At 71.4% G+C, this 113,333-nt stretch carries 103 protein-coding genes, 2 pseudogenes and 1 riboswitch (1 of these 106 running past the window's edge); of the genes and pseudogenes, 58 read left to right on the forward strand and 47 right to left on the reverse strand.

The features are described 5' to 3' along the window. Window positions 1–225: 225 nt before the first annotated feature. A complete protein-coding gene (locus tag ACZ4FV_RS04060) occupies window positions 226–984 on the reverse strand; it encodes a YqjF family protein (RefSeq protein WP_402231346.1) in 759 nt (252 codons plus the stop codon). A 127-nt stretch (window positions 985–1,111) separates the two neighbouring features. Here ACZ4FV_RS04060 and ACZ4FV_RS04065 point away from each other — a divergent pair, with 127 nt between their 5' ends. Further along, window positions 1,112–1,438: a hypothetical protein gene (locus ACZ4FV_RS04065; protein WP_395858959.1), complete on the forward strand. Its 327-nt coding sequence runs from the start codon at window positions 1,112–1,114 to the stop codon at window positions 1,436–1,438. On the opposite strand, the gene ACZ4FV_RS04070 is transcribed toward ACZ4FV_RS04065, so the two are convergent. After that, window positions 1,402–2,454 (reverse strand): ArsR/SmtB family transcription factor, encoded by a 1,053-nt coding sequence (locus ACZ4FV_RS04070; protein WP_395858960.1) that lies wholly within the window; start codon window positions 2,452–2,454, stop codon window positions 1,402–1,404. The genes ACZ4FV_RS04065 and ACZ4FV_RS04070 overlap by 37 nt on opposite strands. Before the next feature lie 59 nt (window positions 2,455–2,513). Here ACZ4FV_RS04070 and ACZ4FV_RS04075 point away from each other — a divergent pair, with 59 nt between their 5' ends. The 5 genes from ACZ4FV_RS04075 to ACZ4FV_RS04095 all read left to right on the forward strand — a co-directional run bounded on the left by ACZ4FV_RS04075 (window position 2,514) and on the right by ACZ4FV_RS04095 (window position 9,057). Continuing rightward, a complete protein-coding gene (locus ACZ4FV_RS04075) occupies window positions 2,514–3,695 on the forward strand; it encodes an MFS transporter (RefSeq protein ID WP_395858961.1) in 1,182 nt (393 codons plus the stop codon). A gap of 108 nt (window positions 3,696–3,803) precedes the next feature. Continuing rightward, window positions 3,804–5,906, forward strand: a complete 2,103-nt coding sequence (ligA, locus tag ACZ4FV_RS04080) for an NAD-dependent DNA ligase LigA (protein ID WP_465321786.1) — start codon at window positions 3,804–3,806, stop codon at window positions 5,904–5,906. Between the two features lie 210 nt (window positions 5,907–6,116). Then, window positions 6,117–7,217, forward strand: a complete 1,101-nt coding sequence (locus ACZ4FV_RS04085; RefSeq protein WP_465321787.1) for a terpene synthase family protein — start codon at window positions 6,117–6,119, stop codon at window positions 7,215–7,217. A gap of 435 nt (window positions 7,218–7,652) precedes the next feature. Then, window positions 7,653–7,961, forward strand: coding sequence for an MFS transporter (locus ACZ4FV_RS04090; RefSeq protein ID WP_402231351.1), 309 nt, complete (start codon window positions 7,653–7,655; stop codon window positions 7,959–7,961). A gap of 295 nt (window positions 7,962–8,256) precedes the next feature. Continuing rightward, window positions 8,257–9,057 carry a putative protein N(5)-glutamine methyltransferase gene (locus tag ACZ4FV_RS04095; RefSeq protein ID WP_465321789.1) on the forward strand — a complete coding sequence of 267 codons (801 nt, stop codon included), beginning with the start codon at window positions 8,257–8,259 and terminating at the stop codon, window positions 9,055–9,057. A 27-nt stretch (window positions 9,058–9,084) separates the two neighbouring features. Here the strand turns inward: ACZ4FV_RS04095 and ACZ4FV_RS04100 are convergent, their stop codons facing one another. Further along, complete coding sequence (locus ACZ4FV_RS04100) at window positions 9,085–9,693, reverse strand: MarR family winged helix-turn-helix transcriptional regulator (protein WP_402231354.1); 609 nt, start codon at window positions 9,691–9,693, stop codon at window positions 9,085–9,087. 127 nt (window positions 9,694–9,820) lie between these two features. Between ACZ4FV_RS04100 and ACZ4FV_RS04105 the strand changes: the two genes are divergently transcribed. Next, a complete protein-coding gene (locus ACZ4FV_RS04105) occupies window positions 9,821–10,366 on the forward strand; it encodes a YceI family protein (protein WP_395858967.1) in 546 nt (181 codons plus the stop codon). 274 nt (window positions 10,367–10,640) lie between these two features. Here ACZ4FV_RS04105 and ACZ4FV_RS04110 read toward each other — a convergent pair whose 3' ends face one another. Next, window positions 10,641–11,864 (reverse strand): MFS transporter, encoded by a 1,224-nt coding sequence (locus ACZ4FV_RS04110; RefSeq protein ID WP_402231356.1) that lies wholly within the window; start codon window positions 11,862–11,864, stop codon window positions 10,641–10,643. Between the two features lie 74 nt (window positions 11,865–11,938). Continuing rightward, window positions 11,939–12,571: an HAD family hydrolase gene (locus ACZ4FV_RS04115; RefSeq protein ID WP_402231358.1), complete on the reverse strand. Its 633-nt coding sequence runs from the start codon at window positions 12,569–12,571 to the stop codon at window positions 11,939–11,941. A 61-nt stretch (window positions 12,572–12,632) separates the two neighbouring features. On the opposite strand from ACZ4FV_RS04115, the gene ACZ4FV_RS04120 reads away from it, so the two are divergent. The 5 genes from ACZ4FV_RS04120 (at window position 12,633) to ACZ4FV_RS04140 (ending at window position 15,748) form a co-directional block, all read left to right on the forward strand. Next, complete coding sequence (locus tag ACZ4FV_RS04120; protein WP_395858970.1) at window positions 12,633–13,391, forward strand: DeoR/GlpR family DNA-binding transcription regulator; 759 nt, start codon at window positions 12,633–12,635, stop codon at window positions 13,389–13,391. Window positions 13,392–13,513: 122 nt separating this feature from the next. Continuing rightward, window positions 13,514–13,933, forward strand: coding sequence for a YybH family protein (locus ACZ4FV_RS04125; protein ID WP_395858971.1), 420 nt, complete (start codon window positions 13,514–13,516; stop codon window positions 13,931–13,933). A 178-nt stretch (window positions 13,934–14,111) separates the two neighbouring features. Then, complete coding sequence (locus ACZ4FV_RS04130; RefSeq protein ID WP_395858972.1) at window positions 14,112–14,894, forward strand: aminoglycoside adenylyltransferase family protein; 783 nt, start codon at window positions 14,112–14,114, stop codon at window positions 14,892–14,894. A 58-nt stretch (window positions 14,895–14,952) separates the two neighbouring features. Next, on the forward strand, window positions 14,953–15,354 hold the full coding sequence (locus ACZ4FV_RS04135) for a VOC family protein (protein WP_331771055.1): 402 nt from the start codon (window positions 14,953–14,955) through the stop codon (window positions 15,352–15,354). Window positions 15,355–15,505: 151 nt separating this feature from the next. Next, entirely contained in the window at window positions 15,506–15,748 is a 243-nt protein-coding gene (locus tag ACZ4FV_RS04140) for a hypothetical protein (RefSeq protein WP_402231362.1), read from the forward strand. A 75-nt stretch (window positions 15,749–15,823) separates the two neighbouring features. On the opposite strand, the gene ACZ4FV_RS04145 is transcribed toward ACZ4FV_RS04140, so the two are convergent. The 14 genes from ACZ4FV_RS04145 to ACZ4FV_RS04210 all read right to left on the reverse strand — a co-directional run bounded on the left by ACZ4FV_RS04145 (window position 15,824) and on the right by ACZ4FV_RS04210 (window position 34,300). Further along, window positions 15,824–16,462 carry a hypothetical protein gene (locus ACZ4FV_RS04145; protein ID WP_395858974.1) on the reverse strand — a complete coding sequence of 213 codons (639 nt, stop codon included), beginning with the start codon at window positions 16,460–16,462 and terminating at the stop codon, window positions 15,824–15,826. 240 nt (window positions 16,463–16,702) lie between these two features. Then, window positions 16,703–17,689 (reverse strand): ECF transporter S component, encoded by a 987-nt coding sequence (locus tag ACZ4FV_RS04150; RefSeq protein WP_395858975.1) that lies wholly within the window; start codon window positions 17,687–17,689, stop codon window positions 16,703–16,705. Beyond that, window positions 17,686–19,407: an ABC transporter ATP-binding protein gene (locus tag ACZ4FV_RS04155; protein WP_465321793.1), complete on the reverse strand. Its 1,722-nt coding sequence runs from the start codon at window positions 19,405–19,407 to the stop codon at window positions 17,686–17,688. Before ACZ4FV_RS04155 ends, ACZ4FV_RS04150 begins: the two co-directional genes overlap by 4 nt. Further along, complete coding sequence (locus ACZ4FV_RS04160) at window positions 19,404–20,639, reverse strand: CbiQ family ECF transporter T component (protein ID WP_465321794.1); 1,236 nt, start codon at window positions 20,637–20,639, stop codon at window positions 19,404–19,406. The genes ACZ4FV_RS04155 and ACZ4FV_RS04160 overlap by 4 nt, the downstream gene beginning before the upstream one ends. Then, window positions 20,636–21,664, reverse strand: a complete 1,029-nt coding sequence (locus ACZ4FV_RS04165; protein ID WP_402231366.1) for a hypothetical protein — start codon at window positions 21,662–21,664, stop codon at window positions 20,636–20,638. The genes ACZ4FV_RS04160 and ACZ4FV_RS04165 overlap by 4 nt, the downstream gene beginning before the upstream one ends. Further along, a complete protein-coding gene (locus ACZ4FV_RS04170) occupies window positions 21,661–23,157 on the reverse strand; it encodes a prenyltransferase/squalene oxidase repeat-containing protein (RefSeq protein WP_395858980.1) in 1,497 nt (498 codons plus the stop codon). Before ACZ4FV_RS04170 ends, ACZ4FV_RS04165 begins: the two co-directional genes overlap by 4 nt. 420 nt (window positions 23,158–23,577) lie before the next feature. Then, complete coding sequence (metE, locus tag ACZ4FV_RS04175; protein WP_465321796.1) at window positions 23,578–25,902, reverse strand: 5-methyltetrahydropteroyltriglutamate--homocysteine S-methyltransferase; 2,325 nt, start codon at window positions 25,900–25,902, stop codon at window positions 23,578–23,580. 157 nt (window positions 25,903–26,059) lie between these two features. Continuing rightward, window positions 26,060–26,281, reverse strand: a riboswitch (cobalamin riboswitch). Between the two features lie 219 nt (window positions 26,282–26,500). Further along, window positions 26,501–27,034 (reverse strand): flagellar hook-length control protein FliK, encoded by a 534-nt coding sequence (locus ACZ4FV_RS04180; protein WP_395858983.1) that lies wholly within the window; start codon window positions 27,032–27,034, stop codon window positions 26,501–26,503. 500 nt (window positions 27,035–27,534) lie between these two features. Continuing rightward, on the reverse strand, window positions 27,535–27,906 hold the full coding sequence (locus ACZ4FV_RS04185) for a cupin domain-containing protein (RefSeq protein ID WP_402231372.1): 372 nt from the start codon (window positions 27,904–27,906) through the stop codon (window positions 27,535–27,537). Between the two features lie 42 nt (window positions 27,907–27,948). After that, window positions 27,949–29,262, reverse strand: coding sequence for a low temperature requirement protein A (locus tag ACZ4FV_RS04190; protein ID WP_395858985.1), 1,314 nt, complete (start codon window positions 29,260–29,262; stop codon window positions 27,949–27,951). A 446-nt stretch (window positions 29,263–29,708) separates the two neighbouring features. After that, on the reverse strand, window positions 29,709–31,706 hold the full coding sequence (locus ACZ4FV_RS04195) for an IPT/TIG domain-containing protein (protein ID WP_402231374.1): 1,998 nt from the start codon (window positions 31,704–31,706) through the stop codon (window positions 29,709–29,711). A gap of 242 nt (window positions 31,707–31,948) precedes the next feature. Then, window positions 31,949–32,890 (reverse strand): GNAT family N-acetyltransferase, encoded by a 942-nt coding sequence (locus tag ACZ4FV_RS04200; protein WP_402231376.1) that lies wholly within the window; start codon window positions 32,888–32,890, stop codon window positions 31,949–31,951. 116 nt (window positions 32,891–33,006) lie between these two features. Further along, window positions 33,007–33,489: an NUDIX hydrolase gene (locus tag ACZ4FV_RS04205; RefSeq protein WP_331771068.1), complete on the reverse strand. Its 483-nt coding sequence runs from the start codon at window positions 33,487–33,489 to the stop codon at window positions 33,007–33,009. Between the two features lie 91 nt (window positions 33,490–33,580). Then, window positions 33,581–34,300 (reverse strand): maleylpyruvate isomerase family mycothiol-dependent enzyme, encoded by a 720-nt coding sequence (locus ACZ4FV_RS04210; protein ID WP_395858989.1) that lies wholly within the window; start codon window positions 34,298–34,300, stop codon window positions 33,581–33,583. A 71-nt stretch (window positions 34,301–34,371) separates the two neighbouring features. Here ACZ4FV_RS04210 and ACZ4FV_RS04215 point away from each other — a divergent pair, with 71 nt between their 5' ends. Together ACZ4FV_RS04215 and ACZ4FV_RS04220 are read left to right on the forward strand one after the other, a co-directional pair. Then, window positions 34,372–35,292: a LysR family transcriptional regulator gene (locus tag ACZ4FV_RS04215; protein WP_465321798.1), complete on the forward strand. Its 921-nt coding sequence runs from the start codon at window positions 34,372–34,374 to the stop codon at window positions 35,290–35,292. A gap of 181 nt (window positions 35,293–35,473) precedes the next feature. Beyond that, the gene (locus tag ACZ4FV_RS04220; RefSeq protein ID WP_395858991.1) at window positions 35,474–36,334 is read left to right on the forward strand and encodes a hypothetical protein; all 861 of its coding nucleotides are present in this window, start codon (window positions 35,474–35,476) and stop codon (window positions 36,332–36,334) included. A 166-nt stretch (window positions 36,335–36,500) separates the two neighbouring features. Here ACZ4FV_RS04220 and ACZ4FV_RS04225 read toward each other — a convergent pair whose 3' ends face one another. Further along, window positions 36,501–37,271, reverse strand: a complete 771-nt coding sequence (locus ACZ4FV_RS04225) for an SDR family NAD(P)-dependent oxidoreductase (RefSeq protein ID WP_395858992.1) — start codon at window positions 37,269–37,271, stop codon at window positions 36,501–36,503. 258 nt (window positions 37,272–37,529) lie between these two features. Continuing rightward, window positions 37,530–38,438 (reverse strand): LPXTG cell wall anchor domain-containing protein, encoded by a 909-nt coding sequence (locus tag ACZ4FV_RS04230; protein ID WP_395858993.1) that lies wholly within the window; start codon window positions 38,436–38,438, stop codon window positions 37,530–37,532. 512 nt (window positions 38,439–38,950) lie between these two features. On the opposite strand from ACZ4FV_RS04230, the gene ACZ4FV_RS04235 reads away from it, so the two are divergent. Beyond that, window positions 38,951–39,340: a hypothetical protein gene (locus ACZ4FV_RS04235; protein WP_395858994.1), complete on the forward strand. Its 390-nt coding sequence runs from the start codon at window positions 38,951–38,953 to the stop codon at window positions 39,338–39,340. A gap of 143 nt (window positions 39,341–39,483) precedes the next feature. On the opposite strand, the gene ACZ4FV_RS04240 is transcribed toward ACZ4FV_RS04235, so the two are convergent. The 3 genes from ACZ4FV_RS04240 to ACZ4FV_RS04250 form a co-directional block, all read right to left on the reverse strand. Next, window positions 39,484–39,726 carry a hypothetical protein gene (locus ACZ4FV_RS04240; protein WP_402231385.1) on the reverse strand — a complete coding sequence of 81 codons (243 nt, stop codon included), beginning with the start codon at window positions 39,724–39,726 and terminating at the stop codon, window positions 39,484–39,486. Between the two features lie 381 nt (window positions 39,727–40,107). Beyond that, window positions 40,108–40,302, reverse strand: coding sequence for a hypothetical protein (locus tag ACZ4FV_RS04245; protein WP_402231387.1), 195 nt, complete (start codon window positions 40,300–40,302; stop codon window positions 40,108–40,110). Between the two features lie 140 nt (window positions 40,303–40,442). Beyond that, on the reverse strand, window positions 40,443–41,669 hold the full coding sequence (locus ACZ4FV_RS04250) for a helix-turn-helix domain-containing protein (RefSeq protein WP_402231389.1): 1,227 nt from the start codon (window positions 41,667–41,669) through the stop codon (window positions 40,443–40,445). A 191-nt stretch (window positions 41,670–41,860) separates the two neighbouring features. Here ACZ4FV_RS04250 and ACZ4FV_RS04255 point away from each other — a divergent pair, with 191 nt between their 5' ends. The 4 genes from ACZ4FV_RS04255 to ACZ4FV_RS04270 all read left to right on the forward strand — a co-directional run bounded on the left by ACZ4FV_RS04255 (window position 41,861) and on the right by ACZ4FV_RS04270 (window position 44,372). Next, window positions 41,861–42,793 (forward strand): alpha/beta hydrolase, encoded by a 933-nt coding sequence (locus ACZ4FV_RS04255; RefSeq protein ID WP_402231391.1) that lies wholly within the window; start codon window positions 41,861–41,863, stop codon window positions 42,791–42,793. A gap of 16 nt (window positions 42,794–42,809) precedes the next feature. Further along, a complete protein-coding gene (locus tag ACZ4FV_RS04260; RefSeq protein WP_402231393.1) occupies window positions 42,810–43,529 on the forward strand; it encodes a helix-turn-helix transcriptional regulator in 720 nt (239 codons plus the stop codon). Window positions 43,530–43,583: 54 nt separating this feature from the next. After that, window positions 43,584–43,877: a 4a-hydroxytetrahydrobiopterin dehydratase gene (locus ACZ4FV_RS04265; RefSeq protein WP_402231395.1), complete on the forward strand. Its 294-nt coding sequence runs from the start codon at window positions 43,584–43,586 to the stop codon at window positions 43,875–43,877. Between the two features lie 297 nt (window positions 43,878–44,174). Next, a complete protein-coding gene (locus ACZ4FV_RS04270) occupies window positions 44,175–44,372 on the forward strand; it encodes a hypothetical protein (protein ID WP_465321801.1) in 198 nt (65 codons plus the stop codon). Window positions 44,373–44,762: 390 nt separating this feature from the next. Here ACZ4FV_RS04270 and ACZ4FV_RS04275 read toward each other — a convergent pair whose 3' ends face one another. The 5 genes from ACZ4FV_RS04275 to ACZ4FV_RS04295 all read right to left on the reverse strand — a co-directional run bounded on the left by ACZ4FV_RS04275 (window position 44,763) and on the right by ACZ4FV_RS04295 (window position 48,675). Beyond that, the gene (locus tag ACZ4FV_RS04275; protein WP_395859003.1) at window positions 44,763–45,209 is read right to left on the reverse strand and encodes a DUF4267 domain-containing protein; all 447 of its coding nucleotides are present in this window, start codon (window positions 45,207–45,209) and stop codon (window positions 44,763–44,765) included. Window positions 45,210–45,541: 332 nt separating this feature from the next. Beyond that, window positions 45,542–46,147, reverse strand: coding sequence for a response regulator (locus tag ACZ4FV_RS04280; protein ID WP_465321866.1), 606 nt, complete (start codon window positions 46,145–46,147; stop codon window positions 45,542–45,544). Then, window positions 46,147–47,241, reverse strand: coding sequence for a sensor histidine kinase (locus ACZ4FV_RS04285; RefSeq protein ID WP_465321802.1), 1,095 nt, complete (start codon window positions 47,239–47,241; stop codon window positions 46,147–46,149). The genes ACZ4FV_RS04280 and ACZ4FV_RS04285 overlap by 1 nt, the downstream gene beginning before the upstream one ends. A 4-nt stretch (window positions 47,242–47,245) precedes the next feature. Then, complete coding sequence (locus tag ACZ4FV_RS04290) at window positions 47,246–47,965, reverse strand: ABC transporter permease (RefSeq protein ID WP_402231403.1); 720 nt, start codon at window positions 47,963–47,965, stop codon at window positions 47,246–47,248. Next, entirely contained in the window at window positions 47,962–48,675 is a 714-nt protein-coding gene (locus ACZ4FV_RS04295) for an ABC transporter ATP-binding protein (RefSeq protein ID WP_395859006.1), read from the reverse strand. Before ACZ4FV_RS04295 ends, ACZ4FV_RS04290 begins: the two co-directional genes overlap by 4 nt. 107 nt (window positions 48,676–48,782) lie before the next feature. Between ACZ4FV_RS04295 and ACZ4FV_RS04300 the strand changes: the two genes are divergently transcribed. The 7 genes from ACZ4FV_RS04300 to ACZ4FV_RS04330 all read left to right on the forward strand — a co-directional run bounded on the left by ACZ4FV_RS04300 (window position 48,783) and on the right by ACZ4FV_RS04330 (window position 53,652). Continuing rightward, window positions 48,783–49,394: a DsbA family oxidoreductase gene (locus ACZ4FV_RS04300; protein WP_395859007.1), complete on the forward strand. Its 612-nt coding sequence runs from the start codon at window positions 48,783–48,785 to the stop codon at window positions 49,392–49,394. Between the two features lie 22 nt (window positions 49,395–49,416). Next, complete coding sequence (locus tag ACZ4FV_RS04305; RefSeq protein WP_465321803.1) at window positions 49,417–49,827, forward strand: SgcJ/EcaC family oxidoreductase; 411 nt, start codon at window positions 49,417–49,419, stop codon at window positions 49,825–49,827. A gap of 348 nt (window positions 49,828–50,175) precedes the next feature. After that, a complete protein-coding gene (locus ACZ4FV_RS04310) occupies window positions 50,176–50,928 on the forward strand; it encodes a class I SAM-dependent methyltransferase (RefSeq protein WP_402231407.1) in 753 nt (250 codons plus the stop codon). Between the two features lie 279 nt (window positions 50,929–51,207). After that, on the forward strand, window positions 51,208–51,654 hold the full coding sequence (locus ACZ4FV_RS04315; protein WP_402231409.1) for a site-specific integrase: 447 nt from the start codon (window positions 51,208–51,210) through the stop codon (window positions 51,652–51,654). After that, window positions 51,651–51,833 (forward strand): hypothetical protein, encoded by a 183-nt coding sequence (locus tag ACZ4FV_RS04320; RefSeq protein WP_395859318.1) that lies wholly within the window; start codon window positions 51,651–51,653, stop codon window positions 51,831–51,833. The genes ACZ4FV_RS04315 and ACZ4FV_RS04320 overlap by 4 nt, the downstream gene beginning before the upstream one ends. Before the next feature lie 177 nt (window positions 51,834–52,010). Then, the gene (locus tag ACZ4FV_RS04325) at window positions 52,011–52,496 is read left to right on the forward strand and encodes a pyridoxamine 5'-phosphate oxidase family protein (protein ID WP_402231411.1); all 486 of its coding nucleotides are present in this window, start codon (window positions 52,011–52,013) and stop codon (window positions 52,494–52,496) included. A 379-nt stretch (window positions 52,497–52,875) separates the two neighbouring features. After that, window positions 52,876–53,652: a class I SAM-dependent methyltransferase gene (locus ACZ4FV_RS04330; protein WP_465321806.1), complete on the forward strand. Its 777-nt coding sequence runs from the start codon at window positions 52,876–52,878 to the stop codon at window positions 53,650–53,652. A gap of 108 nt (window positions 53,653–53,760) precedes the next feature. Here ACZ4FV_RS04330 and ACZ4FV_RS04335 read toward each other — a convergent pair whose 3' ends face one another. From ACZ4FV_RS04335 to ACZ4FV_RS04355, 5 genes and pseudogenes are all read right to left on the reverse strand, one after another. Then, window positions 53,761–54,339, reverse strand: a complete 579-nt coding sequence (locus tag ACZ4FV_RS04335) for a dihydrofolate reductase family protein (protein WP_395859011.1) — start codon at window positions 54,337–54,339, stop codon at window positions 53,761–53,763. Between the two features lie 189 nt (window positions 54,340–54,528). Continuing rightward, window positions 54,529–54,717 (reverse strand): annotated as a pseudogene (locus ACZ4FV_RS04340) (SbtR family transcriptional regulator); the annotation flags it as partial. Between the two features lie 690 nt (window positions 54,718–55,407). Beyond that, the gene (locus ACZ4FV_RS04345) at window positions 55,408–58,803 is read right to left on the reverse strand and encodes a hypothetical protein (RefSeq protein WP_465321808.1); all 3,396 of its coding nucleotides are present in this window, start codon (window positions 58,801–58,803) and stop codon (window positions 55,408–55,410) included. Window positions 58,804–59,593: 790 nt separating this feature from the next. Further along, window positions 59,594–60,439 (reverse strand): hypothetical protein, encoded by an 846-nt coding sequence (locus tag ACZ4FV_RS04350; protein WP_465321809.1) that lies wholly within the window; start codon window positions 60,437–60,439, stop codon window positions 59,594–59,596. Next, window positions 60,439–61,152 (reverse strand): ParA family protein, encoded by a 714-nt coding sequence (locus ACZ4FV_RS04355; RefSeq protein WP_395859014.1) that lies wholly within the window; start codon window positions 61,150–61,152, stop codon window positions 60,439–60,441. The genes ACZ4FV_RS04350 and ACZ4FV_RS04355 overlap by 1 nt, the downstream gene beginning before the upstream one ends. A gap of 400 nt (window positions 61,153–61,552) precedes the next feature. On the opposite strand from ACZ4FV_RS04355, the pseudogene ACZ4FV_RS04360 reads away from it, so the two are divergent. The 8 genes and pseudogenes from ACZ4FV_RS04360 (at window position 61,553) to ACZ4FV_RS04395 (ending at window position 71,718) form a co-directional block, all read left to right on the forward strand. Beyond that, window positions 61,553–62,136, forward strand: a pseudogene (locus ACZ4FV_RS04360) (chloramphenicol phosphotransferase CPT family protein). Between the two features lie 520 nt (window positions 62,137–62,656). After that, entirely contained in the window at window positions 62,657–63,772 is a 1,116-nt protein-coding gene (gene ispG, locus ACZ4FV_RS04365; protein ID WP_395859320.1) for a flavodoxin-dependent (E)-4-hydroxy-3-methylbut-2-enyl-diphosphate synthase, read from the forward strand. A 275-nt stretch (window positions 63,773–64,047) separates the two neighbouring features. Beyond that, window positions 64,048–65,088: a LacI family DNA-binding transcriptional regulator gene (locus ACZ4FV_RS04370; protein WP_395859016.1), complete on the forward strand. Its 1,041-nt coding sequence runs from the start codon at window positions 64,048–64,050 to the stop codon at window positions 65,086–65,088. Window positions 65,089–65,387: 299 nt separating this feature from the next. Continuing rightward, window positions 65,388–66,824: an ABC transporter substrate-binding protein gene (locus tag ACZ4FV_RS04375; protein ID WP_395859017.1), complete on the forward strand. Its 1,437-nt coding sequence runs from the start codon at window positions 65,388–65,390 to the stop codon at window positions 66,822–66,824. A 233-nt stretch (window positions 66,825–67,057) separates the two neighbouring features. Beyond that, window positions 67,058–68,050: a carbohydrate ABC transporter permease gene (locus ACZ4FV_RS04380; RefSeq protein ID WP_465321812.1), complete on the forward strand. Its 993-nt coding sequence runs from the start codon at window positions 67,058–67,060 to the stop codon at window positions 68,048–68,050. Between the two features lie 145 nt (window positions 68,051–68,195). Beyond that, the gene (locus ACZ4FV_RS04385; RefSeq protein WP_465321867.1) at window positions 68,196–69,044 is read left to right on the forward strand and encodes a carbohydrate ABC transporter permease; all 849 of its coding nucleotides are present in this window, start codon (window positions 68,196–68,198) and stop codon (window positions 69,042–69,044) included. A 71-nt stretch (window positions 69,045–69,115) separates the two neighbouring features. Continuing rightward, complete coding sequence (locus ACZ4FV_RS04390) at window positions 69,116–70,762, forward strand: glycoside hydrolase family 13 protein (RefSeq protein ID WP_395859019.1); 1,647 nt, start codon at window positions 69,116–69,118, stop codon at window positions 70,760–70,762. 152 nt (window positions 70,763–70,914) lie between these two features. Beyond that, window positions 70,915–71,718 (forward strand): class I SAM-dependent methyltransferase, encoded by an 804-nt coding sequence (locus ACZ4FV_RS04395; protein WP_402231422.1) that lies wholly within the window; start codon window positions 70,915–70,917, stop codon window positions 71,716–71,718. 79 nt (window positions 71,719–71,797) lie between these two features. On the opposite strand, the gene ACZ4FV_RS04400 is transcribed toward ACZ4FV_RS04395, so the two are convergent. Next, window positions 71,798–72,472, reverse strand: a complete 675-nt coding sequence (locus tag ACZ4FV_RS04400; protein ID WP_402231424.1) for a TetR/AcrR family transcriptional regulator — start codon at window positions 72,470–72,472, stop codon at window positions 71,798–71,800. A 150-nt stretch (window positions 72,473–72,622) separates the two neighbouring features. On the opposite strand from ACZ4FV_RS04400, the gene ACZ4FV_RS04405 reads away from it, so the two are divergent. The 7 genes from ACZ4FV_RS04405 (at window position 72,623) to ACZ4FV_RS04435 (ending at window position 78,680) form a co-directional block, all read left to right on the forward strand. Beyond that, entirely contained in the window at window positions 72,623–73,192 is a 570-nt protein-coding gene (locus tag ACZ4FV_RS04405) for a 2-oxoacid:acceptor oxidoreductase family protein (RefSeq protein ID WP_395859022.1), read from the forward strand. Further along, on the forward strand, window positions 73,189–73,479 hold the full coding sequence (locus ACZ4FV_RS04410) for a 4Fe-4S dicluster domain-containing protein (protein WP_395859023.1): 291 nt from the start codon (window positions 73,189–73,191) through the stop codon (window positions 73,477–73,479). The genes ACZ4FV_RS04405 and ACZ4FV_RS04410 overlap by 4 nt, the downstream gene beginning before the upstream one ends. Beyond that, window positions 73,476–74,687: a hypothetical protein gene (locus ACZ4FV_RS04415; protein ID WP_465321814.1), complete on the forward strand. Its 1,212-nt coding sequence runs from the start codon at window positions 73,476–73,478 to the stop codon at window positions 74,685–74,687. Before ACZ4FV_RS04410 ends, ACZ4FV_RS04415 begins: the two co-directional genes overlap by 4 nt. Further along, on the forward strand, window positions 74,684–75,592 hold the full coding sequence (locus ACZ4FV_RS04420; RefSeq protein ID WP_402231429.1) for a thiamine pyrophosphate-dependent enzyme: 909 nt from the start codon (window positions 74,684–74,686) through the stop codon (window positions 75,590–75,592). Before ACZ4FV_RS04415 ends, ACZ4FV_RS04420 begins: the two co-directional genes overlap by 4 nt. Beyond that, window positions 75,589–76,704 (forward strand): D-2-hydroxyacid dehydrogenase, encoded by a 1,116-nt coding sequence (locus ACZ4FV_RS04425; protein WP_395859026.1) that lies wholly within the window; start codon window positions 75,589–75,591, stop codon window positions 76,702–76,704. The genes ACZ4FV_RS04420 and ACZ4FV_RS04425 overlap by 4 nt, the downstream gene beginning before the upstream one ends. Before the next feature lie 64 nt (window positions 76,705–76,768). Further along, window positions 76,769–77,125: a cupin domain-containing protein gene (locus ACZ4FV_RS04430; protein WP_395859027.1), complete on the forward strand. Its 357-nt coding sequence runs from the start codon at window positions 76,769–76,771 to the stop codon at window positions 77,123–77,125. A gap of 46 nt (window positions 77,126–77,171) precedes the next feature. Then, window positions 77,172–78,680, forward strand: coding sequence for a class I adenylate-forming enzyme family protein (locus tag ACZ4FV_RS04435; protein WP_395859028.1), 1,509 nt, complete (start codon window positions 77,172–77,174; stop codon window positions 78,678–78,680). Between the two features lie 33 nt (window positions 78,681–78,713). Here the strand turns inward: ACZ4FV_RS04435 and ACZ4FV_RS04440 are convergent, their stop codons facing one another. Next, window positions 78,714–79,304 carry a TetR/AcrR family transcriptional regulator gene (locus tag ACZ4FV_RS04440; RefSeq protein WP_402231431.1) on the reverse strand — a complete coding sequence of 197 codons (591 nt, stop codon included), beginning with the start codon at window positions 79,302–79,304 and terminating at the stop codon, window positions 78,714–78,716. A 92-nt stretch (window positions 79,305–79,396) separates the two neighbouring features. On the opposite strand from ACZ4FV_RS04440, the gene ACZ4FV_RS04445 reads away from it, so the two are divergent. Then, the gene (locus ACZ4FV_RS04445; protein WP_402231433.1) at window positions 79,397–80,263 is read left to right on the forward strand and encodes an SDR family oxidoreductase; all 867 of its coding nucleotides are present in this window, start codon (window positions 79,397–79,399) and stop codon (window positions 80,261–80,263) included. Between the two features lie 105 nt (window positions 80,264–80,368). Continuing rightward, a complete protein-coding gene (locus ACZ4FV_RS04450) occupies window positions 80,369–80,959 on the forward strand; it encodes a class IV adenylate cyclase (protein WP_402231435.1) in 591 nt (196 codons plus the stop codon). A 12-nt stretch (window positions 80,960–80,971) separates the two neighbouring features. Here the strand turns inward: ACZ4FV_RS04450 and ACZ4FV_RS04455 are convergent, their stop codons facing one another. Next, on the reverse strand, window positions 80,972–81,268 hold the full coding sequence (locus tag ACZ4FV_RS04455) for an Atu4866 domain-containing protein (RefSeq protein ID WP_402231437.1): 297 nt from the start codon (window positions 81,266–81,268) through the stop codon (window positions 80,972–80,974). 359 nt (window positions 81,269–81,627) lie between these two features. Here ACZ4FV_RS04455 and ACZ4FV_RS04460 point away from each other — a divergent pair, with 359 nt between their 5' ends. Both ACZ4FV_RS04460 and ACZ4FV_RS04465 read left to right on the forward strand, forming a co-directional pair. Next, on the forward strand, window positions 81,628–83,130 hold the full coding sequence (locus ACZ4FV_RS04460; protein ID WP_465321818.1) for a hypothetical protein: 1,503 nt from the start codon (window positions 81,628–81,630) through the stop codon (window positions 83,128–83,130). Window positions 83,131–83,919: 789 nt separating this feature from the next. Then, window positions 83,920–86,040 (forward strand): phosphocholine-specific phospholipase C, encoded by a 2,121-nt coding sequence (locus tag ACZ4FV_RS04465; RefSeq protein ID WP_465321819.1) that lies wholly within the window; start codon window positions 83,920–83,922, stop codon window positions 86,038–86,040. Between the two features lie 138 nt (window positions 86,041–86,178). Here ACZ4FV_RS04465 and ACZ4FV_RS04470 read toward each other — a convergent pair whose 3' ends face one another. The 3 genes from ACZ4FV_RS04470 to ACZ4FV_RS04480 all read right to left on the reverse strand — a co-directional run bounded on the left by ACZ4FV_RS04470 (window position 86,179) and on the right by ACZ4FV_RS04480 (window position 88,475). Continuing rightward, window positions 86,179–86,754 (reverse strand): hypothetical protein, encoded by a 576-nt coding sequence (locus ACZ4FV_RS04470; protein ID WP_465321820.1) that lies wholly within the window; start codon window positions 86,752–86,754, stop codon window positions 86,179–86,181. Next, the gene (locus ACZ4FV_RS04475) at window positions 86,738–87,370 is read right to left on the reverse strand and encodes an RNA polymerase sigma factor (RefSeq protein ID WP_395859036.1); all 633 of its coding nucleotides are present in this window, start codon (window positions 87,368–87,370) and stop codon (window positions 86,738–86,740) included. Before ACZ4FV_RS04475 ends, ACZ4FV_RS04470 begins: the two co-directional genes overlap by 17 nt. 274 nt (window positions 87,371–87,644) lie before the next feature. Continuing rightward, window positions 87,645–88,475: an SDR family NAD(P)-dependent oxidoreductase gene (locus ACZ4FV_RS04480; protein WP_395859037.1), complete on the reverse strand. Its 831-nt coding sequence runs from the start codon at window positions 88,473–88,475 to the stop codon at window positions 87,645–87,647. 432 nt (window positions 88,476–88,907) lie between these two features. Between ACZ4FV_RS04480 and ACZ4FV_RS04485 the strand changes: the two genes are divergently transcribed. Then, entirely contained in the window at window positions 88,908–89,834 is a 927-nt protein-coding gene (locus tag ACZ4FV_RS04485; protein WP_402231444.1) for a LysR family transcriptional regulator, read from the forward strand. Between the two features lie 332 nt (window positions 89,835–90,166). On the opposite strand, the gene ACZ4FV_RS04490 is transcribed toward ACZ4FV_RS04485, so the two are convergent. Further along, window positions 90,167–91,747 (reverse strand): hypothetical protein, encoded by a 1,581-nt coding sequence (locus ACZ4FV_RS04490; protein WP_465321822.1) that lies wholly within the window; start codon window positions 91,745–91,747, stop codon window positions 90,167–90,169. Between the two features lie 297 nt (window positions 91,748–92,044). Here ACZ4FV_RS04490 and ACZ4FV_RS04495 point away from each other — a divergent pair, with 297 nt between their 5' ends. From ACZ4FV_RS04495 to ACZ4FV_RS04510, 4 genes are all read left to right on the forward strand, one after another. Continuing rightward, window positions 92,045–93,283 carry a metal-dependent hydrolase family protein gene (locus ACZ4FV_RS04495; RefSeq protein WP_465321823.1) on the forward strand — a complete coding sequence of 413 codons (1,239 nt, stop codon included), beginning with the start codon at window positions 92,045–92,047 and terminating at the stop codon, window positions 93,281–93,283. 269 nt (window positions 93,284–93,552) lie between these two features. Then, window positions 93,553–94,086: a VOC family protein gene (locus ACZ4FV_RS04500; protein WP_395859041.1), complete on the forward strand. Its 534-nt coding sequence runs from the start codon at window positions 93,553–93,555 to the stop codon at window positions 94,084–94,086. Between the two features lie 145 nt (window positions 94,087–94,231). Continuing rightward, window positions 94,232–95,134 carry a helix-turn-helix transcriptional regulator gene (locus tag ACZ4FV_RS04505; protein WP_402231449.1) on the forward strand — a complete coding sequence of 301 codons (903 nt, stop codon included), beginning with the start codon at window positions 94,232–94,234 and terminating at the stop codon, window positions 95,132–95,134. A gap of 87 nt (window positions 95,135–95,221) precedes the next feature. Then, window positions 95,222–95,695, forward strand: coding sequence for a DUF3291 domain-containing protein (locus ACZ4FV_RS04510; protein WP_402231451.1), 474 nt, complete (start codon window positions 95,222–95,224; stop codon window positions 95,693–95,695). A gap of 199 nt (window positions 95,696–95,894) precedes the next feature. Here the strand turns inward: ACZ4FV_RS04510 and ACZ4FV_RS04515 are convergent, their stop codons facing one another. Then, on the reverse strand, window positions 95,895–96,080 hold the full coding sequence (locus ACZ4FV_RS04515; RefSeq protein ID WP_402231453.1) for a nuclear transport factor 2 family protein: 186 nt from the start codon (window positions 96,078–96,080) through the stop codon (window positions 95,895–95,897). Further along, entirely contained in the window at window positions 96,077–96,949 is an 873-nt protein-coding gene (locus ACZ4FV_RS04520) for a M23 family metallopeptidase (RefSeq protein ID WP_402231454.1), read from the reverse strand. The genes ACZ4FV_RS04515 and ACZ4FV_RS04520 overlap by 4 nt, the downstream gene beginning before the upstream one ends. A 392-nt stretch (window positions 96,950–97,341) precedes the next feature. On the opposite strand from ACZ4FV_RS04520, the gene ACZ4FV_RS04525 reads away from it, so the two are divergent. The 5 genes from ACZ4FV_RS04525 to ACZ4FV_RS04545 all read left to right on the forward strand — a co-directional run bounded on the left by ACZ4FV_RS04525 (window position 97,342) and on the right by ACZ4FV_RS04545 (window position 101,225). Further along, a complete protein-coding gene (locus tag ACZ4FV_RS04525; protein WP_402231455.1) occupies window positions 97,342–97,869 on the forward strand; it encodes a DUF3995 domain-containing protein in 528 nt (175 codons plus the stop codon). 281 nt (window positions 97,870–98,150) lie between these two features. Further along, window positions 98,151–98,591 carry an RNA polymerase sigma factor gene (locus ACZ4FV_RS04530; protein WP_331771136.1) on the forward strand — a complete coding sequence of 147 codons (441 nt, stop codon included), beginning with the start codon at window positions 98,151–98,153 and terminating at the stop codon, window positions 98,589–98,591. After that, on the forward strand, window positions 98,588–99,094 hold the full coding sequence (locus ACZ4FV_RS04535) for a hypothetical protein (RefSeq protein WP_465321824.1): 507 nt from the start codon (window positions 98,588–98,590) through the stop codon (window positions 99,092–99,094). The genes ACZ4FV_RS04530 and ACZ4FV_RS04535 overlap by 4 nt, the downstream gene beginning before the upstream one ends. 492 nt (window positions 99,095–99,586) lie before the next feature. Continuing rightward, a complete protein-coding gene (locus ACZ4FV_RS04540) occupies window positions 99,587–100,714 on the forward strand; it encodes an MFS transporter (RefSeq protein WP_465321825.1) in 1,128 nt (375 codons plus the stop codon). Between the two features lie 106 nt (window positions 100,715–100,820). After that, window positions 100,821–101,225: a RidA family protein gene (locus ACZ4FV_RS04545; RefSeq protein WP_465321827.1), complete on the forward strand. Its 405-nt coding sequence runs from the start codon at window positions 100,821–100,823 to the stop codon at window positions 101,223–101,225. A 347-nt stretch (window positions 101,226–101,572) separates the two neighbouring features. On the opposite strand, the gene ACZ4FV_RS04550 is transcribed toward ACZ4FV_RS04545, so the two are convergent. Continuing rightward, window positions 101,573–102,151 carry a GNAT family N-acetyltransferase gene (locus tag ACZ4FV_RS04550; RefSeq protein ID WP_465321829.1) on the reverse strand — a complete coding sequence of 193 codons (579 nt, stop codon included), beginning with the start codon at window positions 102,149–102,151 and terminating at the stop codon, window positions 101,573–101,575. Between the two features lie 192 nt (window positions 102,152–102,343). Beyond that, window positions 102,344–103,318: a helix-turn-helix transcriptional regulator gene (locus tag ACZ4FV_RS04555; RefSeq protein WP_465321830.1), complete on the reverse strand. Its 975-nt coding sequence runs from the start codon at window positions 103,316–103,318 to the stop codon at window positions 102,344–102,346. A 140-nt stretch (window positions 103,319–103,458) separates the two neighbouring features. Between ACZ4FV_RS04555 and ACZ4FV_RS04560 the strand changes: the two genes are divergently transcribed. Beyond that, complete coding sequence (locus ACZ4FV_RS04560; protein ID WP_395859322.1) at window positions 103,459–103,854, forward strand: RidA family protein; 396 nt, start codon at window positions 103,459–103,461, stop codon at window positions 103,852–103,854. A 91-nt stretch (window positions 103,855–103,945) separates the two neighbouring features. Here the strand turns inward: ACZ4FV_RS04560 and ACZ4FV_RS04565 are convergent, their stop codons facing one another. After that, window positions 103,946–104,773: an SDR family oxidoreductase gene (locus ACZ4FV_RS04565; RefSeq protein WP_395859052.1), complete on the reverse strand. Its 828-nt coding sequence runs from the start codon at window positions 104,771–104,773 to the stop codon at window positions 103,946–103,948. Between the two features lie 4,282 nt (window positions 104,774–109,055). On the opposite strand from ACZ4FV_RS04565, the gene ACZ4FV_RS04570 reads away from it, so the two are divergent. Continuing rightward, a complete protein-coding gene (locus ACZ4FV_RS04570) occupies window positions 109,056–109,883 on the forward strand; it encodes a ParA family protein (protein ID WP_078980120.1) in 828 nt (275 codons plus the stop codon). Then, window positions 109,883–111,172 carry a hypothetical protein gene (locus ACZ4FV_RS04575; RefSeq protein WP_465321831.1) on the forward strand — a complete coding sequence of 430 codons (1,290 nt, stop codon included), beginning with the start codon at window positions 109,883–109,885 and terminating at the stop codon, window positions 111,170–111,172. The genes ACZ4FV_RS04570 and ACZ4FV_RS04575 overlap by 1 nt, the downstream gene beginning before the upstream one ends. Window positions 111,173–111,610: 438 nt before the next feature. Here ACZ4FV_RS04575 and ACZ4FV_RS04580 read toward each other — a convergent pair whose 3' ends face one another. Continuing rightward, on the reverse strand, window positions 111,611–113,333 hold the 3' portion of the coding sequence (locus ACZ4FV_RS04580) for a hypothetical protein (protein WP_465321832.1). Its footprint extends 239 nt past the window's final position; the window shows 1,723 of its 1,962 coding nt (coding positions 240–1,962); the start codon falls outside the window, past its right edge; it ends in the stop codon at window positions 111,611–111,613.

The following is a 113,333-nucleotide window of genomic DNA, read 5'->3' on the forward strand; positions in this document are numbered from 1 at the left end:
GGATCGATCGTATGAGCGATCCGTTCGCGTTGTTCGTCCGCACTCCGGCGTGTCCCGGCCAGAGTGGAGTGTCGAGGTGGGGTGTGACCGTGTGGCCGGTGGTGCCGACCGTGTGCGGGGGTCGATGCCGGGCCCGGGGTCACCGGCGTCCGAGGTGACCGGCAGCCGACCAGCGGTGATCGCGATCGTGCGCGCCGCCGGTCGTCGGCCGGTCCCGGGAGCGTCTCAGCCGGGCTGCCCACGGGGTTCGTCGTCGACCGGGAGGGGTGGGCCGAAGCGGACCGGGACGCCGGGTGAGTAGAGCACGCTGTCCGGCTTGCCGCCGACCTGCGGCAGGCCGGCGGCCGCGACCAGGTCGTCGTCGAGATGCAGCAACTCGGCGCGGTGGAGCGGCCATCGCGGGTGTGCGTTGGGCAGGTAGAGGGTGCGTCCGGCGACTCGGGTGTGCAGGCCCCAGCGGGCGGTGACGAAGTGTTCGAGCGGGCTGGGGTCGCTCACCGGTGCGCCGACCCGGACCTCGACCGTGCCGCCTCTCGGCGCGCCCTCCGGGCGATGTCGCCGGGTCGTGTAGCGCACCCGGTCCCCGGTGTGGTCGATCCGCATCCGGGCCCATCGGTAGGGCAGGCGCAGGGTGGCCCTGGCGGTCAGGACCGGCACCAGGCGGGCGGCCTCCAGCGAGCGGAACACGACGCCGCGCCGGCCGGCCCTGTCCACCGAGTACAGCCGCACGTTGGTCTCCGGGAAGGTGCCCAGCCACGGCACGCCCGGCAGCCGCAGGAAGCCGACGCCCACCATGCGAAACGGTACGAGGCCGACATAGGTCACGCCGTCCAGGACATCCGGCCGGGTTCCCTCCGGAAGCAGCGGGGCGACCGCCTCGGGCGGCACGGCCCAGTGCACGAAGGTGAGTTCGCTCCAGCGCTGGGTGAGCAGCACGTGCGGGATGCCGCGCGGCGACAACGGCGTGACGGGTTCGGTCCTCATCCGGTCATGGTGGCCCATCCGGTACGGCCCCGCGCGCCATCGCGCGGGCGGCGGTCCGCGGTTCGGGCCTCGCCTCGGCGGGAAGGTCGTCGTAGGCTTCGGTTCAGTCGAGCCGGGGGACGACGCGATGCGGCAGCAGTGGCCCGAGGGACCCGAGGCCGACCCGGTGGCGGCGCGGGAGCGGTACGACCGGGACATGCGGGCGTCGCGCGGTGCGTTGCGCGAGGTCTTCCGCGCCGACACGCGCGACGCGCACTTCGGCCTGGGCCTGGTACTCGTGGCCGGTGTGGTCGCGGCCTTCCTCGGTGGCCTCGTCGTCGGGGCCCTGGTGGTCGCCGCCTTCGCCACGCTGTTCGTGCTGACGCTGACGGTGATGCTCGTCCGAGGCATCCGGGGAGCGGAGGCGGGGCGCCGGGCCTATCGCTTCACCTTCGGCTGGTCACAGTGGTTCTGAAGCGCGCTCTCGGTCGGTGTCTGGGCGGTGATCAGGGACTCGCCCGCCGGTGAGCGGTAGTACAGGACGGAGCGGCCGGAGCGGCGGCGGAGGATGAGGTGGGCGTCCAGGAGGACTTTGAGGTGGCGGCCCACGGAGCCCAGGCCCTGGCCGGTGAGCGCGACCAGTTGGGTGGTGCTCTTGGGGGTGTCCAGGCGGATCAGCACGCCGGCGCGGGCCGGGCCAAGCAGGCGGGCCAGCGAGTCGGGGACGGCGCTGTGGTGGGGATCGGCCAGCGTGCCCGAGCAGGGGTAGATCACCGCGTAGTGGCGGGCCTCCGCCCAGGCCACCCAGCCGCGCCCGGCGGTGACCGGCACGAACGACAGGCGGGCGCCGCCGAGTTCGCGGGGCGGGTAGTCGTACGCGTTGATGCGCAACCGGCTCGCGCCCAGCCAGCGCATGCCCGGGCGCAGCTCGTCCAGGGCCGCCGCCCAGCCGCCTCGGCTCAGTTGGCCGGTACGCGCGACGATGTCGGCCTCGATGATCCGTCGCCGGCGTGGCCAGTCCGGCCGGACCACCCGGGCCCAGACCCAGTCCAGGATGTCCGCGGCGCGTTCGGCGAGGTCGGATCGGTGCAGGGCGGCGGGTAGCGGGCCGCCCATCGACACCTCCAGGTCCGCCCGGGCCGCGGCGCCGGACGTGCCGCGGATCCCGGCCAGTTCCGCGGCGAAGGCCGATCCCGCGGCGAGGGCGGGTTGCGCGACGAAGGCCCGCTCCCCCGCACACGGGGGCGGCGGCGTGAGGAAGTCCGCGTTCCAGGTGCCGCCGAAGCCGATCCGCAACAACGATGCCGTGATCGGGTCCCCGGCCAGCCGGGCGCGATAGGCGGGCAGGTGCGCGTTCAGCCAGACCCGCTCGCCCGGATGCGCGGCCGACCCCCGTTCCAGGGTCTTCAGCGTCGCGGTGACCTCGGCCAGTGGCGACACCGTGAAGCGGCTGCCCGCGAGGGTGTCCGCGTCGACCTGCCACCACCCCATGGTTTCGCCTCCCGGCGAAACACTAACGTCCGCCGCCCGTCGGGCCGGAGGCTCTCGCCATGCGCACCTATCGAGAGTTGTTCGAAGCGCCGGAGTACACCCCGCTGTTCGCCGTCTCCTCCGCGCACGTCGCGGCCACGACGGTGAGCGCACTGGCCCTGGGCACGCTCGTCTACGACCGGACCGGCTCGCCGTTGCTGGCCGCGCTGGGGATGTTCGGCGGCTCGCTCGCGCAGGTGATCGGGGCGACGACGCTGATGTCGGCGGCGGACCGGTTGCCGCCGCGGGCCGCGATGACGGTGATCGGACTGATCTTCGCGTCGGGCACCGCCGCACTGGCGATCCCCGAGCTGCCGCTGTGGGCGGTGTTCGTCATCGTGTTGGCCGAGGGCGCGGTGGCCGCGGTGGGCGGCGGCGTGCGCTACGGCCTGCTCAACGAGATCCTGCCCAGGGACGGGTTTCTGCTTGGGCGATCGGTGCTCAACATGAGCAACGGGACGCTTCAGATCGTCGGCTTCTCGCTCGGCGCGGTCCTGGTCGGCGCGCTGACCGCGCGCGGCACGCTCGTGGTGGCCGCCGGGTTGTACCTGCTCGCCGCCGTGGTGGCCCGGTTCGGCCTGGCCCGGCGACCGCCGCGCGCGGCCGGACGGCCGTCGCCGGCCGAGACCTGGCGCAACAACACGCTGCTGTGGTCGGTCAAGCCGCGCCGGTACGTGTATCTCGCCCTGTGGGTGCCCAACGGCCTGATCGTCGGCTGCGAGTCGTTGTTCATCCCGCTCGCGCCCGACCACGCGGGCCTGCTGTTCGCGTTCGCGGCGCTGGGGATGCTCGCCGGGGACGTGCTGGGCGGTCGCTTCGTCCCGGGACCGTGGCGGCGCCGGCTCGGGCCGCCGATGTTGCTGCTGCTGGCCACGCCGTACCTGCTGTTCGCGGCGCACCCGCCGCTTCCGCTCGCGGCGGCCGTGGTCGCGCTCGCGTCGATCGGGTATTCGGCGAGCCTGCTGTTCCAGGAACGCCTGATGGCGATGACGCCGGACGAGTTGAGCGGCCAGGCGTTGGGACTGCACTCGTCGGGAATGGTCGCGATGCAGGGGATCGGCGCCTCGATCGCGGGCGGGATCGCCCAGGTGACGTCGCCGACCACGGCGATCACCGTGCTGGCCGGCGCGTCGATCACGGTCACCCTGACGTTGGCGGCGGGGCTGCGGGCGCACCCCTGGCCGGTGGTCCAGGGGGCGTGAGGGGCGCGGGTGAGGCGGTCGGCGGTCCGGCGCGGGCGCCGGCCGGACGGCCGGGTTTCGCAACCGCGCCATCCGGCCGATGTCGGTCCGGTTCGAGAGTATGTGCGCATGACCGACACCCCGGCGCCGGCCGCCGTTCTCGCCGACTTCGACGCGTATGCCCAGGCCGTCGAGGCCGTGACCGCCGCCGCGCGGGCCTACTACGGCGGCGCCGAGTCCACCGTCGACGACGACACGTACGACAGCCTGCTGCGCGGGATCGGCGTGTACGAGCGCGAGCACCCCGACCGGGTGCTCGCCGAGTCGCCGGTGGGCAAGGTCGCGGCGGGCGCGCTGTCCGGCGGCGACGTGCCGCACACGGTGCCGATGCTCAGCCTGGACAACGTGTTCGATCCCGAGGGCCTGACCGCGTGGGCCGCCTCGCTGGAGCGACGGATCAAGCGGCCGGTCGCGGCGCTGACGGTGGAGCCGAAGATGGACGGCCTCGCGGTCGCGGTGCGCTACCGCGAGGGTCGGCTGGAGCGGCTGGTCACACGCGGCGACGGCGTCGCCGGGGAGGACGTCTCGCACGCGATCGGCACCGTCGTCGGCCTGCCGGATCGGCTGACCGAGCCGGTCTCGATCGAGGTGCGCGGCGAGGTCCTGCTCACCGCGGAGCAGTTCGAGGCGGCCAACGAGATCCGCCGGGAACACGGCGCGACGGTGTTCGCCAACCCGCGCGGCGGCGCGGCCGGCACGCTGCGCGCCAAGGACCGGCCATACGTGATTCCGATGACCTTCTTCGGCTACGTCGCACTGCCGCTCGCCGACGACGAGAGCGCGTTCGCCGAGGAGTTGCGCACCGCCGACCACTCCGCGGTGATGGCCCGGGTCGAGGCGCTCGGCGTGCTCACCACCGGGCGGACCTCAGCGCGGCTGCGGGTGTGCGCGAGCGTCGAGGAGGTGCAGGCCGCCGTCGACGAGATCGCCGGGTCGCGCGCCGACCTGCCGTTCGGCATCGACGGCGTGGTGATCAAGGCCGACAGCGCGCAGGACCAGGCCGACGCGGGCAACGGGTCGCGCGCGCCGCGCTGGGCGATCGCGTACAAACTCGCCGCCGTGCACAAGATCACCCGGCTCGTCGGCGTGGACTGGGCGGTCGGTCGGACCGGGGTGATCGCGCCGCGCGCGATCCTGGACCCGATCGAGATCGACGGCAGCATCGTCGGCTTCGCCACGCTGCACAACCCGGCCGACATCGAACGACGCGGGCTGATGATCGGCGACCAGGTCAGTGTCTACAAGGCGGGCGACATCATCCCCCGGGTGGAGGCCCCGCTGGTGCACGTGCGCACCGGGGACGAGACGCCGATCGAGTTCCCCACCGCCTGCCCGCAGTGCGGCGGCGAGTTGGACACCTCGCAGCAGCGCTGGCGGTGCGCGCAGGGCCGCGCGTGCGGTCTCCAGGCCGGGATCCTGTACGCGGTGGGCCGCGACCAGCTCGACATCGAGGGCATCGGCGGCCGGATCGTCGGGCAACTCGTCGCCTCCGGCGCGGTCGTCGACATGGCCGACCTGTTCACCCTGACCCGCGAACAGTTCCTGGCGCTGGACCGGGTGGACAAGATCGCCGACAAGCTGCTGGCCGGCATCGAGGAGGCTCGGGTCAAGCCGCTCAGCCGGGTGTTGTGCGCGCTGGGCGTGCGGCAGACCGGGCGGTCGATGTCGCGGCGGATCGCTCGGCACTTCGGCACGATGGACGCGATCCGGGCGGCGGACGTGGAGACGATGGCACAGGTCGAGGGGATCGGTCCCGGCAAGGCGGCGGTGATCGTCGCCGAGCTGGCCGAACTGGCCGACGTGATCGACAAGTTGGTCGCCGCCGGGGTGAACATGACCGAGCCCGGTGGGCGACCGGTCGCGGCCGAGAGCTCGACCGAGGCCGAGCAGGGCGGCGCGGTGGGCCCGATCGAGGCGGGCCCGCTCACCGGGAAATCGGTCGTGGTGACCGGTTCGATGACCGGCGCGCTGGCGACGCTGTCCCGGAACGAGATGAACGAACTGATCGAGCGCGCCGGCGGCACCGCGTCCTCCGGCGTGTCCGCCAAGACCTCCCTGGTCGTCGCGGGGGACAAGGCGGGCTCCAAGCGGGCCAAGGCGGAAAAGCTCGGCGTCGAGATCATCACCCCGGAGCAATTCGCCGAACTGGTAGGGGCGTTGCTGCCGACGTGAGCGCCGCGCCCGTGCCCCCGTCGGGGCACGGGCATGGGGACGATCCATAGCAGATCCACATTCGTCCTGCGGTGGAAACGGGCGATATCGCTGTGCCGCGCCCCTGACGCCGGCATCGTCGCGTTCGGGAGCCGGTGGTGGCCGGGAAGGTCCGCGGTACGCGGAAACCCCTTGGCCGCACCACCCTTCGACGACGAATGGAGTCCCCCCATGGTCGAGGCACATCCCCCGCGAATACCGCTGCCGTTCGCCCTCGACCGCAATCCGCACGCGCCCGACGCGGAATGCGGGCTGTTCGACTGGGCCCGACGGCACCACCTGCTCGACGGCCCGGGCATCGAGAAGCGACTGGTCGAAGCACGACTCACCGATCTCGCCGCCTATACCCACCCCGACGCCGCTCCGGAACTGCTGTGCCTGTACGCGCAGTTCATCGCATGGCAGTTCCTCGCCCACGACCGCTACGCCGAACCCGAGGAGCACACCGCGCCCACGGAGGAGCACCTGATCGATCAGATCGAATCGGTGTACCGCACCGGGCGGGCCGAACCCGGCGCCGGCGCGATGGCGCACGCCCTGGCGGACATCCTGGAGCGGGTGTATCCGGCCATGAGCACGAAGTGGCGCGAGCAATTCGTCGTCGAGGGCGTGGAAACGCTGCACCGGGTGGCGCGCCGGTCGGCGAACACGTCCCATCCGGCGACCCGGGAACTCTCCTGCGGCGTGGACGCCTACATCCGGTATCGACGGGTCGCCAGCGGGCAGTTCCCATGCCTGCTGCTCGACGAGTACCTCGCGGGCGGCGAACTCCCGGCGGCGATTCGGGACGGCGCCGCCTACGACGACGTCCGCAACGCCCAAGCGGACGTGGTCTCTTGGACCGGCGACTACTACGCATCCCGGGACGGCGTCGGCACCGACCCGCCCGCCGACCTGGTCGGCGTGCTGGCCTACGTCGAGCACGTCGGCCGCGAGCACGCGGAGGCGGCGGTGGCCGCGCGGATCCAGGATCGGGTGGCCGACTTCATGGCCGCGCGGCGCGCCCTGCAGGGCGGGCGCGGCGCGGCGGCGGCCGACCCGAGGACCGAACTGGTGCTGGGGCGTTGCGTGTCCGCGATGCACCATCGCATGGCCGGCACGGAGGCCTGGGCCTGGGAGAACATCCGGTGCGTCGGCCGCCGCCAGGGCTCCGGGCGCGGCCGGGCGACCGGCGGCGGGCTGCACGTCCCGGAGTACGTCGCAAACCTCCTCGATTCACGCGGTCGCCCCCGGGGCTGGGACGGCGGCGCGGCAGGACACCGGTGGCCCTAGGGCGGTGCCACCGGAACGGCGCGGCGAGGGGCGCGGGCTGTACGGCGCGGTGGTCGGCGTTCCGGCGGTCCTGGGCCTTTTGCCGGCTCGGTGGATGAGCGAACACCTGGGGATCACCGCGGTGTTCGCGCTCTCGACGGCGTGCGCGCTCGGCGCGTTCGGCACCGCGATCGTGCTGCCGAACGAACCGACCGGCGGCCTCGACGAACCGGGGCGGCGTGTTGGCCGGCCTGGGTACCGGTGTGCTCGCCCGGCCGGCGGTGGTCTTCGCTGCCTGCACGTTCGTGGCGGGCGTGATCCGCACGTTCCTGCCGCCGGCGGTGTCCTCGGATCGGCTTTCCTTGGTTCACGCTCGCGCTGTCGACGCAATCCGGGACCACACCGGCGGCCCGTTGGTGAGCCGGGTGGTTCGGTGATCGGCACCGGCACGCCCGGTTGTTCGCGCCGTCGATCGCGGCGACCGCGCTGGGTAGCGGGCTGTTGGCCCGCCCGGACGAGCCGGTCACCGTGCTGATCGGCGCGGCGTTTTTCGGGACCGGTTTCGGCACCGCCCGGAACGTGACCCAGTCGCTGATGTTCGAGCGGGTCGCACCACACGAGTTCGGCCGGGTCAGCGCGCTGTGGAATCTCGCGTTCGACGCGGGCATGGGCATCGGCGCGGTCGGGTTCGGTGCGCTGATCGGCGGTGCGGGCTACCCGGCGGGCTTTCCGGGCACCGCCGCGCTCGTCCTGGCCGGCCTCTGATCCTGGTCGCCGTGGACCGGCGCGCTGCGGGTGCGGACACGCGACCCTCGCGTACGGCGCGCCCTCCGGCGTGAACCGCGGGAACGGGCGCGGGTGACGCGACCCCGGCGTGCGGCGGGGTTCGCGTCCGGTAGTGTGGCCGCCGCGCCCAACCGTGGGCAAACCGGATCCGAGTTTCGAGGAGGTGGCACCGATTACCGCTGTATCAGGTCGGGTGCTCTCCTTCCACGACCGTGCGGTCCACCTGGCATAGGTGAGTCCTCGAGAGCACCCTTCGGCATCCCGAAAGGCTCTCATGTCGGTTTCCGCGTCACCGTGGCCCACATCCGTGATCGTCACCAGACTTCGTACCGCCGGTTGCGTATTCGCCGAGGACGAGGCCGAACTGTTGGTCGCCGCGGCGGCCTCGCCGGCCGAACTGGCGGTCATGGTGGATCGCCGCGTCGCCGGCCTTCCGCTCGAACACGTACTCGGCTGGGCCCAGTTCCGGGGTCTGCGGATCGTCGTCGACCCCGGGGTCTTCGTCCCGCGCAGGCGTACCGAGTTCCTGGTGGACCAGGCCGTCACGCTGGCCCGTCCCGGCGCCGTGGTGGTCGACCTGTGCTGTGGCTCGGGCGCGCTGGGCGCGGCCCTGGTGGCGGCGGTGGACAAAGTCGAGGTGTACGCCGCCGACATCGACCCGGCGGCGGTGCGGTGTGCTCGGCGCAACATCGCCGCCGACCGGGTCTTCGAGGGCGACCTCTTCGCACCGCTGCCGGCGACGCTGCGCGGGCGGATCGACGTCCTGGTCGCGAACACGCCCTACGTACCGACCGATGAGTTGCAACTGCTGCCCTCGGAGGCCCGGATCCACGAGCCCCGGGTGGCGCTGGACGGCGGCACGGACGGCCTGGACGTGCAGCGCCGGGTCACCGCGGCGGCCCCGGACTGGCTCGCCCCGGGCGGCCGGTTGCTGGTCGAGACGAGCGAACGGCAGGCCCCGCAGGCCGTCGAGGTCTTCCGTCGCGCGGGCCTGATCCCGCGGGTCGTGGAGTCCGAGGAGTGGTACGCCACGGTCGTGATCGGCACCCGGCCCACCGGCCGGAACGAGGTCTAGGCGAGGACGGGCGGAGCGGCGGGCCGCCTAACGGCCGGCTCCGCCTTCTCCCGCACACGCGGTCCCGTCGAGTCCATCGAGTGGACAGTCCATCCCGGTATCGATCTCCTCCGTCTTCGTCCCGTCCGCGTCCTCGTCGTCGGCGCCCGCGCCCGCGGCCGCGGCCCGCACGCTCGCGCAGACCACGCCCAGGCCGTCCTGGATGGCCCGGCCGATCTCGGCCAGCGCGGCCACCTGGGTCGGCGTCAGCACGTCGAACAGGTGTTGTCGCACCGTCGCGGCATGGGTCGGCTCGGCGGCGCCGAGGGCGGTCAGGCCCGCGTCGGTCAGGCGCGCGACCCAGCCGCGCCGATCCCCCTCGACCGGGCGGCGGGAGACCCATCCCGACTTCTCCAGGGCGGTCACCGCGTGCGAGACCCGGCTGGTCGACGACAACGACGCCGCGGCCAACTCGCTCATCCGCAGGCTCCGATTCGGCGACTCCGCGAGCAGGCCCAGGATCTCGAAATACGTCATCGGCATGCCTGCCTCGCGGCGCATCCGCCGGTCCAGATGGGCCGCGAGTTCCCTGGTCCCGGTGAAGTACGAGCGCCAGATCTCGTGCTCCGAGGCGGTCAGCCGATCGTCGTCGTTCATGGAAACAGCATAGATCTTGTTGAAGACTCAACTTGTGGGTGTTATGTTTCTGAGCGTTCAACTAAACCGCCGCGGCCTGTGGCGGCCGATCGACGCATCCCGTCGCAGTGCACCATAAGGAGCTCCCATGACCACCTCCGTCGAGACCGTTCCCGGCTACATCGCGGGCACCTGGGCCATCGACCCGGTCCACTCGGACGTCTCGTTCTCCGTACGCCACCTGGGCGTGGCCAAGGTGCGCGGGCGCTTCGACACCTTCGAGGGCTCGATCGTCACCGCCGAGAACCCGCTCGAGTCGTCGGTCACCGCCACCATCGAGACCGCCTCGGTCAACAGCAACAACAAGATGCGGGACGACCACATCCGCAACGAGGACTTCCTCAACACCGACGAGTTCCCGAGCCTGACCTTCGTGTCCACCGGTATCCGCGCCGAGTCCTCCGTGGTCTACCAGGTCGACGGCGACCTCACGCTGCGCGGCGTGACCAAGCAGGTCACCCTCGAACTCGAGGTCAACGGCTTCGGTACCGGCTTCGACGGCAGCCCGGTCGCGGGCTTCACCGCCACCACCGAGATCAGCCGCGGCGACTTCGGCGTCACCGGCGGCCCCGCGGGCGCGGCCGTGGGCGACAAGATCACCATCGTCCTGGAGATCGAGGCCAAGCAGGCGTGACACCCGCGCGCCGACCGGCCGCCACCCCGGACGTGTCCCGCGCCGCGGCGAGATCCGGTTCCGGTCCGCCGACCTCCGACCCGGTCGGACGTCGGCGGACCGTTGCACCCGACGGTACGTACGACGTCGGCACCACGCGACGCCTCGGTGACTCGGCGGATGTGCCGGACCCGGCGGGCCCGCGTACGCCGGGCAACCCCGCCCGGTAACCCCTCCCTCGGCGGCCCCCCTCGGTGGCTTCGCGCCGCGCCCGCTCGGCGACCCCGCTCGGCGCTCAGCCGCGACCGGCGCCGACCGGCCGCCCGATCCGGGCGCAGCCCACCGCGGCCACCAGGCACAGCACCGACAGGGCTCCCAGCAACAGCGGAATGGAGCCCGCCGAGGACGTGACCTCGAAGACCCCGCCGAGCAGCGGCGGGAAGGCGATGCCGCCGATCATCGAGGCCGCGATCATCCATGCGGCGGCGCTCGCCGAGCCCGGAACCCGGGCGGCGAGCCAGGCCAGGCCGGTCGGGAAGATCGGGGCGATGGCGAGTCCGACACCCAGATAGGCGTACGGCGCCAACACCGGGACGGCCGCGAGGAAGAGGAAGCCGGTCATCGCGGCGCACCCGGCCAACACGACGGCCTGCGGACTCAACCGCAGACTGATCGGCGCGACCAGGAACCGGCCGACGGTCATCGCGAGCCAGAACCCGGCGGTCGCACCGGCCGCGGTCGAGGTGGAATGGCCCAGCGCCTCCAGATGGGTGGGCTCCCAACCGCCGACGCCGGTCTCGATCCCGACGTGCAGGATGTACACACCGACGAAGGCCGCGACGAGCAGCGCCGTCGTACCCGGCGCGAGTCCGGAGCGCGGGACGCTGCTCCCGGTGCCGACCGGGGTGTCGCGCACCGCGAGCAGCGGTGGCACGAGCAGCACGCACACCACGCCGCAGCCGACGAACACCGCCGGATAGCGGCCGGCGCCGAGTGCGCCGAGCAGGACCGGTCCGGCGATCGCGCCGAGGCCGAAGTGCGCGTTGAGGATGTTGAGCATGGCCGGTCCGCGGCGACCGAATCCGGCCGCGACCATGACGTTGAGCCCGTAGTCGATGCCACCGAACCCGAGCCCCAGCACGAACACCGCGGCCAGGGCGAGCGGCCAACTCCCGGCGAGGCCGAAGCCGACCGCGCCCGCCGCCATCGACAGGCAGGACACGGCGAGGAGTTGGCGATCCGGACGGCGGCGGCGCAACGCCGCGCCGCCGAGTACGCCCAGCAGCGCGCCGGCGAAGTGCGCGCTGAGCGCGAGGCCGGCTCCGGCGGGGCCGAGGTCGAACTCGTCGCGCAGCGCCGGGATGGCCGGTCCGTACAGCGCCTGGAGCGCGCCGATCAGCACGAAGGCCACACAGGCCGCGATCGCCGCGCCGGGTGGGAACGCCGGGGCGTCGTCGGGTGGACCGACGGCCGGCGCGGGTGCCGCCGGGCCCGGCGCCGGGGCGTCCTCGGCGCGCACGGGCCCGATCGTGGCCGCGCCCGGGGGCTCCTGTCGTCCGGGTCTGTCGCCGGGCCCGCCGTCGCGCCCGGCGTTCACCGGATCGATCCCGCGAATCGGGTTCCGGCGAGCGCGGCACGGAGCGTGGGAGTGTCGGTGAACAGCACCGATTCGATTCCCAACTTCCGGGCCGCTTCCAGGTTTTCCGCGCGGTCGTCGACGAAGAGAAGTTGGCCGGGGTGCGCGTCCAGCCGCTCGCACAGGTGCCGGTAGATGCGCGGGTCGGGCTTGGCCAGGCCCAGGTCTGCGCTGAACACCCGGTGCCGGAACAGCGCCGCCCAGGGCTGCTCTTCGATCCGCCGGGCCATCTCGGCCGGGGCGTTGGAGAGCAGCGCCAGGGCGATGCCCCGGTTGGTAGGTTCGCCCAACTCGGCCAGCAGGTCCAGGGTTTCCTGATTCAGGTGCATCCACGCGTCGAGGTCCGCGGCCACCAGGAGGTCCACCAGTTCCGGATCCGGAGCGGGCCGCTCCAGGCCCGCGCACACCCCGCGCCAGAACCCGGCGGCGTCGATGACGCCGGCGTCGTAGGCCGCCCGGTCCGGCCAGTAGGCGGGCCACAACCGCCCCTGGGTGACCCCGAGCGCTCCGGCCATCGCCTCCCCCGCGTGGTCCGGCGGCGGCGTACAGATGACCCCGCCGAAGTCGAAGACGATCCACTCCGTGCGCATGAGAGCTCCTCGATCGAGTCGTCGATTGACTTTCGAACATACAACACGTTTGATTGAACACATGGAAGGTGCGGAGCGGCAACTTTCGCTCATCGAGAGAATGCGTACGACGGAACGTGTCACCGTGGCCGAGCTGGCCGAGGAGACCGGTTGCTCGGAGATGACCATCCGGCGCGACCTCGACCAGCTCGCCGAACAGGGGGTCCTGCGGCGGGTCCGGGGCGGCGCGGTCAGCCTCGTGCTGCGCGGCGAGGTGCTGCCCTTCGGTGTGCGCGAGCACGAGGCGCCGGAGAGCAAACGTCGGATCGCCGCCGAGTTCGATTCCCTGGTCACCGACGGCGAATCGCTGATCCTGGACGGCGGCACCACGAGCCTGGCCATCGCGCGCGTGCTGGCCCGACGCCGGGTCACCGTGGTCCCGCTCGACCTGCACTCTGCCCACCTGCTCGGGAACGCGCCCGACGTGCGCCTGCTGGTCCCGGGCGGCCAGACCACGCCGGGCGCCCTGACGCTCGGCGGCCACCTCACCGAGACCTCGCTGCGCACACTGCGGGTGGACACCGCCGTGCTGGGCGTCTGCGGGCTGTCCGTCACTCACGGGCTGACCGCCAACGACCTCACCGAGGTGCCGGTCAAGCAGGCCGCCATCGCCTCGGCGCAGCGCGTCGTCGCGGTCTGCGCCGGAAGCAAGTTCGGTCGCACCGGCCTGGGTCACGTGTGCCCGGCCACCGACCTCGACATCGTGATCACCGACGCGAGCGCGCCGGCCGACGCGGTGTCGGGGCTGCGCGAGCTGGGCGTGGACGTACGGGTGGTGTGACGGTCCCAGGGGCCGTTCCGGGGCTCCGACCAGGGTGGTTGACTTCAAGTTTGCTTGAAGTTCCATACTCCTTCCCGAAGGGCACGCCGCCCTTGCGACACCAGCCACTTGGGAGAGTTCACATGAGCACCGAATCGTCCGACCTCGTCGCCATCCGTCGTCTCGTCGCGGACGCAGTGCAGCTTCAGAACGACATCGAGGGGCTCATGGCGCTGCACACCGCCGAGGTGAACATCGTCAATTTCGGCGGGCGCCGCGTGTCCGGCCGGGACGCGCTGACCGCGGCGATGCGGCAGGCGTTGGCCTCGCCCCTGGCGGATGTGACCACCACCGCCGAGATCCAGGACGTGCACTTCGTCCGCGCGGACGTGGCGATCGTGGCCTGCCTCAAGCAGGTCTTCGACGGACGGCCGAACGTCGGCGCGGAGGATTCGGCCACGCCCGCCCTGCCCGCGACCTCCGGCCAACTCACCTACGTGCTGGTCAAGGAGGACGACGACTGGCGGATCGCCTCGGCCCAGACCACCCCGATCCTGGGCTGATCCCGACGGCGCGGGCCCTGCCGACTCGTGCGCGACTCGGCGGGGCCCACCCGCGCCTCGGCCACGTCGGCCGAAACCGGTTGGTGCCCGGGAGGCCGACTTCCTACCATGCGATGCAGGCGAAGGGGCCCGGCCGCCTGCCGGCGGCCCGCTTCCGAAGGGGACGGAGAGCACACGGGTGGCACCGACCGATGACGTCGTTCGCGTCGTTCGCGACACACTCGACACGAACGACGTCATCGGCATGTACCTGCACGGTTCCGCCGTGCTCGGCGGCCTGCGCCCGCACAGTGATGTGGACGTGCTGGTCGTCGTGCGACACGGCACCACGACGACACAGCGTCGGGCACTGGTCGAGGCGACCTTGGAGATCTCCGGCGAGCGCGCCCGATCCGGGCCCGCGCGGCCGGTGGAGTTGACCGTCGTCGTGCAATCCGAGGTCAGGCCGTGGCGCTACCCGCCGCGCTGCGAATTCCAGTACGGCGAGTGGCTGCGCGAGGAGTACGAGCGTGGCGAGACACCGGCGCCGACACCGAGCCCGGATCTCGCGCCGCTGATCACGATGGCGCTGCTGGGCCGGGCGCCGCTGCTCGGGCCGCCACCGGACGAGGTGCTCGACCCGGTCCCGCGCGCCGACCTGAATCGGGCGATCGTGGCGGGTGTACCGGAGTTGCTTCGGGAGTGGGCGACCGACACCCGCAACGTACTGCTGACCCTGGCCCGGATCCGAGCGACGCTCGCGACCGGGGTGATCACCTCGAAGGACGTCGCCGCCGACTGGGTGCTCGCACGCCTCCCGGCCGAGTACCGACCCGTGCTCGCCCGGGCACGGGCCGGCTATCTCGGCGCCGAGCGCGAGGATTGGCAGGACCTGCTGCCTCGGGTGCGGGCGCTGACCGAGTACATGGCTGCCGCGATCGAGCGCTCGGCGGGCGAACCGGGGTACACCGGCGCGCAGTAGGCTCGGGCCATCCCGCTCGAACGGGTGGGGGGCACGGCGGCCACGAAGGGCGGAACACGTGTCGAAGGCGAGCTTCTCCGGCGTCCACCATGTCGCACTGAACGTACGCGACCTGGACGCGTCGGTCCGGTGGTATTCCGAGGTCCTGGACTTCGCACCGCTGATCCCGTGGGACACCGACGACTTCGAGCGGCGGATCATGCGTCACCCGAGCGGCGTCGTCGTCGCCTTGACCCGGCACCGGCACCCGGAGGCGGGCGCCGAGTTCGAGGAGCACGTGACCGGACTCGACCACCTGGCCCTGACGGTGGACTCCCGGGCGGAACTGGACGCGTGGGAGGCCCGGTTGACCGAAGCCGGTGTCATCCACTCCGGGGTCCGGGTCACCCCGAGGACCGGGTTCACCCTGATCGCGTTCCGGGACCCCGACAGCATCCAACTGGAGCTGTACCTCGCATAGTGCCGGACGGTCGCCGCACGCGATCGCCCCCGGCCCCGTGCCGGCCGGCAACTCCCCCCACATACCCGGAAGTTGTTCCGAAAGGATCTTGACGGCACTTCGGTCGACCTGAAGCATGAGCGTTCGTACATGATCGACGAACGGGGGAAGCATGTCGAAGTTGACACGTCGCGTGGCGGGTCTGGCGCTCGCCGCGACGGCGTCGGTGGGAATGGTTACGGCGGCGGCCGGTTCGGCGCAGGCCGCGGGCGGCAGTTACATCGCCACGTACCGGTATCTGTCCGAGTGCCAGAACACGGGCGCGATGTACGTGCACTATGCCGGCGCAAGCACCTACCACTGCACCGGCAACGGCGCGGTCGGGTTCTCGCTGTATGTGGAGTACTGGGCCTGACCCGGCCAGGTACCGCCTCTCGACGAGGGGCGGTATCTCGGCGGTTGGGCCCCCGGCGGGGACGGGGTGCGGCCGTCAGCCGGCCGTGGCGGCCAGGCGGCCGGGGGCGGCGGATCGGCGGCGGCACAGGTACGCGATGGTCACCGCGGCGAGTAGCGGGCCCCACAGCACGAGTGGCGCGTAGGACATGTAGTAGTAGGCGGATTCCCAACCGCCGGCCCGCGACGGGAAGTCGTCCGGAAGCGGATCGCCGTTCAGCTTGGTCCGCGTCACCTCCGTGACGACTCCGATCGCCGTCCACATCAGGGTGAGGACGGTCGCCCCGATCGCTGCGGGCACCGCGGCCGCGGCCGTCGGCACCCGGCGTCCGCGCAGGACCGGAACCCAGCGTGGGAACACCTCGCCCCAGCGGGCGATCAGGCCGATCGCCGTGAACGCGAGGAGTTCGGACAGGACGGACAGCAGCACGACGTAGCCGTCCATGGCCCAGTCCGGCAACATCCCCCCGCGCTTGTCGTCACCGAAGATCACCCCGAGGCGCCAGATGCTCGACGGCAGGACGACCAGGGGCACGGCGTACGCGGCCCGACGCGCCCACGTCGGCACCCCCGGGACGGGCTCGTGGGCGGCCCGCCAGGCGCGCCGCAGCCGACCGGCGGACGTTCGTGCGGCCTTCGAATCCGAGTGCGCGACCTGCGATTGCGCCTGGTGCATCGGTGTTCCTCCCGTTGACGGACCGATCGGTCCCTGCGCTACGAACCTCCCAGAGGTCGGCGTGGGCGCGGATCGCTCGACGGTCGGAACCGGGCTACGCGCCAGGGCTGATCGGTCCCCCCTCGCGGGTACGCCGCCGGTCGCCCGGGCAGGGCGTCCCGGGTCCGATGACAAGGCGTCGGGTACGCCCGAGGTCGCGGGGGTGCGGTCGGGCCTGCCGGCGCGATGAACGAGGACGGATCAACGGTTTCGGTCACGAGTGCGACTGTGGGCGGTGCCGTCTCCCTTCGGCGGTGCCTTTCCCTCCGCGGCGGCCGTGCCGGCCGTAGTGCCCGCCGTGCCCGCCGTGCCCGCAACTTCCGCGGTGCCCGCCCTCGGGCGGTCGCTGTCCGCCCGGGCGGGTTCGAAGACGATCGGCGCCTCGAACGCCGCTTTGCGGGACGCGCGGCGCAGCGCGGCCAGCACTGCCGGACCCACCAGCACGATCGCCACGCAGTTGGTGATCGCGCGCCCGGTGTCCCAGCCGAAGGTGGACGTGAGCATGGTGAACACGAAGAATCTGTGCAGGTTGTCCAGGATGCCGTCGCCGGGTACGAACGCGGGGCCCACCATGCTCTCCGAATCGGCCAGGAACGGCCAGAACCACATGTTCATCAGGAAGCCGAAGGCATACGCGGAGAACACCCCGTAGCCGGCCAACATCACGATCTCGCGCCTGCCGCGGACGCGTTGCGGCAGCAGCCCCGCGCCGAGGCCCACCCATGCCGAGGCGAGCATCTGAAAGGGCAACCAGGGCCCGACCCCGGCGGTCAACAGGGCCGAGGCGAACAAGGACGTACACCCGAGCACGAAGCCGAAACCCGGCCCGAACACCCGCCCGGCCAGCACGAGCATGAAGAACACCGTCTCGATGCCCGCGGTGCCGGCCCCCAGCGGACGCAGGGCCGCGTTGATCGCGGACAGCACGCCGAGCATGGCCAGCGCCTTGGAGTCGAGACCGCCGCTGGTCATCTCGGCCAGCACCACCGCGACCACGAACGGCAGGGTGACCGCGAAGATCAGCGGCGCGTCGCCCGAGTGCGCGGCCGATTCCGGCGAGGGCGAGGCGAACAACGGCCACAGGAACATCGCCAGGCCCGCGATCGAGGCGATGGTGAGCACGATCGCGGTGCGCGGGGTGATCCGGATGGCGTTGCCGCGCTTGGTCGGGGTCGGTGCGATCGTCATCCGGTCGTCTCCCGGTCTTGGGCACGGCCGCGAACGTCGCGTGGCGCGGGCACGGACTCCGGCGGGACGAGCCGCGAACGGTCGGCCGCGTCGGCTTCGGCTTCGGCTTCGGCTTCGGCAAGGGCGTCGCCGACCGTGGCGACGGTCAGCCACTCCGCGGGCGCGAGGATCTTGGCCACCTGTGGCGCGAACGCCGGCGAGGACACCACGACCTCGGCGGTCGGGCCGTCCGCGACGATGTCGCCCTCGGCCATCACCACCACACGGTCGGCGACCTGGGCGACGAATTCGACGTCGTGTGTGGCGAGTACGATCGCCCGTCCGGCGTCCGCGAGTTCGCGCACGACGCGGACGAACCGCCGCTTCGCGTGGTAGTCGAGCCCTCGGGTGGGCTCGTCCAGCAGCACGACCCTTGGTGCGGCGACGAGTTGGATGGCCAGGACGAGCGCGAGGCGCTGCCCCTCGGAGACGTCGCGCGGGTGCAGGGCCCCGTCGATGTCGGGCGCGATGCGGTCCAACAACGCCCGGCACGCGCCGGCCTCGGCATCGGATTCCCGGTCGGCCTCGGCGCATTCCGCGTCGACGGTCTCCAGGTAGAGCAGATCGCCGGGGGTTTGCGGGACCAGGCCGACCAGTGCGCGGGCGCGCTGCGGGGCGGCTTTGCCCGGATCCTCACCCGCGACGTCCACCGTGCCACCCTGGCGGGGTCCGGAGCCCTGAAGGGCCCACAGCAGCGAGGACTTGCCGGAGCCGTTGCGGCCCATCAACGCGGTCACCTGCCCGGGAGGCAGATCCAGGTCCAGGCCGCGAACCGCGATCACGTCGCCGTAGCGCACGATGATCCGACGCGCCGTCAGCAACGACGCCGACGGGCCGGCGGGCGAACCCGGCTGCGGCGGCGTCCGGCCGACCAGGCGTGCGCGCAGCGGCGCGGCCAGGCGGCGGGCGTCGCGCACCGACAACGGCAGGGGTGACCAACCGGCGAGCCGACCGAGTTCGACCACCGGTGGGGCGATGTCGCAGGTCTGAAGGATCTCGGCGGGCGGGCCGTCGCGGACGGTGCGGTCGCCGGGCAGGTGCACGAGTCGGTCGGCGTACTGCACCACACGTTCCATGCGGTGCTCGGCGACGATCGCGGTGATGCCCAGGTCGTGGACCAGCCGGGTGATCGCGGCAAGTACGTCCTCGGCGGCGGTCGGGTCCAGCGCGGAGGTGGGCTCGTCCAGGACCAGTACGCGCGGGTGCGCGGTGAGCACCGAGCCGATCGCGACGCGTTGCTGTTGGCCACCGGAGAGGGTGCGCAGCGGGCGATGGCGCAGTTCGGCGATGCCCAGCAGGTCCAGGGTCTCCTCGACGCGCTTGCGCATGACCGGCGAGGGGATGGCCAACTGCTCCATTCCGTAAGCGAGTTCCTCCTCGACCGTGTCGGTGACGAAGCCCGCGAGGGGGTCCTGACCGACCACGCCGACCAGGTGCGCGAACTCGCGCGGTGGCCGGGAGCGGGTGTCGATTCCGTCGACGAGCACGCTGCCGCGCAGGGTGCCGCCGGTGAAGTGTGGGACCAGACCGTTGATCGCGCCCAGGAGGGTGGACTTGCCGGCGCCGGTGCGACCGACGACCAGGCACAACTCCCCTTCGGGAATGCTCAGTTCGACGTCGCGCAGCGCAGGTTCCGGCGCGTCGGCGTAGGTGATGGTGACGTCGCGGAATTCGATCACCGGACGGACTTCTCCCTGATGGTGGTGCCGGCATCGGCCGGGCCCGGGGTCGGTGTGCCGGCCGTCGTATCCGGCCGGGGCACGGTGTCGCCGAGCCGGGGCACGGTGAGCGGGGGCGGCGGTGCCAGCCACGCGGGCAGCGCGCCCACGACCAGCGCGAGCGCCGGCAGCGGCGCCAATTCGGGCCACGCGAGCGGGCTCAGCGACGGATAGAGGTTCCCGGCGTCGATCCGGCTGGTCAGGTAGAGCAGCGCACCGGTGCCCAACCCGCACGCGGCGACCGCGAATTCGGCGAACCGCCAGCGATCCGGCAGGTAGACGCTGCGGTTGATCCGCCGGCCGGTGAGCACGAAGCCCATGCCGGCGACCACGATCCCGCCGGGCAGCATGGTCGCACCCAGATAGCGCGGGGCGCTGCCGTCGAGCAGCGCGTACACCCCCACGCAGACGCCGAGCAGGCCCACCAGGGTCAGTACGCCGGTGAGCAGTCGGATGGCCCGAGGCAGGTGCCGGTTGCGGCCGTACCCGCGCGAGTCCATCGCGGCGGCCAGCGCAAGCGATCGGTCCAGCGCGTCCTGGAGCACCGGAATCGCGATCGAGCGCAGCGCCCGCATGCCCTTCTGCGCGCCGCCGCGCAGCCGGCGGGCCCGGCGTACCCGATGCACGCTCTCGATGAGTTGCGGTGCCACCGACAGCGCGACCACCACGGCCGCGCCCACCTCGTACAGCGCCGCGGGCACCGCCTTGAGAGTGCGTTTCGGGCTCGCGAGTGCGTTCGCCGCGCCCAGGCACACGATCATCGTGGCCAGCCGCAGCCCGTCGTAGAGCCCGCCCAGCACGTGCTCCAAGCCCACCGGGCCGAACAGGTGGATGCCCGCCGCCCACGCGGGCAACGGGATCTCCGGGAGGTCGACGAGCACATGGCCGCTCGCCGCCCCCGCACCGAAGATGATCCGGAACAACACGCGCATCACGATGATGAACAGGCCCAGGAACAGGTACATGCGAAAGGCCAGGGCCCACGGCGCGTCGCCGCGTCGGTTGGCGACGACGAATCCGGCCACGGCCAGGATCAGCGCCAGCAGCAGCGGATTGGTGGTGCGACTGGCGGCAGTGGCCAGGCCCAGGGCCCACAACCACCACGCGCCGGGATGCACGGTGCGCGGCAAACGCCCGCCGCCGCGCCGGAACGCGGCGGCGATCGGCGTTTGTTTCGGGTGGGGCACGGTCATCCCGATCCGTCCGCGCGTGTTCGCCGGCGCCAGGCGGTGAACCCGGCCGCCGCGCAGATGGCCACGAACAGGGCGATGCCGACGATGGTCATGGTCGGGATTCCGTCCTGCTTCTTCGTCGCCAACTCCTCGCCACCGGTCCACGTCTGACCTTGTGGCGTGACGCCCGAGGGCTGCGCGGACGGTGCGGCGGAACCGGGCTCACTCGCCGCCGCGGTCGGCTCCTCGCTCGTGGGCGCGGCGGGCGGCGGCTCGGATTCCATCGGGTTGCCGGACACGCCGGGCCCCGGGGCGAGCGGATCGCTCCCCGAGGTGCCGGCGCCGGTACCGGTCGTGGTCGAACCGTTGGACGTGGTCCCGGCGGACGTCGAACCGGTCCCGCCGGCACTGGAGTTGCCGCCCGGGGCGGTCGACGTCGTGCGGTTGGCGCCGTTGCCCTGCGGCGGTTGCGGGTTGTCGGTCCGGGGTGGCGGGTCCTGCGTCGCGGGTGCCGCCGGGCGCTTCGGTGCCACCCGGGGTGGCGGGTTGGTGGTCTCGGTCTTGTTCTTGGAGAACGACCAGCCCTCGAAGCTGCCGAGCGGTGGCTTGCGGTTCATCACACCCCACTGGCTGTACGTCCACGAACCGCCGTTGGACGAGTGCCAGTACGACCAGTACGCGGAGGCCGGCGGCGTGTCGATGCACGCCTCGGAGTTCGCGCCGGGCCTGCCCTCGACCCGGCAGATGAACGCCTCGCCCCAGCGGGCCACACCGGCGATCTCGATACCCGCGTTCTTCAGCGCGGCGTGACCGGTGGCCTGGTCACCTCGTGCGCAGCGCACGATGGTCGTGCCGCCCAGTTCCTGGAAGTCGATCACCACCGTCACACCGTTGGCGTCCGGGCAGTAGCCGGGGGTGCCCTTGGAGGTGTCGACCGCGTGCGCGGTCGGCGCGGCCACGGTGACCTGGGCGGTGGCGGGCAGCGCGAGCAGGGCCAGCGCGGTGACCACGCGGGCTGTTCGGCCGCCACTCCCACGGCGCCTCATGTGCGCTTTCCGTTCGTGCGCCGCGCGCCGGCACGCACGGCGAGGCCGGTGCCGACCAGTCCGAGGGAGAGCATGAGCAGTCCGCCGACCTGGGCGCCGGTTTTGGCGAGGCTTCCGCCGCCGCCCTTCGTGGTGCCCCCACCGCCCGAGCTGCTCGTGCCGCCCGACACCGAGCCGCCGGTGCCGGCGGTGGTGGTCGTCGCGGACGCGGTGATCGACGCGCTCGCGGTCTGGGTGAGCGAGGTGGTGGGTGTGCCGGACGTCGACGCGGACGGCGTTTGGGACCCGGTGTGAGTGGCCGAGCCGGTGGGCTTGGGGGTGCCGGAGTCGGTCGGCTTCGGCGAGGTCGAGGCGGTGCCGGTCGGCTCGGTGGGGGCCTTGCCGAGGTCACCCAGCGGGACATCGGCCAGCACGAGCAGGGCCTGCGGGGTCGCGCGGCGCCATTGGTCGCGCTGGAAGTCCGGAATACCCTCGGCCTGGGCCGAGGTGAGGGCCTCCGCGTTGTAGGCGATCGTGCCGATCTCCTTGTCGGCGGCGCCCGCGTTGTCCTTGGTGATCTGGTGCTTGACCACCCACGCGGCGGCCTTGTCCGCCTCGGCCCGGTAGCCGGCCGCGTGCAGGGCCTGGCCGGCCAGGCCGGTGCTGTTGGTGTTCGATGCCGCGGTGGGTCCGGAGCCGCCGAACGAACCGTCCTCGCGCTGCTCGGACTTCAGCCAGTCCACGCCCTTCTTCGCTGCGGCCGCGGCGCCGACCGACTTGCTCTCGGTCGCCGCCGAGAGCAGCGCCTGCACGGCCATGCCGGTCGAGTCCGGGTCCAGCACGGTGGTCGGGGTGTCCTGGCAGGTCGAGCCGGTGCTGCCCAACTGACCCGGATACAGCCGGAATCCGCCGCTGGGGCACTGCTGCTTGATCAGGAAGTCCACCGCGCTCTGCGGCACCCCGCCGCTGCGGGCCAGACCCAGCACGGCCAGCGACTGCCCGAACGCGTTGCTCGAGTCGGGACTGCCGGTGAGCTTGTCCCGGATCCGACCCGCGTCGTCGCCGGCGTCCGCCCCGGCGATCAGGTCCAGCGTCTCGGCGCGCATGTCCAGGCCGCCGAACCTGGTCGGATCGCGGTCGGCGATCACGGCGGCGAAGAGCACCTTCGCGGTGGCACCCGCAATCCGCGAGCCGGGCATGCCCCACTCCTCGGCGCTGTTGTACTTGCGGATGTTGGCGGCCACCGCGTCCGCGGCGGCCTTGACCGCGGCGGGCTGTGAGCGGGTGGCCGACAACGCCATCATCGTGTCGATGGTCAGGCCCCAGTCGGAGCCGGCGAACCCCGGTATGCCGCCGTCGACCAGTTCCCCGGCCTGCCATTTCGCCGCCGCGACGGCGTTGTCGGCGTGCGGGTTCGCGGCGTCTGCCGACGCGGAGAAGACGGGAGAGGCCGCGACCAGGACCGCGCCGCAGACCGCGACGGCGCCGGTGTTCCTCACGGTGAGCCAGGACATCGATGGGACCCTTCCGAGACCAACGCGTCCCGGGAGCCGACCAATGCGGGCATCGGTCGGGCGTCCGGGCCTCAGCGTGTAGTCCACGACAGCTGGAGCCTTCAATTCGTACGCACCCAGGCATTCCGACTCGCGGCGGCCTTTCGGCCGCCGCCTACGGTTGCGGGTCAGTGCCGGACTTCGACCGGCTTCCCCTGGGTTTCGAACTATGAAGTTGAGGGTGCCGACACACGTCGGCGTGTGGAGCATACGGAGCATTCCGGCTGTCGGACAACAGCACGAGCATGCGATCAACGGTGCCGTGCGTCACCAACCGTGAGCCCGCGGTGGACAATCGCACGCCGTTCGGGCACGCATGGCCGCCGCGACGACCCGGACCGCCGGGGCGGGGCGTGCCTTCCCCGCCCCGGTGGTCTCGACTCAGGACGCGGCGTCGGGGAGCGTCGCCCGTACCCCGCGCGCCGCCGCCACCAGGTTCTCCAACGAGGCGCGAACCTCGGGCCAGCCGCGGGTCTTGAGGCCGCAGTCGGGGTTGACCCACAGCCGCCCGGCGGGGATCGCGGTCAACCCCTCGTGCAGCAGAGCGGTCACCTCCTCCGCACTCGGGACGCGCGGGGAGTGGATGTCGTACACACCGGGACCGGCCTCGCGCGGATAGCCGTGGGCGGCGAGCTCCCGGGCGACCTGCATGTGCGAACGGGCGGCCTCCAGGCTGATCACGTCGGCGTCGAGGTCGTCGATCGCCTGCACGATGTCGCCGAACTCGGCGTAGCACATGTGCGTGTGGATCTGGGTGGCCGCGCGCACGCCGGAGGTGGTCAGGCGGAACGACTCGGTGGCCCAGGCCAGGTATTCGGCGCGGTCCGCGGCGCGCAGCGGCAGTGTCTCGCGCAGCGCTGGTTCGTCCACCTGGATGACCGAGCCCCCCGCGGCCTCCAGGTCGCGGACCTCGTCGCGCAGCGCCAGGGCGACCTGCCGGGCGGTGGTTCCGAGCGGCTGGTCGTCGCGCACGAAGGACCACGCGAGCATGGTGACGGGGCCGGTGAGCATGCCCTTGACGGGGCGGTCGGACAACGACTGGGCGAACGAGCTCCAGCGCACGGTCATCGGCTCGGGACGGGAGATGTCGCCGGCCAGGATCGGCGGGCGCACGTACCGGGTGCCGTACGACTGGACCCAGCCGTGCCGGGTGGCCACGTATCCGGTGAGTTGTTCGGCGAAGTACTGCACCATGTCGTTGCGTTCGGCCTCGCCGTGCACCAGGACGTCGATTCCGGCCTTCTCCTGGAAGGAGATCACGTCGCGGATCTCGGACTCGATGCGTTCCTCGTAGCCTGCCTCGTCGATGCGTCCGGCGCGCAGGTCGGCGCGGGCGGTGCGCAGCTCGCCGGTCTGCGGGAAGGAGCCGATCGTGGTCGTCGGCAGCAACGGGAGTCCCAGGTGGGCGCGTTGGGCCGCGGCGCGCTCGGCGTAGGGCAGGCTGCGCCGGCCGTCCGCGTCGGTGACCGCGGCGGCGCGGGCACGTACGGCGGGGTCGCGGGTCAGGGCGGAGGTCTTGCGCGCGGCCAGGTCGGCCCGATTGGCGGCGAGATGGGTCGCGATGGTGTCCGTGCCCTGGCCCAGGCCGCGGGCCAACGTGACGATCTCCTCGGTCTTTTGCCGGGCGAAGGCGAGCCATCGGGAGATCTGCGGGTCGATGTCGCGCTCGTCGCCGGCGTCCAGGGGCACGTGCAACAGGGAGCAGGACGCGGACACGTCGACGCGCTCGGCCAGGCCCAGCAGGGTACCCAGGGTGGCCAGCGACCTGCCGAGGTCGTTGATCCACACGTTGCGCCCGTCGACGACGCCGGCGACCAGGCGCTTGCCGGGCAGTCCGCCGACGGCGGCCAGGGCGTCCAGGTTGGCGAACGCGGCTCCGGTGAAGTCGAGGGCGAGCCCCTCGATCGGCGCCTTGGCCAGGATCGGCAACGCCTCGCCGAGGCGGTCGAAGTACGAGGCGACCAGCAGCCTGGGCCGGTCAGTGAGCGCGCCGAGGTCGCGGTAGGCGCGTGCGATGGCGTTGAGTTCGGCGAAGCTGCGGTCCTGGACCAGCGCGGGTTCGTCCAGTTGCACCCACTCGGCGCCGGCCGCGCGCAGGTCGGCGAGCACCTCGGCGTACACCGGCAGCAGTCGATCCAACAGGGTCAGCGGCTGGAAGTCGGCCGCGACGCCGGGCGCGGGCTTGGCGAGCAGGAGGTAGGTGATCGGGCCGACCAGTACGGGGCGGGCGGTCAGGCCCTGTGCGATGGCCTCCTCGAACTCGGCGACCTGCTTGGCGGAGTTCGCGGAGAACACGGTGTCGGGGCCGAGTTCGGGGACCAGGTAGTGGTAGTTCGTGTCGAACCACTTGGTCATCTCCAGCGGCGCCACCTCCTGGGTGCCGCGCGCCATCGCGAAGTAGCCGTCCAGGGCGTCGGCTTCGACGGCCGCACGGTGGCGGGGCGGGATCGCGCCGACCATCACGGTGGTGTCCAGGACGTGGTCGTAGAGCGAGAAGTCGCCGGTGGGCACCTCGTGTACACCGGCATCGGCGAGCCGATCGCGGTTGGCGCGGCGCAGTTCGGCCGCGGTCTCGCGAAGCCCGTCGGCGGTGACCCGACCGGCCCAGTAGCCCTCGATGGCCTTCTTCAACTCCCGGCGCGGGCCCTGTCGGGGGTAGCCGTACACGGTGGCGCGGGTTGCCGCGGCTGCGGACTTGGTGGTCACGGAACTCTCCTTCGCGAGTTGTCTCCGGAATCCCGGGACGGATCGAGGGCGCGAAGGGATGGCAAGCCGCCGGGGCGTTTCGGCGCTGTCGCGCACGTGTGCCACCGGGGTTGTCCGCCGACCCGCCCACGAGGTCACCGAGATCACCGTGTGCCTCGTCGGCACACGGGCAGTGGCAGGTCTTCGGACTCGTGGGCGCGTCCACCGAAAGGGCGGACTCCTACTGGCCGTCGCTTCCCGGGCCCGTCCTGGGGCCCAGTGCTGTTGACGGCGGTCGTTCCCACTCACCGCTGCGGGGCAGTCCCGGATTCACACCGGGTTCCCTCTTACGACGCGCCTGCCTGGCGGGCAGGGCGAACCGACTGCGTCCGTCAGCTTAGCCGGCGATGGGCGCGTCCGGCAGGCGAGTCCACCCGGTGGACGGTGAAACGACGTACGCGCGAGGCGGATGCCGCCGCCGGCGCCGATCGGGCAGGCGTGCGCGGTCCGTTCCCGGCGTTCGTTCCGACCGAATCACGCGCGTCGGCGATGACCGGCGGAACGAACGCGGTCGCGGAGCCGAGGACGACCTCGCTTCGGATCCGACGCCGGGTCGGCCCTACGGGCGCGTGGGGGCCACGCGCGGGGGCGGATTGGTGGTGGACGTCTTGTCCTTGGAGAAGGACCAGCCCTCGAAGCTGCCCAGCGGGGGCTTTCGGTTGGTCGCGCCCCACGAGCTGTAGGTCCAGGTGCCGTTGTTCGGCGCGTGCCAGTACGACCAATACGCCGACGCCGGAGGGGTGTTGACGCAGGGCTCGGTGTCCGTGCCGGGCTTGCCCTCGATCCGGCAGATGAACGCCTCGCCCCACCGGTTCGTGCCCTGGATCTGGAAGCCGGCGTTCTTGAGCGCGGCCAGACCGGTGGCTTGGTCGCCGGGCGCGCAGCGGGTGAGCGTGGCGCCGCCGAGTTCCTGGAAGTCGACGATCACGGTCACCCCGTTGGCGTCCGGGCAGACGCCGGCGGAGCCCTTGGTGGGGTCGATGGCGTAGGCGGCGGGTGCGCTCACGGTGATCTGGGCGGTGGCGGGCAGCAGGAGAAGGGCGAGTGCCCCGACCAGCCGGCCTATTCGAGCCTTGTTCCCACGAGATTTCACGTGCGGATTCCCTTCGTGCGACGGGCGTCGGCACGAGCGGCGGAACCGATGCCGCCCGGGCCGAGCGATGTTCCTCACAGGACCGCCGACCCCGGCATCGCGCCGACGAGACACCGCCGGACGTGAAATCCGGGCTTCAGCGTGCAGTCCACGACAGCTGGAGCCTTAAACTCGTACGAATCCAGGCATTCCGACTCGCGGCGGCCTGTCGGCCACCGCCTACGGTTGCGGGTCAGCGCCGGATTTCGACCGGCTTCCCCTGGATTGCGAACTATGCGGTTGTGTCGCCGACCCGGACAGGGTCGGCTTGCGGAGCGTATGAGATGAGCTGCTCGTCGTACAACAGGTCGCGCGAGCAATGCACGGTGCCGTTCGTCACCGCGTGGGAGGCGCCGCCCGGAAGGCGCCGGCCGAAAAGCGTCGGCCGGAGAGGCACCGCCCTGAAGGTCGGCCGACACGGTGGCCGGCCCTGTGGTGGGCCGCGGCGCCGGCGCCGCGGCTCAGGTGGGTTCGCCCACCCGATACCCCGGCACGGACGGCCACCGCACCGTGAGCACCACCGACTCCTCCTCGGCCGCCCAGGAGTGGTCGACACCGCGACCCCACACCACGTAGTCGCCCTGCTTCGCCAACAAAACGCTGCGGCCCGGCAGTTCGACCCGGAACCGGCCGCTGATCAGGATCAGCAGCGCGGTCCGCGCCTCACCGCTCACCCACTCGGCGCGCGCGTCGCCGGGTGGGTGGACACCCCACTTGATCTCCACCGCCTCGCTGTGCCGAGGGTCGCCGACGTCCTTGAAATGGCCGAGCAGCCAACCCCGGTCCAGCGCCGCGTCCGGGCCCGCGTTGCCCACGTACACGCTGTCGTTCATGGCCGGGGACGCTAGCAGAGCAGGCTCCCCGGCCCCAAAGGGTCAGCCGGCCGAGGTCACCTGCCGCGCGTCCGGCTCCTCCGCCGCGCGGACCTGGCGGAGGTGGTCGGACACGGTCATGATCGCGAGGAGCGCCGTGGCGACCGCGAGTACCGCCCAGCCCGTGCCCGCGACGGACGCGACGAGGGGTACCGCCACCACCGCGGTGACGATGTGTCCCTGGACCGGGCCGGTGGCCAACACGAAGCGGTGCCACGCGTGACCCGCCAGGAAGGTGGCCAGGCCGGCCCCCAGCCACCAACGGTTCGTGTCGCCGCCCAGGTGATGGATGGCGTCCGAGATGCCCGCCGCGATCAGCACGATACCCGCGATCATCACCGCGTGGGCCAGGCCGAACGCCACGTAGCCGAGCATCTGGCGACGCTCGACCGACGCCTCCGACATGGCGCGCACGGTGCGTTCGTCGTCGCCGCCGAAGTAGGTCCACCAGATGCCGGTGGCGACCGCGATGCCGAGCAGGATGCCCCCCGCAAGCTTCCAGTCGACCGGTCGACCGCCCGCTCCGATGCCGACGGCCACGACCGATTCGCCGAGCACGATCAGGATGATCAGGCCGTGCCGCTCGACGAAGTGGTGCGGCTCGACCACGAAGCCGCGGATCCGACCGATCACCATCGACAGGTACATCACCACCACGGCCGCCACCCAGCAGGCCCAGGTGCCTGCGTCCGGCAGGTGCGGCGCGACCAGGATCAGCAGGCCGCCCGCCGCGTTGAACGGCGCGAGGCGCAGGATCCCGGAGCGGGCCGAGGGTTCGGACGCGGTCAGGAACAGCGCTACGTGCATCCCGACGGCGACCAGGAACGCGAGGCCGAATGCCCAGCCGTCCGGGTCGAACGCGTACGGAAGGTCCAGGCCCATCACGAAGAACGAAGTCATCGTGAGCGCCAGCAGCAGCCGGACCACCGTCGCGTCGGGACGGACCGCGTTCGTCAACCAACTGAACGCGCCGAACATCCACCACATCGCCGCCAGCGGCAACATGCCCTGGAGCAGCCCGGTCCAGCCCGGGTGCGACTCCACCTGGTGGGTGGCCTGAGTGAGCACGAAGACAAAGACGAGGTCGAAGAACAGCTCGATCGGGGTCACACCGGTGGGCCGCTCGTTCTCGGCCGGCGTCTCGATCGGGTCGTGCGGGAGTTCGAGGGGAATCTCGTAGCCGAGGTCGAATTCGGGTCCGGGCGTGGCTGCGGGTTCGGGTACGGATCCGGCCGGCGGCGTCTTCGCGGATGCGGACTGCGCCGGTATCGAGGCGTCGATCCGATCGGGTTCACGGGGTGTCGAGGAGGGGCTCATGCGTTCGCTTTCGTGTGTCCCGGGGTGCGCCCATCGGGGGGCCGAGGCGCGGCACCGAAGTGCGATCCGACCGAGATGCGACCCGGTCCGGAGTGGAGTCGCGCGCGTGCGCGGGCCCATCATCATCGCGACTTCCGCTTCGGCACAGGGGGATTCCGTCGCGTTCGCGATCGGCGTAGCCCGGGCACACGCTGCGGCGGGCCGGTAGTCCGCCCCGCCGCAGGTGTCCTGTCTACCCGTCGGAAGCGGTTCGGGGCAGTGGCTCGCGTGTTCCGGCTACCCGGCACCGACGGCGGCCCGCGTATATCGGCTGTCCGCGGCCGACGCCCGCTCGCGCGTCCGGCCGTCGCGCCCCCGCACGGGGCCGACACGGCCCGGCCGCCCGGAACCGCGCGGACCGGTCGCCCCGAACCCGCGCGGACCGACCATCCGCAAGCGAGGCCGGCTCAGGAGCAGAAGATGAGCAGCGACGTGACCGCGGTGCACGAAGCCGAGGAACTGTTGTTGGCCGGATTGGGGTCGTTGGGCGTGCTCGCCACACGGCTCGCGGTGACCTCGTACTCGGCGCCCAGGCTGAGCAGGGCGACCGGTGCGGTGAAGTGCCGGGTGGTCGCCGCGTTTCCGGCCAGCGGGCCGACCGTGCAGGTCACCGTGCGATTGGCCACCGAGCAGTCCGGCGACGTGACGATCATCGGGACCGGCAGCGGCGCCGTGACGGTGGCCGAACCGAGCGCGTCCGGGCCCCTGTTGGTGATGGTTACCGTGTAGTCGATGCGCGCGTTGAACAACGACGGCACGCCGGTGGCCCGGAGTGTCACCGCCACGTCGGCCGCGCTCGCGATATAGGTGTATCGGTCGCCGGGACCGGTCGCGCTGGTTCCGCCGGCGGTGCTCACCTGTACGTCCACCGAACCGGCCGGACCGGGCGGCGCGGTCGCCGTGCACGTCGTCGCGGTGCAGGACACCGAGCCGGCGGGCCGGCCGGGGCCGAAGGTGATGCCGGTCGCGCCGGCGAGGTTGGTGCCGGTGATGGTGACCACGGTGCCGCCGGCCGCGGGGCCGGAGCCGGGGCTGATCGAGGTGACCGTCGGGGCGGCCAGGTAGGTGAAGCGGTCCGCGGGTGTGGTCGCACTGGTGCCGCCCGGGCCGGTCACGGTGACGTCCACGGTGCCGGGTGTGCCGGGCGGCGCGGTCGCGGTGATGGTGGTGTCGTCGACGACGGTGTAGGAGGGAGCGGGGGTCGCGCCGAACGCGACGGCGGTGGTGCCGGTGAATCCGGTCCCGGTGACGGTCACCGCGGTGCCGCCGGCCGCGGGGCCTGAGCCGGGGGTCACCGAGGTGACGGTGCGCGGTTGCGGGACGCCGACGACGACGATGCCGTACGGGGTGTTCCCGACCGGGATGGTGGCCACCACGGTGTCGGACGCGGTGTCGATCACCGACACGTCCCCGGACACGGCGTTGGTGGTGTACACGAATCCGCCCGCGACGTGCAGCGTGAGGTTGGCCGGATAGCTGCCCACCGCCACGCTGTCGATCACCGTGTTCGTGGTCAGGTCGACCACCTTGACGGCGGCCGGGAACGCGGAGACGTAGGCCCTGGTCCCGGCCGCGTTCACCGCGACGTTGCTGCCCTCGGCGATCGGGACGGTGGCGGCGAGCGCACCGCCGGCGGTCAGGTCGAGGACCCACAGGCCGGATTGGTCGTCCACGGCGTACAGGCGCCTGCCGTCGGGACTGAGCGCGGCACCGTCGGGCGAGCCGCCGAGTGCGATGGTCGCGCCGACGCCGGCGGTCGCGGTGTCGATCACCGAGACGTTGTGGCCGGCGTTGTTGACGGCGTACACGTGCGCACCGTCCGGGGCGACCAGTACCGCGATCGGGTTGGTGCCGACCGCGATGGTGGCGGTGGGGGTATTGGTCGCGAGGTCCACGACCAGAACGGAATTGTTCTGGGCGACGTACAGGCGGGTGTCGGTCGGGTCGACGGCCATCGCGAACGGCGCGCCGGCTGTGGCGATGGTGCCGGTGACGGTGTCGGTCGCGGTGTCGATCACGGAGACGCCGGCAGAGCCGAAATTGGCCACGTACACCCGGGTACCCGCGTGGTTGGCGGCCAGCCCGTAGGGACCGCTGCCCACCGGGATGGTCGCCGTGGTGGTGTTGTTCGCGGTGTCGATCACGGACACCGTGTTCGAACCCGAGTTGGCGACGTAGGCGGACACGCCGGGACGCGCGGCGGAGGCGGGTGCGGCCTGGGCGACCAGGCAGGCGAGGAACAGGGTCACGGCGGCGATCAGGGCGATCGGCCTGCGGGGGTTGCGGAGTCGGTGGGGGCCGTACGGGTGGCGCGTTCGGTGCACGTGGCGCGTGTCGGGTGCGTCGGCTGAGCGGCGGCGCCGGCGGTTGGGTTCGTGGCCGTGGAACACGGAACGGAGCGACATCGGGATCCCCTCCCTGAAGATGGACCACACCCGGCCGTCTCCATCGGGGCACGTCGATCCCCGCCCCGTACGACCCTCGGGCCCCCACCCGAATCGAGACGGCCGCGAATCACGGATCGCGATTCGTCGGTGCATCGCCGGAAACGTACCGGGCGAGCGGGTGGCCGTGTGACCGAAATGGCCAAATGACGGCGATGGGGCGGGAGTTGGTGTAGGTGCGGGCGGGGGCGCTCGACCGGCGGCTACTCGGGGGCGGAGAAGACCATGCGGACCTCGGTGGTGCGATAGCCGGCCCGGCGGAAGGCGGCGGCCATCGGAGCGTTCGTCGTGTCGGTGGTGGCGGTGATCACTTCGGCGCCTCGGGCGGCGTGCAGGCGGGTGATCTCGGCGAGCAGGTCGGCGACGTAGCCGCGGCCGCGCAACTCGGGGACGACGCCCAGGTACCCGACGTTGGGGTGGTAGGGCGTCGCGGACGGGATGGCCAGGCCGACCAGGGTGCCGTCGGCGGTGTGCGCCAAGCGCCACCACTCGCGCCGGCCCGGGCAGCCGAGATAGAAGTCCATCTCCTGCCGAGCGACGACCTCCGGGCCGTGCGCGGCCAGGCCCTTGCGCGTCTCCGCGTCCAGACTGCCCTCGGCGATCCGCCGGAACACGGCGAGGAACGCGTCGTCGTCGGCCTCGGTGAAGGTGAGTCGTCCGGAGCCGGCCGGTACGCCCACGTCCGGCGACCACTCGAAACGCAACCGCTCGACCTCGTGGCTCAGACCGGCCGCGAACGCGGCTTCGCGCCGCCAGGCGAGTGCGGCCGAGGCGGCGGGGTCCTCGCGCCACCCCCCGGTCAACGTCACGTTGTACAACGGCAGCCGGTCCGCACCGGCCGCGCGGAACGCCCGCAGGCTCGCCGCGATCAACTCCGCGCCGATCGCGGCCCGGTCCTCGACCCGCGAGTCGACGTACAGGCAGTCCAACGCGACCGGATGCGCGCTGTCGGCCGGGCCCCACCACAGCGCGCGGGCCAGGATCCGGCCGTCTTGCTCGGCGATCCAGGTCCACTCCGGCCGATACATCCCGTCCGCCGCCTCGGCGAGGTACCGATCGGCGGAGATCGAGCCGATCGGCTCGTCGACCTCGCAGGCGAGGACGTGCGGGAGATCGGATTCGGTGATGGAACGGAACGACGACAACCTTGCCTCCGGGCGCCTGTGGGTGATGTTCGCGAATGCGAAGCAGGCGTCGAATCTACGCGCGGGGCGCGGTTGCTGTCCGTTCGGGTCGGGGCCTCGGCGGGTACGCGTTCGAGTCAGTGCCTCGGCAGGTACACGGCGCGGCCGAGGCCGCGGGCCTCCATCGCTGCCGGCACGCGCGGGGCGACGGTGCTCGGCAGGAGCTGCGCGGCTCGGTCGAGGGTGACGAAGGCGTAGTCGTCGAGTTCGTCCTCCTGGATCCGGATCGCGGCGATCCGCTCGGGCGTCAGGGTGCCGCCGTCGAAGGTCCAGCCGGTCAGCGGTCGCGGCCTGGGATCCTGCTCGGGCACCCAGTCGATCACCAGCAACTCGCCGACGTCCAGGTCGAGTCCCAGTTCCTCACGAAGTTCACGCGCGCACGCGTCGTGCGGCGACTCGTTGCGATCCACGAAGCCGCCGGGCAGATTCCAATAGTCGCGGTAGTTGGGTTTGACCAGGAGCACCCGGTCCTCGACATCGGTGATCAGCGCGGAGGCGGCTGCGTACAGGGTGGGCAGTTGCTCGTACCACTGCTCGGGCGGCAGGAACTCTTTGGTCACCCGATCGACCCTAACCGCATCGGAACCGGCCCGGAGCGGGCGGGTTCCCGGCACCACACGACTCACCGAGACTCACCACGACTACTCCGAATCACCCGGTGACGAAGCGGTCCCGATGCTCGCCGCGCAGCCGACCGGGCGGGAGCCGACGGCCGAACGCGACCAGGAGCAGGTCCTGGCCCGAGCCGGTCAGTGGCGTACCGGTGCCGTAGGACCAGTCCAGGTCGTCGGCACGCAGGTGCACACCGGTCAGGTCGACGCCGAAGAACTTGACGCCCCGGGGGCTGATCGCGTCCAGCAGGATGCGCAACCGGTCCTCGGGGACGGTGCGATCCAGGCCGAGCGCGACCGTGATGTCCAGGCCGTGCACCACGTCGTGACCCAGGCCCGCCGTACGCCCACCCGGCGGCTTCCAGGGGTGCTCCGCGTTGTCGGCGAGCGCGGCGGCGATCTCGTGCGTCGACAGCGCGGCCGCGTCCGCGCGGGCCAGGCGGTCGGTCGTGCGATGCAGATTGCCTCCGGACTTGAGCAGTTCCAGGCCGACGCGGGGCAGCGAGTAGCGAAAGCCCATCGACATGTGGGCGGCCACCTCGCGCACCCGCCACCCGGCGCAGAGCGACGGCGCGTCCCACTGGTCGGCTCGGAGATCGGCCAACAGGGCGGCCAGGTCCCGGCGTTCGGAAGCGATTGCGGCCTTGAGTCGCGCGGCGGCGGGCGGTGGGGTGTTGGGGCTCGGGGTGCTCGCGGTGCTCGGGTCCTTCTGGGGATTCGGGTCGTTCGGTGGTGGCGGTGGGTTCGCGGGGCCGGTCATGTGATCAAGCGTGGCGAGCCGTGATCGATAAGTCCAAGACGCATCTTTTCTCGGAGCTAGAATCGATGGTTATGGAACTCCGGCAGTTGCAGTACTTCGTCGCCGTGGTGGAGGAGGCCAACTTCACTCGTGCCGCCGCCCGCCTGCACCTCGCGCAGCCGGGTATCAGCGCCCAGATCCGGCAGTTGGAACGCGAACTCGGCCAACCGTTGCTCGACCGCTCCGGACGGACGGTGACACCGACGCCGGTGGGCGAGGCGGTCCTGCCGTACGCGCGGGCGGCACTTGCGGCCGTCGAGGGAGTCCGGCACACCGTCGAGGAGTTCACCGGCCTGCTGCGCGGCCGGGTCACCCTCGGCCTGGTCTCCGGCGCCGCGACCCACGAGTTCGACGTGGCCTCGGTGCTCGCCGACTTCCACGACGAGCACCCCCGGGTCGAGATCGCGCTCACCGAGGACACGTCGGAGCACATGCTCGCCGCCCTGCGCCGCGGCGAACTCGACCTCGCGATGGTCGGGATCGTGGACCCGGAGCCCCCGCCGGGCCTCACCTTCCGGGTGCTCGTCGACGAACCGCTGGTCGTCGCGACGGCCCCGGACGATCCGCTGTTGACACCCGGCCGCACCAGCGTCCCGCTGGCCGAACTGCGCGATCGTCCGCTGATCAGCCTGCTGCGTGGCACCGGTTTGCGCGGGACCCTCGACCGCGCGTGCGCCGAGGCGGGATTCCGCCCACGCATCGCGTTCGAGGCCGCCGCGCCCGAACTGCTGGTACAACTGGCCGCCCGGGGCCTCGGCGTGGCCGTACTCCCGGCCCTGCCTCCCGCCATGGCGACCGTGGCCGGTCTGCGCACCCTGTACCTCACCGACCCGAGCCCCCGCGGCCGCATCGCCCTCGCCTGGCCGACCGACGGCCCGACCGGTCCGGCGGCCGGGCGACTGCTGACCCGCCTGCTCGAGAGCCTGCCCGAGTCCGGAAACCACACGGTCTGATCGGCATATCCATTTCGCGCGGAGATCGTGCTCTCGCCCCACATGGTTGATCTTGCCGTGTCACCGGATGGTAGGTTTCCCACGATTATCAGCCGGTACGACGAAATCCGGCCGCTGCACCGGATCCCACGGCGGCCGGGCACAGCGGTGGGTGTCGGCCGCGATTCGAAACGGGTCCCCGATGTCCGAGCATGATTCTGTTCGCGATTCCGTTCGCGCCGGGCGGCGCAAGCGAGTTCGCGGGCTCGCCGTGACGGCGTGCGCGTTGGCCCTGTTGGCCGGCTCCACCGCGTGCGGCGGAGACGACAGGAAGAAGGCTGCCGCGCCGCCCCCGGCGAGCGGATCGCAGACCCCCGGGTCGGCGTCTGCGGCCGCGCCCGGCACGCCGCCCGCCACCGGGGCCGCGGGGGCCGCCTCGCCGACCACGTCCTCGACGGGCAAGCCGTTGCGGCCCTGCGCCACCGTCACCGCGACCGACAAGCCCACGCGCGGGACACTCACCCGTGAGGATCTGCGCTCGGCGGGGACCGACCCCAAGCCGGTGACTGTCGACGAGGTCTTCGGCCTGGCCCAGCTTCCCTACAAGTACCAGGGCGGCACCCTGACCCGGACCTGCGTGAAGGTCCTGGAGGACTGTACCCCGATGGCCTCCGGCGAAGCCGCCGAGCTGATCAAACAACTGGGCTGCGTGCGGGCGGTCTCCGCGCTATACGTGGACAAGGCCAACAACGTACAGACGACGGTCGGCGTGCTCACGATGCCCACCGCCATCGCCGCCGCGACGCTCGCCCAGTCCAACGCCGGCTACTACAACCAGGTCACTCCCCCGACCAACCGGGAGACCGAGGTGTTCGCGCCCGAAGCCGCCTACACCTGGATACACGAGTCGCTGTACCGCTACTTCATCTACGAGATGACCGGCCGCATGGACGGCAAGGACCGCGATCCCGGCGAGGTCGCCAAGCACACCGCGGCCACGAACGCGATCTACCACCTCGTCGGCGACTCCCTGGACCGCCGCGCCGCCGGAGCGCCGTCGTAGCAACGACGGTTGCCGTCGCGGGCTCCGGGGTTCGCCCGGCACGGCGCCGGCCGAATCGACCCGGTCCACCACGGTCGCGTGACCGTGGTGGACCGGGTCGTGTGCTTTTCGGGCGTCGCGCGCGTTGCGCTTTTCGCGCGCCTCCCGCGCTCGACCGCGCGTGGCGTCAGCCTGCGGTCAGGCCGCTGTCGTTGTGCAGGACGGCGCCGTGCACGTTGCGGGCCTCCTCGGAGGCCACGAAGGAGAACATCGCGGCGATGTCCTCCGGCTGGGCCATCGGGCGCGGCGTCATCGCCCGGCCGACCAGATCCCAGTCGACGTCCGCCGGCATCTGGTAGTTGGCGACCAGGTTGGTGTCGATCCCGCCCGGCGCGATCGCGTTCACGCGCAGCGGCTGCTTGGCGAACTCCCAGGCCAGCGACCGGGTCAACTGCACCACGGCGCCCTTGCTCATGGTGTAGACCACGCTGTACGCCAGGCCCATCACAGCGGCGTTGGACGCGATGTTGACGATGTTGCCGGAACGCTCGAGCAGGTGTGGGATGGCCGCCTGGCACATGAAGAAGTAGCCGTCGATGTTGACGCCCATCATCCGCCGGTAGTCCGCCTCGGTGACCTCCAGGACGTGCTCGGCCCGCGCGATGCCGGCCACGTTGCCCAGTACGTCCAGCCCGCCGAACTCGGCCACTGCCGCCGCCACCGCCGTGAAGCACTCGTCCCGGTCCGCCACGTCGGTGACCCGGGTGACGACCTTCCCCGCGAGCCCGGCCGCCAGTTCCGCGGTCTCGGCCAGCGCCGCCGCCGCGATGTCCAGCGCGAACACGTTCGCGCCCTCCGCCGCCAGGCGCAGCGTGGTCGCGCGGCCGACCCCCGAACCCGCTCCGGTGACCACCGCGGTCTTGCCGTCGAACCGGCCGGACACGTGGGCTATCGACATACGTTCACTCCATCGGACGAGAGCGGTATGGGACGCGAAAGGGCGCCCACGACCAGAGGTGACGGATCGTGCCACAGGCGGGTTGGGGAAACCAGGGTCATCGACGAGGCGGCGGGATGTCGCCGACGAACCCGCCGCACGCACGCGTACGGCCCGGCCGGGATGTCCCGGCCGGGCCGTACGTGGTGTCACCGGCGGGTCCTGTCGAGGCTCCGGGGTGGGAGTCTCGGGCGGCCTGCCCGGTGGTGATTACGTGGCTTACGCGGTGGTGCCGGTGCCGGTGCCGGTGCTGTTGCGGCGGCGGCTCCAGGCGAAGGCGCCGAGGCCACCGACCAGGAGTACGCCGGCCGAGGCGCCGAGCACGATCGCGCTCGAGTTGTCCGAACCGGTCTCCGCGAGCGACGCGGGGGCGGTGTCGTCGACCGGGGTCACCTCGGGCTTGCCGACGGGCGGCGTGCTGCTGGTCTCCTCGACGGCGGGGGCCGAGGAGGAGGTCGCGGGCTTGCTGGTCTCCACCGGCGGCTTGGTGGATGCCGTCGGCGGCTTCGTGGTCTCGACGGGCGGCTTCGTGGTCTCGACCGGCGGCTTGGTGGTCTCCACCGGGGGCTTCGTCGTCGGCGGCTTTGTCGTCGGCGGCGTCGTGGTCGGCGGGGCGCACTTGTCGCCGCCGTTCCACGCCGTGATCAGGTTCGCGATCGTGCTGCGGGGGTACGCCGGCAGCGGGTTGGCCACGCCGTCGTACTTCTTGCCGTTCCCGTACAGGTCGACCTGCCCGAAGCAGGTCGGTCGGTACGCGCTCACGTCGAGCGTGACCTTCGGGTTCTTCTTGCTGAGCTTCTTGGAGTCCCAGCCGAGGAACTTCTGGGTGCCCGAGGTCGGCCAGGTCGGACCCTCGGTGTTGTACGAGGCGAGCGAAACCGCGTACTCGCACTTGTTCTTCGGCTTGTCCTTGAGCCGGACCTCGATCCGGGTCACCAGGGTGCCGTCCATCCGGCCGCTGGTGGTCCAGTGCTTGCCGCCGTCGAGCGAGTACTCCACGCCGACCCGGGCGCAGGTGTCGTGGTCCTGCTTGGCCTCTGCGGTGCCGGCCATGACGACCGGCAGCGCGAGTGCGAGTACACCGACGCCGACGGCGCCCGATATGTGCCTGCTGATGTGCAGCTGCACTGAAGTGCTCCTGAAACTGGAAGGGGGTGCCTGCTTCGGGACGAACCCGCGCCCGTCGTCCGGCGAGCGTCCGACGAACGTCCGGAGAGCGCGGAGAGCTTGGGAGCTCGGAGAACGTGGAGAACGTGGAGAACGTGCAGGGAGCGTGAAAGACGGTCGGACGAACGAGCGATCCCGGGATTGCCCCGAAGGCTTGGATTATGTCGGCTCGGCTCGCGAACGCAAGGCGGGCCCCCGGGCGGACGGGGCCTCGGCCTTCATCCGGGTAAAAGCGCGTCTACTGTGCGTGCCCAACTCCCCTGTCGGCACGCCGAGTTACCCGGCCGGGCCCGCCGAGCGCCGCACCGACGACGGCGGTGGGCGTCGTGTTCGGGACCGGACGTCCTACCCACCGGTAGGACCGGCACCGTCCGGCGAACCCGACCGCGCGTGGCCGCACGCAATATTTCGGGAGGCCGATCCCGCCTGACCGGTATGACAAATCGTCGTCGACCTCATGGGGGCACACCAGGATGAGACCCGAGAAGGAGCGTCTGTTCGACGAGTTCGTCACGACCCGCTACCACGCGCTGCGGCGCACCGCGTATCTGCCGTGCGGGGACTGGCGCCAGCAGGAGACCGGAGGAGCACTCCCCGCCTGGACCGACTGCGTACGCGGAACCCTCCCCGACGGCTCGCGGACCGTCACCGGTTCACGAACCCTCGACGACGGCGACACGACCGTGGAAGTCCTCATCCTGATGCCGGACGGCACCGCACGCGCACTCATGTCGGGCACCCGCAACAGTCGGACCGGCGCACTGCTGGGCGGCCCCCCACTCACAGGACCCGAACTGTTCACCCTCGCCGCACAGCCGGACATCTTCTCGACCATCGCGCGAGGCCCTTCGGGCCCGCGCTGAACCGGCGGACCACCCGACCGGCGGCGCGGCGCTCCTCGCGGAAACGGATCCGAAACCGGGTGCGGCCGGGACTTGCGATCACCGCAGCGTGTTGCCGTGGCGGAGGAACTCGGGCAGCCACGACGGCGCTCGCGTGCGATCGGTCATCGCCCTGTACTGGCTGACATCGCCTCGTCGTTCCGCTCGACCTCCGCGCGCAGGATGTCCGTGCGCTCGTTCTGGTCGGCGTGCGCCAGAAGAGCCCCGACCAGCGCGGGCAACGTGCCGCTGGGCACGGCGAACGTCTGCCACCGATACTCGCCGGTCGGCAGCTCGTACTGCGCCTTCAGCAGGTCGGGGTCGTACTCGAATCGAAGCAGCTTCCAGTCACGCTCGGGCCGAGTCATGGCCTCTCCTCCAGGTGTGGGGTGGGGTGGGGTGGTAGTGGCAGTCACGGCAGTCGGTGGCGGTCGGGCGATCCCGGCCGGGAGAGAGTGACGAACCCGGTCCCGCAACCGCGCCGGTGGCTGCGGGACCGGGCGCCACCGCCCGCAGGTGACGACAGCGTGCGGCATCGGGCGGGGTTCACCCACCCGAGTTCGAGATCCGACCGAGCGGCGGAGTCGGAAACGTCCGCATCAGATACATCCGAGACTCGTGCACCAGCGCCGTGAGCTCGGCCCGCGTCACGTCCAACGGCGCACGGCCGGGGACTTCGATCCGGATGGGATGGTGCTCGTCGCCTGAAGGACCGACACGGATGACGGCCGCAGTGGACCGATCCACGGTCACCTCGTCACCGACGGGCACACCACGTCGACCAGGTCGGACACCTCGGGCCCGGACAGGACGAGATCCAGGTGCTCGATGGGCTCGTCCACGGCGTAGAGCGTTATCCGCAGCCGCAGTTCGCCGGTCTCGGAGTCGAGCGTCGGGCAAACGTCCGGGGTGAGCGCGGCGTGCGTGCACTGATGGTGGGGCATGGCATCCCTCGCGGTGGCGGCGGACAGTGCCGAGAACGTAACCGAATGCACACGCAGCAACAGGGACGGATTGTCCCCCTATGCGGAGGGGACGATCCGTCCCTGTCGTCGCCGTAGTCGCCGTATCGACGTCGAACGAATCAGCCCTCGACGACGCCTACGTTCTCAGCGAGTTCCACCACCTCACGCCGAAGCGGACCTCGTGTCGTGCGCCACAACTCGGCGACCACCCCACGTGCGGCCGGGGTGTACCTGACCGCCTCCGGGCCCGCACCCACCGCCCGTTGCATCAGGTGCAGCGCCGCCGTGTGCTCGCCCCGCTGAACGTGGCTGCGGGCGCTCTCCGTCCACAATCTCGACTGGCGTTCCATGGACGGCATGCTCTCCGGGTCGATGCGATCCGCGTACTCCAGCGCGGTGCCCGCGCGCAGCAGATCGGCCGCCACCGAAACGGCGTGGATGTCGACGTTCGGCCGTCCGAATACGGTCCACGGGTGCAGGTAGCCCGCCGGCAGGCTCTTCGCGGTGGCGTCGCCGCGCTGCCAGTGTGCCCAGGCGTCGCCGTCGTGGCCGTACTTCGCGTGGGTGATCGCCGCGTGCAGGTGCAGCGCGCCGTACAACCCACGGGCGTCGTCGCCGAGATCGTCCAAATGCGGGCGCATCGCCTCGGCGGCATCGGTCACCACGGCCAGCGCCTCGTCCCCGTCGGCCGTCTCGCGCAACGCGTTTCCGTAGCACCAGGCCGCACCGGCCAGAGCCTCCGGGGTGTCCGCATACTGCGCCGACGACATCCCCCGGTCGGCCACCACCCACACGAGTTCCGCTGGAGCGATGTACGCGATGTGTTGCTGCGCGAGGTGGTAGATCGTCGCGAGCACCGCGTACGCGTCCCGGCGCTGCGGCCCGTCCAGGGCGCGGACCGCGACCTCGCCGGCACCGATCAGGTCGGGCAACAATTCGCCGACCTCGGTGCGGTTGTACCGGGACGAGTGCCACAGCCGCCAAGCCGCATCGACGCGGCCACGGAGCGCTGGAACGTCCGGTGGAGCATCCGGGCGCACCGCAGAGTAGTTGCGCTTCTTGACCGCTGCCCAAATGGCTGGGATCGACTCGTGGTGCAGGGCTGGGGACACGGGCTGCATCACCTCTCCGGTGCCGGTCAGGACCCCGAGGTCCGTCACTCCGAGTGCAGACGCCAGCCTCAGGATCAGCCTGTGGTCGCGCAGTTCACGCTCGCCGCTCTCGATCTTCTTCAGCCAGTCGGGGCCACGACCGCACAGACCGGCCAGCACGGGTCGACTCATGCCTCGCCGCGTCCGCAACCACTCGATCCGCTCGCCCATCGACAGGTCGGCCGGCACGTCCATGGATGCCCCCAGAAGGTGATGTGTGAACCTTTGGCCACGGTACGCCGCAAACGACCGGCATGAAGTTCCGATCGACACACGCGCCGCAACCTCGGCGCAGGGGTCGCGGAACGGGATCATGACCCGGATCACAAAGCGCGCGAAGAAAGGGTGACAGGGTGTTGTCGCGGGGGGCTGCGACCGTCGACGGCATGACGATCACGGATGAGGACTGCCTCCCCGAAACCCTGGCCTTCAACGCGCAGTTCGAGGCTGCCGCCGCGAGCCGACCGACTCGGGCGCAGGCGCCGAGTCCGGCCACGCTGGCGCTCCTGCGGCGCAACCGGCTCGGCGGGGACACGCCGCCCGTGCGGCTGCCGCACGGCCGGGACCGCGTCGTCGACGGCGGCGTGAAGGTACGGGTCTTCGAACCGGACCACACCGACGGCGTGTACCTGCACATTCACGGAGGCGGCTGGGTGTTCGGGTCCGCGGGCGGTCAGGACGAGCGGCTTTGGCAGCTCGCCGAGCAGGCGCGGCTGGCCGTGGTGAGCGTCGAGTACCGCCTCGCACCGGAACATCCGTTCCCCGCCGGGCCCGACGACTGCGAGGCCGCCGCCCGGTGGCTGGTGAAACACGCCGCCGCCGAGTTCGGTACCGAACGGCTGCTGATCGGCGGCGAATCGGCCGGCGCCCACCTGAGTGTCCTGACCCTGCTGCGCCTTCGCGACCGGTACGGCATCACCGGCGCGTTCCGGGCGGCCCACCTGCTCTTCGGCCCGTACGACCTGTCGATGACGCCGAGCCAGCGCAGGTTCGGCTCCCGACAGTTGCTGAGCAACACCGACACGCTTCGAAGCGGCTATGAGCTGTTCACGCCGGGGATAGGAGAAGAGCAGCGCCGCGCACCGGAGGTCTCGCCCCTGTTCGCGGATCCGACCGGGCTGCCGCCCGCCCGGATCGTCGTCGGAACCGAGGATCCGCTGCTGGACGACTCGCTGTTCCTGGCCGCGCGATGGCAGGCGGCGGGTGCGCGCGTGCACCTCGATGTCGTCGCCGGCGCGATGCACGGCTTCACGCTGTTTCCGCTGACCATCACCGAGCGGGAGCTGCGGCGACAGCGGGACTTCCTGGCCTCGGCGTGAAGGTAGCGTCGGCGGCATGAAACGCGCTGCGCGGCTGTACGCGCTGGTCGAAGAGTTGCGCGCGGCGGCGCCGCGGCCTCTGACGGTCGCGAGGCTCGCCGCGCGGTTCGAGGTCGGCACCCGCACGGTACAGCGCGACCTGCAAACCCTGATGCAGGCCGGTGTCCCGGTGCGCTCCATACCCGGGCGCGGCGGCGGCTGGTCGATCGACCCGAAGACGACCCTGCCCCCGATCCACCTCACCCTCGACGAGGCCTCGGCGCTGACCGCCGCACTGGCCGCGGCCGACGCCTCCACCCCCTACGCCGGCGCGGCCCGCACCGCGGCGCAGAAGATCGTGGCCTCGATGACCGGCCCCGCCTCGGTGGCGGCCCGAGAACTCGCCGCACGAATCGTCACCCTGCCCACCCCCGGCGACTCGGCGATCCGTACCGCGGTGGAGCGCTCCCTCGCCGACAACCTGGTGCTGCGGCTGTCGTACACCGACGCGACAGGACACGAAAGCGACCGCGTCGTGGAACCGGCCGGGCTGCTCACCGCCGACGGCCGCTGGTACCTCATCGCCTGGTGCCGAACCCGCCGAGCCGGCCGAGGCTTCCGACTGGACCGAATCGCAGCGGCGACGCCAACCGGTGAACACGCCAACCCTCACGACCTGACCACCCTCCTCCTCGGCTCGGCCGCCGCCGACGCGACACCACCCACCGCTCTGGCCTCCCTCGGCCCTCCCCCATGAGAATCCGAAGACACCACCCCGGCGGACCCGCCGGTCGTATCCGAGGAGCGCACCGTGGGAGAACGCACACCCCTGGCCGCCGAGGACGTAGCCGCGCGGCTCGCCGAGCGCGACGGCTGGTCGGGAGACACCACCGGCATCACGAAGAGCTTCGCCATCGACTTCCGGACCGGTGCCCGTCTCATCGGGAGCGTCGCCCTGATCGCCAAGGAACTGGAACATCACCCGGATGTCGAACTCCATTGGGCGGAAACCCGGTTCAGCATGACGACCTACACGGCAGGCGGCGTCGTCACGGAACTCGACTTCAAACTCGCCGACGCCATCGACGCAATCGCGGGCAGGTAGCCCTGCGGGTCTCCCCGGTGACTGCCGGACCACGGCAACATCGGGCAGACCTCGTCGAGTTGCTGCGGCAACGGCACCGGTTCCGCTTCGTGGACGGTCGTCCGCTCGTCTTGACGCGGCGGCCGCACAACGACGCCGGTGCGAGCCGGACCTCCCAGGTGTCGTTATGGCCTTGCCGTGTCCGCGGAAGCCGGCGATGCTGAGCCGGTGCCAGGACAAGGGAAGAGAAGGCGTCGGCGGCAGGACGACGCACGGCGAACCGCCGCTCGCTTCGCGCCCGACGCGGGCCGTTGGGAGGTGCTCTTCGAGACCCAGGACGAGGTGGCGTGGCGCGCGCACATCCGCGATCTTCGAGCGACGGACCGGCAGATCGACTGGACGGCGGTGCGGATGGACACGTTCTGTGGGCGCCTGATCCAGCCGACCACCTACCGGTTGAGCGTCTTCGTACCGACCCCCAAGCCCCCGGATCCGGGCCGGGGCTCCGCGGCGTGATCCCCTGAGCGGTCCGGGCCGTGGGCGGCGGCCCGTGGGCCGTGGCAGACGATCCCCGGGCCGCGGTCGAGGCTGCGCGCCCACGGTCACCTGTCTCCCCCCATCACCCCCGTCACCGCGGCCGGGCGGGCGGAAGCCCGACTCCTGGCCCTGCGACTGGTCCGCACGCTGATGCCCGGCGGGCAGGCCGGCCGTCACGTCGATACCTATGCGCAGCACGCACCGGCCGACACCCGGGCATCCCTGGAACTCGCGCGCGCCTCCACCGAGACGGCCGACACCCTCGCCGAGATCGTGCCGCTGGTCCCGGAGGCGGCCTACCTCACCGCCTCCGGGCTCGTCACACTCAACGGCTACAACCGGGCACCGGTACCGGCATGGCCCGGGGGGTCAACGTGCGGTCGGGACGTTCACGCGGGGGGTGGTCGGGGTGGGCGTGGGGGTGGTTGCCTGGGCCGGGTGTTCGCGCAGCAGCAGGCCGGCGGTGAGTGCCACCAGGCAGGCGGTGAGGCCGTGGACGCCGAGGGCCGTGGCGGCGGAGCCGTCGTTGCTCAGCACGATCGTCATGTCGCCGGCCGGGATGAAGGTCATCGCGAGCATCGTCCAGCCCAGTGCCCGACGGTGTCCGGTCAGCAGGAGGGCGAGCATGACCAGCCCGGTGCCGATGTCGCGGACGCCCTTGACGGCGAGGAACCCGGTGCCCTGGTGTTCGGGCCAGGTGGGCAGGCCGAAGCCGGACGCGGTCGACTGCGGGGCGAACAGGTAGGCCAGGCCGACGTAGATGATGAACGCGCCACCGAGCGCGGCCAGGATGGTGGTCAGGTTCCTGAGCTTCATGGGTGTTCTCCCGAGTGTCGGGCCGGTGGGACCGGCGGTCGTCGCCTTGTGGGGAAAACACTCGCCGGATGGCCCTGGAAGGCACATGGAAGCGACTTGGAGGCAACCCGGAGGGCGAGCGAAGAGCCGCCGGGGCCGGTCGGTGGGGGTGTGCGATTGAGGTGATGAAGGGGTTCGCGGGGTGGTTCGGCGAGGGGAGTGGGGACGTCGCGATACGGGACCAACTGCCGGGCATCGGCGGCGCGGTGGGCACCGCGGCGGTGTCCGGGCGGTCTGCGACAAGGCACTGGATCGGCTCCTCGTGCTCCACGAGGCGCAACCGCGGACCCGGTTCAGATGAGGCGCCGTTGAAGGGCGACTGCGACGGCGGCGGCCCGGTTGTCCACGCCCAGCTTGGCGAAGACGTGCTTGAGGTGCGTCTTCACCGTGGTCTCGCTGATCAGCAGGACACGGGCGACCTCCTTGTTGGCGGCGCCGCGGGCGATGAGCGCCAGCACCTCCACTTCCCTGGGACTGGGCACCGTGGTGGGGACGGGGGCGAGGCGTCCCATCAGGTGGGCGGTGACGGCCGGGGCGAGCACCCGGCCGCCCGCGCCCGCCGTACGTACGGCCGCGTGCAACTCCTCGCGCGGCGCGTCCTTCAGGAGATAGCCGGCCACACCCTCGGCCAGCGCCCGCGAGATGTCCCCGTCTCCGTCGTAGGTGGTCAACACGATCACGCGGACGTCCGGCTGTTCGACGCGCAACCGGCGGATCGCGCCGAGCCCGTCCAGGACCGGCATGCGCAGGTCCATCAGCACTACGTCGGGCCGTTCGGTGCGGGCGGCGGCCAACGCCTCCCGGCCGTCTCGCGCCTCGGCGACCACCGTGATGTCGGTCAGCCCGTCGAACATCCCCCGCAGTCCGTCCCGGACCACCGGATGGTCGTCGACGATCATCAACCGCAAGGGATGCTCAGGCACACTGCGGTCCCTTCGCCCGGAGCCGACTCCACGGTGACCGTTCCCCCCGCGTGAGCGGCGCGTTCGCGCATCGCGGCCAGACCGTACCCGGCCCGCGCGGCACTGGGCACGAATCCCGCGCCGTCGTCGAGCACGTCGAGCGTCACCTCGCCGTCCATGTAGCTCAACGTCAGCGCCACCCGCTTCGCCCCTGCGTGCCTGGCGACATTCGCCAGGCTCTCCTGCGCGGCCCGCAGCACGGTGGCCTCCACATCGGCACCCAGCCGTCGCGGCACCCCGTCGATGGTCACCTCGGCGGGCACCCCGGTCTCGGCGCTCCAGCGCGCGGCGACCGAGACCAGCGCGCCGTGCAACGACGCGCCCTCCAACGGCTCGGGACGCAGCGCCTCCACCGAGCGCCGCGCCTCCACCAGGCTGTCACGGGCCAGCCCCTTGGCCAACGCCACCCTTCGGCGCAGCACGACCGGATCATCGATGTTCTGCTCCGCCGCCTCCAGTTGGGCGACGATGCCGCTGAATCCCTGGGCCAGGGTGTCGTGGATCTCCCGGGCGAGCCGGGCCCGTTCCTCCAACACCCCGATGCTCCGGCTCCGCTCACCCTGCCGGACGAGGTGGTTGGCGAACAGGCCCATGACGATCACCAGCCCCACCGAGCCGACCGCCGGACCGAAGGACACGGGATCGCGCAGAACCTCCGACAACGGCGCAACCGCGGCCGTGGCGGTGACCACCAGCAGCGCCGCACCAAGGTAGCCCCACCGGGTGGGCAGCAGCAGATACGGCAGCGAGAACATGCCGTACACCAGCATCTCGTACGCCGGATCGCGGCGGATCAGCACGATCAGCAACGCGATCAACACCAGCAGGTGCCAGCCCATGGGGTTGAGTCGTTCCAGCAGATGCGGACGCCTGGCGACGCAAACCGCGTACCACCCGCCCATGAACACGGCCAGGCCGAGCGTCGTCCAATCCGACCCGCCATGGGCGAAGGCCGCGGCCGAGGAGATCCCCAGGCACGCGAAGAAGAGCAGGTGGAAAGCCCTGATCCAGCGCGCCCCCGCATCGATCACCGGTTCACTCCCAGCGGAACAACACGGCTGCCGTAGCCGTGCACACCACGATAACGGCGGCCATGATCAGCAGCGAAGTCGCCGACGGCGTCCCCGACCAGCTGTCGTGCAGCGCGTCCACGCCGTGCGCGAGCGGAAGGTGCCTGCCTATCCGCAGGACGTTCGCGTGCAGGTCCTCGCGCGGGATGACGGCGCCGCACAGGAAAATCATCGGGAACAGGACCATCAGCCCCAGCAGACTCGCGGCGTGTCCTCCCGGTGCCACGGCCGCGATCAGGAAACCGACGGAATACACCATCAGCGCGCACAGCAGGAACGCCGCCACCGGCCAGGCCGGGTTGGCGGGCAGGTCCAGGCCGAAACCGAGCGCGCCGACGCCGACGATGACCGCCGCTCCGGCCAGGGCCATCGCAAGCTGCGCCGCCACCTGGCCGATCAGGACGGCGAGCGGGCTGATCGGCGTGGCCTTCAGGCGGCGCAGCACCTTGCGCTCGCGGTAGACGGCCAGCACCTCCGGCAGCGCGGCGATACCGCCGATCGCCAGGATCATCACGATGTAGCCGGGCACAAGCGCCTCGGCCCGACCGTCCTCGCCGCTCTTGCCGCCGTCGCCGCCGTTGATCACCAGCAGCATCAGTGGAAACGCCACCATGAAGAACAAGGCGGCCGGATCTCGGGTCAGCAGCCGCAGTTCGCTCAACGAGAGCTGCGCGACCCCTCTCATCGTCCCTCCCGCATCAGCGCGAGATACGCCGCTTCGAGCGAGTCGAACCCGGCGTCCGCCGTCAGTTGGTGCGGGCTGCCCATCGCGCCCACCCTGCCCCGGGTGAGCACCACGACCCGGTCGCACAACGCGGCCACCTCGTCCATGAAGTGGCTGACCAGCACCACCGTCGTCCCCGACGCCCGCAGGTCGCCGATCAAAGTCCAGGTGTCCCGGCGCGCGATCGGGTCCAAGCCGGTGGTCAGCTCGTCGAGCACCACCAACTCGGGCGCGCCGATCAGCGCCAACGCGAGCTGAACACGCTGCTTCTGACCGCCGGACAGCTTTCCGAACGCCTGGTCGGCGATCGGGGTCAGCCCCCAACGTTCCAGCACCGCACGCCAGTTGTCGGGTCGACGGTAGAACGCCGCGAACAGCCGCAGCGCCTCCGCGACCCGCAGGCCGGCGGGCACCTCGCTCTCCTGGAGCTGCGCGCCGACCCGCTCGGCGAGTTCCCGCCGCCGGCGTTCCGGGTCGAGGCCCAGCACCCGCACCTGTCCGGCGTCGGGCCTGCGCAGCCCGATCAGGCATTCCACGGTGGTCGTCTTGCCGGCGCCGTTGGGCCCGACCACGCCCAGGATCTCCCCCTGGGCAACGGTGAACGACACCCCGTCCACAGCCGTGGTCGCACCGTAAGACTTGCGCAGACCGCGCACTTCTATCGCTGTCATGTCTCCAGGCTGCTCCGGCGTCTCACCCCGCACCATCCCCCGGGAAGGCGTGCGGCATCCTCCATCGGAAGGAGGTGCGGGCCCTCGCCGACGGCTAAGTTGGCGACATGAACGACAGCGGCACCGCCACCTCGGTGCACTTCACTTTCGACATCCCCTGCGTGTGGTCCTACTTCGCGTTCACCCGGCTCCAACGAGCCCTGACCCGCTTCCGCGTCGAAGGCGGACGCGCCGAAGTGGTCTTCCATCCCTTCCAATTGGCTCCCGAGGCGACCACTGAGGGCGAACCCAAGGTGGAGGTGCTTCGCAAGGCGTTCGGCATCGACCCCGCGCAGGCCATAGCCGAGATCACCGAACTCGCGGCGGCCGAGGGCCTCGTTCTGCGGCATGAGAAAGCGATCTTCTCCAACACCTTCGATGCGCACCGTCTTGTCGCCCTCGCAAGCGGCCAGGGCCTCGGGGAGCCGATGGTCGAGCGCCTCTTCCGCGCCCACCACACCGACGAGCTCAACGTGGCCCATCCCGATGTCCTGCGGAACCTCGCGTCCGAGGTCGGTGTCCGCTGGAGCGATGAAGGAGCCGCCGAGACCCGAGCCGAGCTCGACCGGGTCCGCCGCTCGGGCGTTCGCGGGGTCCCCGTCCTCCAGTTCGACGGCCGTCCCGCGAGCAGCGGCGCCCTCTCCGAACAGGACCTCCTGTCCGTCCTCACCAACGCCTGACCCCTGAGAAAGGTGCATCACCGTGACCGCTCGACCCTCCGTGTACGGCCCCGCGGTCTCCGAGCAGGACCGGCGCGATCTGGAGCAGCTCGTCGCGCAGATCGAGACCGGCTTCAACCCGAAGGACCCGGCCGTGATCGACGGACCCTTCAGCGACGACGCCGTCGTGATCGTCCCCGACGGCACGGTCCTGCGCGGCTGGAGCAACCTGTTCGAGTACCACACGGCCCGGCTGAACGGTCCCGTCACCGGCTGGACGACCCGCATCACGACGACGGACATCTCGTCCCCTGCCCCCGACCTCGCGATCCTCCACCTTCGCCAGGACACCACTACTCCGCAGGGAGCGTTCGCCAACCACGGCACGGCGGTAGCGGTCAGGAAGGACGGCGCGTGGTGGATAAGCGCCATGCAGAACACCAATGTCGCCTGAGCATCCGAGCACTGTGTGCCGCGGTCAGAGTTCGAAGAAAGGATGAACGAAGACGGCAGCGAGGACGGCGCCTCACCGGAGCTGTGTGACCTGCAGGGAAGGTGGTCACGGACGGCAGCGAGCTGTATGCGCGCGTCCGCGATCCACGCCCATGACGACCGGTATGGCGGCGAGCGCCTGGTTGTGGCCCGCTCGCAGGAACACATGGCGGCGCCGGTCGAGCAGTTCAGGGCGAGGCCGTTCGTGGACGCCGAACTGTGGGCGGACAAAATCGCTGAAGACGGCGTTCGCGGTGCCGGGCGCAATTCCCGATGCGACCGGCACCGGGACTGCGACAGAGTGAGCGCCATGACCGACACCTGGACCGGCTCGACATACGACGCGCGAAGCGACGCCCAGCACGCCTGGGGCACCGATGTACTCGCCCGCCTGGACATACCACCGAATTCGACCGTGCTGGACGCCGGTTGCGGCAGTGGACGCGTGACGGAGGAACTGCTGCGCCGCTTCCCGTCGGTCTCCGTGGTCGCCGTCGACGTATCGGAGAGCATGCTGAGCCAGGCGCGGACCCGCCTGGAGCCGCAGGAAGACCGCGTCGTCCTGCGCCGAGTCGACCTGGAAAGCCGGCTCCCGTTCGAGGACTCCGCCTTCGACGTCGTTCTCTCGACGGGTGCCCTGCACTGGGTGCGCGACCATGCCGCGTTCTTCGCCGACACCGCCCGCGTCCTGCGCCCGGGCGGGCACCTGGTCGCGCAGTGCGGCGGCCACGGCAGCCTGGCCCGAGTACGCGCCATCCTCGCCGACCTCGGTGTCGACACCTCCGGCCACAACCACTACGCCACCGCCGAGCAGACCACCGAACGACTGGCCGCCGCCGGATTCACCGGCGCCCGGGCATGGCTCATGGACGCACCCGTGCCCTTCGACTCCGCCGGCGCCCTGGAGGACTTCCTCCTCCACGCCGCGCTGGGCCCCTACCTGACCGACCGGACCGAGGGCGAACGCCGCGACCTGGTCCGCACCGTCTCCGCGCGCCTGGAACGACCGGTACTCGACTTCGTGCGTCTGAACATGACGGCAACCGCCTCGGGCATCGCCTGACGATCTGGACTGCCCGGAGCCGCGCCGGCTCATCGAGGCGGACGGTGTCGTGCTCCCGGACCTACGAGGAGCCAAGTAGCCGCTCGAAGCCCTCGATCGCGACGTCGGGTCGACGCACCTCAGAACATGGGTGGTCGCTATGACAGCGCCGGGTCGAGTCGGTACGCCGTGCTCGTACCCGGCTCCACAGGGATCTCACCCCGGCGCAGGCCGGCGTAAGCATCAGCGAACTTCAGCAGGACACCCGACCGGACCACACCGCGCGGCATCCGCGACGCCATGGTGCTGCTCGTCGACTTCTTCATGGCCGGCCGCTCGTCCGAACCGGCCGGGCTCAACCTGCACGACGTCGAGGAGATCCGCGGCGGTCTGCTCGACGAGCAGACCGGGGAACTCGTCGAAACGGAAGCTCTGTTGGTACACACCCGGGTGTCCAAGACGGACGTGCGCGCCACGGGCGTCGTGACCCGGATCCTCGCGCAGCCCGACACGCACCTGTGCCCGGTCCGCGCGATGCGGGCCTGGCGCGCCGTGCTCGATGAGCACGGACAGGATGTTCCCGGCCCGCTGGTGCGCCGCATCGACAAGCACGGTCGCATCGGCACGGACGCCGGCGGACGCCGCCCGAAGGACGCGCGCCGGGCGGGCGGCGTCACCGCCGAGACCATCCGCACCACCATGCCGCCCAGCTACCCGTTCCGGCAGAGCCGTGCCGCGTCGAACTGACCGGTCCCGACGGCCGAACCCGGGCATGGGGCCCGGAGAACGCGACGCAACGGATACAGGGCAGCGCCCTCGACTTCTGCCTCCGCGTCACCCAGCGCAGGTCCCGAGCCGATACCGACCTCACCGCGCACGGTGAGGACGCGCAGACGTGGCTCGACAACGCGCGCGTTTTCCTCTGAGCAGGAACTCCTCGGCTGTTCGTTCGCTGCGCCGTCCGGCCGAGCCGGTCCGCGCGGCACGATTACCGTGGGCGAGTGGACGGCGATTCGGCTGCGGGTGTCGAGAACGGGGCGGCGTCTCCGTCCCAGGGACACAGTGGCCACGAGCGGCCGCGCGACAGTGGAGGACGACAAGTCATGGACCCCAAGCAGATCGCACAGGAGCTGGCCGACGCTCACGAGCTGTTGAGCCGGGCGTCGATGGCGCGACTGGCATACAACGGACTCGACGGGCTGCCACGTGTCATCCCGATCGGGATCTTCTGGACCGGCGACGAGATCGTCATGTCCACCGCGGCCACGGCGCCCAAGGTGGAAGCGCTGTCCGCCCGCCCCGAGGTTGCCCTGACCATCGACGCCGGCGACAGCCCGGGCTCGGCCAGGACACTGTCGGTGCGCGGCGTCGTGCACCTCACCATCGTCGACGGCGTGGTTCCGGAGTACCTCGCGGCCGCGCGGAAGAACTTCGACCCTGAGTACGCGGCCGAGTTCGAGCGGAACTGCCGGGCCATGTACGACCGGATGGCGCGTATCGCGGTCGAGCCGAAATGGGCACGGTTCTACGACTTCGGTACCGGCCGAGTGCCGCGGTTCCTCGCCGAACTCGCCGAGAAGTCGAGCTGACCGCGTCGCCACGGAGACTTCGACCGCTCACTCCCGGCGTGTCCTCCGGTAGTCCGGTCAACGACTCGATGCCGTCGACCGACACACACGACCGCCGATTCCGGAGACCTCGGACGCGGACGATTCCGCCGCCCGCTCGGACCGGGCGCCGGCGGACAGGGCCCATACGTCCGGGGCCAACCGCGTCCACAGCTCCGAGTCGGTACCGCTGCCGAGGCCGGTGATCCCGGCGGCGCGGGCCGACCCGGTGGGCCGGCCCCGTCGGCTTCGGCGAGAGCCCGGGATGGGCAGACGAGCGAGGTGTGCCCGCCCGTGTTCTCGATCGGGCGGTCGGGTCGCACAAAAAGCGCCGAGCCACGACGGCGCAGCTCGTGTCACGATGCTCGGCATGTCTGGTCGCGCACTGAGCTTCGGGATGAGAGCGGAAGCATACGAACGCTTCCGGCCGGGGTATCCCGTGGAGCTCTTCGACAGGGTGATGGAGTACGCGGGTCGGCCGATTCGGACTGCCCTCGAGGTCGGCGCCGAGACAGGCAAGGCGACCCGCCTGTTCGCTCGACGGGGAATCGCGGTCACCGCCACTGAGCCCGACGGAGACATGCTCGCCGAGTTGCGCAAGCACGTTCCGGCGAGGGTCAGGACGGTGCGAGCCGCGTTCGAGGACTTGCGACCGGGCGAAAGCTACGGGCTGGTGTATGCGGCGGCGGCGCTGCATTGGACGAACCCGGAGGGTCGGTGGTCACGCACGGCCGCGCTGCTGGAGCCGGGTGGCGTGTTCGCCTCGTTCGGTGGACCGGTGCAACCGGCCGACCCCGCCGTGGAGGAAGCCGTTCGAGCGGCCCGAGCACCGTTCTTGGAAAGCGACGAGGTTCCGTCCCCGGACGGGACACCTCCGGAGCATGACATGCAGTGGCCGGGTACGGAGCTGCAACGCTCCGAGTGGTTCACCGATGTTCGGCAGTCCATGATCAGACGGCGCTTGACGATGAGTGCTCGCGACTACATCGGCCAACTCTCGACCATATCGGCCTATCTGATATTGCCGGCCTCGGAGCAGGAGCAGGTTTTTCGGCAGATCATGCGGGTTCTGCCCGAGACGGTGGAGATAGCCGCCGACATCACCCTTCATCTCGCCCGTCGGCGCTACGAGCAGTAGCGCGGACAGAACCGGACGTCCGCCTTGGTGACCGGTCATCCTTCCGGACCGTCCGCGGAAGCGATCGCGGCATCCGCCGGGGGCGGGCACGGATTCGGACATGTGGATTCAGACATGCAGGGTGGGGCGGTAGACGAGTTCTTGGATGTGCCCGTCGAGCGTCCGGTGCTCGATCAGTTCGAGGTCGAAGTCGGCCGCGCCCCGGAAGATCGGGTCCAGCCCGGTCCGACCGGTGATCACGGGGAAGAGCGTCACCTGGACGCGGTCGACCAGACCGGCGGCCATCAGCGCCCGGTTCATCGACAGGCTGCCGTGCGAGCGCAACGGTACGTCCGACTCCGCCTTGAGCCGGGCGACGACATCGACGGCGTCGCCGCTCACCACGGTCGCGTCCGGCCAGTCGAGGGATCCTTCCAAGGTGGTCGACACCACCGTCGCGGGCAGGCTCCTCATCCGCGTGACCCACGGGTCACGCACCTCGGACTCCTCGGTACTCGATGCCCACATGCGCGCGAACGCCCGGTACGTATTGGCCCCGAACACCATCCGCTGGTCCTCGCCGTAGAGGGCGAACCGGTGGTCGAGAAGCTCGGGACCCTGCTTGCCCCAGTAGCCGGTCCAGTCGCCGCCGGCCGCGCCGAAGCCGTCGAGGCTGGAAAAGACGTCGAAGGTGTAGGTGGCGGTCATGACGCTCTCCTCGAGTGCGGTTGATCGCGTGTCGGAAATGGAGACCGGCGGCAACGGCGAAACTCATCGCCCCACCGCACGCACCACCGGCCGTGCCGAGGTAGACACCGGAACCGCACCGGTTCCCCGTCGCTCCCACCCTCACTCCCGGCATCGCCGGAGATCAGGGCCGGTCGCACCGCAGGCGGGTCAGTGGGGCACACCGAGGCCGTCGAGGACGATCCGCAGGACCCGGTCGACGGCTTCGCCCTCGTCGGGCGTCGCCACGTGGGCGAGGGCTCGGACCAGGGTGGACACGTCGTCGACGGTGGCGTCCGGGCGGGCGGCGCCGGCGGCCTGGGCGCGTTCGAGGACCGGTCGGATCGCGTCGAGGAAGCTGTGTGCCGCTGCGTCGACCGCCGGCCCGGACCGGTGATGACGATTGTGGTCGAGGGCGTCGAGGGCGTCGAGGGCGTCGAGGGCGTCGAGGGCGGAGTGCGAAAGCCCGTGTCTTGAGTCACCGCCACGATCGCGACGGCAAGGACGCGCCGCGCCACGGGTGCCGGGTCGGGCCGGGCCGCGTTCCGCGCCTCACGACGGCGGCGGCCGACCCAAAGTCGACCGGTACGCGGCGCGGCGCCGACCGTCCCGAGCCTCGTATTGCCATGCGCCTGTTGTCGTGTCGGTGTGACCGGTCATGATGTCGGGGGCCGTCGTTGCTGCGACCGGCCATGTTCGCCGCAGGGTGGTGGACACGTCGGCCCGGCCTCCGTCACCGGGGGTCGGGCCGACGTTCAAGGAGCAGGACTCGGGAATCGGGCAACCGGTCCAGGTGCGTGCGGTTGCGGAATCCCCGCGCGCAACGTGCCGTGCGGCGGGCCGCAGGCCGCGGACCGCGAGACGGTGCGCTGGGTGATGGGGGCACGGATCATCGGTCACCGATCACCGGCGAAAGAGTTCGGGCGAACCCTCGACGTCACGACCGCCGGCGACTCGCGCGGGATTTCGGTTGTACGAAGTCACTTCTCGGATACGAGTCACCTCGGTGGTGGCCGGCTCGGTGGCGGGCTTGGTAGTGCCGACCTCGGGTCACAGGCCCGCGTCGGCCAGGTCGGGGTTGTCGGCGTGGTTGCGGCGGGCGTCGAGTTCGTCCTGGGCCAGGCGGAGGAGGCGTTGGCCGGTGCGTTCGCTGACGCCGAGGCTGCGGCCCACGGCGGCGCCGGTCAGGTCGGCTTCGGCGGCGAGGAGGGCGGCGAGGCTGAGGACTCGGGGGTCGCGGCGGGCGGCGGTGGTGAGTGCCGCGCCGTCGGCGACGCGACCCTGGAGTGCGATGTCGTAGTCGATGGAGGCGGCGGAAGACGATTCGATCGGGTCGCGGGCGGGCGGCTCCGACGGCGTGTCGGGTGTCGCCGGTGCCGGCGCGGAATTGGCGTCTCCGGCCGCCGACTCGGCCGGAGACGACCGGCGTGACGGTGTGACGTCGGGTTCCGCGCGGCGGTCGGCGGGCGTGGCGGGCATGTCCGGCAGTGTCGGTTCCGATGGCGGCCGGTGTGCGCCGCTGCCGGAATCGGCGATGGGCGCCATGTCGCCTGTCCGGCCACGTGGCGCCGCCACGGCGGATGTCGGGTCGCCGGGCGCCGCCGTGTCGGGGTCGCTGTCGTGTCGGGTGGCCCGCCCGTGGCGGGTGGCACGAGCCGGCACGGGTGTCGCCCCCGTACCGGACCCGCTCGCCGCCATGTCGGGTCGCACCGCTCCCGACGCGCTCACGGCGCCGGCGGCATCGCGCGGCCGGCGGCCAGGGACGTCGGGCGAACCGGCACCCGCGTCCGGGGACGAACCCGCCATTGCGGGCGACCCGGCGGCGCCGACCTCGTACCTGTTCGGAGCGGCCGGCGACATGCCCGACGGGGCAGGTTGCGGAGTCCCCTCCCAGCGCACCTCGGCCGTCGCGCGATGGTGCAGGTCACCGACCTCCCACGACCGGCCATCCACCTCCGCACGCACGCCGGCATCGGGCAGTCGCCCCTCAGAGGCCACCGCGTCGAACCCACGCCCTCCCCCGACACCCGGACCCGGGCCCAACACCGAACCCGACCCCGAACTCGCCCCCGAACCCGACGACTCGCCACCGGCATCCCGCCTCGAGGCGACAGGACGCGTGCCGGCGACACCCGACACGCGGTCCGGCTCCAGGTCCTCGGACCAAGCACCCGCCATGTGGTGACGCCTACCTCCGCCACCGAACGACTCGGGCCCCGCCATCGTGTCGGCCCCCGCCTCGGCCCCCGCCTCGGCCCCCGCCACGGCACCCGACACGTCCGCGTCCGGGTCCGCATCCGCGACATGCCGACGCGCACCCGCCACCGTGCCCCGAGGTGTGGCCGTGTCGCCGGACATCTCGGCTTCCGCGACGTGGCGGCGCGTACTCGCGGACTCCGGCCACGTCCCGAGTTCGTCGCCGTACACGCCTTCGCCACCGGACGACCCGACCTGTGCCTCGTGGGGCGCGTACGCGTCGCCGTACGCATTCGTCCCCGCCAAGTGCCGACCGTCATCCGCAGGTTCCGGCCCGCTCCCCGGCTCGTACGCACCGACAACGGCCGACAGGTGCGGCTCACCTCCGCGCGGCCCGGCCATGGCGCCCGACTCGCGGTGGCCCGCGCCGGGCGCGGGCGGCCCGATCCGCGCACCGGGAGGCAAGCCCTCGCCGTCCGGCGGCGTCGCCATCTCGGGGGCCCAGCTCACGGCGGCCGGTGCGGACTCCGCCGCACCTTCGCGACCTGCGCCGAAGTCGGGCTGTGCGGCCGCCGGACCCGGGGGACGCTCGTACCGAGGTCCGTGCCCGCTCGGCGAGTCTCCGCTCACGCCTCGGGTCCGATCTCGGTCATCCGAATCCCCGTCGCCCGCCTCCGCCCGACGCGGCTCGGCGGCTCGCGGCGCCCCGCCCCCGGTGCCCGGCGACCGGGTCGAGCCCCCGGCGCCCGCCGAAGCCATCGCCGCTTCCCGGGAGCGGCCTTCCGGGCCGCGCGGCCCGTTCGGCGTGCCTCGGGTCGCCGCACCGCCGGCACCGAGAGTCGCCGGACCCGAGGCCCTCGGCAACCGGGCCCCTGCCCCTCGGCCCGACTCGCCGCCGCCCGGCCAGGTGGCCACCACACCGTCACGCGGGTCCCCGGCATGGGCCGACCCGACCGTCCCGCCGACGAGCAGGTCGCCGGTCCCCGACCACCCGATCCTCGTCCCCTGCTGCTCCATCTCCGCGTCTCCCCCGACCGCGGACGAGGACGAAGCCGCAGCCGCGCCACGGCCCGAGCCGTTCGCCCCCGGCGACGCGGCAGTCGTGGCGCGCTGCAAAGGCTCGTCCCCCGACGATCCGCCGTCCATGGACGAAAACCCGGCCTCCGGCTGAGCGCCCGCGCCGGCGCCGGCGGAGACCGCGACGCCGGCAACCCGGCGCGTGGCGGTCGGATACGGGTGCGCTTCGCCGGCCTGCGGGTGCGTGGGACCCGTGCCGAGGTGCGGCCGGCCGCCGCGCTGCCGAGGGATGGCGGTGGCGTCCGGGGCGGGCCAGGTCATGTTCGCGAGCCGACCCACGTCGACCAGGATGCGCAGTTGCGGCAGGACGGCGGCCTCCACCTCGGCATCGGCCAACCGGACGCGCGCCGCCGTACGCTGCGCGAACGCCTCGGCCCGACGGTATCTGCGCTCGGTCCCGCGCTTGGGGCGGGAGACGCCCCCGTCCACCAGTGCCACACGGGCCTCGGTGGCCTGGCGCAGGCGGTACAACGCGCGTGCCGCGCGGCGCTCACGGACACGTTCGGTCGCGTCGGCCGCGCCGAGGTGTTCGTCACCCGCCAGCTCGGCCAGGACCAGGACACGTTCGATCGGGTGCAGCCAGCGGATCAACCCGATCCGGCGATCGGCGCGTTCGGTCCGTGCGTGCCGCTCCTCGGCCAGGCCCAGCTCCCACAACACCGCCGCGATCGGCGCCCAGATGCCGAGCGCGAACGCCTCGCCGAGGTTGTCGCCCTCGCTGGCCGACATCGACGCGGACAACAACGCCAGGACCCACACCAGGGCCCCCGACAGACCCGCCGCGGCGCCCCGCGACGCCCGCCGGCGCGCTCGAAGCGCACACACCACGGCCGCGAAGTCCAGCGCGACGAACGGCAGATACGCCCACGGGCCGTGCAGTCCCATGACGTCCCGGCCGAACTTGCCGAGTTGGGCCGCCGACAGGCCCGCCGCGGCTGCCGCGACCGCCGCCGTCAGCAGGTCCTCGACTCGCCTCCCGCGCCGGTCCCGGGTCGCGGAGCGGTCGCTCTCCAACGCCTTGCGGGCCTCCTCCGGCAGGGCCGCGACGCGGGCGCGTTCGGCGATCGCGCGGCGGCGGGCGCGTTCGATGAGGACGATCGAGGCCAGCACGACGAGGGCTCCGGCCAGGTAGGGCCAGTGCCGGGACCAGTCCCAGCGCGCGAGGTCCAGCATGTCTGCGACAACTCCTTCGTCCCGCGCGCGAGGCACGGGTCCGAGTCGGGAAGTGCTCGTTTCGGTGGGTGGTTCGGGCCGCGGAGGAGCGAACGCCGGGTGGGCGATCCGACGGTCGGTGGGGGCTTCCCTCGGCGGCGGCGTCCTTCGGCCGGAGACTGGATTGCGGGTGAGGGACCGTCCTTCGGTGGAGGAGGCTACCTGCGCGGTGGAGGAACCCGGCTTCGCGGTACGCGGCTCGGCCTTCGGCGGCCGCTCCGACGTCCGGTCGGTGATCCGCGGTCACCTTCCGGAGCCACCCTTCGACAAGTCACCCTTCGAGATGTCACCTTCCGGGAAGTGACCTGCCGAAGCGGTCGGTGACAGGTGATCCACCACCGGGAACGATCCGATCAGGTGCCGCAGACATCCGCTCCGCCGACCCCGGGCCGGCATCCGCGCGTACGCCGGCCCGGCCGCGCGCCCGTCGCGTCGGCGGGACGCACGCACCGGCGGCCCTCCACCGCCGAGCACGCCCGGCCCGCCCCACGCGCTTGCCTCGTACTCGCGGCAAACGCGGAACACGAGAGGCGGAAGGCGGACAGCCGGCGGTCGGCGGCCGGCGGCCGGCGGCCGTACGCGGAAGGCACCCGCCCACGTGCGACGAAGGCAGGGCCGCCGAGTCCCGAAGGAGCACAGACACACCCCGGCGCATCGCAACGCACGTACGAGCGACCGCCCGGCCGCAACGACTCACCAAGTGAGTCCAATTGGACTCACCCGACGCCCATGCTCCGGCGGCGCGCAGCGTCTACGCGGACACCGCGCTCCGGTCCGCGCTCGATCCCGACCCCGCGTCGCCGTCCGGACGACCCGCGACTTCGGCTGCGCCCGGACCACCGGCACGGCCTTCGGCGTCGCCCTCGGCAAGCTCCAGCCGTGCCCGTGCCACCTGACGCTCCAGCTCGTCGAGGTAGGCCACCGCCGCCGCCCGATCCTGCCTGGCCAGCGTGCTCAGCCAGCGACGCGGAATGGTGTCCGCGGCCTTGGCCGTGTAGTCGACCACCCGGTCGCCGTCGGGCTCCGGGTCGATGCCGAGCGAGGCGAGGTAGCCGCGGACCTGCTCGACCGCGGCAGCCGGGGAGAACGCATCGCCGACCGCCGCCACCGCGCCGCGCAACACCGCCGCCGTCAGCGGTACGGCTTCCGCCTCGGCGACCGTGCGGTACACCGTCACGGCGGCCTCGTTCCCGTATCGGCCCGCGAGCGGCACGAGTTCACGGACCTGAGCCTCGTTCACCGCCTTGAGGCCAATTGGACTCAATGCCTCCGCGATCGGCCAGGCCTGGATAAGCCGGTCCGCGTACCGGCGTTGCATGTCCCAGCGGTCGAGGCAGTAGTCCTCGAAGGTCTCGTAGCGGGTGCGGTACAGCCGCGCGTCGCGGACGATCTGCAATGCCTTGCCCGCTGCCCAGAACGCCACCCGCAAGGTCTCGATCGCGGCCTCGCACGCGGCCAGTTGTCGCTGTTCGTCGTCGATCAGGACCGGACTGTCGGACAGCGGCCGAAACGGCGCCGGTAGTTCCTTGGCCATGTCGGCGGCGGTCCGCAGTCGACGCGGCTCGGCGGCCGTCCTGGGAGTACGTTGACGGCCCATCAGATCGCCTGCTCGATCGCGAGGGCGAGCTTGTAGAAGTCCTCGCGGGCACGCAACGCGGTGCCGCTCTCCTTGTATTGGGTGACCACGAGTCCGCCCTCCGCCGCATGGGCGTGGATCTTGTATTTGCGAATCGGCTCCCGGGCCCTCGGGTAGCCGCGTTCGTCTATCCACGCCTCGACCCGGGCCCGGTCGGTCTCGCCGTCGCGCGGGTCCCACAGGTTGACCACCGCGATGTACGGGATCCCACGCGGCTTGAGCACCCGCTCGATCGTGTACTCGCTGGGCGACCAGCTCATGAACTCCGGCGTGATCGGTACCACCGCCAGGTCCGCGACCTCGAGCATGTCCCGCAGGGCGTCCGCCGCCGCGCCGTGCCCGAGCGGGTCGGTGGTGAGTTCGGCCTCGGGGTCGGTGTCCATGAATCCCGGGCTGTCCACGATGATCCGCGCGACCGCGGGATCGGCCTTCAACTCGGCGAGCATGCCGGGCTTGCCCTTGGTGGACATGTAGTCGAACGGCAGGTGTTCCTCGGGGACCCGGTCCGCCCAGTCCTCCATCGACCCCTGCGGGTCGATGCCGCAGGCGACCACGGGCGCGTCGGCATCGGGGTCGAACGGCCCGGTGGGAGTGAAGTTCTGGCCCTCGACGGCGGCCAGGTTCACCGCGATCGTGCTCTTGCCGACACCACCCTTACGGTTGATGACGACCACGACCTTCGCTTTGGGTGGCGAAGTCGCTCTGCGGGCAAGGCTCATCTGGGACCTCCGTTGGCTTCCCCATCACGGGTACTCGGACGCCGCCCAGCATGCCAGAGCCCCGACGGGCAACCCCCCTTCGGGAGGTGCGACACTCCGCGAGGTCGAGCACATCGGTGATTTCGGTCCGATACCGGGCGTTCCCACCCGATCCGACGGCCCGATCACGCGACCGAATCAGGCGACTGAATTCATCGTGGCCAACGCCCGCCGCACCGCCGGACGACACCCGCCCGCCTCACCCGTGGAGCACCACCGAGCGGAGCCCACTCCCCGACGGAACGACCGGCGCAACGGCATCGATATAACGGATATAGAAGATCCGTAATAGGATCCAGGCCGCTACACTGCGGAGATGACGTCGCCGCAAGAGTCACCGACGCGACCCGCGACGGGGCGCGTCATCTTCCTGAACGGCACCTCCAGTTCCGGCAAGTCCAGCATCGCGACGGAACTGCTGCGCATCCTCGAACCCTCGCACTACCACCTCCCGGTGGACTCCTTCCACGCCATGCGTTCGAAGCGGCACATCACGCCGGACCTCGTCCAGGCCGAAATCGACCGCACGGTCAGGGGCTTCCATCGCGCGGTCGCCGGCATGGCCGCCGCCGGGAACCACGTGGTGTGGACCACCTCCTCAGCAACCGTTGGCGCCTGATCGACTGCCTGGACGTGCTGCCCGCCCGGGACGTGGTGCTGGTCGGGTTGCGCTGCCCACGCGCCGAGTTGCTGCGCCGCGAACAGGCACGCGGGGACCGGCCCTCCGGCCTGGTGGCCCTCCAGTTCGACCGGGTGCACGCGCACGGCGTGTACGACCTCGAATGCGACACACACACCTACAGCTCCGCCGAATGCGCCCGGCAGATCCGCGATTTCCTGCCGAACCGCCCGAGTCCGACCGCCTTCGAGCGGCTACGGCGGATGTTGCTCGACGAGTGAGCCGTGAGGCCGCCCACGGACCCGACCCCGCACCGGAACCGGCCCCGAACCTGCCTCCGACCCGGCCCCCGACCGGCACGCGAACCGGCATCCGACGGCGCTCGAAGCGCCCGCCCGGCGCATCCGATCGCGCCCTCCCGTACGTCCGTACCCCCCGCGTGCCGTCGTGATCATCGGTGCGCCATCGGGCCATGCTTCACGCCTTCTCGATCGTCCGATCGTCGGGAAAACTGCCATATGCACGTCGCGCCGACCGGGCCTCGGCCCGCTCCTGCGGCCGCGTGCGCACACTGCCGCGACCCGGGAGGAACATGTACGACGGGTGCTCGAGACTCGGTCGACCACGCGCGACCGATCCGCGACTACGCCGGCGGACCGGTACTCGAGCGAGGCCGCCCCGTACGTCCTCCGCCGGTGCCGAACTCCCGTCGCCGGTACGGCATGCGCCGATCGCAGACGCCCCGGCACAGCCATGTCGCGCAACCGCGAGCACGCGCCCATCCGCACAGGAGGCACCCGCATGACCGCCACCGACCTCGGCCTGCCCGAGGTGCCCACGCAGGTTCCGATCCGGCGCCGGTCGCGGCGGATCGACGTCGGCGCCGTACCGGTGGGTGACGGGGCGCCGATCAGCGTGCAGACCATGACCACCACCTCGACCGCCGACGTCGACGCCACGCTGCAGCAGATCGCGGAGGTCACCGCCGCCGGCTGCGACATCGTCCGGGTCGCGGTGCCCTCCCAGGACGACGCCGACGCGCTGCCCGCGATCACGGCGCGATCGCCGATTCCGGTGGTCGCGGACATCCACTTCCAGCCGCGCTACGTCTTCCAGGCGATCGACGCGGGTTGCGCGGCGGTACGGGTGAACCCGGGCAACATCCGCCGGTTCGACGACAAGGTCCGGGAGATCGCAACGGCGGCGGGCGCGGCGGGCGTACCGATCCGGATCGGGGTCAACGCCGGCTCGCTCGACCCGCGGGTGCTGGCCCGGCACGGCGGTCGGGCCGACCCCGAGGCGCTGGTCGAATCGGCGCTGTGGGAATGCTCGTTGTTCGAGGAGCACGGCTTCGGTGACCTGAAGATCGCGGTCAAGCACCACGATCCGCGCACGGTGATCGCCGCGTACCGGTTGCTCGCCGCGCGCTGCGACTATCCGCTGCACCTGGGCGTGACCGAGGCCGGGCCCAGCCTCCAGGGCTCGATCAAGTCCGCCGTGGCGTTCGGCATCCTGCTGGCGGAGGGCATCGGCGACACGATCCGGGTGTCGCTGTCCGACTCGCCCACCGAACAGGTCAAGGCCGGCTGCCACATCCTGCAATCCCTCGGGCTGCGTCCGCGCCGACTCGAAATCGTCTCCTGCCCGGGCTGCGGCCGACTCCAGGTGGACATCCACCGCCTGGCCCGCCGGGTCGAGGCGGCCTTCGACGGCTTCCCGATCCCGCTGCGCGTCGCGGTCATGGGCTGTGTCGTGAACGGCCCCGGCGAATCCCGCGAAGCGGACATCGGCGTGTCCTCCGGCAACGGCAAGGGTCAAATCTTCGTCCGAGGCCAAATCGTGAAAACCGTCCCCGAATCCCGGATCGTCGAAGCCCTCCTCGAAGCCGCCCAATCGCTCACGCTCCCACCCCCATAACCCCGCACCCTTCGGTCGCCCCGTTCGCGTGCCGGGGTCGCGCCTGCCCGGTAGCGTCTCGGTGCGCGGTGTGGGTGGGGTGGGCACGTCGAACGGCGCGCGGGGGGTCCTCGCGCCGGCCCGGTGTCCGCACCACCCGGGCGCGCCGGGGCGGGAGCGCGACGGTGGGCGTCGGTGGCCCGTGACGCCCCCGCACCCCGCGCTCCCACCCCCGCATGCACAGGGCTTGCGTGATTATGCAAAATGATGACGTTGGTCGTACTAGTCTTGCGCGCATGGTGCGTCGACTTGCTGAGGTTGCGAAGAAGGTTGGAGTGAGCGAGGCGACGGTCAGTCGCGTGCTCAATGGAAAGCCGGGGGTGTCGGAGGGGACCCGGGCCGCGGTGCTGACCGCGTTGGACGTGATGGGGTACGAGCGACCCACCCAACTGCGCGGCGAGCGAGCGCGGTTGGTCGGATTGGTGTTGCCGGAGTTGCAGAATCCGATCTTCCCGGCGCTGGCCGAGATCGTGGTCGGCGCACTCGCGCAACGCGGGTTCACGCCCGTGCTGTGCACCCAGACGGCCGGCGGGGTGACCGAGGCCGACTATGTCGAGATGCTGCTCGACCAGGCCGTTTCCGGGGTGATCTTCTTCGGTGGCATGTACGCGCAGGCCGATTCGCCGCACGGCCACTACGCCCGCCTGGCCGAGCGCAACCTGCCCACCGTGTTGATGAACGCGGCCGTGGACAACCTCGACTTCCCGCGCGTGAGCTGCGACGACGCGGCCGCCGCCGAGCAGGCGATCGCACATCTGACGGCGCTGGGCCACGACCGGATCGGGATGATCCTCGGCCCGCCGGACCACGTGCCCTCCAACCGCAAACTGGCCGCGGCCCGGCTCGCCGTACACCTCCCCGAGGACCGGATCGAACACGCCCTGTTCTCCCCCGAGGGCGGCCAGGCCGCCGCCACCCGGCTGATCAATCGCGGCATCACCGCGCTCGTGTGCGCCAGCGACCCGCTCGCGCTCGGCGCGGTGAGGGCCGTGCGCCGCCTGGGACTTCACGTTCCGGGCGATGTGTCGATCGTCGGCTACGACGACTCCGCGCTGATGTCGGCCACCGACCCGCCGCTGAGCACCGTACGCCAGCCGATCGAGCTGATGGGCCGGGCCGCGGTCGAGTTGCTGATGGCCGAGATCGCCGGTACCCGGGTCACCCACGACGAGCTGTTGTTCGAGCCGGAGTTGGTGCTGCGCAAGTCGTCGGGACCGGTTCCGGCGGCGGGCCGAAACACCCCCGACGACCGCTCCACCGGGCCCACCACCAACTGAAAGGCAGCATTCTGCAAGGTTCCATCGAACGAACCACCGATCCCTGTCGCTAATTTGCGAAATCTCGTCGACATCTTGTAGCGCCATGGTTCCCCGTGGTTGAGTGTGCAGCGCCACGCAGGGTCCGGATCGCACCTTCCCGGACGTCTGCGCCTGTTCGTTCCATCGTCGGGTTCCATCGAGTACCGACCGAGATCCGCACGGCCGCCTCCGGGCCATCTCGTGCTGCCCGCAAACCCCCCGCGGGCAGCCGACGACCTGCCGGCCGACGGGTCCCCACGGTCAGGAGGGCTCTTCAGATGCGCCAGATACGTGAAACCCGTCGCGCACGTCGGCTGCGCGACACCACGCCCAGGTACCGCAGATCCTCCGCCGTCCTCGTCGCCGCCGGTCTCCTGTTCGCCGGGGTCGCCTGCTCGGACGACTCCGGCGACAAGGCGGACAACGCCAAGGCCGACCCCTCTGGCGCCGCGAACACCACCGCGACCGGCGGCGGCAAGAAGGTCTCGATCACGGTCAACTGCAAGCCGCCGCGCACCGCCGAGGTCGACCGCAAGCAGTGGGAACAGGACGTGGCCACCTTCGAGAAGGCCAACCCGAACATCAAGATCGAGTCCAAGGACGCGTTTCCCTGCTCGGACCCGACCACGTTCGAGGCCAAGCTGTCCGGGGGTCGGATGGAAGACCTGTTCTACGTCAACTACACCAACGTGCAGACCGTGCTGGCCCGCGGCGGCGCGGCCGACATCAGCGCCCACATGGACAAGCTCGTCGCGGGCAAGGAACTTCGCCCCGACCTGGTGAAGTACTTCCAGGACGCCGGCGGCAAGACCTTCGGCGTACCGCGCACGAACTACTCGATGGGCCTGGTCTACAACCGCGCGCTGTTCACCAAGGCCGGCCTGGACCCGAACAAACCGCCGGCCACGTGGGACGAGGTCCGTGCCGCGGCCAAGAAGATCGCCGACAGCGGCGGCGGCGCGGTCGGCTACGCCGACTACAGCGCGAGCAACCAGGGCGGCTGGCACTTCGTCGCCGAGTTGTACTCGCGCGGCGGCACGGCGGTGTCCGCCGACGGCAAGTCCGGCACCGTGAACACGCCCGAGGGCAAGGCCGTCCTACAGACGCTGCACGACATGCGCTGGACGGACAACAGCATGGGCAGCAAGCAGTTGCTGACCATCGCGGACGTCCAGCAGATGATGGGCAGCGGTCGGCTCGGCATGTTCCTGGCCGCGCCCGACAACATCCCCACCATCGTCAACGAGTTCGGCGGCAAGCTCGCCGACCTGGGCATCGCGCCGATGCCGGAGGGCAAGGGCACCCTGGCCGGCGGAGACGGCTACATGTTCAACAAGAAGTGCACCCCCGAGCAGATCGAGGCGGGCCTGAAGTGGCTCGACTTCCTCGCGCTCACCCCGGGCAAGGGCCTGAACGACTGGGCCCGGGGCAAGACCGACAAGGAGCCGGTCGGACTGCCCGAGCCGGCCATCTGGACCGGCGGCGCCGCGAAGTCCAACGTCGACCTCAAGGCGGCCAACGCGAACCTGCCGGTGGAAAACTACGCGAGCTTCGCCGGCGCCACCGTCCCCGCGATCGCCGAACCCCCGAACGGCCAGCAGATCTACTCGATCCTGGACGGTGTGGTCTCCAGCGTGCTGACCAAGAAGGACGCCGACCTGGACAAGCTGCTCGGCGACGCGAACAGCAAGATCACCCAGCAACTGGCCAAGTAGCCCCGGCCCGCGAGCAGCGGTCACCACCGGGCCCTGTCCGCGCGCCCGACGGGCCGGCCGGGACACCACCCCAGCCCCGGCCCGCCCCCGGCGCTCGGCCCGCTGCCCGCACACCCCCGACACCCGGCCACCCCGGCCCACCTGCCCACCAGCCCACCAGCCCACCAGCGGCACCGGCACAAGCAGCGGCAGCGGCAGCGGCGACAAGCGACAGCAGCGAGGGAGCGCACGCCATGACAACCACGGTCGCGGTCTCCAAGCCGGACCCCCCGGGCCGGACCCGATGGCGACCGGGCGGCTCCCGAACCGGCCCCCGAGGCGGCCCCGCCTCCCACTCCCAGGGCCGAACCCTTCTACGCCGCGCGATCACCGCCAACCTCACCGCCTACGGATTCCTCGCCGGCGGCCTGCTCTGCTTCGCGCTGTTCTCCTGGTATCCGGCGATCCGGGCCATCCAACTGTCCTTCCAACGCACCGGCGGCCGGGCCGACGCGGGCACCGAGTGGGTGGGGTTCGACAACTTCACCACCGTCCTCCACGACCCCGAGTTCGCCGCCGCCTGGCGCAACACCTTCTACTTCACCGGGCTGGCCCTGGTGATCGGCTTCGTGGTGCCGTTCGTACTGGCCCTGCTGATCAACGAGATGCGGCACGCCCGGGCGTTCTTCCGACTCGCGGTCTACCTGCCGGTGATGATCCCGCCGGTGGTCACAGCGCTGATGTGGAAATGGTTCTTCGACCCGGGACCGGGCCTGTTCAACGAGGTGCTCCGCGCCGCGCACCTGCCCACCTCGACCTGGACCAACGGCGAGGACACCGCGATGATCTCGCTGGTCCTGGTCGCCACCTGGGCCAACATGGGCGGCACGGTGCTGATCTACCTCGCCGCGCTCCAGGGCATCCCCGGCGAGTTGTACGAGGCGGCCGAACTGGACGGCGCGAACCTGTGGCAGCGCATCCGGCACGTGACCGTCCCGCAGACCCGGTTCATCATCCTGATGCTGATGCTCCTGCAGATCATCGCCACGATGCAGGTGTTTGTCGAACCGTTCGTGATCACCGGCGGCGGACCCGGCGACTCCACCATCACCGTGCTGTACCTGATCTACAAATACGCGTTCGTCTACAGCGACTACGGAAGCGCGTGCGCGCTCAGCGTGCTGCTGCTGATCCTGCTCGCGGCGTTCTCCGCGCTGTACCTGCGGTTGACCCGGACGAAGGACTAGGGGGCCGGCGATGACGACCACGATCGGATCCGACGGCGGGCGCGCCGGCGCATGGGCGGATCGGCGCGCGCGTCGGCGGGCGGAGCGCGCGGCGGAACGCTCCCGACGCCGGGCCGGCGCCCAGGTACGCACCCTCGTCTCGCCGATGCGGATGCGCAGCAAGCGAGGCAGGATCACCTACTGGGTGGTCTTCGCGCTCACCCTGGCGGGCTTCACCGCCGCGTTCCTGTTCCCCATCTATTGGATGGTCACCGGAGCGTTCAAGTCCCCCGACGAGATGTTGCAGAGCCCGCCGACCTACGTGCCGAAGGAATGGCACGCGGACAACTACGCCGAGGCGTGGCGCCGGATGGACCTGGCCCGCTACCTCGAGAACACCGCGCTCCAGGCGGGAGGCGCGTGGTTCTTCCAGATCGTGCTGTGCACGGCGGCGGCGTACGCGCTGTCCAAACTCAAGCCGGTGTTCGGGCAAATCGTGCTCGGCGCGATCCTGGCCACGCTGATGGTGCCCGCGTCCGCGCTGCTCGTACCCAAGTACCTGACCGCGATCGACGTGCCATTCGTCGGCACCAACCTGCTCAACACCCCGTGGGCGATCTGGCTGCCGTCGGTGGCCAACGCGTTCAACCTGTACCTGCTCAAGCGCTTCTTCGACCAGTTGCCCGACGACGTGTTGGAGGCCGCGTCGATCGACGGCGCCGGACCGCTGCGGACCCTGTGGTACATCGTGCTGCCGATGTCGCGGCCGGTGCTCGGGGTGGTGTCGATCTTCGCGGTGGTCGCGGTCTGGCAGGACTTCCTGTGGCCGCTGCTGGTCTTCCCGGACACCGACAAGCAGCCGATCAGCGTCGCGCTGGTGCAACTGTCCGCGAGTCTGCCGCTGACCTACCTGATCGGCGCGATGGTGATCGCGAGCATCCCGATGGTGGCCGTCTTCCTGGTCTTCCAGCGGCACATCATCGCCGGGATCAGCGCGGGCGGCGTCAAGGAGTAGACCTCCTCTCCCCCTCGCCCGTACCTCCTCTCCTCCTCTTCCCTTCCCCTCCCACCGAAAGGAACGCCGACGTGGCAGAGCACGGCCGACAGGGAGCACAGGCGGCACCGTGGTGGCGCGGCGCGGTGATCTACCAGGTGTACCCGCGCAGCTTCGCCGACGGCGACGGCGACGGAACCGGGGACCTGGCCGGTGTGCGCGAGCGGCTGCCGTACCTGGCCGAATTGGGCGTGGACGCGCTGTGGTTCAGCCCCTGGTATCCCTCGCCGATGGCCGACGGCGGATACGACGTGGCCGACTATCGGGGCGTGGCAGCGGAGTTCGGCACCCTGGCCGGGGCGGAGAAGCTGATCACCGACGCGCTGGAGTTGGGCATCCGCACCATCGTGGACATCGTGCCCAACCACGTCTCCAGCGAGCATCCGTGGTTTCGGGCGGCGATCGCCGACCCGACGGCACCCGAACGCGAGCTGTTCTGGTTTCGGCCCGGACGCGGCGAGCACGGCGAACTGCCGCCGAACAACTGGGTGTCCGAGTTCCACGGTTCGGCCTGGACCCGGTCCGGCGACCCGGACGGCACGCCCGGCGACTGGTACCTCAACCTGTTCGACTCGCGCCAGCCCGACCTCAACTGGGCCCACCCGCGCGTTCGCGCGGAACACGAGGAGGTACTGCGCTTCTGGTTCGACCGGGGCGCCTCCGGGGTGCGGATCGACTCGGCGGCGCTCCTGGAGAAGGATCCGGCGCTGCCCGACCTGGACCCGGACTCGACCGGCCCGCACCCCTACGTCGACCTGGACGGGCTGCACGCCATCTACCGTTCGTGGCGCGCGATCGCCGACTCGTACCCGGATCCGCGCGCGCTGATCGGCGAGATCTGGCTGCCGGACACCGAGCGCTTCGCGCGCTACCTGCGACCGGACGAGTTGCACACCGCGTTCAACTTCGACTTCCTGTCCTGCCCGTGGGAACCCGGCCGACTGCGCGCCTCGATCGAGGACACCCTGGCCGCGCACGCCCCGGTGTCCGCGCCCGCGACCTGGGTACTGGCCAACCACGACGTGACCCGGACGGTAACCCGGTACGGCCGCGCGGACACCTCGTTCCACTTCGCGACCAAGGCGCGCGGCGTACCGACCGACCCGGCACTGGGCACCCGCCGGGCCCGGGCGGCGGCGCTGCTCACCCTCGCGCTGCCCGGCGCGGTCTACATCTACCAGGGCGAGGAGTTGGGGCTGCCCGAGGTGGAGGACATCCCGGTGGCGGCGTTGCAGGACCCGATGGCCCTGCGCTCGGGCGGCACCTCGCCGGGCCGGGACGGCTGCCGGGTACCACTGCCCTGGTCGGGGGACGCACCGCCGTACGGCTTCAGCCCGGCACGCGCGTCGGGGCCGCCGTGGCTGCCGCAGCCGGCCGACTGGGCCGACCGGACCGCCGAGGCACAGAGCGGCGACCCCGACTCGATGCTGACCCTGTACCGGACCGCGATCCGGCTGCGCCGTGCGGAATCGGCGCTCGGCGACGGCGAACTGACCTGGTTGCCGGGGGCGCCGGCGCAGGTGATCGCGTTCACCCGGGGCGACCGGTTCGCGTGTGTGGTCAACCTGGGCCGGGACCCGGTGGAGCTTCCCGAACACGCCGAACCGCTGCTGACGAGTGGGCCATTGACCGACGACGGCCGGCTCGGGTCGGACACCGCGGCTTGGTTGCGATGGTGACGGAGGGCCCGGGCGTCGGTGCTTCGGCCGTTCGCGCGACCGCGATTCGCTCACCCCCGACAATCCGGGATCGGACCCCCGTGACCGCGTAGCGTGGTGTCCCACGACCACAGCGAACTGCGGGGGATCCTCCTCGCGGGAGGGCGAACCGCATGGCGTTGCCACCTGCCGAGGCATCCCCTTCCGACCCGATTCGGATCCTGGACGTCGCCGGGGACGAATACCGCCAGTCCTTCGAACTCTTCCTCGCCGGATCGGACGAGAAGGCCGTGACCCACGCCCATCTGAGCGCGCTGGTCGAACAGTTGCCCCGTCGTTCGGTCTTCGTCGACATCGGAGCCGGTTCCGGTGCCACCACCCGGTACCTGGGCCGCTACTTCGAGCGCACGATCGCCATCGAACCCGGCGAGTACATGCGTACCGCGCTGCGCCTCGCCTGCCCGGACGCGGAGGTGCTGGGCGAGCCCGTCGAAGCGGTGGAGTTGCCCGCCGTCGCCGACTTCGCGCTGTGTTCGCACATGCTCTACTACCTGCCGGAGCCGCGTTGGCTGCCCACGGTGCGGCGCATGCTGGGTTGGGTCCGACCGGGCGGTGAACTCGTCCTCGCGCTCCAGAATCCGGACAACGAGTGCATGCGCCTCGTGCGGCACTTCTTCGACGTGCGCTTCGACCTGACGGCGACGGCGAGCGCGCTGGTCGCGGCCGACGACGGCCTCGTCGAGGACTGGACCATCGAGACCCTGCCCGTGCGCTTTCGTGCCGACGACCTGGCCGACACCCTCGCGGTCGCCGAGTTCATGGTGAACGTGCCGGACCTAGCCTCCCGTGACCACCTGCCGAGCCGCAAGGCCCTCGAACACTACGTCCTGACCAACTTCGCCGAGCCGAACGACTCCGGCTTCTCCATCGGCCACGACCACGACATCGTCCGCATCCGACGATCGGCGGGCCCGTAAGCCCTACCGCCGCCGCAACGGCCAAAGGCGTGACACGTACGCCCCGGCAGAGGCGTCCGTCGCGCTCCGAGCCGGTGCGTCAGTTCGCGCTCACACCCGCGCCCGCCAACGCGAAGCGCACCGTGTGGGCCCGGTCCTCGGGGGCGACCGCCGTGCCCGTGCGCAGGTGGTCGTGGAGGGTGGCCAGGGTCAGGCGGTAGATCGCGAGGGCGTCGGCCGAGGGGTTCGGGGTCGGCGCGCCGGCCAACGCCTCGCGCAAGGGGCGGAGCATGGCCTCGATCGAGTCGCGTTGTTCGGTCGGGAAGAGGTCGGCCAGGCGGTCCTGGTGGGCGACGAACGGGCGCGTGCGGGCGGCCGCGATCGGGTCGCCGGCCTGGGCGAGGACGCCGTCGATCCAGGCGGCGACCTTCCCCGCGACGTCGGGCGCGCTCGACATCCGGTGGTCCAGGTACGCGGCCATCCGCCGCCGGCCGTCGTCGAGCATCGCCACGAGCAGTTCGTCCTTGGACCGGAAGTGCCGGTAGAACGCCTGGTTCGACAGTCCGGACTCGCGCATGATGTCGCGCATCGTGGGATCGAGGCTGCCGGTGCGCTCGACCACCCGGTACGTCGCGTCGATCAGCCGCCGGACCTCCTGTTCGTAGACCGCCCAGCGCGCCTCCAGCGGCCGGCGGACCGCGTTGCCCACCAGACCCTCGGAGTTCGCCGCCGCTTCGGTCCCTTGGAGCTTGTCGACCCCGTCGATCTCGTCCATCGGCGGTCCCCCCTTCGATTGTCCGACGCTCTTGTTTGTCGGAACGCTACATCATACTATCCGGAACAACGTTCTCAGACATACTCACTGTGTTCCGGATACACCCCGCACGGTTCTCCCGGGCAGAGAAGCGGCGAGGAAGGGGTCTCCATGCAGCGCGAGGTTCTACTGACCGGGATCGGCGGTCAGGGCATCCAGCTCGCCACCGCACTGCTCGCCGCGGCCGCGGTGGCCGAGGGCCGGCACGCGATGTACTTCGGGTCGTACGGCGGCATGATGCGCGGCGGCAACTCGGACACCACGCTCGTCCTCGGCGACGCGCCGGTCGAGAGTCCGCCGACCGTCGCCTCGGCCTGGTCCGGCCTGGTCCTGCACCCCGCACACGCCGGCGGCGTCTACTCCCGACTGCACGACGACGGCCTGCTCGTGCTCAACACGAGCCTGTGCGACCCCGGCGCGACGCCCGTCGTCGGCCGGCTCGTGCCCATCCCCGCCTCGGAGTTGGCCGCGAGCACCGGCAACCCCTCGGCGGTGACCATGATCGCGCTCGGCGCGTACGCCGCCGCGACCGCCGTCGTGGGCCTCGACACCCTCCTGGATACCGCCGCCGACGTGTTGCCGCCGTACCGAAGGCAACACGCGGAGGGCATCCGCAGCGCGCTCCGGATGGGACACGCGCATGCCGGACCGGCGCTGCGGGCCTGGCCGGTGTACGCGTGAGCGGCCGAGGCCCGGCGGCCACGCAGCCCGGCGAACCGGTGCTCAGCAAGGGCACCCTGGTGATCGATGTCGACGCCTGCAAGGGCTGCGACCTGTGCGTCGACGCGTGCCCGGTGGACGTGTTGCGGATGACCGTCGACGAGGTCAACGACCGGGGCTACCGCTATCCGCAACTCTTGCCCGGCTGCATCGCCTGCAAGGCGTGTTCGGCGGTCTGCCCGGACTTCGTCTTCCAGGTCTACCGGTACGACGAACCCCGCGACGAGACCGGAGGCGACCGCCGATGAGCAGGCCAGGGACCACGACCGACACCCGCCCGCCCGTACTGCCCGGCTCGGCCGCGATCGGCGAGGCGATGATCGCGGCCGGCTGCCGGTTCTTCGCCGGCTATCCGATGACACCGTTCACCGAGGTGCTCGAACACATGGCGGCCCGGCTGCCCGAGGTCGACGGCGTCTGCGTCAACGCGGAGAGCGAGTTGGAGGCGGTCGGGATGGCGTGGGGCGCCGCCGCCACCGGTACGCCGGCCGCGACCGGATCGACCGGGCAGGGCCTGTCGCTGATGCAGGAGTCGCTGGCCGAGATCGTGTACGCGCGGCTGCCACTGGTGGTGTTGAACATGGCGCGCGCGCAGGGCGACTACTTCCAGGCCACCCGCGGCGGTGGACACGGCGACTACCGGCACCTGGTGCTCGCGCCGTGCGATGTGCGCGAGGCGGTCGAGTTGACCCAGTACGCGTTCCACCTGGCCGAGTTCTGGCGCAGCCCGGTGCTGGTGATGGGCGACTACTACCTGGCCCACACGCACGTGTCGGTCGACGTCCGGCCGCACGACTTCGGGCCGCTGCCCGCCCGCGACTGGGCACTGGACGGCTCGTCCGGCGGAACCGGCGCGGCCAGACTCGTCTCGCCGCTGTCCGACCGCAAGCAGCGGCACGCCAGCGATCGCACCGACGCCGGCTACGATCTGGCCGAGTTCTACACCCGGCACGGCGGCGCGATGGAACGCATGGTCGCCGAGACCGAACCCCGCGCGGAGACCGGGTTCCTGGCCGACGCCGAGGTCGTGGTGGTCGCGTACGGAACGCCCGCGCTGTACGTCCGCCAGGCCGTTCGCGACCTGCGCGCGCTGGGCCTGCGGGTCGGCTACGTGCGCCCGATCACGCTGGTGCCGTTCCCGAGCGAGATCGTGCGCGCCGCGGCGGCGGGCGCGCGGGTGGTGGCGGTGTACGAGAACAGCGGAGGACAGATGGTGGACGACGTACGCCTGGCCGTGCTCGGCGCGGCGCCGGTGCGGTTCATCGGCCGGCTCAGCCTGGACTCGTCCGGCTTCGGCATCGCGCCCGACCTCGATGTCGGTGCGATGCGGCGGCGGATCGAGGCGGTGTTCGAGTCGGCCGGGGACGGATCGGCACGGGCCCCGGCAGCCGATCCGGATCCGGCCGCCGACCGGGACTCGGCCGCCGACGCCCGACCCGCGGCGGACCACCGATGAGCGCCGGAACGCCGACGAGCGGCTCCTCGACCGGCGCGGCCACTCCGCCGGGCCCCGCGTGCGATGCCCGGTCCGGTCCCCGGCCCGGCCCGCAGCCCGCCGGACGCCGTGAGTTGCCCGTGCTGACCACCACCGCCACCGCGCCCACGTGCGGAGCCCGGCTCGTGCACGACTTCACCCCCGACCTGATCGACGTCGGCGCGCACCACCTGTGTCCCGGCTGCGGCGAGCCGATCGCGATGCGCTCGATGGTCGAGCAGGTACAGGAACTGGACCAGGTCACCAAGGCGATCGCGGTGTTCGGGATCGGCTGCTACACGGCCTACTCCAACAACCTCGACATCGAGGTGCTGCAAGCCCTGCACGGCCGGGCCCCGTCCCTGGCCACCGGCGTCAAGCGCTGCCGGCCGGACACCCTGGTGTTCACCGTGCAGGGCGACGGCGACATGGTCAACGAGGGCCTCCAGGAGGTGCTGCACACGGCGGCACGCGGCGAGAACGTCACGTGCTTCATGCTCAACAACGGCGTATTCGGAGAGACCGGCGGGCACATGACCGCCGCGACCGTGCTCGGCCAGCGCACCAAGAACACACTGGACGGGCGCGACGCGGCCGTACACGGCTACCCGATCCGACTCGCCGAACTGATCGCCGAACTCGACGGCGCCGCGTACGTCGCGCGCGGCGCGGTCAACGACATCGTCAACATCACCCGCACCGCCCGCATGATCAAGAACGCGTTCCGGACCCAACTGCGCGGCGACGGCTTCTCGTTCGTGGAGATCCTGACCATGTGCCCGACCGGCTGGTTCGTGGACACCACCGCCGCGCCCGACTACCTGGCGAACACGCACGCCGCGACGCACACCCTCGGCGTACTGAAGGACCGGAGGACATCAGCGTGAGTGACGCGCCCGAACCCGAGCGGACGCACCAGCCCGCGCCCGAACCCGATCGGCCGTCCATCGTGGTCGCCGTCATGTACCCCTCGGCCTGGGACATCCGGCCCGCGCACGTGCTCGCGGCCGACTTCGACGCGGTGCGCGCGCTCGATCCCCGGCTGGAGATCGTGGACTGCCGCTACGTCGAGCCCGAGCACCTGCGCACCGAGCGCGGCCGACCCGGCGCCGCGGCCCGCCCGGAACTGCGGCAGCTCGCCCCCGCGTTGACCGCCGACCAGCGCGACCTGCTGGCCCGGGCCGAGATCGCGCTGGTGGCGGACCTGCCGTTCGAGGTGGCGGACCTGGCACCGAAGCTGCGCTGGGTGCAAAGCTGCGCGGCGGGCAACGGGCAACTGCTCTCGGCGGGCCTGCCCACCGAGCGGATCCGGCTGACCACGGCGGCAGGGGTGAACGGTACGCCGATCGCGGAGTTCGTCTTCGCCCGGATGCTCGCGTTCTTCAAGCGGCATCGCGAGCTGGACGCGCTCCAGGACGCGCGGCGCTGGAAGCCGGCGTTCGGCGGGCTGATCCAGGGCCGGACCCTGGGCCTGATCGGCGTCGGCGGGATCGGGTCGCAACTGGCGCGCCGGGCCAAGGCGTTCGGGATGACGGTGCACGCGACGCGGCGGCGGGTGGAGGTGCCCGCCGAGCACGTGGACCGGCTCTTCCACCCGGACGACCTGCACGAGATGTTGGCGGGCTGCGACGCGGTGGTGTCCGCGGCTCCGGAGACGGCGGACACGGTCGGCACGATGAACGCCGCCGCGTTCGCCGCGATGCGCGAGGGCGCGTTCTACTGCAACGTCGGCCGGGGGTCGTTCGTGGTCGAGGCGGACCTGATCGCGGCGCTGCGCGGCGGCCGGCTCGGCGGCGCCGCCCTGGACGTGGTCGCGGCCGAGCCGCTGCCCGCCGACGACCCGCTGTGGGACGCGCCGAACCTGTACCTGTCCGCGCACTGCTCCAGCGCGGCCCTCGAACACTTCACCGAGGTCTTCCGGCTCTTCCGCGACAACCTGGCCCGGTACCTGGCGGGCGAGGAACTCCGCAACCGGATCGACCCGGACGCGGGCTGCTGAATCCCCGGCTGCCCATCACCACCACCGCCCATATCACCCCAGCGACCCAAGGACGGATCAGCAGATGAGCGACGAAACCGTGTCCGCGACGGGCGAGCCAGCCGCCGAACGCACCCTCGGCGGGATCGGTACCCGGGTGTTGTTCGAGGACGACAAGGTCCGGATCTGGGAACTCGAACTCGCCCCGGGCGCACGCAGCGACGCGCACCGGCACGAACTGGACTACTACCTGATCCAGATCGCGGGCGACCGGATCGCGGTCGAACCCGAACCGGACACCGAGGGCGAGTACCGCGAGTACTTCGCCGCCGACGTGGTTCCCGGCGTGGTCGTCCCGATGCGACGCGGCGGCGTGGAGACCGCGGTCAACGTCGGCGAGCAGCGGTATCACGAGATCATCGTCGAACTGAAGGACCGCTGACCCGGGTGGTCACTCCGGCGCGGAGCACCGACGAAAGGGTGTGGCAATGGCGCACGAGGGTCTGGTGATCGACGCCGTGTTCACGGGCGCGGCCCGAGCCGTCCCGGACCGGCCGGCGGCGGTTCTGGGCGAGGACGCGCTCACCTTCGGCGCCTTGCACGCGGCGGCGTCCGGCACCGTACACGCGCTGCGTGCGGCCGGCGTCGGGCGCGGCGACCGGGTCGCGTGCTGGAACCGGACCACGCTCGACGTACTGCCGGTGTTCGTGGCGCTGGCCCGGATCGGCGCGGTGTACGTCCCGTTGAGCCCGGGACTGTCCGCGGCCGAGGCGACCGCGACGGTACGGGTGGCCCGGCCCGCGCTGATGATCGCGGACGAGAGTGTGCCGGGCGCGGCGGTGGGGGCCGCGCTCGGCGTACCGGTGCTCGGTCTGGCGGAGGTGGCGGGCTCGGCGGATCCGGCGCACACCGCGCCGAGCGGCGGAGACGGCGGGAGCGGCGAGACCTGCGACGGTCCGCGTGAGGCCGACCCGCACGTGCTGTTCTTCACGTCCGGCAGCACCGGTCGGCCCAAGGGCGTGATCCTCTCCCACCGCACGAACGTGCTGCGCACCCATCCCGGTGCGCAACTCGAACCACGCGGCGCGATGGTGTGCCCGTACCCGCTGTTCCACATGGGTGCCTGGACGATCGCGCTGCAACAGTGGCAGGCGCGCGACACGGTGGTCCTGGTCACCCGGGCGGACGGCCCGGAGATCGTGTCCGCGGTGCGCCGGCACCGCGCGACCCGACTGAACTGCGTACCGGCGGTCTGGCAACGGGTGTTGGACACGCTCGCGGCGGAGGAGGGACCCGACGGCGGCACGCTGGCGACGTTGCGCTTCGCCGACACCGGTACGTCCCGCACCCCGCCGGAGTTGCTCGCGGCGATCGCCGAGGCCGCCCCGAACGCCGTGCTCCGCGTCTTCTACGGCTCGACCGAGGCGGGCAACGTGGCCGCGCTCGACGGCGTCGACGTGCCGCGCAAGCCGGGCAGTTGCGGAGTGCCGAGTCCCTACCAGGAGGTCGAACTCGGCGCCGACGGCGAGGTGTGCGTGCGCGGGCCGCTGCTGTTCGACGGCTACTTCGACGACGAGGCGGCCACCCGCGCGGTATTGCGGGACGGCCGCTTCCACACGGGCGACCTCGCGACGGTGGACGCCGACGGCTACCTGAGCATCGTCGGCCGGGTGGGCGAGCTGATCCGCACCGGCGGCGAAGCGGTCGCGCCGGGCGAGGTCGAGGCGGTGCTGCTCCGGGTCGAGGGGGTCCGCGAGGCGGCCGTGGTGGGCCTGCCGGACCCGACCTGGGGCGAACTGATCTGCGCGGTCGTGGTGCCGGCCGACGCCACGAGCCCACCCGACCTCACCACACTGCGCGCCGCCTGCGCGGGCCGACTCGCCACCCACAAACACCCGCGCCGAGTGGTCTACGTACCCGAACTCCCCCGCACCCCCGCAACCGGCCAGATCCTGCGCCGTCACCTGGTCGAACAGATCACGACGACCCGGGAATAGCTCCCTGGTCCCTGGATCCACCGTCGGTTCCCGTCAGTCTTCTTGCGTCGGGTCCTCGCCGCCCGGGCGTAGGCCGGCCACCATCAGGCGCAGGAGGTGTTCGGCCTGGGTCGGTGACACCTGTTCGCGCAGCCAGGCGGCCGCGTTCATCAGGGCGTGGATGTCCGCGGCGGTGACCTCGGCGCGGACCGCACCCGCGTCGCGGGCGGTGCTCAGCAGGCTCTCGGTGATCGCGGCCATGCGTTCGCACGCCTCGTGCAGTTCCGAGGCCTCGTCGTCGAAGCCCTCCATCAGCAGCGCGGCAAGGCCCCGGTAGGCCGCCGCGTGTACCGCGACCGCACCCATCCAGTCGGCGATGGCGGCCAACGGCGGCACCTGCTCCGGCAGTTCTTCGGCGGACTCGAAGAGGGTCGCGTGCCGTTCGCGCAGCAGGGCGGCGGCCAGGGCCCGCCGGTTGGGGAAGTGCCCGTACAGGGTTCCGATGGCGACTCCCGCCCGGCGGGCGATGCCCTCCAGGGACGCGCCCGTGCCCTGTTCGCGGAACGCCGTGTCGGCCGCCTCGAGGATGCGCTCGTAGTTGCGTTGCGCGTCGGCGCGCGGTCGGCGTGTTCGGGTGCCGCTCATCCACCTGCCCCTTGCTTATTCGAGGGTACCTCGACTTATTATTCCGAGGAGCCCTCAGTTTAGCCGAGGGTCCTCAGTCGAAGGAGCTGCACATGATCTTGGTTACCGGGGCCACCGGATCCATCGGCGGACATCTGGTCCGCCGACTCCGGGACCTACAGGCGCCGTTCACCGCACTGGTCCGGGACGCCGACAAGGGTCGGACGTTGGGCTGCCCGTACGTCGTGGCGGACTTCGACGATCCCGACTCGATCGCCGCGGCGCTGGTCGGGGTGGACCGGGTCCTACTCAACGGCGCGGGCGCGGTACCGACCGTCGACGGGGCGGCGCAGCCGATGGTGGCCCAACAACGGGCCTTCATCGACGCGGCCGGGCGGGCCGGGGTGACACGCATCGTCAAGGTCTCGGTCTGGCACGCGCAGCGGAGCGGCAGGCTCGCTCAGGGTGCGCACTGGGAGATCGAGCAGCACCTGAAGGCGTCCGGCATCGAATGGTCCCTTCTGCAACCCAGCGGCTTCATGCAGAACTTCCACACCGGGGCGGGCACGTTCAGCGCCGACGGGAGCCTGATCGCTCCGGCGGACGACGCTCCCGTCTCGTACATCGACTGCCACGACATCGCCGCGTGCGCGGCCGTCCTGCTCACCGAACCCCGGGGCGCGGGAGAGACGTTCGTCCTCACCGGCCCGGAGGCACTCACGATGGCCGAGGTCGCCGGGCAGTTGTCCGAGCTACTCGACAAACCGGTCCATGTCGTCGGGCTGACCCCGGACGACATGGCGAGGCAACTCGTGTCACAGGGCGTCCCCGAACGGTTCGCCGACGACGTCGCCGCCCTCTGGGCCGACGTCGGCACCGGCTCATTGGCCGCCACCACACCCGACGTCGAACACCTCACCGGCCGAAAGCCGCGCATCTTCGCCGAATTCCTCACCGCAAATCGAGCCCGCTTCCGCTGAGAAGCGACGCCGGTTCTGGTTCGATCCGGAATATCGGCCCGTCCGACACTGCCCTGGCGGTTCGGCGGTTCGGGTGGTCGGTGGGGAGGGTGGGGAGGGTGGGGTGTGATCGAGGTGGAGTTGAAGGCTCGGGTGGGTGATCGGGAGGGGCTTCTCGGTGCGTTGGAGGGGCTCGCCGGCGGGCGGGAGGAGGTGTATGAGGACACCTACTACGACGATGCCGGGCAGGCTTTGGCGCGTGGGGAACGGGAGTTGCGGGTCCGGACGGTGCGGGGCGCGGCGGGGATGATGTCCGTGTTGACGTACAAGGACGCGCCGGTCGAGGTGGTGTCCGGGTCGAAGCCCGAGTACGAGACGCGGGTCGGGGATGCGGCCGGTGTCGACGCGGTGTTGCGCGGGCTCGGGTACCTGCCGACGATTCGGTTCGAGAAGCGGTGTCGGAACTACACGTTCGAGCGCGGGGGTCTGCGCCTGTTCGCCTCGGTGGTGGAGGTTCCGGAACCGGGCGAGACGTTCGTGGAGGTCGAGACCCTGGTGGCGGACCGCGATCGGGTCGCGGCGGCACTGGCGGTGGTGCGGGCGGTCCTCGCCGACCTCGGCGTCGCGCGCGAGGCGCTCACGAACGAGTCGTACACGGACGCGGTGGCGGCGCGGAGGGCCGGCGCGCCCGGGGCCGATTCGCGGACCGGCGAGTGACGGGCGGGTGGGTCACGAGCGCTCGGCGGGCGCCGATTCGCGGTAGAGGACCAGGTGTTCGTGGTGGAGCACGCCGTCACGGATGTCGCCGGTGGCGGTGAAGCCGGTGTCGTCGACGTAGTCGAGGTGGGCGCCGGTGACGGTGTAGCTGCCGGTGTACGCGCTGTGTCGGGTGCCTCGGGCCTCGTCGTAGCGGCCGTCGGGGCGAAGTTCCCGGCGGATGTGGCCGTCGGCGGTCACCCACATGCCGATGACGTCGACGCCGGCAGTGGCATCGGCGGCTGCGGTCCCGTTGGATTCGGTGGTCATGCCGTACTCCGTGGCTCGTCGGTCTGCGGTTGGTTCGCCCGGTCTGCGCATGGGTCCGGGCCGAAGGCAGGGCGCGGAACTCCCGGGTACGCGACACCCACCCGACCCGAGGCCGGCCGGAGACAGCGCCGCGCTCCCGGGTGTACGACACAGACCCGGCACGAGGCCCGGGCCGGAGGCAGGGCGCCGGACTCCGGGTGTACGACACCCGCCCGGACGGAACGCCGCGCCGGGCGGGCCCGAAGGTGGCGGTGATCAGCGGACTTCTCGGGTTGTTTGCGTCTTGTTCGGTTAGTCCTTTCGGGTGTTGGGGCCCAATGGGGCTTCGGGGCCGGGCCCGGTGCGGTAGACAGGTGGACATGCCTCTGAAGACGCGTGCCGCCAGGGTCGGCTCGATGGATGTGAATCGCATGGGCCCGGTGGAGTTGCGGGTGTTCGCGCTGTTCGCCGCAGCGGCCGCGGCGGGACAGAGCATCACCATCCGCGAGGTGGCCGGCCTGGCCGGGCCCAACGGGCGCACGATCGGCTCGCGCAGCGCGATGAGCGTCGCCGGCGATCTGGTCGACAGCGGCCTGCTGGCGCTGTCCCCGCCGCTGACCGTGGTCGGCCTCGACGGGCCGATCGAGGTGTCCGTGGCCGGTCGCGGCCCGGTGGAGCCGACCGCCAAGCCGGTGCTGCCGCGCCCCTCGTCGCCGCTGCTGCCCGAGCTGCGCGAGCCGACCGCGCCCGATGCCGTTCCACCGCCGCGAGGCCCGCGCACGACGGCCGAGCAGCCCCGCGGGGCGAAGGAGACCCGCCGGCCGCGCGATCCGAAGGGGCCCAGGGACGGCGGCGAGCAGACGGGCCTGCGGCGCTTCGGCGTGCTCACCGTGCCGCCCGGGCTACCGGAGCCGTTGCTGGCCGAACTCACCGCGATCGTCGAGGGGTTCCGCGCGCATCAGGCCGGCGGCGTCGCGGACCTGACCGTCGTGGCCGAGCTGACCAAGCGCAAGGCGGCCGCGCTCACTCTGTGGGCCGACGCGCCGTATCCGCTGGGTACCGGCCTGGTTCGGGCCGAGGCCGACCGCGCTCGTCGGGCGTACGAGACCACGCTCCAGCAGTTGGCGCAGCAGCGCGGCATCCCGTGGGAGAGCGCGCGTCCCGACGCGGCGCCCGGCGGGCACTGGGCGGTGAGCGGCCTGGGCGAGCCGGTGCGCGGCGCGTTGACGTACATCGGCCGGACCGCCCCCGGCACCGCTCCCGTCGCCCGACTGCTCGCGCTGGTCTGCCTGTTGCGCGGAGTCGGCTCGGGTGTCGCCAACCTGACCGGCCCCGATCTGCGCGGCGTCTGCGGCAAGGAGGCCGAGCTCGCGGTCGGCGAACTGACCGCGTCCGGGTGGCTCAGCGTCGACGTCGAGGAGTTGCTGGCAACCGAGGAGGACCCGGTCGGCTGCGGCGTCCCCGGTGCCACCGGCTTCTCGCTGGGCAAGCTGCCCCGAACCCGGTCCTCGGGCTGGGTCGCCCGCCTGATCTCGCACAAGAAGCTGCGCAAGCAGCCCGCGCACGTACGCCTGGCCGCCCTCGGCATCACCGCCCACTCGGACGCCGACGGCGACGCCCGCGCGGAGGTGACCTTCCTCGCCGACCTCACCGCGACCACCGCCGAGGAGGTGGCGGCCACGACCGAGACGCTCGTCGCGGACGGCTGGCTGACCGAGGCCGACGTCAAGGACGGAACGGTCCGGGGCCGAATCGCACCGGAACACCTGATCTACGTCGAGGCGCTCCGAACGAACACCCCCGTACAAACCCTCCAGGCCGCGGCCAAGGCCGCAGCCGCCGCACAAGACGCGGCGGCAACCACTGCGGCTTCCACCCCGTAGACCTCGAGTCGACCGCACAACCCGACCGCCTCGCCCCCCGACCCGGCGACGACGCCGGATCGGGGATCCGACGCGATGCGCGCCACCCCGGGCCTGGGCCTCCGGCCTCCGGTTCGATGGAGCCGCCAACCGGCCTGCCATCGACTCGCAGGCCCACGCCGGCCGGTCGCCATCACCGGGTTTGCCCACCCGAGCCGGTCGCCACCACCCGGGTCGCCCGCCCTGCCCCGGTCGATCGGCGCGTGCAGCGAAGAGGATCGACCGGGGCCTCGCCAGAGGCACCCCTTTCGGCAGGACGAGCGAGTCCTCCGGCCCGGAGGGTCCAGGGCCTGCCCCTCATCGCAAGACCGACACACCGACAGGCGACCCCCATCGCCCCGGATCCCCGCGAAGTCCTCGACCGGGCGCCGGGGGCTGCGGTAAGCATGTCGGACCACCGCGTGCGAATCGGCCCACTCCACCGCCGGCTCCGGCGGTGCCTCCCGATCGAGCACGTCCCGACCTGGCACGTCACCGACCCCGCACGTCGTCCACCACGACCCCTCACCGTGCGCCGGCCGGGCGGGGACGAAGCGAACCGCAGCCCCGCGCGCCGGCGGAAGTTTGCCTGTCCGTCACCCGCGATCCGCTCCCCGGTCGGCGGCGGACCGATGAACTGCGGTGGTCCGAACACCTCCGCACGCCCGAACCACCCCCGTACGTGCGAACGGCTCGGTGCAGCACCCGAACCACCCCATCCGTGCGAACCCATCGCACGGGCGCTTCTCCCCACATCCGAAAGGGCTCCCCGTGTCGGCCTCCCCCCAGCCTCCCTCCGGCGTATCCCGCCGCCGCCTGTTCCAACTCGGCGCGGGCGGCGCGGGACTCGCCGTCGCCGGCTCGCTCCTGCCGCCGTCCGTCCAGCAGGCCCTCGCCTCCCCGCCCCGGCGCGGCGGGTTGAAGGCGATCAAGCACGTGGTCGTGCTCGTCCAGGAGAACCGCTCGTTCGACCACTACTACGGCACGCTGCGCGGGGTCCGGGGCTTCGGGGACCGCAACACGATCCGACTGCGCGACGGGCACAACGTGTTCGAGCAGCCGGGCGGTCCCGCCGGGCGGGTGTTGCCGTTCCCGGTCCGCAAGGCGGCCCAGGACGCGGCGAAGGACCTGCAGTACATAGGCGCGCTCGACCATAGCTGGGACGGCGGGCACAAGGCCTGGAACGACGGCTGGAACGATGGCTGGATCGGCGCCAAGTCGCCCGCCACGATGGCCTACTACGACCGCACCGACCTGCCGTTCCACTACGAACTGGCGGACACGTTCACGATCTGCGACGCGTACCACTGCGCACTGCCGTCGTCGACCTCGCCCAACCGCAACTACCTGGTCAGCGGCTACACCGGCTACGAGCCCGGCAGCAGCACCCGGCGGGCAATCGACAACGCCGCGTACTCCGAGGACAGCCACGCGGGCTACTCGTGGACCACCTACGCCGAGCACCTCCAGCGCGCGGGCCGGTCCTGGAAGGTCTACCAGGAATGGGACAACTACCAGGACAACAACCTGGAGTTCTACGTCTCGTTCAAGCAGGTCGCGCGCAAGGCACTGGCCGCGGCCGGCGACTTCAAGAGCCTGGACTCGTTCTACGGCAAGCTCGGCGGGCTGCCCGCGGCCGAGCAGGACGCGCTGCTGGCCAAGCTGGAGCAGGGCGTCGCGGCGCTGCCGGCCGCCGACCGGGTGCTGTACGAGCGCGGTCTGCGCCGCGGCCGGCCGCACTCGCTGGCGAACGCGCTGCGCGCCGACATCGCCGCCGGCACGCTGCCCGAGGTGTCCTACCTGGTGCCCTCGGCGGCCGACTCCGAGCACCCGAGCGCCTCCTCGCCGGCCGCCAGCGCGACGATCACCTACCAGGTGCTCGACGCGATCGCGTCCAACCGCGACATCTGGGACTCCACCGTCGTGCTGCTCACGTTCGACGAGAACGACGGCTTCTTCGACCACGTGCCGGCGCCGCGTCCGCCGGAAGAGGTCACGGACGAGTACTACAACGGCCGGCCGATCGGATTCGGCGCACGGGTGCCGATGATGATCGTGTCGCCGTGGACCGTGGGCGGGTACGTCTCCTCGGAGACCTTCGACCACACCTCGGTGACCCGCTTCCTGGAGACCTGGACGGGAGTTCGCGCGCCCGACATCAGCGCGTGGCGACGTACCGTGTCCGGCGACCTGACCGGCGCCTTCGACTTCGACCGGGCCCGCCGCTCGCACGTGCCGCCCCGGCCGGCCCCGGCCCCGGGGTTCACCTCGCGCTGGCGGCCCGCGCCGCCCGCCGACCAGAAGCTGCCCGAGCCCGAGCGCGGTCGCCGCCCGGCCCGTCCGCTGCCCTACCAGCCGGACGCGTCGGCTCGCGTGGACGCCGCCAAGCGCACACTCACCCTCGACCTGGCCAACGGCGGGCGATCCAGCGTGCACCTCCAGTTGTTCCCCTACTCGGGCGAGCTGCCCAAGCCCAAGCACTACGACGTGCAGGGCAGGCGCTCGGACACGATCGCGCTCAAGGGCGACCGCTACGACCTGACGGTGGTGGGCCCGAACGGTTTCCGCCGCGAGTTCGCCGGGGCCACGGCCGCGGCCGGCGCCGAGGTCACCTCGCGGATCCGCGCGACGGGCCGGGTGCTGGACCTGGAACTGGCCAACCACGGCAAGCAGTCGGTGACCTTCAGGCTCACCCCGAACGCGTACGGCCTCGGCTGCTCCGACCGCGAGCGCACGATCACCCTCAAGCCGGGCCGGGAGCGTACCGTGCACTGGTCGACGGGTTCGACCGACGGCTGGTATGACGTCACGGTGACGATCGAGGGCGGCGACGGCTTCACCCGACGGCTGGCCGGCCACATCGAGAACGGCCGGGAGAGCGTCAGCGGCTGACAAACCGCCAGGTCGCGGCGGCGACCGGCACCATCCCGCACGTCCCGGCGACTTCCCCGCGCCGGGACGTGCGATCTCCGCTGCCGCCACCGGCCGTCGGCCTCCCCTCGACGGGGCGGCAGGCGGCACGGCAGCGTTTCAGGCGGCGTTTCGCTCGCCGACGGCATCCGGCGAGGACTCGGCCGCTTCGTCGCCGGCGGTGGACGTACTCGCGGGATGCCGAGCGTGCGGCCGGGCGACCTGCAACTCGCAACGTCCCTCCGTGCACCGGCGCTCCAACCGGCCCGCCGAAATGGCCTGGATCAACCCGACCAGCCAACAGGTCGGGCAACCGCGCAGCACGACCAGGCCCACCGGAGCGAGCAGCAGGGCGGCCGGGCCGACCACCGGGATCAGCGCGAACGCGCCGACAAGCGCCCCAAGCCCCACCGCGCCTCGGACCAGATGCCGCGCCACCGAATCACGGGCGGCACCTCGGTCGGTGGCGAGCCCCATCGACAGCACCGCCTTCACCCGGTCGCGGGTCACCCACCGAAGGGCCTTCCGCGGCCGGTCGCCGGCCGACGGCAACGGGGCGTCCTTCACGAGGTCGGCCCGCACTCCCGTTGGGGCGTCCTTCACGCCGTCGGCGTGCACTCCCGCTCCGGCCTCCCGCACATGGTCGACGACCACTCCCGTCGGGGCCTTCTTCGCACCGTCAACGACCACTCCCATGGGTGCCTCCCTCACGCGGTCGATGGTCACTTGCATCGGCGTCGCCGGCGCCGCCGCTCCCGTCGCGGCCCGCCTCGTACCCGTCGAGCGGTTGCCGAAGTCCCTCCCGGACCGCCGTCCGTGCCCGGTGCAGGCGCGACTTCATGGCGGCCGTAGTCAAGCCGAGTTCCTCGGCGACCGGCCGCCCCGGCCGGCCCTGGACGTCGCGCATGATCAGCACCCGGCGCAGGTCCTCGGGCAGCGCGGCGATCACCGCGGCCACCCGCTCGGCCTCCAGCCGCCGGAGCACATCGTCCTCCAGGCACTCCGTGGCGGCCTCCCGGTCCGGTTCGGCCGACCGCAGCACCGTCCGAGCGCGCCGCAGACATTCGTTGCGCACGATGCGGAACATCCACGACCCCAGCGCCGCGGTCGCCCGCAACATCCCGATCCGGCGATAGAGGATGATCAACGCCTCCTGCGCCGCGTCCTCCGCGTCGTGCGGTGACGTGCACAACGAATGGGCGAAGCGCAGCACGTGCGGATACGAACCGGAGACCAGCGCGGAGATCGAGTCGACGTCCCCGCGCTGGGCGGCGAGAACCAACTGTTCGCCGGGCCAATCGGTCTCAGCCACGCGAGCTCCTCCGCTTTCGGACCAGAACGACGCACGTGCACACCAGCAACGCGACACCGACCGCGACACCAACGACAACTCCCATGGGCACCTCCGACTCCGGGGCCGACCGAGCGGTCGACGCACAGATAAGAGCCCGCCGGACCGCAAAAGGATTCACCCGAACCACAACCCGTCGCCGCCGACCTCGCCCGCCCGGGTTCGATGATCCACCAGGAGGCAGGGCGACCGGACACCCGGACGACCCGCCGAACCCTGGGCCGCCGAACCCCGATCACTCCCGGAACGGCACGGCGGTGCGCCGGCGGACCAGTTCCGCGTACGGTTCGGGCGTGCCGGCCGGAAGCGTGGCCAGCCACAGGACGTCGGCGGCGGACCGCTCCACGTCCGCGTCCCGCTCGGCTGCGGCGATCGGCTCGGCCGGATCCGCGCGGCACACGCTCGCGGCATTGACCACGATGTCGCGCCGTGCCGCGTCCTCGGCCAGGTCCCGCGCGAGTACCTTCATCGCGGCCACCCGGCCGATCGTCGACGGAACGCCGATCCACGCGGGCCAGCCCTCGGCGGCGGCACGCCCCTCCTCCACGGCGCGGACGTAGTCCTCCATCACCTCGGCCAGCTCGGCCAGGCTCGCCCGATCCACGTCGAAGCGTGTGCGCAGCCGGTGCGGAAGGTGCCGCAGCCCGGCGAAGTCACCGGCCAGGAGCACGAATCGGGCGCCGTCGTTGAGCAGCGGAGCGAACGCCTCGATCAGCCGGTGGGTGCCGTGGTTGTCGGTGTCCACGTAGGCCCTGACCTGGTCCTGGTTGCGCGTCCCGAGGTCGACCCGGGCGGCGGCGCCGGCGATCACCACGTCCACGCCGCCGTGTCGGTCGGCGAGCGTCGCGGCGAGCCTCGCGGCGCCGGTCGCGTCGCGTGGATCGAGGGCCGCGAAGTGCGGTGCGAACCCCTCGGCGCGCAGCCGGGCCACGGCGTCGCGCCCGCGCTCCGGTTCCCGGGCCGCCAGGTAGACCGCGCCGTGCTCGCCCAGCCGCCGGCACAGTCCGCGCACGAGCGCGAGGTCCAGCGCGCCGGTTCCGCCGGTGACGATGGCGGTCTTGGACATGGCGATCCCCGATTCCGTGGTTCGGTGCGTCGGCCGAGCGGCATGCGACATGCTGCGTATGGCCTCCGGGCGTTGCGGCACCCGGCGGTCGGCGCCCGTGACGGTCCGCGCCGCGCCGGTCGAGCGCGCTCGGGCGAGCACGCCGACGGGCGGTGTGGATCCGGTGCCCGGGCGTTCCGGCCGGCGTGTCTCTACGATCGTGCCGAGACACTTCCCCGAGCAACGACGATGTCGGCAACCCTCGTTAACCCAGGGATTACCGATGGCAGGTGTGGCACAGGGTGCGGTGCGGGGCGCGGAGGCACGGTGTGGCACGGGGTACGGCGCGGAGTCCGACACGGGACACGACACCGGTTCGCGCCGGCTCGCACCGGTCTCATCGGCCTCATCGGCGGGAGCACGGCACGGTACGGCGACGAACGGCGGGGGCGTATGGAGCTGCGGGACATCGAGATCTTTCTGGTGCTGGCGGAGGAGTTGCACTTCGGCCGTACCGCCGAGCGACTGCTGGTGTCCTCGGCCCGGGTCAGCCAGGCGATCAAGCAGCAGGAACGGCGAATCGGCGCGCCCTTGTTCGAGCGGACCAGTCGGCGGGTGTCGCTGACCCCGATCGGCCGGCAGTTGCGCGAGGACCTGGCCGCGGGCTACCAGCGCATTCAGGACGGGATCGAGCGGGCCGCGTCGGCGGCGCGCGGCCTCTCCGGCACGCTGCGGCTGGGCACGATGGACGCGACGCTGGCTGAGATCCCCGAGATCCTGGACACCTTCCGCAGCCGGCATCCCGACTGTGAGCTGCGCATTCGCGAGGCGCACATCGGCGACCCGTTCGGGTTGCTGCGCGGCGGCGAGGTGGATCTGCAACTGGTGTGGCTGCCGGTGGAGGAGCCGGACCTGACGGTGGGCCCGATCGTACTGACCGAGCCGCTGGTGCTCGCGGTATCCGCGCGGCACGAGTTCGCCGGCCGCGAGTCGGTCTCGCTCGAGGACCTCGCGGTCGGTCCGGTGTTCCGGATCGACGACTCGGTCCCGGCCTATTGGGCCGAGGCGATCAACCCGACCCAGACGCCCAGCGGGAAGCCGATCCCGCGCGGTCCCTCCAGCACGACGGCGCACGAGACGCTGACCGCGATCGCGGCCGGGCTGGGCATCTCGCCGGTACCCCTGCACGCGGTCAAGTACTTCCCCCGGGGCGACATCGCGTACATCCCCATCCACGACTCGCCCGCGCTCTCCTGGGGCCTGGTCTGGCGCACGGCCGCCTACTCCCCACTCGCCCAAGCCTTCACCCGCGCCGCCACCGACACCCTGGCGGCCACCCAACCGGCAAAGCCCGACCCGGCCCCGGCCCGCCGCCCTTGACCCTGCGCGGCCGAGCGATCTCCGGGACGCCCGGGACTCGGGACACCCGACCCGATCCGATCCGATCCAACTGCCGACCGGCTTGCCCTCCGCCGACACACCGAGGCCGCTCCCGCACACCGGGAGCGGCCTCGCCTACGCCGCGATGCTGCCGGGCCCGACAATTCCCGGCGGTTCACTTCCGGGCCCCGGCCGTGCCGTCCGATCGGTACGGCACTCACGAACCGTCCAACCTTGCGGCGCTGACGAACGGTCACCCGTAGGGCACTGACGACACGACGCCCGAGCAGGTTCGTCAGGGCCGTCGGGCCCTCCCTGGTGGAAGCCGCCGGCTACCGGGCCGCGCCGCCGACGTGGGGCGCACCGCCCGCGCCCACCGCCCAACCCCGACCCTCCGCTCGGGACACCGCCTCCGCCATGACGGCGACCGGCAACATCGGGTGGGCCGCTGCCGCCTGCACCACCTGTGCGTCCTCGTCCGCGAGTAGTGCGATGAGGGTCGCCGGCGACAGTGCCGGATGGCCGGCGGCCAGACGCCTTGCCCGGTCATCCACGAGGCACGCGTGCAGCGCCGGTGCGGTCGCGTTGCGGTGTCGGGCGATCGCGCGCAGTGCCTTGCGTGGTGGGGCCGGCTGCCGGGTCAACTCCTCCAGGAGGGCCGACGACGCGTCGGGGTTCGCCGCGACGCCGGCGGCCACGCGGGCTCCGTGCCGAGCGAGCATGGCCCGCAGCCGGGCCTCGGACAGACCGGGGTGCGGTGCGATGGAGGTAACCACCTTGGCGTCCGGGTCGCCGGCCAACGTGTCGCGGATCGTGTCGGGAAGGTCGCGACGTGCGGCCACCAGCATCCGCAACGCCGCGTCGGCCGACGCGGCGGCTGCGGCGATCTCGGTCGGCGAGGCGGTGGCGATCCGGGGCAGCAGGGTGGGGCCGAGCCGGGTGGTGCCGGCCACGCGGGTGAGTGCGTCGAGCGGCAGGCCCGGGTTGGCCGCGAGTACGCGCCGCACATCGTGGGAGCCGTCGTCGGCAAGCATGCGGCAGGCGGCCTTGTCGAGGTGGAAATTCTCGGCCAGGGCCAGCCGCACCAGCGGAATCGGGTCCTCGGCGAGCCGGGCCGTCTGCTCGGGCGACAGGTCGCCGCGGGCGGCGAGTTCGGCGCGCAGCAACATCGAGGGATGGTCGACGAAGCCGGCCACCGCCTCGGTCGGCGTGGCCCGGTTCCCCAGGGCGTTGTGCCGTGTCTCGTGCACTGTCGACTCGTGCGCGCCGGAACAGGCCGCGCCCGAGGGCAGTTCGCAGTCGAGCCGGGGGAAGTGCGGATCGTGCACGAAGGGCACCGGTTCGCGATCACAGGCCGCGCATCGCCGGGCCGGCGGCAGGCCGTTGCCGGTGAGCAGGGCCGCCAACAGGGCCGGGGGTGTCGCGTCGTTGGCCGCCACCGCGCGGCGCACGTCGGCGTGCGGATGCTCGGCGAGTCGAGTGGCGGTCTCCGTGGTCGTCCACCAGCCGAGTTCGGCGGCCACCCGCACCTCCGGGTCGGCGGCGAGCGAGGCGCGCACATCGGATGGCAGGTCGGGGCAAGCGGCCAACCGCTCCCGATGCTCGGCGTCCGGGTCGGCCGCGAACAGGCGGGCCCACTCCGGAGGTCCGGCGCCCTGGTCCAGCAGGGCGAGCGCGACGTCCGGGCGGGTCGTGGGATCGATGTCGGCGGCGCCGAGCCGACCCGCGTACACCAGCGCGACCGCGCTCCCGGGTTGACGCTCCACCAGGGCCGTCGCCTGTGCGGGGGTGAGCGCCGCGTTCCCGGCGATCCCGCAGGCCAGGTCCTCGTCGGCGACCGCGATCAGCCGATCGAGCAACTCCGCCGGCAGAGCCGGATTGGCGGCAAGCCCGTACAGGGCCTCACGGTTCACCGGCCACATCCTGCCCGACCCGGGGTGGACCGGCAGCCGAATATCGGCGCACCAGGCGGATCCGATCGGGCCGACCCACTCCGTCGATCCGGCCCACCCGACCAACCCGACCGCTCCGGACCACCCGACCAACCCACCCGGCGACCCGACCCACCCCGGCCGGACCAACCTGTTGCGCCGGCCTGCCCGGTGGCGTCGGCGGGCGTGGCTCTTGTCTCCTGTCGGCGCCTCTGCCATACATGGCTGCACGCCGCATCTGACGCTGTGTCATTTCCCGTGGCGGGAGAGAGGTCTGCCGTGACTCGTCTGGTACTGACCGGGGTCAACCTGCTCGATGGGACCAACGCCGCCGTCGCCGATCGCACGGTGGTGGTGGAGGGCGAGCGGATCGTCGCCGTGCGAAGCGAGCGGCCCGACCCGCAGGACGGCGACGTACTCGTCGACCTGGCCGGACACACCCTGATGCCCGGCATGTTCACGTGCCACTTCCACGCGACCTACCACGAGCTGGGCTCGAAGCCGAACACGCCGTACGGCAATGAGTACCCGCCCTCCTACCAGGCGCTGATCGCCGCGCGGAACCTGCGCACCGCGCTCGAACTCGGCTACACCAGCGTGGTCGGCGCGGGCGGGTCCAACGACGTCGAGGGCGGCGTCAAGCGCGCGATCGAGGACGGGTTGATCCCCGGCCCGAGGTTCTGGGCCTCCTCGCGCGAGTTGTCCACCACCGGGCACTCCAACGACGGCGTCCCGTGGCACTGGGGCATGGGCGCTTCCGGCGCGGTGCGGTTGTGTGACGGCGCGGAGAGCTTCCGGCTCGGCGTACGCGAGGAGATCAAGCGCGGCGCGGACGTGATCAAGCTGTTCGTGACCGGCGGGCACGGCACCACCGCGCCCAAGGACCGGATCGAGATGAGCCGCGCGGAACTGGCCGCCGCGATCGAGGCGGCCCATCAGCGCGGCGTGCTGATCCGGGCGCACCTGGTCAACAAGCCGGCCATCATGATGGCGCTCGAACTGGGCATCGACATCGTCGACCACTGCGACGAGATGGACGACGAGGTGATCGCCGCGCTCGTGGAGACCGGCGCGTTCGTGGTGCCCTCATTGCACTTCCCGAAGCACTTCCTCGGCTTCATGGGCTCGGGACTCGGCTTCGCCGCCGACGCGATCAGGGCCGACCTGAACCACATGTACGCGATGATCCCGAAGGCGCAGGCCGCCAGCGTGCGGTTCGTGCTCGGCGACGACTACGGCGCGATCGGCTTCCCGCACGGGATGTACGGCGCGGAGCTGCGTCTTTACACCGAGCACGCGGGCGTAACTCCGCTCGACGTCCTGCGCTGGGCGACCCGCAACGGCGCCGAACTGGCCCGACGCGGGGACGACCTCGGCCGCATCGAACCGGGTCGGCTCGCCGACCTGCTGATCCTGGACGGCGACCCGACGACCGACATCGGCGTACTGGCCGACCGGCCACCCCGCGCGGTCCTCAAGGGCGGCGAGCTGGTCGCGGGGGCTTGGCCGGGGCGGTGAGCGGGGCGTCCCCGGACGCCTGATCTCCCGGACGCCTGGTCTCCCGGGTGCGCGGCCTCCCGGGTTGTGCAGCCTCCCGGGTTGTGCAGCCTCCCGGGTACGTGGCCTTCCCGAGCGCCCGACCGTGCGATTGCGTACCGCGATCACGCACCCGTACACCCACCACGACCACCCACCACGACCACCCGCCCCGACCGCTCCGTACCCGCCCACTCCCCTGCCCGCCGTCCCCTCGGCCCCGCAGATCGGATCCGACCCCGGGAGCACCCATGGCACCAGCGATCCGCTCCGTCGACCAGCTCGGCTACGTCGTCGACGACGTCGAAGCCGCAATGCGCCACTGGTCGACCACTTTGGGCGTCGGCCCGTTCTTTCACTTCCCGCAGGCGGCGATCCGGGAGACCTACTACCGGGGCAAGCCCACCGACGCCCGGATCGCCGTCGGCATCGCCTACGCCGGCGACCGACAGATCGAGCTGATCCAGCAGCTCAACCCCGAAGCCCCCAGCGCCTATCGCGACTTCCGCCGCGAGCACGGCGAGGGCCTGCATCACCTGGGCCACTTCACCACCGACTACGACGCGTACCTCGCCGAATTCGCCCGAGCCGGCGTACACCCGTACCACCACGGCACCTCCGGCCCGGGCGGCCGTTTCGCCTACTTCCCCACCGAGGCGCACGGCGGCACCGTCGTCGAGGCCCTGGAGGTCACCCTCCACCGCGACTTCTTCGCGATGATCCGCGAGGCCGCCCGAACCTGGGACGGCGAGTCGGCCCCGATCCGCGAACTCGACTTCGGCTGAGCGGGCGCGAGCGGCGCGACCCGCACCCACACCGTCAGCCGCACCCGCAGCCATGCGCCCGGCTCCGCGCTTCGGGCGGCCCGCGCCGGCCCCGCTCGCCCCACCGTCCCGAGGTCCCCGCCATCGGCTCGCCTACACTCCGGTTGTGTCCGACCTCTCTTCCCCTCCCCCGCCCGGTGATGACGCGCTCGACACGGTGGGAGTGCTCGCCGACCCGATACGCCGGGCCCTGTACCGCTACATCGCCGCCGCCGAGGGCGCGGTCGGGCGAGCCGAGGCGGCCGACGCGGTCGGGATCCAGCGCACGCTCGCGGCGTTCCACCTGGACAAGCTCGCCGAGGCACGCCTGCTCAGCACCGAGTACGCACGGCCCGCCGGCAAGGGCGGGCCAGGCGCCGGCCGACCCGCGAAGTTGTACCGCCGCAGCACGATCGAGACCAGCGTGAGCCTGCCACCGCGCGCCTACGACACGGCCGGCCAGATCCTGGCGGACGCGGTCGAGCGCGCGGGCGCGGATCGGGCGGTACACGCGGCCGCGTACGACACCGGGCGGCTGGCCGGGAGGGCGCTCGGCGGGCCGACGACGGGTGACGCGAGCGACACGGACAACGCGGACGGCACGAACGGTGGGCAGGGCGCGGACGAGCACGATCGGGTGGTCGCGGCGCTGACGGCGCGCGGATACGAGCCGGCCCCGGACGCGCTGCCGAGCCCGGCCCCGGAGTCGCAGCCGCAGCACGAGCGGGCCGATCAGGATGTCCCGGCGACGCCCGGGGAGCCGCACGACACGTCCCGGATCCTGCTCCGGAACTGCCCCTTCCACCAACTGGCCGAGGATTTCCCGCCGCTGGTGTGCGGGATGAACCTGGCCTTGGTGGAGGGGCTCCTCGACGGCCTGGGCGCGGCCGGACACCGGGCCAGGCTGGACTCGGTGCCGGGACGCTGCTGCGTGGTGGTCGAGCGGTCGGCGGAGGAGACCGCGAAAGGGCGACAGGCCGCGAACGCGGGGCCGGTGAACGGGGCGAACGGGCGGGGACCGGGCGACTGATCCACCCGATCCACCCCCTCGATACCTCCGCAATCTCTAAAAACAATTTTCGTTGACATATATCTCGGGAGCTGGTGAGGTGACCTCATGCCCTCGACACATCACATCGCCCAATTCAACGTCGCGCGTATGCTCGCCCCTCTGGATACGCCCACCATGGTCGACTTCGTCGCCGGCCTCGATCCGGTGAACGAACTCGCGGACCACGCGCCCGGCTTCGTCTGGCGGATGAAGGGCGAGGACGAGGGCGTTCCCGACGCGACCGACGTCCGCCCGTACGACGCCGACAGCATCGTGACCATGTCGGTGTGGGAAACCCCGGACCTGCTCTGGGAGTTCGTCTACCGCAGCGGCCATCTGGAATACCTGCGCCGCCGCCAGGACTGGTTCGAGCACCTCGCGGAGATGTCGCAGGTCCTGTGGTGGATCCCGGCCGGCACCGTCCCGACCGTCGCCGACGGCAAGAGCCGCCTGGACCACCTGCGCGAACACGGCCCGACCGCGCACGCCTTCACCTTCCGCACCCGCTTTCCCGAGCCCGCGACGGCGGAAGTCGCCTGACCGAAACGACCGAGCCGGCTGTCCGGGACACGCCTTGTCCGGCTCCGCGGCGGCTCGCGACCACGGGTCGGCACCCATACGCCGACACCGAGCCTCGGGAGCCGCACCGGAGCCCGGCGCTCGCGTCCGTGACGGGCTCATCCGCCCACCGAAGGGACCCGAGCACGGCGATGTCGCGACCGGCGTCGAGGCATCAGGGTCAAGGCGTCAAGGCCGCGTCCACCGCCTTGGTGTCCCAGTAGAACGGGCGGATCTCGGTGATCAGTCCGTTCCGGATGGTGATCATCTGCATCACCCAGGTGTCCAGAACCCGGCCCGTGGCACGCGCGGTCAGCACCCCGGCCCAGGGGTTCGAGGGACCGGACCGCTTCCACCGACCGGTCACGGAGTCCCCGGCCGGCTGACGGTGCTCGACGCGCTGAAGACCTCGTCGTTCGATGGCACCCCGATCCCGCGCCACGCGAACGGAATCCCGCGCGCCACGGTCAGGTCGGCGGCGTCCATGAGCTGAAAGTGCACGTGCGGCTCGCTGGAATTCCCCGAGTTGCCACAACGCGCCAACCCCTGCCCCACCCGCACCCGTTCGCCCTCCCGCACGACCACCGACCCACGCCGCAGGTGCGCGTACATCGCGTACACCCCGCCGCCCAGATCCAGGATCACGTGGTTGCCGACCAGCCGACGCGCATCGGCCACTTCCCGGACGACGCCCTCGACGACCAGATAGACCAGCGCCGGGAACGAGTTGCGGCTGAGATGATCGCGTTGGCCGTCGACCACCCGCACCACCGTCGCGTCCGCCACCGCCGACACCGGCAGCCCGAACCCTGGGAACGCGCGGCTGCGCCGTACCACCGGCCACCACCCGAACCTCGGGCGAGCCCGCCCGCCCTCCGGCTCCGCGACGATGTCGATCGCGTATGCCTGCCCATAGGCCCTGGTGCCGTGGCTCGGCACCTTGTCGGCCGGGCTGTTCAACGCCCGCCATCGCCCGGACACCGGCGCCTCCACCTCCACGCCGGGCCTCGCGCCGGGCTCGACACCGGCACCGGCCTTCGCGGTGGCGTCCGGCTCGACCGACTCATCCGGCTCGTCCGGCGCCCAGCTCACCAGGAGTTGGGTGACCATCATCAACCCCAGCGGGATCCAACTCAACATCCAGGAGTAGCCGTAGTGCATCCCTGCGACCAGGACCGCGAAGAACGCGATCCAGCAGAGGCGATTCATGGCCGTGGCGGCCTTACGCATAGGCATCGTGCGGCTCCCGTGTGGGCTCGTCGGTCGATTCGTGGTGTCGATCGGACCCCAACCTTCGATAGTTCGAAGTTACGTAATTACGTATCCCTTGGCAAGGGCTTATCGCGGATCGCGTCGAACCGGCGCCCGCCGAGCCGTGCACCTGACGGGCCGAGAACCTGCCTCCGAACACGGCTGCGCCCGGCGGGTGCGCCCGGCGGGTGTGCCCGGCGGGTGTGCCCGGTAGGTGCGGTCCGCAGGTGTGCCCGGCGTCACATGGAACCTTTTCCCGCCCGGCGTCCTCTTCCCGACGCTCGACCGTTCGATCCGATCGGCCGAATCGCCCGCCCGCGCAGCCGGTCTACGGGTCGACCAGCCGACAACCCGTCGGCCCCAGAAGGGACTTCGCCGTGCACATCACCAGCACCGCCACCGGAACCACAACACCGGGCGCCGCGGCACCCGGCAGCGCCGGCAGAAGACGCGCCGGTACCGCCGTCGCCGCACTGCTCACCGCCGACGCCCTGCTGCACGCGTTCTGGGCGGCCGGTCCGACCTGGCCCGCCGACAGCACCGAGGCGCTCTCCCAGGGACTCCTCAACGCAGACGTCCCGTTCACCCCACGCGTCCTGCTGCCGCTCTGCGCACTGCTCGGCACCGGTGCCGTCGGCGTGTACGCACACAGCCGCGACCGAGGCGGCCGGACCACCGCGCTCATCACCGCCGCGGTCGCCGCCGGACTCGCCGTCCGCGCGACGGTGGGCGTGGTGTGGGCATTGGGCATCGGAACCGACCCGGGCAGCACGTTCCACCGCCTCAACCTGATCGTCTACACGCCGGTATGCGTGGCGTTCGGATACGCGGCCGCCCGGCTCGCGCTCACCGGCTTCCGCCGCACGTCGCGTCGACTGCCCCGGACCGGGGTCACCGGGAGATGATCATCACCGTGCCGGATCGCCGAAGCGAAGACCGTCCAGCCCAGGACCGAACAGCCCGAAACCAACCAGCCGAGAACCAACCGACCCAAGACCGAACCACGGCAGACCGAACCACCGCAGACGCGAAACCCGAAGACCGAACAAGCCGAGACAAAACCACCCGAGACCGAACCGCCCGCGAGCAAACGACGCGGGAGCAAACACCGAAAAGCCAAGCAACCGACCGTCGCACGCGCGGCGTCGCTCTCGCCCGCGCCGCCCGCCGCGGCGACACCATCGCGATGAGCGACCTGCTCGATCACCTGATCCCCTACGTCACCACCATCTGCGGCCCGATCGCCCTGGACGCCCGCCAGGACGCGGTCCAGGAAACCCTGGTCGTCGTCTTCCGCGCGCTGCGCACCCTGGACGAACCGGAAGCGCTGTACGGCTGGGTTCGCGCCATCGCGGCCCGCGAGGCGGTCCGCATCGCCCGCCGCGCAGGCCGCGACACCCCCGTCGAATCGACCGAACTCCCCGCACCGGGCGACCCCCAACTCGCCGCCGACATCAACGACGTACTGGCCAGGCTCTCCCCCGAGCACCGCGCCGTACTGGTCCTGCGCGACGTCGAGGGCCTGGACGAACAAACCGCCGCGGACCTGCTCGGCGTACCCGAAGGCACCGTCAAGTCCCGGCTGCATCGCGCCCGGGCCGGATTCCGAAGGATGTGGACGGCATGACCGAGCCACTCGACCCTCGCAGCGTCGAGTCCGGCAGCGTCGAGTCCGGCGCCATCGACCCCGGCCTGATCGACGCGGTCGGCCGCCTCCGGGCGCTGACCGCCGGCATCCCCGGCGCGCGCGTCGTCGAGGGCGTGATCCCGGCACCGTTCGCCGACGTCTGGGCCGTGATGGGCGATCTGGAGGACGGCTTCGGTCGGTTCCAACCGGACATGCGCCACGTACGGGTCACCCGGCGCGAAGGCGACCGCGTCGAGGCCCACGCGCGTAGCCGCTACGGCATGCGGGCCCGCTTCGACGGCATCCTGCGCCCGGGCTGGTGCTGGCTGCAAAGCCGATTCGTGATCATCGGCATGGCGGCCGTACCGGAAGGCGACACCACCCGGGTCGCCCTCACCGGCGGCGTACGAGTCCCCGGCCAAGCGGCCATCCTGCCCATCGGCACCGCTCGCGAACTACACCAAGCCCTGACCCGCCTGAACCAAACCATCACCACCCCCTGACCCCCAAGCCACCGCCCCCCGAGAAGCAAAATCATGGACCGGAGGTGCGAGTGAGGAGAGGAGGGAGGAGGCGAGTGGGCCGGATCCGAAGCGAGACTTGAATTCTGGACAGAGAAGATCCAGAATAGAACCACGACGGCACGGCATTGGCTTCCCACTTCCGTGGATCCGCCGACCCGGGGAACCGTGCCCGCATCTCTCTCATCAAGGGATGTCCGACGATTTAGATTCTGGATATCAAACATCGTGAATAAGCAGATCCCGAACCCTCGCCCCCACACCGACTCCCGGCTCGAATCCCGAGGCCGGTCCGAAACGAAACCCCGAGCCAGTACCGAAACCCGACCCCGGTCCCATCCCGACACACCCTCGCAACCACCACCTCCCACGCCACCTCCCCACTCGCTCACGCCACCTCCATCTCCATCTCCCCCGTCGATGCTCCGCGCCTGGCTCGCCGTCGGTGCGGTCGCGCTCGGGATCTTCTCCCTCATGACTTCCGAGCTGCTGCCGGTCGGCCTCCTGACCCCGGTCGGAAGCACGCTGGACGTCTCCGAGGGCACGGCCGGCCTGATGGTCACCGCCCCCGGAATCGTCGCCGCGTTCGCCGCTCCCGTGATCGCCGTGACCGCCGGCCGGCTGGATCGCCGCGCACTGCTCGCGGCGCTGATCGCCCTCGTCGGCATCGCCAACCTGGCCTGCGCGACGGCGCCGAACTTCGCGGTGGTCCTGGTCGCCCGCGTACTGGTCGGCGTGGGCGTCGGCGGCTTCTGGGCGATCGCGGGCGGCCTGGCCCTGCGCCTGGTGCCCCCGGCACAGGTCGCCCGAGCCACCGCCGTGGTCTTCGGCGGCGTCTCCACCGCCTCCGTACTGGGTGTCCCGGCAGGCACCTTCATGGGCGAACTCACCGGCTGGCGCGCCGCCTTCGCTGCCGTCGGCGCGTTGGGCCTCGTCGCGCTCGTGGTCCTGGTGTTCCTGCTGCCACCGCTGCCCACGGAAGCCTCCGCCCGGCGGATGACGTTCCGCGACCTGTCCCGGCTCGGCCGCGACAACCCCGGCGTACGAGCGGGGCTGGCGCTCACGTTCCTGCTGATCACCGGCCACTTCGTCGCGTACACCTTCGTCCGCCCCATCCTGCGGGACGTGGCCGGCGTCGACGACGGCCTGATCGGTGTCCTGCTCCTCGGCTACGGCGTGGCCGGTGTCGCCGGCAACTTCGCGGCGGGCACCCGAGCCTCCCGCGACGCCCGGCGCACGCTCCTCGCGATCACCACCACCCTGACCGTGGCCCTGACCCTGCTCGCCCTCCTGCACGACGTCCCGGCAGCCGGCATCGCCCTGCTGATCGTGTGGGGCTTCGCCTACGGCGGCGCACCCGTGAGCCTGCAGACCTGGATGCTCACTGCGGCGCCGAAGGCCACCGAAGCGGCAACGTCCCTGTTCGTCGCCGTCTTCAACCTGTCCATCGCCCTCGGCGCCCTCCTCGGCGCCCTCGCCGTCGACAACATCGCCACCGCCGCTGCCCCGTGGCTGGGCGCCGCGCTCGCTCTCCTCACCGCCCTGACCGCAGCCGCCGCCCGCCGCCCGACCGCGGACCGATGGCGCCTCACCGACCGATGACGCCTCACCCACCGCACGAACAACCCGTTCCGAACAACCAGCTCCGAACGACCGGTTCCTGAAACACCGACTCCGGAACCACCATCACACCAGGGAGAACCAGACCATGAGCGGCTCCATCACCATCACCAACCCGGCCGACCTGCACAACCCGGTGGCATTCGGCTACAGCCACGTCGTCGACGCGCCCAATCCCGACCTGGTCTTCATCGCCGGCCAGTACGGCTCCGACCAGACCGGCGCGGTCGAATCATCGGACTTCGCAGCCCAGGTGGAACGCTCCTTCGCCAATCTGGGCACCGCGTTGGCCGCAGCGGGCCTGGGCTTCCAGGACGTGGCCCGCCTCGGCACGTACATCGTCGACCACGACCACGCAAAGCTCGAAGCGCTCCTCACGGTGATCACCCGCATCTGGGGTGACAAGCCCCCGGCCCAAACCCTCCTCGGTGTCGCCGCCCTGGCGCTGCCCGACATGCTCTTCGAAGTCGACGCAGTCGCCGTCCGCCCCTGACAGTCCGAGTCCAATTGGACTCACCCGAACCTGCGAAGCCGTGGCCCGGCACCCCTGGGGGTGTCGGGCCACGCACGCTCAGGACGGGCCACCCGACCAAGCACGACCAAAGGACCAGGCCCACGAGGCACCCGCGCGGCGGCGTGCCTACCCCGATACGGATCGCCCTCACGAGCCCCGGCCCGATCGAGCACGCGGGCGACGCCACGAACACGCCCTCCAGGGTGTGGCCATCGAGACCGCACACCACGGCAGCCGTCTCCGTCCCACGACAATCCGTCTGGCGCCCATGGGGACGTCGCGTTGGCCGCGAAAGGACAGGAACCGAGCGCGACGGGCCCGGTATTTCAGGGGCGGCGAGTGCCGTCGACGGGCGGCGTCGGACGGTTCAGCCGCCAGATCACGTCGATCCCGGTGCCGGCAGGCGCTACGGGTAGCCTCGCCTGTTCACGCCGGATTTCGGTGAAGCCCAATCGGCGCGGTATGGCGGCGCTGGAGATGTTGGCCAAGTCGTGTGCGATCTCCAGGTATTCCACGTCCGGCAGGGTGAACATCTCGGCTATCAGGGCCGCGGTCGCCCTCGTGGCGATGCCCTGTCCGGTGGCGGCAGGGTGCAGCCAATACCCCATGCGCCGCCCCTGGGGCTCGGTCCCGCGGGAGGTCTGGCACATGCCGACGGGGGTGCCGTCCTTGGCGATGGCGTAGTTGTACACGTCACCGCTCTCCCACCTCGCCTCGGACTTCGCCAGGAGGCCGCGGGTTGTCTCCTCACTGTGGCCGGCGACCCACGGCTCCCAGGGACGCAGATGCTCCAGAGACTCCTCGATCAACGTGAAAGCGGAAGCGAAGTCGCTCTCCCCCCGCCAGCCTCGCAGAACAAAGTCTCCACATTCGATGATCCGACTCGGTTGCGCCATGACGGCCATGATCGTTCGCAGACCGACTCCCCGCAACGAAGTACGGAAGAACCACGACCCGTTCCAGCCCCATCCGCACGAGCGCCCGCGCGAGGAGAAGCCGAGCGACGCCGCGCTGCTCGAAGGCCGGCCACCAGGCGCGAGTCGATGTCGAACGAGCCGGATACGGCGGGCAACGAGCAGCTCGCTGGAGCCTTCGGCTCAGAGAGAGTCTCCGTAGCGGGTGGCCATCGCGGCGGCACGGTTGCGGAGGGCGATCCGCAGCGCTTGCGGGGCCAGGGCTTCCGCGTCCATGCCGAGCTGCCACAGGGCCCATTCGGCGTGTCGTGAATCCTGGAAGGTCACTTCCAGCCGCAACCGGCCATCTGCGTCGGCTTCCTCGGCGAGGACGGCCAGCGCGGTACCCACCAGCTCCTCCCGTCGCGCCGGGTTCACCCTTAGCAGCACGGCGACTTGGTCGCCGCCGGTCCGGAACCGCGTGCTGCGTTCCTGCCAGGCCCGGTCCAGATCGACCCGGTCCGGCCGCTGTGCCGCTTCGGGGAGTTCCTCGGCGGCCAATACCCGAGACAGCCGGTAGGTGCGGTCCGCGCCGGATCTTGTGGCCAGCAAATAGCCCCGGTCGCGTACGGTGACCAGGCCGATCGGGTCCACCGTGCGCCACTGTGGCTCCTGGCCGGTGGCCGCGTAGTGGATGCGCAGCTTGTGTCCGGCGAGCACCGCGCGCCGGATCTCGATCATTGTGCTGTCGGGTACGTCATCGGCGGCCAGCCGGCGTGAGAGCAGGTCGGTCTCCGGGTCGACGAGAAATCGCTGGGCAGCGTCGCTCGCGGTGGCCCGGTGCCCCTCAGGCAGCGCGTCGACCACCTTCCGCATGGCCGACGCGAGCGCCGAGCCGAGACCGAATACCAGCTCGCCGCGCCCCGATCCGGCGGTCAACAGGGCCAGGGCCTCGTCGTGGTTCAGCCCGGTGAGCTCGGTCCGGAAACCGGGCAACAACGCGAAACCGCCGTGCCGGCCGCGCTCGGCGTAGACCGGAACGCCGGCCCCGGACAGCGCCTCGATATCGCGCAGCACGGTGCGGGTGGATACCCCCAACTCGCGGGCCAGCGTGTCCGCGGTCAACCGACCACGCTGGCGCAGCAGTAGCACCAGCGAAACCAATCGGTCGGCGCGCATGCGAGAACTCTAACCAAATACATGACCAAGGGTGTCGTGATTTGTTGAGAGGCTCGTCAATGCGACGTCGAAACCGGCGGCTACCGAGCCGATGGACGTACGCACTCCCCATGAAGCGAATCGAATGGAGCCACGAAGCAATGGAACGAACGGCGGTCAACCCGGTGGCATGGTCGGTGGACATGGGGTTCAACCAGGGCGAGGTCGTCTCCGGACACACACGGACCCTGTACATTTCGGGGCAGACCGCGATGAGTGGCGACGGCAAGCCCCAGCATGACGGTGACATGGCCGCGCAGTTGGCGTTGAGCATCGACAACCTGGAGGCCGTACTCGGCGAGGCCGGCATGTCCCTCGCGAACCTGATCCGGCTCAACGTCTACACGACCGACGTCGATCTGCTTTTCCGGCACTACGGCGAACTGGCGGCGCGATTGGGCGCCGCCGGGGTGGCGCCGACCACCACGATGCTCGGGGTGACGCGACTGGCGATCCCCGGCCAGATGGTCGAACTCGAGGGAACCGCCGTCGCGTGATGTGACTTCGCCGCCCCTGCTGCCCGTGCCGGTCGAACCGGCACGGGCAGCAGGGGCGCGGATGGCCCGGGGCGTGGAAAAGGCGTACGAGTCACTGCTCGCGGCGTAGGAAGTCGCGGGCGCCGCGCAGCGTGGTGTGCAACGTGCGTTGCGTCCGGGTGCTGTCCAAGCGGACGTCCAGTGGGCCCGGGGGACCGGTGTCGGCGCGGCGGCCTGCGGTCAGTTGGGCGTGGTCCAGTCCGTCTCGGTCGGCGATCAGGACACCGAGTTCATGGCGGCTGATCGCGTCCGACCCGGCGAGATGGCACACGCCTGTGTGATCGGAGGTGGTCAGCTCGAGAAGGGCCTGGGCGAGGTCGGTGCCATGAACGGGGCACCGAATGTCATCGGTGAACAGCACGCCATCTCGTCGCCCGGCGGCCAGATCGTGGATGAGCGCCTCGTGCTCGGAATCACCTTCGCCGATGATCAACGAGGTACGGGCGATGACGGCGGCCGGCGCGAGTATCCGGATCGCTGTTTCGGCCGCAGCCTTCGCGGCTCCGTAAGGGGTAATCGGATCCGGTGTGGCGGATTCGTCATAGCGGATGGCGGCGCCGGAGAAGACGGCGTCACTGGATACGTGCACCAGTCGGCCTCCCTGCCGGGTGACGGCCATCGCCAGGCCGATCGCGCCATCGGCCGTAGTTGCCCAGTCGGCCTTGCGAGACGCCGCGTTGATGACGACGTCCGGCCGGGCCCGCGCGAGCGCCGACGTGATCTCCTCGCTGTGGCGCAGGTCCAGGGGCAGCCAGTGAACACCGGGGATGTCACCTGCGGTGGTCGCGAAGGTTGCCGTCACGGCGTGTCCGGTTGTCACTGCCTGCCGGGCCAGTTCGCGGCCGAGGAAGCCACTGCCACCTACGATCAGGATGTTCATGATCCGCCACGTTAGGATCCCACGTTGCGTCACGTCATCCGGTTGCCGGGACGATCCGACGATCGGCGGAGCCGGCCCCGGCGCTCGAGGGACCAAATCGGCTACTCGGTCACATCGGATCAAGCCAGGCACCCTCTCGGCCTCCCGGACAAGGCTCTGACCTGCGATGATGCGTCAGATGGCGCTCTGAGGGCCTGATTTGAGGAAACGCAGGGAATCACACCGGGCATCAACAGATCGCGCCGCACGCGGGAATTCGAACAAAAGCCCAGGTCAGAAGGGGGTCTGCGGGCTGGTGATCGGGTTTCTTCCATGACTCTCAGCGAAGGAACACGATCTCGCGCGCCGGCCTGAACGTGTTGCCGGGTTTGCCGCCGAACTTCGTTGTCGCAGGTGCCGGCGTTCGCGCAGCAACAACCGGTGGACGCCGAAGCAATCCTGATCCCAGATCCATGTACGCGCGTTTCGCGGTGCGCGACGTTGAGAACGTCCTTCCGCCCCTCGGTACCGAGCCGCGGTCGGCTCACTGTTGTCATCCCGCTCCGGCCGGCGTTGTTGAGACGAACCGCTGGGCACGGAGTCTTTCGGGCGAGCCGCTGCCGCAGGACCGGCCCCTCGACCTTGCCGGCGATCGGGCGGTTGCCCTCGTCAACCTTGCTGCGGCCGTGACCTCCCGCGGAATGCAGGGTGCGGGTTGCGGCGCCGGCGGGGGTTGGCGCCGGCGGGGGTTGCGGTGCGTCCGACCCCGGGCCGGGGTTCGTGGTTTGGGTGCCCGAGCGTGCGCGCCCTCGGCGTAATCCGGAGCTCTGCCGGCTGGAGGGGCGTGGATGCGCTCGATCATGGCTCCGGTGGTGGGTCGGAAGGGGTCGAGCAATGGGGGAGTGGACCGGAGTAGCCGGGCAATGGGCCGCCGCCGCAAGCCGCGTCTGTCTTGTCCGGGGCGGGTACGGGCGATGGCAATGGTGGTGGCGGTGCCGGTGACAGAGCCGTCGTTGTTCGAACGGACCTTGCCGGCTCGGCCCTGCGGGTGGCTTACCGCATGGCCGTGCGTGGATTTGCACCCCCGTTCACGCCGAAGGAGCCTCCCGCGATGTAGCGAGGCAGGCTCGTGGGTGGTATCTCGGGTACCTGGTCTGCTCGTCTTGGCGCGTCAAGGTGGGATGCGTACGCAGGCTGATGATGGCTTTCCCATCAAGAACAGTCCTCGTGCACTCATTTCTCGGGGTTCGGAGGGGGAGCCGGGCTCGCGTAGTCTCAGCCGTGACCTCGGCGGGGAGAGCTTCGTGGTCCTGAAGCACGTCGTCTGGCGACGCTCCGACGGCAGCCTTCGGGTGTTTTTGGCCGTGGGGCTTCGGCGATATGTACTGCCCGAGGCTGGGGCTGCGAGGTCGGCAGGCGTGTGCGCTGCCACGTTGGAGTGGACACTCGAAGGCCGACGTGGTGAAGGGTAGGGCTAGCCGTTCGCCTCTGGCTTCCAGTGGACACTGACGGACGATCGATCGGCACCTGTCGATACTTTCTTCTGGTACTCGAGGGACGACCCACGTAGTCGGGACAACGGAGCTTGGGCCCAACTGCCAGGTGCATATATGGCCTCTGACCTGGCAATTTCACAAGTTCACAACTCATGCAACGGAGATTGTTGCGGCACTTGGAGCGAAGTATGTGTCATGAGATGGTGCGCATCATATTCATAGAGATGTTCGCCAAGCTGCATGAGCGTAAGTGCGCGTACATGTTCGTGTAGATGTTCAATGTGATGAAGCGGGGTATGTTCGGAACACTGCAACACTAAAACGGCGGCTGTGCGGGCGGGTGTGCGGGCGTCTGTTGCGCTGGATGTGCGGGTGGATGCTTGGACGTGTGGATGTGTCTGTGGATCTGCGGTCGGGCGCACGGATCAATGGGTGGACCTACGGTCGGGCGTGCGTATCTGTCTACGGATGCACGGCTCTATGAGTGTCGCAATGGGTGGGCAGACGTTCGGTCGGATGTATCGGTGGATGGCTGGATGTAGGTGTGGGCGTTGCTGTGGCTGTGCCTGTGTCCGGGTGGATGGTCGGCTGTAGGGGTGGATGTACGAATGGCTGGGCGTTCGGGTGGAACGACGGTTGTGCGGATGGATCACCGTGTGTGCGGATGGATCGATCGACAGATGCACGGGTGTTCGGGCCGGTGTGCGGTTGGATGGGCGTGTGTTTGGGTGGACAGCTGGAGGGATGTGCCTTCGGGCAGAACGCTGGATGAATGTGCGGGCGGTCGGCCGAAACGACGGGTGGGCGGATAAGTGGGTCTGCGGCTCGATGGCTGCCTCGGTGGGCGGGCGAGTGACCGTGCGTGCGTATGCCTGGACGGGCGGGTGTTGGGTGGGACGGGCGTGCGGATGGATGGGCATGCGGACGGAACGAACGACGGATGGACCTGCGGTCGGATGGATCGACCTACGGACGGAGCGACATACGGACGGAACGATGCTCGGGTGCACAGCCGGCTGGGTGCACGTGCGGGTGGGCGGACGTGTGGAGCGATGGCCGGGCGGAGGGATCGATCTACGGCCGGCCGGCTCGCTCTTCCTGACCGGCGGTGGGTCTGCGGTCGGAACGACGGGCGGATGGCCGACCGGGTCTGCGTACGGGCCGGTCGGTCGGCTGGTCCATGGGCCGTCGGGCGGACGGTCGCCCCTCCGGACGGGCCTGCGTACGGCCCGATCCGACAGTCTTGCGAGCAACCGGCCTTGCGACCAACCGGCCAACGGATCTCGGAACGGCCGATGCGATGTGCGGCCGACTCGATGTGCGGCCGATGCGGCGGAACGCCCGAGCGACGCCGCACGCGAACGACCGACAGCCGAAGGGGTACACGTTCGGGTCGGCCATCGACTCGGCGGACGGCCGACACACGCAAGCGCACGACGCGCGTGTGGCACCACGGCCGGGACGGCCTCTCAACGCCTCTGTGGCGGCCCGGACGGGCGGAACGCACATCCGCGCATGCGGGCGACCGTCCTACGGCCCACACGCTCGACAGAGCGCTCCGCCCAGCGCACAACGACGGGCTCGACCGGCGGGCGGAACGACCGACCGACGTACCGACGCCTGGGCGAGCGGCCGGATAACGCGACGGAACGGCGCGCGAGCAGGACGGCGGGCGGACCGACCGGCGTCGGGTCGAACCGATCACCGGGCGGAACGACGGGCGGTCGACATGTGCAAGCGCGGATGGCATGACGGTCGCGTTGGTGATGGGACGGCGTGGGGTGGTCGAGCGTGTGGGTTCCGCGTCCACCGGGCCGGGCCGATCGCGCCCCGGCCATGGCGGGGCGGCAGCATGCTCGGTCCGCGACCGCGCCCGGCCCTTGCGTCAACAGCCGCTCGGGAGCTTCCGGGAACAACGGCCGGCCTGCCCGGCTGCGGATCGAGCGTGGTGCGACTTCGCCGCAGGCCGAGGCGCATCCGGCAGGCCGTCGCTCGGCCGGCTTGGCGACTGGTTCCGAGATTCACTCACCCGTCGGCGCGCGCGTGGGCGGACCCGGGACCCACACGATCGAACGCGCTCGCCCCGTCCCATCACCAAATTGCCGGGTACCGCACCACCCCCGGAAGCCATCCGGCTGTGCCGGCCACCCCGCCAACCCGGCGGAACCGCACCCGTGTTGCGCGGTGCCCGTCGCGACCGCCGGAGTCGCGACACGCCCGACCGGGCCCTCTCTCGGGTGATTTCGGGGGCCCGGTCGAGGAGTGGTCGAGGGGCGGCATGCTGCGGCGGTGGGGTGGGGGTGTCACTCGACCGGTCAATCAGGGGCTTGGGTGCGGGATGAGGCGTCCGTCCGGGGGGTGGGTGCCGGCCCGTTCGGGGGGTGTCCGAGGGATCGCCCAGGTCGACGATTCGGCCTGTGTCTCGATATGTCGAACGGGTGCCTCATAAATCGAGAGTTCGATCGGCAATTCGTGCGCCAAAAGAGTCTGTTGGGGGCGCTGATTCGCCCGACCAAACGGGTTAACCGGGACATACGGGTGGGTTTTTCGAGTGTCACAGTGAATTTTGGGATTCCGCTGCTAACCTGACAGACAAAACTTAGGTCGGACCCCTCAAGGACGTCTTGAAGGTTCTGCCCGCTAGATCCTGGTTCGTTGCGTTTTCGGGCTTCCGACGGAAGTATCGAGCAGCTACCCCGGAGGTACGTCGTCTTCCCTGTCAGGTGCAGTGGACGGCTCTGACAGGCCACCGGGCAGAAACCCGGCTCCCGCAGGCGTTCGGCCGCTCTACCTGGAGAGGACGCACCATGGGTGCAGTAGTGGCGGTGGCCAGCCAGAAGGGGGGTCCCGGGAAGACGACGACGACGGTGAACCTCGCGAGCGCTCTGGCGATCAACGGCTTTCACGCCCTCGTGGTCGACCTCGAGCCGCAGGCCCAGGCCGGCGTCGCGCTCGGCGTGGTCCCGCAGCCCCAGCGTTCGGTCGGCTTCGCGCTGTACGCCCAGCTGAACGGCATGACGCCCGACGTACCGGAGATGATCTTCGACCGCAGCGAACTGCTGAAGTCGTTCGAGACCACCGGCAGCCTCAGCCTCTTCGGCTCGGTGCAGAGCACCATGGTCGACGCGGAGCGCAAGATCGCCGGAATGGACTTCTCCACCACCGGCATCCTGCGGCGCATCCTGGAACCCATCCGCCGTACCCCCACGATCATCCTGATCGACACCCCGCCCAGCGTCAGCGCCCTGTCCGCGGTCGCCCTCGCCGCCGCCGACTTCGTGGTCGCGGTGTGCGAACCGCTGTACGCGACCGTCCAGGGCGCCGCGGTGATCAAGGGCCTGACGGCGGCCACCTCAGAGCGCACCCTCGGCGAGTGCGAGCCGCGCTTCCTCGGCACGGTCATCAACAAGGCCAATGCCCCGTCCCGCCGCACCAGCGAGGACGACCAGGTCGAGCAGCGGCTGGCCGACTACGGCCTCGACCCCTTCCAGACGCAGATCCGCCGGGACAGCCGGATCTCGCAGGCGTACGAGATCGGGCGCCCCGTCTGCATAGAGCAACCGAACATCGCCGCGAGCGTTGCCTACACCGAGCTGGCCATCGAACTGTTCGACCGTGTGAAGCAGGCAGCCTGATGACAGACGAGAAGCCCGCGCCCAAGTCGAGGGCCAAAGCCCGGAAGGCCCCCGCCGTCCAGTCGTCGGTCCTGGCGGCTGCGCTGCAGGACGCCATGAACGGCAGCTTCCTCAACTCGGGCACCGATTCGACGGCGGCGCTCCTCGCACAGATGGGCGGCGGCGGCAGCGGCACGTCCGGCGGCATGACCTCGGGGCCGCCGTTCAAGAACGCGGCAACCGCCGTACCGGCTCCCGAACCCGAGCCGGCTCACGCCCCCGAGCCCGAGCCGGTACACGCCGCCGCGGCGCCCGCCGTCGAGGAGGCTCCCGCTCCGGCGGCCGCGCGTGAGGAAGCCCCGCGAGCCTCCGAAAGCACGGTTTCGCCTGCGCAGGAGCCCGTCGCGGCCGCGGCCGCCGAGTCCGTCTCGGCACCCGAGCCCGAGCCTGCGGCCGAGCCCGTGACTGCGGAGCCGTCCTCGGAACCGGCGGCGGCAGCCGCCACCCCGAACCCCCGGCCGGAAGCCACACCCGAGCCGGAGCCGGCTCCCACCCCGGCACCTCGCCTCGAGGCGGCCCGGCCCGAGCCCGAGCCCGAGCCGGCTCCGCACCCGACCGCCCAACCGGCACCCATGCCGACCTCACAGTCGGAGCCGGAGCCCGCAAGAGCCCCCGACCCCGCCCCGGTTGCCGAAACCACCCCCCGTACCGCAGAGCCGGTTCGGACCCCGGCTCCCCAGCCGGCGAAGGCATCCGCCCCCGCCAAGGCCCCGGCCGCCCGCGCTCCTCGGCGCAGCGCTCCTGCTCCGGCACCCGCCGCGCCGAGCACGGTCGGCAGCGGTGCCGGCGGGCAGTCGGCGCACGCGTCGCTGCTCGATAGCTTTCTCGACGCACGGATAAACTCCAAGGGCTGGGAGACCTGGGGATTCCGGCTCCTGCCCGACGTCAAGGCACGCCTGGGCAAGCGGCTGACAGCCGACAAGCGCTCGTCGCAGAACCGGCGGCTGGCCCTCGGCCACTACCTCAACGCCGCTTTGCTCGAACTCCCCGACGACAACGACGAGCAGATCGAGATGATCCGCTCGTTCCTGCGTGCCAGGGGCGGTATCACCGACCCCAGCCAGTCCTCCAGCTACCGGGTCAGCCCGGCCGTGTACGAACTCGCGCGCGACCTCGACACCGAACTCACCGCGACCGAGAAGCGGGGTTTGGTCGTGTACCTGTTCTCGGCCGCCGTCGAACTGTTCCTCGAACGCCTCGACGCCGAGGGCGCCCTCGGCCGCCCCGAGATCTTCTCGCCCCAGCAGTAACCCGCCGTCGGCGGGCACGGAGGCCATCCAGTCCCCCGTGCTCGCCGACGGCGCACTCATGTGCCCCTCCACGAGCACGGGCGCGCAAGCGCCGAACCCGACCGAGCGGCAGCCCACGTGCCTTCCTCGCACGATCGCCGGCCAAGCCCCCTCGGCTTCCTGAACGCAAGTCCCGGCAAAAGCCCGAGCCCGAGCATCTCGCCCAGGACCGCGTCGAGCCTCGCTCCGCCGTCCGCATGCCCGGCCACCGGCCGCGACGCGAACAGCCCGCCCGAATAAACCTATTCGCCCTATTCATCAGCGCTCGGGGGCTTTCTCACCAAAGCCGAACGCCGCCTCGCACCACCTCGCCCGATCACCGCAAAGTCGCTGAACGGCCCGCTGAGGGCATCACAGACCCCAAGGCCACCGAACTCCCGCCGACCGCACCGAAGGCGCTCAGAACGCCGACTGAAGGGCTCGGGGCGCGCTTCCCGCAGCCTCGGCCGCTGCCTCACGGTCCTCACGGCACTCGGCGCAGACCCCGTCCTCCCGGAGCCCCCGAACCGCCCTGTCGCAGTCGTCGCAGGTGCCGATCGGCGCCGGAGTCGGCGTCCGTCGGGCCGGCACGACCGGTGCCTCCACCTGCCGGGACCGGTACGCGGCACGCCGCTCGGCACCGAAGCGGTCGTCCGCCGCCGCCCGCCGATCCTCGTCCTGGCGGGCGCAGTTGCGGCAGGCATACGGGTCGCCGGCCACCCCGACGCCGGGACCGCTCGCGGGCAGCCACAGGCGGCCGTCCTCGCAGTTCGGATCGGCGCAGCCACGCCGGGCCAGCCCTCGACCGTCCAGCCAACCCATGGGGCTCCTGACGGCCCCTTCCTGGGTCCGCCAGCGGTCCGCCAGCCGGGCGAAGACCCGGTCCGCGTCGCCCACTTCGGCCACGGCGCGGTCCACCAGGCCGGCGGCGAGAACCCGCTGTCCGGTGCTCATCCTGGCTACCAGCGGGCCGATTCCGGCGAACGCCTTCGCAGCCGTTGCGGAGATGGTGGTCCGGTGGTTCGACGCCGTCACGTGTCGAGTTCGACGGGGTTCCGCCGCAGGCGCCCCATTCGCAGGGGTCGTCGTGAAGGCCGATCGCGGGCTTGTCGCGGGCTCGCGCCCGTCTACTCCGCAAGACGCCCTTCGGGCGGAACCCCCTCGGGAGTCCGCGTTCATCTGTAGGTCAATCGGAGTGTCTTCCTTATACGTGACGGAGGTCCCAACCCCCTGCGCACCCGACGTCCATTGACCCTCCGCACATAGGCTCCGACCTGCCGAAATACCGTTCCGGGGCGACTCGGACGGGCCCACGAGACCGGTTCGCGAAGCGGTCTTCGAGGGCATCGCGGAACGGGCCGCGGGAAGCGTCGCGGCAGCCGCTCGCGACTCCCCCGCGGCCCCGTCGCGGAAGGTCTCGACGGCCTCGACGATCCCGCTCGCCTTGTTCGGCTCGCTCGTCGCACCGAACTCCCTCGCAGGCACTCCCCCCGTCTCTTCCGCGCTCCCCTTCGCGCAGAGTTCCGCGCTACCGGCCGCGGAAGACTCCGCGCTGTCGTTCCGAGCGCCCTCCGCAGTCCCCTCCTCGGAAAAATCTCCGGCGAAGATGTCCACCGGCTCGATCGCCTCGGTGTCCACACCCGCGGCCGCCGCCGACTCGTGTTCGCTCGGGTGCTCGAACGGTCGGAGCGGCACGAGCATGTTGCGGCCCTGCCACCCTTCGCGACGGCCCACCTCCACCCAGCCCCAACGTTCCAGGTCGGAGACCACGCCGCGGGCTGCGCGAACGCTCACCGGCTCGCCGATCCGGCGGCCGGACTGGTGTCGGAGCACGTCGGCGAGCTCCGCGTAGGTCAGGTGGTGACCCCGGGCCCGGGCATAGCAGATGACCGCGTACGCCCGTGCGTGCCGGTGCGGCACCGCGCCCAGGAGGGCCACGGGCACCATCACCCACGGTTCGCCCTTCTCCGGTGTGCGCAACCGGCGAACGGCCGAAGTCCCGGTACCGGAAGGCTTGGTGCGGCGTACGACGGTCAGTTCCTCGCCGGCGGTGAGCTGCTTCTGCGCGGCGTACAGGGACGACGGCGCCTTGAGCGCGACCCGGCCGTCGGGCTGGGTCACCGAGCGCACGGTCAGGCCCAGG

Source organism: Embleya sp. NPDC025285 (genome assembly GCF_055558835.1).

Excerpts from the sequence above, each read along its gene's own strand:
- ACZ4FV_RS04060 (WP_402231346.1), bottom strand. The coding sequence starts at position 984 with ATGAGGACCGAACCCGTCACGCCGTTGTCGCCGCGCGGCATCCCGCAC.
- ACZ4FV_RS04065 (WP_395858959.1), top strand. The coding sequence starts at position 1,112 with ATGCGGCAGCAGTGGCCCGAGGGACCCGAGGCCGACCCGGTGGCGGCG.
- ACZ4FV_RS04070 (WP_395858960.1), bottom strand. The coding sequence starts at position 2,454 with ATGGGGTGGTGGCAGGTCGACGCGGACACCCTCGCGGGCAGCCGCTTC.
- ACZ4FV_RS04075 (WP_395858961.1), top strand. The coding sequence starts at position 2,514 with ATGCGCACCTATCGAGAGTTGTTCGAAGCGCCGGAGTACACCCCGCTG.
- ligA (WP_465321786.1), top strand. The coding sequence starts at position 3,804 with ATGACCGACACCCCGGCGCCGGCCGCCGTTCTCGCCGACTTCGACGCG.
- ACZ4FV_RS04085 (WP_465321787.1), top strand. The coding sequence starts at position 6,117 with ATGGTCGAGGCACATCCCCCGCGAATACCGCTGCCGTTCGCCCTCGAC.
- ACZ4FV_RS04095 (WP_465321789.1), top strand. The coding sequence starts at position 8,257 with ATGTCGGTTTCCGCGTCACCGTGGCCCACATCCGTGATCGTCACCAGA.
- ACZ4FV_RS04100 (WP_402231354.1), bottom strand. The coding sequence starts at position 9,693 with ATGAACGACGACGATCGGCTGACCGCCTCGGAGCACGAGATCTGGCGC.
- ACZ4FV_RS04105 (WP_395858967.1), top strand. The coding sequence starts at position 9,821 with ATGACCACCTCCGTCGAGACCGTTCCCGGCTACATCGCGGGCACCTGG.
- ACZ4FV_RS04115 (WP_402231358.1), bottom strand. The coding sequence starts at position 12,571 with ATGCGCACGGAGTGGATCGTCTTCGACTTCGGCGGGGTCATCTGTACG.
- ACZ4FV_RS04120 (WP_395858970.1), top strand. The coding sequence starts at position 12,633 with ATGGAAGGTGCGGAGCGGCAACTTTCGCTCATCGAGAGAATGCGTACG.
- ACZ4FV_RS04125 (WP_395858971.1), top strand. The coding sequence starts at position 13,514 with ATGAGCACCGAATCGTCCGACCTCGTCGCCATCCGTCGTCTCGTCGCG.
- ACZ4FV_RS04140 (WP_402231362.1), top strand. The coding sequence starts at position 15,506 with ATGTCGAAGTTGACACGTCGCGTGGCGGGTCTGGCGCTCGCCGCGACG.
- ACZ4FV_RS04145 (WP_395858974.1), bottom strand. The coding sequence starts at position 16,462 with ATGCACCAGGCGCAATCGCAGGTCGCGCACTCGGATTCGAAGGCCGCA.
- ACZ4FV_RS04150 (WP_395858975.1), bottom strand. The coding sequence starts at position 17,689 with ATGACGATCGCACCGACCCCGACCAAGCGCGGCAACGCCATCCGGATC.
- ACZ4FV_RS04160 (WP_465321794.1), bottom strand. The coding sequence starts at position 20,639 with ATGACCGTGCCCCACCCGAAACAAACGCCGATCGCCGCCGCGTTCCGG.
- ACZ4FV_RS04165 (WP_402231366.1), bottom strand. The coding sequence starts at position 21,664 with ATGAGGCGCCGTGGGAGTGGCGGCCGAACAGCCCGCGTGGTCACCGCG.
- ACZ4FV_RS04170 (WP_395858980.1), bottom strand. The coding sequence starts at position 23,157 with ATGTCCTGGCTCACCGTGAGGAACACCGGCGCCGTCGCGGTCTGCGGC.
- ACZ4FV_RS04185 (WP_402231372.1), bottom strand. The coding sequence starts at position 27,906 with ATGAACGACAGCGTGTACGTGGGCAACGCGGGCCCGGACGCGGCGCTG.
- ACZ4FV_RS04190 (WP_395858985.1), bottom strand. The coding sequence starts at position 29,262 with ATGAGCCCCTCCTCGACACCCCGTGAACCCGATCGGATCGACGCCTCG.
- ACZ4FV_RS04195 (WP_402231374.1), bottom strand. The coding sequence starts at position 31,706 with ATGTCGCTCCGTTCCGTGTTCCACGGCCACGAACCCAACCGCCGGCGC.
- ACZ4FV_RS04210 (WP_395858989.1), bottom strand. The coding sequence starts at position 34,300 with ATGACCGGCCCCGCGAACCCACCGCCACCACCGAACGACCCGAATCCC.
- ACZ4FV_RS04215 (WP_465321798.1), top strand. The coding sequence starts at position 34,372 with ATGGAACTCCGGCAGTTGCAGTACTTCGTCGCCGTGGTGGAGGAGGCC.
- ACZ4FV_RS04220 (WP_395858991.1), top strand. The coding sequence starts at position 35,474 with ATGTCCGAGCATGATTCTGTTCGCGATTCCGTTCGCGCCGGGCGGCGC.
- ACZ4FV_RS04225 (WP_395858992.1), bottom strand. The coding sequence starts at position 37,271 with ATGTCGATAGCCCACGTGTCCGGCCGGTTCGACGGCAAGACCGCGGTG.
- ACZ4FV_RS04235 (WP_395858994.1), top strand. The coding sequence starts at position 38,951 with ATGAGACCCGAGAAGGAGCGTCTGTTCGACGAGTTCGTCACGACCCGC.
- ACZ4FV_RS04240 (WP_402231385.1), bottom strand. The coding sequence starts at position 39,726 with ATGACTCGGCCCGAGCGTGACTGGAAGCTGCTTCGATTCGAGTACGAC.
- ACZ4FV_RS04245 (WP_402231387.1), bottom strand. The coding sequence starts at position 40,302 with ATGCCCCACCATCAGTGCACGCACGCCGCGCTCACCCCGGACGTTTGC.
- ACZ4FV_RS04250 (WP_402231389.1), bottom strand. The coding sequence starts at position 41,669 with ATGGACGTGCCGGCCGACCTGTCGATGGGCGAGCGGATCGAGTGGTTG.
- ACZ4FV_RS04255 (WP_402231391.1), top strand. The coding sequence starts at position 41,861 with ATGACGATCACGGATGAGGACTGCCTCCCCGAAACCCTGGCCTTCAAC.
- ACZ4FV_RS04260 (WP_402231393.1), top strand. The coding sequence starts at position 42,810 with ATGAAACGCGCTGCGCGGCTGTACGCGCTGGTCGAAGAGTTGCGCGCG.
- ACZ4FV_RS04275 (WP_395859003.1), bottom strand. The coding sequence starts at position 45,209 with ATGAAGCTCAGGAACCTGACCACCATCCTGGCCGCGCTCGGTGGCGCG.
- ACZ4FV_RS04280 (WP_465321866.1), bottom strand. The coding sequence starts at position 46,147 with ATGATCGTCGACGACCATCCGGTGGTCCGGGACGGACTGCGGGGGATG.
- ACZ4FV_RS04290 (WP_402231403.1), bottom strand. The coding sequence starts at position 47,965 with ATGAGAGGGGTCGCGCAGCTCTCGTTGAGCGAACTGCGGCTGCTGACC.
- ACZ4FV_RS04295 (WP_395859006.1), bottom strand. The coding sequence starts at position 48,675 with ATGACAGCGATAGAAGTGCGCGGTCTGCGCAAGTCTTACGGTGCGACC.
- ACZ4FV_RS04300 (WP_395859007.1), top strand. The coding sequence starts at position 48,783 with ATGAACGACAGCGGCACCGCCACCTCGGTGCACTTCACTTTCGACATC.
- ACZ4FV_RS04310 (WP_402231407.1), top strand. The coding sequence starts at position 50,176 with ATGACCGACACCTGGACCGGCTCGACATACGACGCGCGAAGCGACGCC.
- ACZ4FV_RS04315 (WP_402231409.1), top strand. The coding sequence starts at position 51,208 with ATGGTGCTGCTCGTCGACTTCTTCATGGCCGGCCGCTCGTCCGAACCG.
- ACZ4FV_RS04325 (WP_402231411.1), top strand. The coding sequence starts at position 52,011 with ATGGACCCCAAGCAGATCGCACAGGAGCTGGCCGACGCTCACGAGCTG.
- ACZ4FV_RS04330 (WP_465321806.1), top strand. The coding sequence starts at position 52,876 with ATGCTCGGCATGTCTGGTCGCGCACTGAGCTTCGGGATGAGAGCGGAA.
- ACZ4FV_RS04335 (WP_395859011.1), bottom strand. The coding sequence starts at position 54,339 with ATGACCGCCACCTACACCTTCGACGTCTTTTCCAGCCTCGACGGCTTC.
- ACZ4FV_RS04345 (WP_465321808.1), bottom strand. The coding sequence starts at position 58,803 with ATGCTGGACCTCGCGCGCTGGGACTGGTCCCGGCACTGGCCCTACCTG.
- ACZ4FV_RS04350 (WP_465321809.1), bottom strand. The coding sequence starts at position 60,439 with ATGGGCCGTCAACGTACTCCCAGGACGGCCGCCGAGCCGCGTCGACTG.
- ispG (WP_395859320.1), top strand. The coding sequence starts at position 62,657 with ATGACCGCCACCGACCTCGGCCTGCCCGAGGTGCCCACGCAGGTTCCG.
- ACZ4FV_RS04370 (WP_395859016.1), top strand. The coding sequence starts at position 64,048 with ATGGTGCGTCGACTTGCTGAGGTTGCGAAGAAGGTTGGAGTGAGCGAG.
- ACZ4FV_RS04375 (WP_395859017.1), top strand. The coding sequence starts at position 65,388 with ATGCGCCAGATACGTGAAACCCGTCGCGCACGTCGGCTGCGCGACACC.
- ACZ4FV_RS04380 (WP_465321812.1), top strand. The coding sequence starts at position 67,058 with ATGACAACCACGGTCGCGGTCTCCAAGCCGGACCCCCCGGGCCGGACC.
- ACZ4FV_RS04385 (WP_465321867.1), top strand. The coding sequence starts at position 68,196 with ATGCGGATGCGCAGCAAGCGAGGCAGGATCACCTACTGGGTGGTCTTC.
- ACZ4FV_RS04395 (WP_402231422.1), top strand. The coding sequence starts at position 70,915 with ATGGCGTTGCCACCTGCCGAGGCATCCCCTTCCGACCCGATTCGGATC.
- ACZ4FV_RS04400 (WP_402231424.1), bottom strand. The coding sequence starts at position 72,472 with ATGGACGAGATCGACGGGGTCGACAAGCTCCAAGGGACCGAAGCGGCG.
- ACZ4FV_RS04405 (WP_395859022.1), top strand. The coding sequence starts at position 72,623 with ATGCAGCGCGAGGTTCTACTGACCGGGATCGGCGGTCAGGGCATCCAG.
- ACZ4FV_RS04415 (WP_465321814.1), top strand. The coding sequence starts at position 73,476 with ATGAGCAGGCCAGGGACCACGACCGACACCCGCCCGCCCGTACTGCCC.
- ACZ4FV_RS04420 (WP_402231429.1), top strand. The coding sequence starts at position 74,684 with ATGAGCGCCGGAACGCCGACGAGCGGCTCCTCGACCGGCGCGGCCACT.
- ACZ4FV_RS04430 (WP_395859027.1), top strand. The coding sequence starts at position 76,769 with ATGAGCGACGAAACCGTGTCCGCGACGGGCGAGCCAGCCGCCGAACGC.
- ACZ4FV_RS04435 (WP_395859028.1), top strand. The coding sequence starts at position 77,172 with ATGGCGCACGAGGGTCTGGTGATCGACGCCGTGTTCACGGGCGCGGCC.
- ACZ4FV_RS04440 (WP_402231431.1), bottom strand. The coding sequence starts at position 79,304 with ATGAGCGGCACCCGAACACGCCGACCGCGCGCCGACGCGCAACGCAAC.
- ACZ4FV_RS04445 (WP_402231433.1), top strand. The coding sequence starts at position 79,397 with ATGATCTTGGTTACCGGGGCCACCGGATCCATCGGCGGACATCTGGTC.
- ACZ4FV_RS04455 (WP_402231437.1), bottom strand. The coding sequence starts at position 81,268 with ATGACCACCGAATCCAACGGGACCGCAGCCGCCGATGCCACTGCCGGC.
- ACZ4FV_RS04460 (WP_465321818.1), top strand. The coding sequence starts at position 81,628 with ATGCCTCTGAAGACGCGTGCCGCCAGGGTCGGCTCGATGGATGTGAAT.
- ACZ4FV_RS04470 (WP_465321820.1), bottom strand. The coding sequence starts at position 86,754 with ATGGGAGTGGTCGTTGACGGTGCGAAGAAGGCCCCGACGGGAGTGGTC.
- ACZ4FV_RS04480 (WP_395859037.1), bottom strand. The coding sequence starts at position 88,475 with ATGTCCAAGACCGCCATCGTCACCGGCGGAACCGGCGCGCTGGACCTC.
- ACZ4FV_RS04485 (WP_402231444.1), top strand. The coding sequence starts at position 88,908 with ATGGAGCTGCGGGACATCGAGATCTTTCTGGTGCTGGCGGAGGAGTTG.
- ACZ4FV_RS04500 (WP_395859041.1), top strand. The coding sequence starts at position 93,553 with ATGGCACCAGCGATCCGCTCCGTCGACCAGCTCGGCTACGTCGTCGAC.
- ACZ4FV_RS04510 (WP_402231451.1), top strand. The coding sequence starts at position 95,222 with ATGCCCTCGACACATCACATCGCCCAATTCAACGTCGCGCGTATGCTC.
- ACZ4FV_RS04520 (WP_402231454.1), bottom strand. The coding sequence starts at position 96,949 with ATGCCTATGCGTAAGGCCGCCACGGCCATGAATCGCCTCTGCTGGATC.
- ACZ4FV_RS04530 (WP_331771136.1), top strand. The coding sequence starts at position 98,151 with ATGAGCGACCTGCTCGATCACCTGATCCCCTACGTCACCACCATCTGC.
- ACZ4FV_RS04535 (WP_465321824.1), top strand. The coding sequence starts at position 98,588 with ATGACCGAGCCACTCGACCCTCGCAGCGTCGAGTCCGGCAGCGTCGAG.
- ACZ4FV_RS04540 (WP_465321825.1), top strand. The coding sequence starts at position 99,587 with ATGACTTCCGAGCTGCTGCCGGTCGGCCTCCTGACCCCGGTCGGAAGC.
- ACZ4FV_RS04545 (WP_465321827.1), top strand. The coding sequence starts at position 100,821 with ATGAGCGGCTCCATCACCATCACCAACCCGGCCGACCTGCACAACCCG.
- ACZ4FV_RS04550 (WP_465321829.1), bottom strand. The coding sequence starts at position 102,151 with ATGGCCGTCATGGCGCAACCGAGTCGGATCATCGAATGTGGAGACTTT.
- ACZ4FV_RS04555 (WP_465321830.1), bottom strand. The coding sequence starts at position 103,318 with ATGCGCGCCGACCGATTGGTTTCGCTGGTGCTACTGCTGCGCCAGCGT.
- ACZ4FV_RS04560 (WP_395859322.1), top strand. The coding sequence starts at position 103,459 with ATGGAACGAACGGCGGTCAACCCGGTGGCATGGTCGGTGGACATGGGG.
- ACZ4FV_RS04565 (WP_395859052.1), bottom strand. The coding sequence starts at position 104,773 with ATGAACATCCTGATCGTAGGTGGCAGTGGCTTCCTCGGCCGCGAACTG.
- ACZ4FV_RS04570 (WP_078980120.1), top strand. The coding sequence starts at position 109,056 with ATGGGTGCAGTAGTGGCGGTGGCCAGCCAGAAGGGGGGTCCCGGGAAG.
- ACZ4FV_RS04575 (WP_465321831.1), top strand. The coding sequence starts at position 109,883 with ATGACAGACGAGAAGCCCGCGCCCAAGTCGAGGGCCAAAGCCCGGAAG.